The organism is Psychrobacillus sp. NEAU-3TGS (genome assembly GCF_029955155.1).
Classification (GTDB): domain Bacteria; phylum Bacillota; class Bacilli; order Bacillales_A; family Planococcaceae; genus Psychrobacillus.
In genome coordinates, this window is the sequence record NZ_JAPNOZ010000012.1 from 346,029 (window position 1) to 453,509 (window position 107,481).

The 107,481-nt window shown below is 35.7% G+C and carries 106 protein-coding genes, 6 pseudogenes, 2 riboswitches and 2 other annotated features; of the genes and pseudogenes, 32 read left to right on the plus strand and 80 right to left on the minus strand.

Annotation, left to right across the window (positions count from 1 at the left end; genetic code table 11):
• Positions 1 to 84: 84 nt before the first annotated feature.
• Positions 85 to 302: a binding site (T-box leader), on the minus strand.
• Between the two features lie 312 nt (positions 303 to 614).
• The gene (locus tag OR571_RS18050) at positions 615 to 1,319 is read left to right on the plus strand and encodes a metallophosphoesterase family protein (protein ID WP_282244806.1); all 705 of its coding nucleotides are present in this window, start codon (positions 615 to 617) and stop codon (positions 1,317 to 1,319) included.
• Positions 1,320 to 1,423: 104 nt separating this feature from the next.
• On the opposite strand, the gene ileS is transcribed toward OR571_RS18050, so the two are convergent.
• Together ileS and OR571_RS18060 are read right to left on the minus strand one after the other, a co-directional pair.
• Positions 1,424 to 4,498, minus strand: coding sequence for an isoleucine--tRNA ligase (gene ileS / locus OR571_RS18055; protein WP_282244808.1), 3,075 nt, complete (start codon positions 4,496 to 4,498; stop codon positions 1,424 to 1,426).
• Between the two features lie 54 nt (positions 4,499 to 4,552).
• Positions 4,553 to 4,796: a binding site (T-box leader), on the minus strand.
• 61 nt (positions 4,797 to 4,857) lie between these two features.
• Positions 4,858 to 5,410: pseudogene (locus OR571_RS18060) on the minus strand (GNAT family N-acetyltransferase).
• Positions 5,411 to 5,543: 133 nt separating this feature from the next.
• Here OR571_RS18060 and OR571_RS18065 point away from each other — a divergent pair.
• Together OR571_RS18065 and OR571_RS18070 are read left to right on the plus strand one after the other, a co-directional pair.
• Positions 5,544 to 6,296 (plus strand): MerR family transcriptional regulator, encoded by a 753-nt coding sequence (locus OR571_RS18065; RefSeq protein ID WP_282244810.1) that lies wholly within the window; start codon positions 5,544 to 5,546, stop codon positions 6,294 to 6,296.
• Positions 6,286 to 6,957, plus strand: a complete 672-nt coding sequence (locus tag OR571_RS18070; RefSeq protein ID WP_282244811.1) for a VC0807 family protein — start codon at positions 6,286 to 6,288, stop codon at positions 6,955 to 6,957. Before OR571_RS18065 ends, OR571_RS18070 begins: the two co-directional genes overlap by 11 nt.
• A gap of 73 nt (positions 6,958 to 7,030) precedes the next feature.
• On the opposite strand, the gene OR571_RS18075 is transcribed toward OR571_RS18070, so the two are convergent.
• From OR571_RS18075 to OR571_RS18100, 6 genes and pseudogenes are all read right to left on the minus strand, one after another.
• Entirely contained in the window at positions 7,031 to 10,201 is a 3,171-nt protein-coding gene (locus tag OR571_RS18075) for an ATP-binding cassette domain-containing protein (RefSeq protein ID WP_282244814.1), read from the minus strand.
• Between the two features lie 234 nt (positions 10,202 to 10,435).
• Positions 10,436 to 10,852: an SRPBCC family protein gene (locus OR571_RS18080; RefSeq protein WP_282246282.1), complete on the minus strand. Its 417-nt coding sequence runs from the start codon at positions 10,850 to 10,852 to the stop codon at positions 10,436 to 10,438.
• 138 nt (positions 10,853 to 10,990) lie between these two features.
• Positions 10,991 to 11,176 (minus strand): annotated as a pseudogene (locus tag OR571_RS22820) (metalloregulator ArsR/SmtB family transcription factor); the annotation flags it as partial.
• 260 nt (positions 11,177 to 11,436) lie between these two features.
• On the minus strand, positions 11,437 to 11,979 hold the full coding sequence (locus OR571_RS18090) for an NADPH-dependent FMN reductase (protein ID WP_282244816.1): 543 nt from the start codon (positions 11,977 to 11,979) through the stop codon (positions 11,437 to 11,439).
• A 459-nt stretch (positions 11,980 to 12,438) separates the two neighbouring features.
• The gene (locus OR571_RS18095) at positions 12,439 to 12,573 is read right to left on the minus strand and encodes a hypothetical protein (protein WP_282244818.1); all 135 of its coding nucleotides are present in this window, start codon (positions 12,571 to 12,573) and stop codon (positions 12,439 to 12,441) included.
• Complete coding sequence (locus OR571_RS18100) at positions 12,574 to 13,881, minus strand: helix-turn-helix domain-containing protein (RefSeq protein WP_282244819.1); 1,308 nt, start codon at positions 13,879 to 13,881, stop codon at positions 12,574 to 12,576.
• A 505-nt stretch (positions 13,882 to 14,386) separates the two neighbouring features.
• Here OR571_RS18100 and OR571_RS18105 point away from each other — a divergent pair.
• From OR571_RS18105 to OR571_RS18115, 3 genes are read left to right on the plus strand one after another with little or no spacing between them, the layout of a single operon-like run.
• Positions 14,387 to 14,899: a sigma-70 family RNA polymerase sigma factor gene (locus OR571_RS18105; protein ID WP_282244821.1), complete on the plus strand. Its 513-nt coding sequence runs from the start codon at positions 14,387 to 14,389 to the stop codon at positions 14,897 to 14,899.
• Entirely contained in the window at positions 14,892 to 15,065 is a 174-nt protein-coding gene (locus OR571_RS18110; RefSeq protein ID WP_282244823.1) for a YvrJ family protein, read from the plus strand. The genes OR571_RS18105 and OR571_RS18110 overlap by 8 nt, the downstream gene beginning before the upstream one ends.
• Positions 15,066 to 15,290 carry a hypothetical protein gene (locus OR571_RS18115; RefSeq protein WP_282244824.1) on the plus strand — a complete coding sequence of 75 codons (225 nt, stop codon included), beginning with the start codon at positions 15,066 to 15,068 and terminating at the stop codon, positions 15,288 to 15,290.
• A gap of 152 nt (positions 15,291 to 15,442) precedes the next feature.
• Here OR571_RS18115 and OR571_RS18120 read toward each other — a convergent pair whose 3' ends face one another.
• A complete protein-coding gene (locus OR571_RS18120; protein ID WP_282244826.1) occupies positions 15,443 to 16,099 on the minus strand; it encodes an HAD family hydrolase in 657 nt (218 codons plus the stop codon).
• Positions 16,100 to 16,340: 241 nt separating this feature from the next.
• On the opposite strand from OR571_RS18120, the gene OR571_RS18125 reads away from it, so the two are divergent.
• A complete protein-coding gene (locus OR571_RS18125; RefSeq protein WP_282244828.1) occupies positions 16,341 to 16,574 on the plus strand; it encodes a PepSY domain-containing protein in 234 nt (77 codons plus the stop codon).
• Between the two features lie 40 nt (positions 16,575 to 16,614).
• On the opposite strand, the gene OR571_RS18130 is transcribed toward OR571_RS18125, so the two are convergent.
• From OR571_RS18130 to OR571_RS18140, 3 genes are all read right to left on the minus strand, one after another.
• Positions 16,615 to 17,274 (minus strand): hypothetical protein, encoded by a 660-nt coding sequence (locus tag OR571_RS18130; protein WP_282244829.1) that lies wholly within the window; start codon positions 17,272 to 17,274, stop codon positions 16,615 to 16,617.
• Positions 17,275 to 17,367: 93 nt separating this feature from the next.
• A complete protein-coding gene (locus tag OR571_RS18135; RefSeq protein ID WP_348775085.1) occupies positions 17,368 to 17,895 on the minus strand; it encodes a DUF4652 domain-containing protein in 528 nt (175 codons plus the stop codon).
• Positions 17,896 to 18,071: 176 nt separating this feature from the next.
• A complete protein-coding gene (locus OR571_RS18140) occupies positions 18,072 to 18,656 on the minus strand; it encodes a histidine phosphatase family protein (protein ID WP_282244831.1) in 585 nt (194 codons plus the stop codon).
• A gap of 284 nt (positions 18,657 to 18,940) precedes the next feature.
• Between OR571_RS18140 and OR571_RS18145 the strand changes: the two genes are divergently transcribed.
• On the plus strand, positions 18,941 to 19,873 hold the full coding sequence (locus tag OR571_RS18145) for an aldo/keto reductase (RefSeq protein ID WP_282244833.1): 933 nt from the start codon (positions 18,941 to 18,943) through the stop codon (positions 19,871 to 19,873).
• A gap of 30 nt (positions 19,874 to 19,903) precedes the next feature.
• Here the strand turns inward: OR571_RS18145 and metA are convergent, their stop codons facing one another.
• From metA to OR571_RS18180, 8 genes and pseudogenes are all read right to left on the minus strand, one after another.
• Positions 19,904 to 20,812 carry a homoserine O-acetyltransferase MetA gene (gene metA, locus OR571_RS18150; protein ID WP_282244835.1) on the minus strand — a complete coding sequence of 303 codons (909 nt, stop codon included), beginning with the start codon at positions 20,810 to 20,812 and terminating at the stop codon, positions 19,904 to 19,906.
• A gap of 82 nt (positions 20,813 to 20,894) precedes the next feature.
• A riboswitch (SAM riboswitch) is annotated at positions 20,895 to 21,003 on the minus strand.
• Positions 21,004 to 21,259: 256 nt separating this feature from the next.
• Positions 21,260 to 23,266 carry a methyl-accepting chemotaxis protein gene (locus OR571_RS18155; RefSeq protein WP_282244837.1) on the minus strand — a complete coding sequence of 669 codons (2,007 nt, stop codon included), beginning with the start codon at positions 23,264 to 23,266 and terminating at the stop codon, positions 21,260 to 21,262.
• A gap of 293 nt (positions 23,267 to 23,559) precedes the next feature.
• Positions 23,560 to 25,427: pseudogene (gene abc-f, locus OR571_RS18160) on the minus strand (ribosomal protection-like ABC-F family protein).
• Between the two features lie 117 nt (positions 25,428 to 25,544).
• Positions 25,545 to 25,676 carry an RAxF-45 family protein gene (locus tag OR571_RS22825; protein WP_308421238.1) on the minus strand — a complete coding sequence of 44 codons (132 nt, stop codon included), beginning with the start codon at positions 25,674 to 25,676 and terminating at the stop codon, positions 25,545 to 25,547.
• 51 nt (positions 25,677 to 25,727) lie between these two features.
• Positions 25,728 to 25,970, minus strand: coding sequence for a hypothetical protein (locus OR571_RS18165; protein ID WP_282244839.1), 243 nt, complete (start codon positions 25,968 to 25,970; stop codon positions 25,728 to 25,730).
• Positions 25,971 to 26,137: 167 nt separating this feature from the next.
• A complete protein-coding gene (locus OR571_RS18170) occupies positions 26,138 to 26,533 on the minus strand; it encodes a sporulation protein (RefSeq protein WP_282244841.1) in 396 nt (131 codons plus the stop codon).
• 5 nt (positions 26,534 to 26,538) lie between these two features.
• Positions 26,539 to 27,735, minus strand: coding sequence for an AI-2E family transporter (locus tag OR571_RS18175; RefSeq protein WP_282244842.1), 1,197 nt, complete (start codon positions 27,733 to 27,735; stop codon positions 26,539 to 26,541).
• Between the two features lie 73 nt (positions 27,736 to 27,808).
• A complete protein-coding gene (locus tag OR571_RS18180; protein ID WP_282244844.1) occupies positions 27,809 to 28,750 on the minus strand; it encodes an LCP family protein in 942 nt (313 codons plus the stop codon).
• 121 nt (positions 28,751 to 28,871) lie between these two features.
• Here OR571_RS18180 and msrA (OR571_RS18185) point away from each other — a divergent pair, with 121 nt between their 5' ends.
• The gene (gene msrA / locus OR571_RS18185; RefSeq protein ID WP_282246286.1) at positions 28,872 to 29,387 is read left to right on the plus strand and encodes a peptide-methionine (S)-S-oxide reductase MsrA; all 516 of its coding nucleotides are present in this window, start codon (positions 28,872 to 28,874) and stop codon (positions 29,385 to 29,387) included.
• A gap of 85 nt (positions 29,388 to 29,472) precedes the next feature.
• The gene (locus OR571_RS18190) at positions 29,473 to 31,077 is read left to right on the plus strand and encodes an ABC-F family ATP-binding cassette domain-containing protein (protein ID WP_282244845.1); all 1,605 of its coding nucleotides are present in this window, start codon (positions 29,473 to 29,475) and stop codon (positions 31,075 to 31,077) included.
• Between the two features lie 97 nt (positions 31,078 to 31,174).
• Here the strand turns inward: OR571_RS18190 and OR571_RS18195 are convergent, their stop codons facing one another.
• Positions 31,175 to 32,443 (minus strand): S-adenosylmethionine decarboxylase related protein, encoded by a 1,269-nt coding sequence (locus tag OR571_RS18195; RefSeq protein ID WP_282244847.1) that lies wholly within the window; start codon positions 32,441 to 32,443, stop codon positions 31,175 to 31,177.
• A gap of 212 nt (positions 32,444 to 32,655) precedes the next feature.
• Between OR571_RS18195 and speD the strand changes: the two genes are divergently transcribed.
• Positions 32,656 to 33,087, plus strand: a complete 432-nt coding sequence (speD, locus tag OR571_RS18200; RefSeq protein ID WP_282244849.1) for an adenosylmethionine decarboxylase — start codon at positions 32,656 to 32,658, stop codon at positions 33,085 to 33,087.
• Between the two features lie 328 nt (positions 33,088 to 33,415).
• On the opposite strand, the gene OR571_RS18205 is transcribed toward speD, so the two are convergent.
• Positions 33,416 to 33,904 (minus strand): YkvA family protein, encoded by a 489-nt coding sequence (locus OR571_RS18205; RefSeq protein ID WP_282244851.1) that lies wholly within the window; start codon positions 33,902 to 33,904, stop codon positions 33,416 to 33,418.
• A 106-nt stretch (positions 33,905 to 34,010) separates the two neighbouring features.
• Here OR571_RS18205 and OR571_RS18210 point away from each other — a divergent pair, with 106 nt between their 5' ends.
• A complete protein-coding gene (locus OR571_RS18210) occupies positions 34,011 to 34,649 on the plus strand; it encodes a hypothetical protein (RefSeq protein WP_282244852.1) in 639 nt (212 codons plus the stop codon).
• An 85-nt stretch (positions 34,650 to 34,734) separates the two neighbouring features.
• Here OR571_RS18210 and OR571_RS18215 read toward each other — a convergent pair whose 3' ends face one another.
• Positions 34,735 to 34,935 carry a cold-shock protein gene (locus tag OR571_RS18215; RefSeq protein WP_090561394.1) on the minus strand — a complete coding sequence of 67 codons (201 nt, stop codon included), beginning with the start codon at positions 34,933 to 34,935 and terminating at the stop codon, positions 34,735 to 34,737.
• Between the two features lie 183 nt (positions 34,936 to 35,118).
• On the minus strand, positions 35,119 to 35,406 hold the full coding sequence (locus tag OR571_RS18220) for a DUF1033 family protein (protein WP_282244866.1): 288 nt from the start codon (positions 35,404 to 35,406) through the stop codon (positions 35,119 to 35,121).
• A gap of 157 nt (positions 35,407 to 35,563) precedes the next feature.
• On the opposite strand from OR571_RS18220, the gene OR571_RS18225 reads away from it, so the two are divergent.
• From OR571_RS18225 to OR571_RS18235, 3 genes are all read left to right on the plus strand, one after another.
• Complete coding sequence (locus OR571_RS18225; protein WP_282244868.1) at positions 35,564 to 35,845, plus strand: acylphosphatase; 282 nt, start codon at positions 35,564 to 35,566, stop codon at positions 35,843 to 35,845.
• 72 nt (positions 35,846 to 35,917) lie between these two features.
• Complete coding sequence (locus OR571_RS18230) at positions 35,918 to 36,592, plus strand: 5-bromo-4-chloroindolyl phosphate hydrolysis family protein (protein ID WP_282244870.1); 675 nt, start codon at positions 35,918 to 35,920, stop codon at positions 36,590 to 36,592.
• Entirely contained in the window at positions 36,567 to 37,757 is a 1,191-nt protein-coding gene (locus tag OR571_RS18235; protein ID WP_282244871.1) for a toxic anion resistance protein, read from the plus strand. The genes OR571_RS18230 and OR571_RS18235 overlap by 26 nt, the downstream gene beginning before the upstream one ends.
• A gap of 13 nt (positions 37,758 to 37,770) precedes the next feature.
• Here the strand turns inward: OR571_RS18235 and OR571_RS18240 are convergent, their stop codons facing one another.
• From OR571_RS18240 to OR571_RS18310, 15 genes are all read right to left on the minus strand, one after another.
• On the minus strand, positions 37,771 to 39,654 hold the full coding sequence (locus OR571_RS18240) for a vWA domain-containing protein (protein ID WP_282244872.1): 1,884 nt from the start codon (positions 39,652 to 39,654) through the stop codon (positions 37,771 to 37,773).
• A gap of 9 nt (positions 39,655 to 39,663) precedes the next feature.
• Positions 39,664 to 40,527 carry an ATP-binding protein gene (locus tag OR571_RS18245; protein WP_282244874.1) on the minus strand — a complete coding sequence of 288 codons (864 nt, stop codon included), beginning with the start codon at positions 40,525 to 40,527 and terminating at the stop codon, positions 39,664 to 39,666.
• Between the two features lie 103 nt (positions 40,528 to 40,630).
• Complete coding sequence (locus tag OR571_RS18250; RefSeq protein WP_142537036.1) at positions 40,631 to 40,828, minus strand: DUF6501 family protein; 198 nt, start codon at positions 40,826 to 40,828, stop codon at positions 40,631 to 40,633.
• 140 nt (positions 40,829 to 40,968) lie between these two features.
• Positions 40,969 to 42,168, minus strand: a complete 1,200-nt coding sequence (locus OR571_RS18255; RefSeq protein ID WP_282244875.1) for an acyl-CoA dehydrogenase family protein — start codon at positions 42,166 to 42,168, stop codon at positions 40,969 to 40,971.
• Positions 42,165 to 43,508, minus strand: a complete 1,344-nt coding sequence (locus OR571_RS18260; RefSeq protein ID WP_282244876.1) for an LLM class flavin-dependent oxidoreductase — start codon at positions 43,506 to 43,508, stop codon at positions 42,165 to 42,167. The genes OR571_RS18255 and OR571_RS18260 overlap by 4 nt, the downstream gene beginning before the upstream one ends.
• 21 nt (positions 43,509 to 43,529) lie before the next feature.
• Complete coding sequence (locus tag OR571_RS18265; RefSeq protein WP_282244878.1) at positions 43,530 to 44,366, minus strand: MetQ/NlpA family ABC transporter substrate-binding protein; 837 nt, start codon at positions 44,364 to 44,366, stop codon at positions 43,530 to 43,532.
• Positions 44,367 to 44,552: 186 nt separating this feature from the next.
• The gene (locus tag OR571_RS18270; RefSeq protein WP_282244880.1) at positions 44,553 to 45,206 is read right to left on the minus strand and encodes a methionine ABC transporter permease; all 654 of its coding nucleotides are present in this window, start codon (positions 45,204 to 45,206) and stop codon (positions 44,553 to 44,555) included.
• Positions 45,148 to 46,227 carry a methionine ABC transporter ATP-binding protein gene (locus OR571_RS18275; protein WP_282244882.1) on the minus strand — a complete coding sequence of 360 codons (1,080 nt, stop codon included), beginning with the start codon at positions 46,225 to 46,227 and terminating at the stop codon, positions 45,148 to 45,150. The genes OR571_RS18270 and OR571_RS18275 overlap by 59 nt, the downstream gene beginning before the upstream one ends.
• Positions 46,228 to 46,387: 160 nt before the next feature.
• Entirely contained in the window at positions 46,388 to 47,224 is an 837-nt protein-coding gene (locus OR571_RS18280) for a MetQ/NlpA family ABC transporter substrate-binding protein (protein ID WP_282244884.1), read from the minus strand.
• A 127-nt stretch (positions 47,225 to 47,351) separates the two neighbouring features.
• Positions 47,352 to 47,454, minus strand: a riboswitch (SAM riboswitch).
• A gap of 485 nt (positions 47,455 to 47,939) precedes the next feature.
• Positions 47,940 to 49,157: a 2-oxoglutarate dehydrogenase complex dihydrolipoyllysine-residue succinyltransferase gene (gene odhB, locus OR571_RS18285; RefSeq protein ID WP_282244885.1), complete on the minus strand. Its 1,218-nt coding sequence runs from the start codon at positions 49,155 to 49,157 to the stop codon at positions 47,940 to 47,942.
• A gap of 33 nt (positions 49,158 to 49,190) precedes the next feature.
• The gene (locus tag OR571_RS18290) at positions 49,191 to 51,989 is read right to left on the minus strand and encodes a 2-oxoglutarate dehydrogenase E1 component (protein WP_282244886.1); all 2,799 of its coding nucleotides are present in this window, start codon (positions 51,987 to 51,989) and stop codon (positions 49,191 to 49,193) included.
• Positions 51,990 to 52,255: 266 nt separating this feature from the next.
• Complete coding sequence (locus OR571_RS18295; RefSeq protein WP_282244887.1) at positions 52,256 to 53,632, minus strand: sensor histidine kinase; 1,377 nt, start codon at positions 53,630 to 53,632, stop codon at positions 52,256 to 52,258.
• Positions 53,629 to 54,303 carry a response regulator transcription factor gene (locus tag OR571_RS18300; protein WP_282244888.1) on the minus strand — a complete coding sequence of 225 codons (675 nt, stop codon included), beginning with the start codon at positions 54,301 to 54,303 and terminating at the stop codon, positions 53,629 to 53,631. The genes OR571_RS18295 and OR571_RS18300 overlap by 4 nt, the downstream gene beginning before the upstream one ends.
• Positions 54,304 to 54,336: 33 nt before the next feature.
• Positions 54,337 to 54,801: a GGDEF domain-containing protein gene (locus tag OR571_RS18305; protein WP_282244890.1), complete on the minus strand. Its 465-nt coding sequence runs from the start codon at positions 54,799 to 54,801 to the stop codon at positions 54,337 to 54,339.
• Positions 54,780 to 56,003 carry a PAS domain-containing protein gene (locus tag OR571_RS18310; RefSeq protein ID WP_282244892.1) on the minus strand — a complete coding sequence of 408 codons (1,224 nt, stop codon included), beginning with the start codon at positions 56,001 to 56,003 and terminating at the stop codon, positions 54,780 to 54,782. Before OR571_RS18310 ends, OR571_RS18305 begins: the two co-directional genes overlap by 22 nt.
• A gap of 347 nt (positions 56,004 to 56,350) precedes the next feature.
• On the opposite strand from OR571_RS18310, the gene OR571_RS18315 reads away from it, so the two are divergent.
• On the plus strand, positions 56,351 to 56,896 hold the full coding sequence (locus OR571_RS18315; RefSeq protein WP_282244894.1) for a GNAT family N-acetyltransferase: 546 nt from the start codon (positions 56,351 to 56,353) through the stop codon (positions 56,894 to 56,896).
• A gap of 209 nt (positions 56,897 to 57,105) precedes the next feature.
• Here OR571_RS18315 and OR571_RS18320 read toward each other — a convergent pair whose 3' ends face one another.
• Positions 57,106 to 57,249 carry a YfhE family protein gene (locus OR571_RS18320; RefSeq protein WP_282244896.1) on the minus strand — a complete coding sequence of 48 codons (144 nt, stop codon included), beginning with the start codon at positions 57,247 to 57,249 and terminating at the stop codon, positions 57,106 to 57,108.
• Between the two features lie 824 nt (positions 57,250 to 58,073).
• A pseudogene (locus OR571_RS18325) lies at positions 58,074 to 59,149 on the minus strand (undecaprenyldiphospho-muramoylpentapeptide beta-N-acetylglucosaminyltransferase).
• 45 nt (positions 59,150 to 59,194) lie between these two features.
• Between OR571_RS18325 and OR571_RS18330 the strand changes: the two are divergent.
• Positions 59,195 to 59,446 (plus strand): MATE family efflux transporter, encoded by a 252-nt coding sequence (locus OR571_RS18330; RefSeq protein ID WP_282244897.1) that lies wholly within the window; start codon positions 59,195 to 59,197, stop codon positions 59,444 to 59,446.
• On the plus strand, positions 59,433 to 60,548 hold the full coding sequence (locus OR571_RS18335) for an MATE family efflux transporter (RefSeq protein ID WP_282244899.1): 1,116 nt from the start codon (positions 59,433 to 59,435) through the stop codon (positions 60,546 to 60,548). Before OR571_RS18330 ends, OR571_RS18335 begins: the two co-directional genes overlap by 14 nt.
• Positions 60,549 to 60,898: 350 nt before the next feature.
• Here OR571_RS18335 and OR571_RS18340 read toward each other — a convergent pair whose 3' ends face one another.
• From OR571_RS18340 to OR571_RS18370, 7 genes are all read right to left on the minus strand, one after another.
• Positions 60,899 to 61,708 carry a CAP domain-containing protein gene (locus OR571_RS18340; protein WP_282244900.1) on the minus strand — a complete coding sequence of 270 codons (810 nt, stop codon included), beginning with the start codon at positions 61,706 to 61,708 and terminating at the stop codon, positions 60,899 to 60,901.
• A 308-nt stretch (positions 61,709 to 62,016) separates the two neighbouring features.
• Positions 62,017 to 62,871 (minus strand): CAP domain-containing protein, encoded by an 855-nt coding sequence (locus tag OR571_RS18345; protein WP_282244901.1) that lies wholly within the window; start codon positions 62,869 to 62,871, stop codon positions 62,017 to 62,019.
• Positions 62,872 to 63,030: 159 nt separating this feature from the next.
• Positions 63,031 to 63,291, minus strand: a complete 261-nt coding sequence (locus OR571_RS18350; protein WP_282244902.1) for a hypothetical protein — start codon at positions 63,289 to 63,291, stop codon at positions 63,031 to 63,033.
• Complete coding sequence (locus OR571_RS18355; protein WP_282244903.1) at positions 63,284 to 64,189, minus strand: CobW family GTP-binding protein; 906 nt, start codon at positions 64,187 to 64,189, stop codon at positions 63,284 to 63,286. Before OR571_RS18355 ends, OR571_RS18350 begins: the two co-directional genes overlap by 8 nt.
• A gap of 53 nt (positions 64,190 to 64,242) precedes the next feature.
• Complete coding sequence (locus tag OR571_RS18360) at positions 64,243 to 65,742, minus strand: lmo1851 family serine protease (RefSeq protein WP_282244904.1); 1,500 nt, start codon at positions 65,740 to 65,742, stop codon at positions 64,243 to 64,245.
• A gap of 64 nt (positions 65,743 to 65,806) precedes the next feature.
• Positions 65,807 to 66,511, minus strand: a complete 705-nt coding sequence (deoD, locus tag OR571_RS18365) for a purine-nucleoside phosphorylase (RefSeq protein ID WP_282244906.1) — start codon at positions 66,509 to 66,511, stop codon at positions 65,807 to 65,809.
• Between the two features lie 72 nt (positions 66,512 to 66,583).
• A complete protein-coding gene (locus OR571_RS18370) occupies positions 66,584 to 66,805 on the minus strand; it encodes a YozE family protein (protein ID WP_282244908.1) in 222 nt (73 codons plus the stop codon).
• Between the two features lie 121 nt (positions 66,806 to 66,926).
• Here OR571_RS18370 and OR571_RS18375 point away from each other — a divergent pair, with 121 nt between their 5' ends.
• Positions 66,927 to 68,786: a methyl-accepting chemotaxis protein gene (locus tag OR571_RS18375; RefSeq protein ID WP_282244910.1), complete on the plus strand. Its 1,860-nt coding sequence runs from the start codon at positions 66,927 to 66,929 to the stop codon at positions 68,784 to 68,786.
• A gap of 98 nt (positions 68,787 to 68,884) precedes the next feature.
• On the opposite strand, the gene OR571_RS18380 is transcribed toward OR571_RS18375, so the two are convergent.
• From OR571_RS18380 to OR571_RS18415, 8 genes are all read right to left on the minus strand, one after another.
• The gene (locus tag OR571_RS18380; RefSeq protein WP_282244912.1) at positions 68,885 to 69,439 is read right to left on the minus strand and encodes an AAA family ATPase; all 555 of its coding nucleotides are present in this window, start codon (positions 69,437 to 69,439) and stop codon (positions 68,885 to 68,887) included.
• A 142-nt stretch (positions 69,440 to 69,581) separates the two neighbouring features.
• Positions 69,582 to 69,992 (minus strand): peptide-methionine (R)-S-oxide reductase MsrB, encoded by a 411-nt coding sequence (gene msrB, locus OR571_RS18385; RefSeq protein WP_142537053.1) that lies wholly within the window; start codon positions 69,990 to 69,992, stop codon positions 69,582 to 69,584.
• On the minus strand, positions 69,989 to 70,513 hold the full coding sequence (gene msrA, locus OR571_RS18390) for a peptide-methionine (S)-S-oxide reductase MsrA (protein WP_282244916.1): 525 nt from the start codon (positions 70,511 to 70,513) through the stop codon (positions 69,989 to 69,991). The genes msrB and msrA (OR571_RS18390) overlap by 4 nt, the downstream gene beginning before the upstream one ends.
• A gap of 11 nt (positions 70,514 to 70,524) precedes the next feature.
• Positions 70,525 to 71,097, minus strand: a complete 573-nt coding sequence (locus OR571_RS18395) for a YpmS family protein (protein WP_282244918.1) — start codon at positions 71,095 to 71,097, stop codon at positions 70,525 to 70,527.
• A 12-nt stretch (positions 71,098 to 71,109) separates the two neighbouring features.
• Complete coding sequence (locus OR571_RS18400; protein ID WP_282244920.1) at positions 71,110 to 71,916, minus strand: GDSL-type esterase/lipase family protein; 807 nt, start codon at positions 71,914 to 71,916, stop codon at positions 71,110 to 71,112.
• A 57-nt stretch (positions 71,917 to 71,973) separates the two neighbouring features.
• Positions 71,974 to 72,813: a DegV family protein gene (locus OR571_RS18405; protein WP_282244922.1), complete on the minus strand. Its 840-nt coding sequence runs from the start codon at positions 72,811 to 72,813 to the stop codon at positions 71,974 to 71,976.
• A gap of 148 nt (positions 72,814 to 72,961) precedes the next feature.
• Entirely contained in the window at positions 72,962 to 73,450 is a 489-nt protein-coding gene (locus OR571_RS18410; RefSeq protein ID WP_282244924.1) for a dihydrofolate reductase, read from the minus strand.
• Positions 73,451 to 73,471: 21 nt separating this feature from the next.
• Entirely contained in the window at positions 73,472 to 74,416 is a 945-nt protein-coding gene (locus tag OR571_RS18415) for a thymidylate synthase (RefSeq protein WP_282244926.1), read from the minus strand.
• Between the two features lie 198 nt (positions 74,417 to 74,614).
• Here OR571_RS18415 and OR571_RS18420 point away from each other — a divergent pair, with 198 nt between their 5' ends.
• On the plus strand, positions 74,615 to 74,869 hold the full coding sequence (locus tag OR571_RS18420) for a hypothetical protein (protein ID WP_282244928.1): 255 nt from the start codon (positions 74,615 to 74,617) through the stop codon (positions 74,867 to 74,869).
• A gap of 699 nt (positions 74,870 to 75,568) precedes the next feature.
• On the plus strand, positions 75,569 to 76,969 hold the full coding sequence (locus tag OR571_RS18425; protein ID WP_282244930.1) for a hypothetical protein: 1,401 nt from the start codon (positions 75,569 to 75,571) through the stop codon (positions 76,967 to 76,969).
• 216 nt (positions 76,970 to 77,185) lie between these two features.
• Here the strand turns inward: OR571_RS18425 and OR571_RS18430 are convergent.
• Positions 77,186 to 77,365, minus strand: a pseudogene (locus OR571_RS18430) (single-stranded DNA-binding protein); the annotation flags it as partial.
• A 392-nt stretch (positions 77,366 to 77,757) separates the two neighbouring features.
• On the opposite strand from OR571_RS18430, the gene OR571_RS18435 reads away from it, so the two are divergent.
• The gene (locus OR571_RS18435; RefSeq protein WP_282244932.1) at positions 77,758 to 77,925 is read left to right on the plus strand and encodes a hypothetical protein; all 168 of its coding nucleotides are present in this window, start codon (positions 77,758 to 77,760) and stop codon (positions 77,923 to 77,925) included.
• A gap of 262 nt (positions 77,926 to 78,187) precedes the next feature.
• On the opposite strand, the gene OR571_RS18440 is transcribed toward OR571_RS18435, so the two are convergent.
• The gene (locus tag OR571_RS18440) at positions 78,188 to 78,565 is read right to left on the minus strand and encodes a hypothetical protein (RefSeq protein WP_282244934.1); all 378 of its coding nucleotides are present in this window, start codon (positions 78,563 to 78,565) and stop codon (positions 78,188 to 78,190) included.
• A 254-nt stretch (positions 78,566 to 78,819) separates the two neighbouring features.
• Here OR571_RS18440 and OR571_RS18445 point away from each other — a divergent pair, with 254 nt between their 5' ends.
• Positions 78,820 to 79,089 (plus strand): translation initiation factor 2, encoded by a 270-nt coding sequence (locus OR571_RS18445; RefSeq protein ID WP_282244936.1) that lies wholly within the window; start codon positions 78,820 to 78,822, stop codon positions 79,087 to 79,089.
• A 580-nt stretch (positions 79,090 to 79,669) separates the two neighbouring features.
• Here OR571_RS18445 and OR571_RS18450 read toward each other — a convergent pair.
• The 4 genes from OR571_RS18450 to OR571_RS18465 all read right to left on the minus strand — a co-directional run bounded on the left by OR571_RS18450 (position 79,670) and on the right by OR571_RS18465 (position 82,472).
• The gene (locus OR571_RS18450; RefSeq protein WP_282244938.1) at positions 79,670 to 79,849 is read right to left on the minus strand and encodes a nucleoside triphosphate pyrophosphohydrolase family protein; all 180 of its coding nucleotides are present in this window, start codon (positions 79,847 to 79,849) and stop codon (positions 79,670 to 79,672) included.
• 508 nt (positions 79,850 to 80,357) lie between these two features.
• Positions 80,358 to 80,942 (minus strand): YpjP family protein, encoded by a 585-nt coding sequence (locus OR571_RS18455; RefSeq protein ID WP_282244940.1) that lies wholly within the window; start codon positions 80,940 to 80,942, stop codon positions 80,358 to 80,360.
• A gap of 316 nt (positions 80,943 to 81,258) precedes the next feature.
• Positions 81,259 to 82,038: a class I SAM-dependent methyltransferase gene (locus OR571_RS18460; protein ID WP_282244942.1), complete on the minus strand. Its 780-nt coding sequence runs from the start codon at positions 82,036 to 82,038 to the stop codon at positions 81,259 to 81,261.
• Complete coding sequence (locus tag OR571_RS18465; protein ID WP_282244944.1) at positions 82,035 to 82,472, minus strand: BrxA/BrxB family bacilliredoxin; 438 nt, start codon at positions 82,470 to 82,472, stop codon at positions 82,035 to 82,037. Before OR571_RS18465 ends, OR571_RS18460 begins: the two co-directional genes overlap by 4 nt.
• Before the next feature lie 281 nt (positions 82,473 to 82,753).
• Between OR571_RS18465 and OR571_RS18470 the strand changes: the two genes are divergently transcribed.
• Positions 82,754 to 84,241 carry a flavin monoamine oxidase family protein gene (locus OR571_RS18470; RefSeq protein ID WP_282244946.1) on the plus strand — a complete coding sequence of 496 codons (1,488 nt, stop codon included), beginning with the start codon at positions 82,754 to 82,756 and terminating at the stop codon, positions 84,239 to 84,241.
• 121 nt (positions 84,242 to 84,362) lie between these two features.
• Here OR571_RS18470 and OR571_RS18475 read toward each other — a convergent pair whose 3' ends face one another.
• Positions 84,363 to 86,192, minus strand: coding sequence for a DNA ligase D (locus OR571_RS18475; protein WP_282244948.1), 1,830 nt, complete (start codon positions 86,190 to 86,192; stop codon positions 84,363 to 84,365).
• Between the two features lie 111 nt (positions 86,193 to 86,303).
• Here OR571_RS18475 and ku point away from each other — a divergent pair.
• From ku to OR571_RS18490, 3 genes and pseudogenes are all read left to right on the plus strand, one after another.
• A pseudogene (ku, locus tag OR571_RS18480) lies at positions 86,304 to 87,127 on the plus strand (non-homologous end joining protein Ku).
• Between the two features lie 276 nt (positions 87,128 to 87,403).
• The gene (locus OR571_RS18485) at positions 87,404 to 87,916 is read left to right on the plus strand and encodes a DUF3231 family protein (RefSeq protein ID WP_282244950.1); all 513 of its coding nucleotides are present in this window, start codon (positions 87,404 to 87,406) and stop codon (positions 87,914 to 87,916) included.
• Positions 87,917 to 88,596: 680 nt separating this feature from the next.
• Entirely contained in the window at positions 88,597 to 88,716 is a 120-nt protein-coding gene (locus OR571_RS18490) for a YjcZ family sporulation protein (protein WP_282244952.1), read from the plus strand.
• A gap of 127 nt (positions 88,717 to 88,843) precedes the next feature.
• On the opposite strand, the gene OR571_RS18495 is transcribed toward OR571_RS18490, so the two are convergent.
• The 4 genes from OR571_RS18495 to OR571_RS18510 all read right to left on the minus strand — a co-directional run bounded on the left by OR571_RS18495 (position 88,844) and on the right by OR571_RS18510 (position 90,857).
• Positions 88,844 to 88,984: a hypothetical protein gene (locus tag OR571_RS18495; protein WP_282244954.1), complete on the minus strand. Its 141-nt coding sequence runs from the start codon at positions 88,982 to 88,984 to the stop codon at positions 88,844 to 88,846.
• Positions 88,985 to 89,094: 110 nt separating this feature from the next.
• The gene (locus OR571_RS18500; RefSeq protein ID WP_282244956.1) at positions 89,095 to 89,520 is read right to left on the minus strand and encodes a hypothetical protein; all 426 of its coding nucleotides are present in this window, start codon (positions 89,518 to 89,520) and stop codon (positions 89,095 to 89,097) included.
• 128 nt (positions 89,521 to 89,648) lie between these two features.
• Positions 89,649 to 89,900, minus strand: coding sequence for a hypothetical protein (locus OR571_RS18505; RefSeq protein WP_282244958.1), 252 nt, complete (start codon positions 89,898 to 89,900; stop codon positions 89,649 to 89,651).
• Positions 89,901 to 90,092: 192 nt separating this feature from the next.
• Positions 90,093 to 90,857 carry an alpha/beta hydrolase gene (locus tag OR571_RS18510; protein WP_282244960.1) on the minus strand — a complete coding sequence of 255 codons (765 nt, stop codon included), beginning with the start codon at positions 90,855 to 90,857 and terminating at the stop codon, positions 90,093 to 90,095.
• Positions 90,858 to 90,985: 128 nt separating this feature from the next.
• On the opposite strand from OR571_RS18510, the gene OR571_RS18515 reads away from it, so the two are divergent.
• The gene (locus tag OR571_RS18515) at positions 90,986 to 91,870 is read left to right on the plus strand and encodes a LysR family transcriptional regulator (protein WP_282244961.1); all 885 of its coding nucleotides are present in this window, start codon (positions 90,986 to 90,988) and stop codon (positions 91,868 to 91,870) included.
• 593 nt (positions 91,871 to 92,463) lie between these two features.
• Here the strand turns inward: OR571_RS18515 and OR571_RS18520 are convergent.
• From OR571_RS18520 to OR571_RS18535, 4 genes are all read right to left on the minus strand, one after another.
• Positions 92,464 to 93,576, minus strand: a complete 1,113-nt coding sequence (locus tag OR571_RS18520) for a conserved virulence factor C family protein (protein ID WP_282244963.1) — start codon at positions 93,574 to 93,576, stop codon at positions 92,464 to 92,466.
• A gap of 24 nt (positions 93,577 to 93,600) precedes the next feature.
• Complete coding sequence (locus OR571_RS18525) at positions 93,601 to 95,481, minus strand: ABC-F family ATP-binding cassette domain-containing protein (protein ID WP_282244965.1); 1,881 nt, start codon at positions 95,479 to 95,481, stop codon at positions 93,601 to 93,603.
• Entirely contained in the window at positions 95,478 to 96,113 is a 636-nt protein-coding gene (locus tag OR571_RS18530) for an HD domain-containing protein (protein ID WP_282244967.1), read from the minus strand. Before OR571_RS18530 ends, OR571_RS18525 begins: the two co-directional genes overlap by 4 nt.
• 85 nt (positions 96,114 to 96,198) lie before the next feature.
• Positions 96,199 to 97,878 carry a formate--tetrahydrofolate ligase gene (locus OR571_RS18535; protein WP_282244969.1) on the minus strand — a complete coding sequence of 560 codons (1,680 nt, stop codon included), beginning with the start codon at positions 97,876 to 97,878 and terminating at the stop codon, positions 96,199 to 96,201.
• 149 nt (positions 97,879 to 98,027) lie between these two features.
• Here OR571_RS18535 and OR571_RS18540 point away from each other — a divergent pair, with 149 nt between their 5' ends.
• Positions 98,028 to 98,231, plus strand: coding sequence for a cold-shock protein (locus OR571_RS18540; protein ID WP_142537077.1), 204 nt, complete (start codon positions 98,028 to 98,030; stop codon positions 98,229 to 98,231).
• A gap of 37 nt (positions 98,232 to 98,268) precedes the next feature.
• On the opposite strand, the gene OR571_RS18545 is transcribed toward OR571_RS18540, so the two are convergent.
• Entirely contained in the window at positions 98,269 to 98,445 is a 177-nt protein-coding gene (locus OR571_RS18545) for a zinc-finger domain-containing protein (protein WP_282244984.1), read from the minus strand.
• Between the two features lie 111 nt (positions 98,446 to 98,556).
• On the opposite strand from OR571_RS18545, the gene OR571_RS18550 reads away from it, so the two are divergent.
• Positions 98,557 to 98,955 (plus strand): reverse transcriptase-like protein, encoded by a 399-nt coding sequence (locus tag OR571_RS18550; protein WP_282244987.1) that lies wholly within the window; start codon positions 98,557 to 98,559, stop codon positions 98,953 to 98,955.
• Here the strand turns inward: OR571_RS18550 and OR571_RS18555 are convergent.
• From OR571_RS18555 to OR571_RS18580, 6 genes are all read right to left on the minus strand, one after another.
• Positions 98,952 to 99,395 (minus strand): SRPBCC family protein, encoded by a 444-nt coding sequence (locus OR571_RS18555; RefSeq protein WP_282244989.1) that lies wholly within the window; start codon positions 99,393 to 99,395, stop codon positions 98,952 to 98,954. The genes OR571_RS18550 and OR571_RS18555 overlap by 4 nt on opposite strands.
• Positions 99,396 to 99,639: 244 nt before the next feature.
• A complete protein-coding gene (locus tag OR571_RS18560; protein WP_053589685.1) occupies positions 99,640 to 99,840 on the minus strand; it encodes a cold-shock protein in 201 nt (66 codons plus the stop codon).
• Between the two features lie 165 nt (positions 99,841 to 100,005).
• On the minus strand, positions 100,006 to 100,827 hold the full coding sequence (gene coaW, locus OR571_RS18565) for a type II pantothenate kinase (protein WP_282244998.1): 822 nt from the start codon (positions 100,825 to 100,827) through the stop codon (positions 100,006 to 100,008).
• Positions 100,828 to 100,854: 27 nt separating this feature from the next.
• Positions 100,855 to 101,163: a DUF4870 domain-containing protein gene (locus OR571_RS18570; RefSeq protein ID WP_282245001.1), complete on the minus strand. Its 309-nt coding sequence runs from the start codon at positions 101,161 to 101,163 to the stop codon at positions 100,855 to 100,857.
• Between the two features lie 64 nt (positions 101,164 to 101,227).
• A complete protein-coding gene (locus tag OR571_RS18575) occupies positions 101,228 to 102,739 on the minus strand; it encodes an amidohydrolase (RefSeq protein ID WP_282245005.1) in 1,512 nt (503 codons plus the stop codon).
• Entirely contained in the window at positions 102,736 to 103,305 is a 570-nt protein-coding gene (locus OR571_RS18580; protein WP_282245006.1) for a DUF1836 domain-containing protein, read from the minus strand. Before OR571_RS18580 ends, OR571_RS18575 begins: the two co-directional genes overlap by 4 nt.
• Before the next feature lie 133 nt (positions 103,306 to 103,438).
• On the opposite strand from OR571_RS18580, the gene trhA reads away from it, so the two are divergent.
• Entirely contained in the window at positions 103,439 to 104,086 is a 648-nt protein-coding gene (trhA, locus tag OR571_RS18585; RefSeq protein WP_282245007.1) for a PAQR family membrane homeostasis protein TrhA, read from the plus strand.
• 47 nt (positions 104,087 to 104,133) lie between these two features.
• Here trhA and OR571_RS18590 read toward each other — a convergent pair whose 3' ends face one another.
• Complete coding sequence (locus OR571_RS18590; RefSeq protein WP_282245008.1) at positions 104,134 to 104,580, minus strand: OsmC family protein; 447 nt, start codon at positions 104,578 to 104,580, stop codon at positions 104,134 to 104,136.
• 88 nt (positions 104,581 to 104,668) lie between these two features.
• Between OR571_RS18590 and OR571_RS18595 the strand changes: the two genes are divergently transcribed.
• Complete coding sequence (locus tag OR571_RS18595) at positions 104,669 to 105,037, plus strand: hypothetical protein (RefSeq protein ID WP_282245009.1); 369 nt, start codon at positions 104,669 to 104,671, stop codon at positions 105,035 to 105,037.
• A gap of 42 nt (positions 105,038 to 105,079) precedes the next feature.
• On the opposite strand, the gene OR571_RS18600 is transcribed toward OR571_RS18595, so the two are convergent.
• Entirely contained in the window at positions 105,080 to 106,624 is a 1,545-nt protein-coding gene (locus OR571_RS18600; RefSeq protein ID WP_282245010.1) for a sensor domain-containing diguanylate cyclase, read from the minus strand.
• Between the last annotated feature and the right edge of the window lie 857 nt (positions 106,625 to 107,481).

The window sequence follows — 107,481 nt, forward strand, 5'->3', positions numbered from 1 at the left end:
CGGCTCTCTCCTCTGCTTAACTCAACTTCACTTTTTTGAAATAAAAAAAAGTCCTCTTCAAAGGAATCCAGAAAGAATTCCTTTGAAGAGGACGGTGTTGACCGCGTTGCCACCTCTTGTTGGAGCGTCACCACTCCCACTTTAATTCCTGTAACGTAGGAAACACGTCTATCCCTAAAACGAATGTTCGCTCTTAAGATAGCTCTCATAAGCCCATTCACACCTGTTACAAATCAGTTCTCACCAACCACTGACTCTCTAAATTGCGCACAAATGCTACTCTTCTTATTCAAATAATTTCTCCGCTATTCTCATCTAATCTCAGCTCAACTGTTCTTTGGGCGATCTCGCTCCCGACATCTTCTACCCGTATCCGAACATTTAAGTTACTGTCTATGATAGTAGTAATACTTTTAATTGTCAAACTATTTTTCCCTGTTATATTTTGTTAGTGGTTTATAATGTTATTTCATCAATTATTTCTATATATTCGTCTTTTTTTATTTTGCCGAGCAATCCAAGCGTTTGCTGCAAATAAATAGTCAAATAGTTTGCAGTTATTCAGTGAATAGCAAATAATAGATTATATACCCAACTAGAAAGAAGTGAATTGAATGAAAAGAACCCTTGTAATAAGTGATATTCACGGAGAATTAGAAAAATTCGAACAGTTACTTCACCAAGTAGAATACAATCCAGATAATGACCAATTAATCTTATTAGGAGATTACATTGACCGTGGTCCAAATGCTAAGGGTGTTATTGCAAAAGTGATTAGTTTACAAAAAGCTGGAGCTCAGGTACTGAAGGGTAATCATGAAGATATGATGGTAAAAGCGTTAACGACCGATGTTGAAAAGTCTTGGAACCATTGGGTAAAGCTAGGCGGTGGAGATAAAACGTTATTTAGCTATGGCTTTTCCGAGAATGACTTTACTGTAAATGCGGAAAACTTTCGTAAACCAATATTACAATCAGATGTATTACAGCAACATTTAGAATTTGTACAAGGCTTAAAAAATTACATAGAAACTCCCGACTACATTTTTGTCCATGCAGGTGTGCACCCAACGTCATCTCTTTCTGAGACAAATCCGCATATTTTATTGTGGATTCGGGATGAATTTCATAAAGGCTATGTCGGAGAAAAGACTGTCATATTCGGGCATACAGAAACAAGCCTACTTCATGAGGAAAAAGAAAATTACAGTGTGTATTTCGGAAACAATCGGATCATCGGTATTGATGGTGGAGCGGTATATGGTGGTCAATTGAATTGTCTAGAATTGCCTAGTCAAAAAGTGTATTCGGTGAAATAAGAAAAGAAACAAGGGCAAGCTTTGCATACAATCTGCCTTGCTTACCTTTGTTCCTAAATCTTTCATAATATTTATCTGTACTACTATCTCATTTGAAAATTACCTTAACGTACTGAGGATAATTGCAATAAAATCGTATATCCTGCTACTTGTATTTCTGTTCCTTCACTTATGTCCTCTTTTATCAGTAAATGACGCATTAACAAATTTTGTTGCAGCATTTGCTTATATTTTTCACATACAGTCTGAAGTTCTTTATCTGCTTTTACTGTTATATCAACACGTAAATCAATAGGAAGGTTCAATTGTTTCCTATACGCTTGTATTGCTCGGATTAGTTCGCGAGCCATTCCTTCTTGTAAAAGTTCTTTGGTTAAAGAAATATTTAAAGTAACGGTGTACACTCCATTTGATGCGGAAGCATATCCATCCCTCGCTATTTTTTCAATCTGAACATCCTCTATTGCTATATTAGTTTCTTCGCGTTCTATGAAGCCGACTTGCATGAATTGTTGTATTTGTGTTTCACTTAATGATTGGAGCCATGCATTAATCGAATTCGATTGTTTGCCAAACTTTGCTCCAGCTTTTTTGAAATCGAGTTTTACTTTGGTAGAAACAAATTTCCCTTCATTGTCTATCAACTCAAATTGCTTAATATTTAACTCATCTTTTATAATGTCTTCGTATAAGTTCCAGTTAATATCATTATTTAAACTCATAAGCGAGAGGCCACCTAATGGTTGTTTTACTTTTAAGGAAGTACTATTTCTTACACTTCTTCCTAACTCAACTACTTGCTGGACAGCAGCCATTTCTTTTTCTAGCTTTTCGTTTACTAATCGTTCGTCAGCTTTAGGAAAATTGGATAAATGAACACTTTCACCCGTCAAATTCATATACACATCTTCCGCCACAAAAGGAGTTAATGGTGCTAACAATTGGCTAGTTTTGGTTAATACTTCGTTTAGCGTTTTATATGCAGCTGCCTTTTCTGGGTTCATGCCACTAGACCAAAACCTTTCTCTTGATCGTCTTACATACCAATTGCTTACTTGTTCTAACAAATTAGCTATTTCTCTTGCAGCATTTGTAAATTGATAATCGTCTAAACTAGTTCTTACCACTTTAATCGTGCTATGCAAACGGGATAATATCCATTCGTCCAACTTATTTTTCTTCATATTAACTTCCGCTTTAGGGTTGTAATTATCTAAATCCGTATATAAGGAATAAAAACTAAACACATTATCCAACGTATCGATCAGTTTAGATTTCGCTTCTTGAACGATGCGCTCTGAAAAACGTTTAGTATTCCAAGGGGCACTGTCTACTAATAAAGACCAGCGTAATGCATCTGCTCCATACTTTTGGATTAACTCTACCGGGTCCAATGCATTTCCTTTACTCTTAGACATTTTTTGCCCGTTTTCATCCAAAATATGACCCGTCGATAGTACGCGTTTATAAGGTGCTTTTCCTGTAAATAAAGTGGATACCGCAAGCAAACTATAAAACCACCCACGCGTTTGGTCAATTCCTTCTATTACTATATCCGCTGGAAATTGTTTTTCAAATAACTCTTTATTTTCAAATGGAAAATGATATTGGGCAAATGGCATAGAACCACTATCAAACCAAACATCAATGACTTCAGGCGTTCTGAACATCGTCCCACCACAATTGGAACATAGAAGCTTTACTTGATCGACATAAGGTTTATGCAGTTCGATATCTTCTAAAAGATCAAGCGAAAGCCGCTTTAATTCTTGTATACTTTTTGGTGCATATTCATGATTACACGCTTCACATTCCCAAATGTTAAGCGGGGTTCCCCAATAACGTTTTCTGCTAATATTCCAATCAACCATTTGCTCTAAAAAATTGCCGAATCTTCCATGCTTTATATGTTCCGGATACCAAGTGACTCCTTCATTGTTATGAATGAACTGATCTTTCAAGGCAGTTGTTTGGATAAACCAGCTTTCATTTGCATAATACAGAAGGGGTGAATCGCAACGCCAGCAATGGGGGTAACTATGTTCATACTTTTCTTTGCTGAAAAGTAAACCTTGAGTAGCTAGGTAACGAACAATATCTACATCGCAATCCTTGACAAAACGACCTTCAAAACCAACCACGTCCTGCGTATACTTTCCTTTTTCGTCTACTACGTTGACAAAAGATAGTCCATTTTCTTTTACTACTTTGTAGTCATCTTCCCCATAAGCAGGTGCAATATGAACAATCCCCGTTCCACTCTCTGCGGAAACATAATCAGCAGTCACTACTTTATGTCCGTTTTCTACATTTACAAAATCAAATAATGGTGTATACGGAATATCTTTTAATTCCTCGCCAAGATGGAAAGAGAGTATTTCATGTTCCTCCTTTAATACCGAGTTTGCCAATGCTTCTGCTACGATGAAGATGTCTTGCCCTTGTTTCGCACGAACATATTTTAAGGATGGATGAACTGCTAGCGCTACATTTGCAGGTAAAGTCCAAGGCGTTGTCGTCCATCCGAGAAAGTATTCATTATCCCGATCCCTTAACTTAAATTTTGCTGTAGCTGATAAATCTTTTACCATCTTATACCCTTGTGACACTTCATGCGAACTGAGAGAAGTTTGACAGCTAGGACAGTACGGAGATACTCGATGCCCTTTTTGGAGCAATCCTCTTTCGTGAATAGTACCTAGTATATTCCATTCACTTTCTATATAAGCATTGCTTAACGTCAAATACGGATCATCCATATCTACCCAATAACCAAGACTTTCAGTAAACTCTCTCCATTGTTTTTCATAAACAAAAACACTTTCTTTACATTTTTCAATGAATGCCTCTACTCCATACTTTTCAATATCGCTTTTACCGGAAATCTCTAATTGCTTTTCGACTCCGAGCTCGACCGGTAAACCATGTGTATCCCAACCAGCTTTACGCACTACTTGATGTCCAGTCATGGTTTTATATCTTGCAACGACATCTTTGATCGTACGTCCTAATGCATGACCAACGTGCGGCAAGCCATTGGCAGTGGGTGGACCTTCATAAAACACGAAAGAAGGACTCCCCTCTCTTTTTTCCACGGATTTTTGAAAGATTTCATTTTGCTGCCAGTGTCGTCGAACGCGTTCTTCTCGCTTTAAAACAGCTTCTTTTTCCTTCCCCATTTGGTATCACTCCTAATTTTATTAAATAAAACATACAAAAAACCCGTCCCTGTAAAAAGGGACGGGTTTAACCGCGATACCACCCTAATTCTATTGCAACATTTAAGTTCTGCAATAGCACTTAGCCACGTACGATCATACGCGTTCTTTTTAACGGTAGACACCCGGTCTCACTTACTTAATTCAGCTCGACTTCTCAGAGAGGATTTTCATACATGAACGGAACACCGGATTTCAGCATACACCGGCTCTCTTTGGAACAGTTTCATCTACTACTTTTTCTCATCAACGAATTTGTATGGTTTTATTATTGAAGAATTTAACATAAGTCTAAATCGTTTGTCAACTTAGTATATGTTTTATTTTTTGTTTTGATAGTAAATTAGAAAATCCGTCCATTGATCATTTTCTAAGGAAAATTGTTCTCGTTTACATTCTAGGGAATATCCCGCTTTCTCGGCTAATTTTTTCGAAGGTTCATTGTCTATGTTAATATGCATTTCAATCCGATGAAAATTTAGTTCAGTGAAGAAAACTTTAGATGCTGCTTTTACACTTTCTACACCATATCCTTTTTTCCAAAACTGATTATGGATCGAATACCCCAACATTGCCCACTGATAATCCATTCTCAGAATAGTGATGAGCTCTACTTTTCCCACATTAGCCCCATCTTCTTTTCTAAATACTCCTAAAATATATCATTCATCTTGGCAGCTGCTGGTGAAATCCTTCAATCCACTGGTTAAACCAATCTTTTGTGAAATTTGACATATCAGTATATCCATCGTCGTATTTGTATTGTGAAGGTAAACGATTGTTAAACTCCTCAAACCAGTTAGAGTAATCTTCTTTTTGGAATGGCCTTATAATTAGTCTTTCGGTTTCTATGTATATATTTGTTTTTTCCATGTATTACCCTCCCATTTAAAAGAAACATAATATTTATTTACTTCTAAAATATCATACTACTCAATTAAGCACTTGATTCTTACGTTACGTTAGGTTTTATAATGAGGATAGGAACAAGAAATGAGGGATAATTTTGTATTCGATTGGAAATTTAGCAAAATTGAGCAACTCCACTGTAAGGACCCTTCGCTATTACGATGAAATAGGCCTATTAACTCCTTCTCAATTAAGTGAAGGCGGGCATCGATACTACGAGGAACAGGACGTCATCAAACTGCAGTATATAAAGATATTGAAGGAAATAGGATTTAGTCTAATAACAATAAGAGAAATGTTAGAACATCAGCATTTAAGCCATAAAGATGCACTTACTATGCAATTAAAAGTATTAGAAATAGAGAAAGAACGTATCGAGGAACGATCTCGCTCTATTCGGTACTTACTTCAATTAAGTGAGTTTGAGGAACTTGCAAATTGGAAGGAAGTCTTCGATCGAATTCCTATGAACTCCTCTTCTACCACTACGGAAGTGTATGAGCATATTTGGAAGTACTATTTTTCAAAAGAGGAAGTTCAATTGTTTAAGGATTTACCTAAGATTGGAGACAATGACGAAACCATACAGGTCTATATTTCCTTAATAAATGATATTAGACAGAATCTCCATATCGATTTTACAAGTTCAAAAGCACAAGATTTGGCAAGCAGATGGATAGAATTACTCGAAAAAGACTTTAAAGGAAATTTTAAACTTGCTGAAAAAGTTTGGAATAAGCAAAAAGAAGTGAAAGATGGTCTTGGTTTTTATCAATTTGATCCGGCTATTGTAGAGTTTATAGAAAAGGCAATTGCCCATTACTTTACGGTAAATGCCATTGGACAATAGGTTGAAAATAAATTATATCTTAGTAGAGTTAATTGTATATTTAGGACTACCTTATTTCATTTGGTCCCATGGGAGAAGTTTTATCGGTGATTATTATGCGATGTTATTATCTACAATTCCTGCAATCGTTTACACTATTTATCGTTTTATGAAGGACCGTCAATTTAATTTGGTTGGGGTTTTCATTATTTCTTCTCTTTTATTTAGTTCCCTGCTTGATTTACTTGCTGGATCTGCTATTCAGATGCTTTGGAATTCTGTCTTTCTAAGCTATGGATATACTTTAATTTTTATTATTTCCATGATGATAAAAAAACCGCTTGCAATATATCTTGCAGTAGAATTCATGCACCTGCAAGGATATCCGCGAGAAAAAAGTAAAAAGCTATATTTTATAAAGGAGAATGTGAAACTATTTCAGTTGGTTACTGCCATTTTTGTTATTCGTGGGCTTGTTATGAACACCATTATGGTCTGGCTAATTATTAATCATGGTGCAGATGCGTTTATGCATTTAATAATCATTAGAAAAGCATTAGGTTTAGTATTTTCAGTTCTAATATTTATCGCGTTTTTATTTGCTGGGAATAAAGCAATGCAAGTAATGAAGGAAACAGACAGGGACTGGACAAAGCCTGTACAAACTGTTGAAGCAGAATGAATATAAAAAAGTACCAGGTTCAAAAACAATTCAGAATTAAATGAGAACCTGGCACCCAAACGAAAACGAAAATTTAACTATTTTGCTCTAAGCATTGATAAACGGCCATCATATCTCGCTTATTTAATTCACGAATACGATGGAAGATCGGAATATCTGCGACTGCTTTTGTATATAAGTCAGCAGCAACGACGTCCCTTACTTTTCCAGTGAGCCAAGTTGCGACAGGGGTGCCTTCGACCACTTCCTGAAGTCCTTCCTCATTGATGCCGCTTGCCTTACAGCTTACGCATGGTATCGTTAATTTAAATACGCCATCATGGAGGTTTTCTTCTGTGATGGCTTTCTTCCCTTTACAAAATGGACAGGGGTGGCTTTTTTTAATTTTATTAATTTGGGTAACTAATTTTTTATAACCAAATGCTTCATACACATACGTCAGTTTCTTGTATTTTCCATTGGTGAAATACTTATCTATGATTGTTTCTCTTGTTTCATTAATGGTAGGAAAATCGCAGATGGTCACTTGGTTATGTTTACTGATCGATTCGATATTTTCTTTAATTGTGTCCCAGAATGGCAAGACATTTTGTAAAACTATCTCATAGCCTGTAAAACTTGCTAGCTCAAGCTCTAGTATTTTCAACGCGACTTGTGTTTCCCTAGGAAGCAATGAGACGTCTTCCGTTAATGTTGTATCCCCGCCAACTATAGTTTTCAACTTTTCTAGTTCTGGTAAGTTCCCTACTGTTTTTATCACTTGATCCAGTGGCTGCTGAATAATCTCTCGGATATCCGTGTCACCAAATGGGAGTTTTTTATGATGGTTTAACACGGTGCCATGACAAATCGGACAGGTGATTTTTTCTTTAGAATCTTTCATTTGCTCTTTAATCATTGATTTTGAAATGACCATATACATGCCAAGAATCGTATTAAAACCTACCCACGTTCTACGCGCCTTGCCTTTCTTGTCATAAAAAGACTTTTCAAAATACCCATACCAAAACGTATGCTTTTCATCCTCCGACATTTCATTGTAGCTTTTTGTCAGATCATGACCGAGCTCATTTTTTAATTCTTCAAATATAAATTCTAACTTAGCGTATTGATAATATTTTAATACTTCCATGACTTCCGGATATAATAATCCATCCCAAAATGGAACATTTTTGTCCTGTATCACAAGCTCTTTATCAAATATTTCAATCACTAGACGTCCCGAGCAAGATGGGCAATGATTGTCCGTAGTAAAGAAATCAAAGCTTTTCGTATCTTTATTCGTCGGATGCGATGCCACGATATGATTGATCAGACCGCCAATTTCGTAAAGAAAACTATATTGGCTATATAAATGTCTTTCAAGGTCAATAGCAATGACAGGCGCTATTTTATTGGATTCGTATTCACTATAAATTAAACGAGCCATGGAGGATAAGCTTTTTAAAATACCACCCTTATAGATATTTTCTGCGGTTTTAAAATAATCGATAGGCTGCTCTTCCAAATAATGAATACCAGTTTGTTGCTTTAGTTTGGAAGAAATAGATGATGGAGTAGTGACCTCCGCTCGATTATGATGTCTATAATAATCATCATGACTAACAACTTCTAGATGCTTCACAGGTGCAAGTTGTCTTTTACCAAAATCAACGATAAAATCAGCGTTCTCCATCATATAATCATTATGCTCAATCATCAATATAGAGACCGATTCATCTTGTAAAATTTCCCTGACACTATCAATGAATTGGTTTAAAATATTTTGAGATAATCCTTTTGATGGCTCGTCAAATATAAAAAGTGTATGAGGATTTCTCGAGTTAGCAAACAGCTCCGAAACTAAATGTACACATTGAAATTCTCCAGTAGATAAGGTTTGTGTTTTTCTATTTAAAGTCAAATAACCGAGGCCCAGCTTGATCAGTAAGCTTAATCGTTTATAGGCGATATCTTCACTTGGCAATTCATCAATAATATCTTCAATTGAACGCTCGAAAATATCATCCATATGCTCCTGGTATTTGGTGAGTTTCTTTTTTATATCTAGAAAAGTGGCCACAGTTGACCGACTTGTAATCGATTGGTTTCGATCTTGGCCTACCATTACTAGCTTATCTTTTGGATATCGATTCATAAAATCTTTAGCTATACACTCATTCACTAGAGTAGATTTTCCGCATCCCGACTCCCCTGTAAAGGTTACCAGTCTATTTTTCGGTATTTGAATCTCCGCTATTTGAATATTACGGCAGTATAAATCATGAAATTGATAGTAATCTGTCGGTTCTTCTGTATTTCTTTTTATATGGACAGGTTTTGGACGTGGTGATTCTTCTACAATTTTGCCACCATACTTACCACTGCCTGGACCAAAGAACAATTGCTCATCTGTTAAATCAAGCACTGTGTCAGAATGATCAATGAGCCAAATTTGATTCTTATAGCCGAGTTGTGTGATCTCTTCTAAAATTTTTTGTAATGTTTGGTGGTCGAGACCCACGGATATTTCATCAATTACAATAACCGTATTTTCACTTGTGGCCATAAATTCAGCCAAGTAAAGACGTGTTAATTCTCCACCTGACAATGTACCCATAATTCGATTTAACGTTAAATACCCAATATTCATATTAATAATGTTTTGAAGAATATTTTGCTTTCCTTCGCTTATATTTAAAACTTCTGCTTGTGAAAGAATGGACTCAATACTTAGGTTGTTGATATCGGAAATATTATGTAATTTATCGAATAATTCCGTTGTATATTGGAGGACTTCATCGTTATATCGTGTGCCATTACATGCTGGGCATTCGACGTTTTTGGTATTACCGCGTCCTTTACATTTTGGACACCAGCCTAATTCATTATTGAACGAAAACACTTCTGGAGAAAGATTAAATTTTTTGGCAAGACACTCGCGAACTTCTGTAAAGACGCCTGTATGTGTGCCAATAGTTGAACGTGGATTGGAAGAAATAGAGGATCTCCCGAGAAAAAGTACTAATGGCATTTCCTCCATCTTAATAGCGCTGAAATTGGTTTCCATAATGTTGGGAAACAAATATTGATATTCAGCTTTTGGTAATAGGGAAACGAGACGCTTTTTAGATTCTTCCCCTACGGTTTGACAAAATGTTGTTTTACCAGAGCCAGACAAACCTGCAATTCCTAACGATTTATCTGTTGGTAATACTGCATCTAACCTATTTATATTGTTCGCAATTAGTTGATTTACTTTCATAGTTTTCTCCTCTCTATTCGCTAAATTTAGTGTTGCCAAGCTAATAATATTTCAATTCAAAAAGCTGAAAAATAAGAAGAGCGCCTTTCTTGTTTCAGAAATGCGCCCTTATAAACATTAATAAGGGCACAATTTTTACTGCAGAATAGACCCCTTATTTTGAAGAATGGTTTATATATATAACCATTAAGAAAATCTAAATGGTTGGTATTATAAAGGATGATGATAATATTGTTACTGTTCTGTTAACACTTTTTCGAGCTTTTCGCCCATTTGCATCCAACTATATTTAGCTCCCTCGATTGCTCCCTGACGAGCTTTTGTTTCTTCACTGAAGCCAGTTTGATCGAAATGTAGATGAGTAGTACCATCCGAATTTTTTGTCAAAGTCCATGTAACAGTAGTACTTTCTCCAGCACTTTCCCATGTATACGAAAGCAAATTTGGCTCATCCACTACTAATACTTCGCTATTTACGATTCCATCCCACCATTCATTTGGCTCAGCTCGGAATTGAAATTTATGTCCAACAACAGGTTTGAAGTCATTTTTCCATATCCACTTTGCAAGTGTCTCCGAATCTGTTAAGGCGTTCCACACTTGTTCATTTGAACTTGTAAATTGAAAATCTAATGATACATCTGGTTTCATGTTTTGTTCCTCCAATAATAGATTTAGTTTAACCATTCTTTCTTTCCAAAAGCCTTCATAAAAAGATACCCAATCCTGAATTTCCCTTAAGGGAGCTGCATTAAGTCGATACCTCGTTTCTCTTCCAACCTTCCGAGCAATAACTAGATTCGCGTCTTTAAGAATAGTTAAATGCTTAGAAACGGCAGTACGACCCATTTCAAAATGAATCGTTATTTCATATAGAGGTAATTCTTCAACATTTGCTAACATTTGAAGTATTTTTCGTCTTGTTGGATCAGCGACAGCTTCATAAACGTCCCGCGATTGACTTTTTTCGTCCATTATCCCTCCCACCTTTTTATAATTATTACCTGTAATGTCACTGATTACTCATCTTATTAACATAATAGGACACCTTTTGTTGTCTTAAAAAGATTATAGGACACCAAATAGTGACATGTCAAGTTACATCATTATTTCATTGCCTTGTCCTCTAAATTATGCGAATACAACATTCAACTCACTATGTTATGTCTTTATTGCTTTTCTTAGCCAATAAAAAAAGCTCCCTTATACAATAATTGTAAAAGGGAGCAAGTTTATTATACGTATTGTTTCATCCACTCTTGGAAGTTTCCGATTACTACATCTAAGAATTTGATTGTCGCTTCGTCTGTCAAATTACCTTCCACGTCAAATTTCTCGTGTGCAGCGCCAACATATACTTCGTTCATTGGTAATAGTGGTGAATTTAAGCCACTTGCGAATAAAATATCACGTAAGTGCATTTGTGCTTTTACTGTTCCTAAAACGCCCATAGAAGCACCCATAATGATAGATGGCTTGCCGTTCATCACTTTGTCCACACGGCTCAACCAGTCAATAGCATTCCCAAGCACACCTGGAATAGATGAATTGTATTCAGGTGTTACCCAAAGTACTGCATCAGCCTCTTTTACTTTAGCTTTGAAATCAAGGACAGCTTGTGGTGCCTCTAATTCGATATCTTGGTCATACATTGGCAAATCACGTAAGCTTAATATTTCAAGCTCTAATTGATCTGCATAACGCTTTTGTACATGCTGTGCTAATTTTAAATTGAATGATTCTTTTCGAATACTACCGACGATTGCTACTACTTTCACGATTGTTTCCTCCTGGTGTCTATTTGAAGACAAATTAGTATAATATCGTTGCTTTATTTGACTTAATAAAATATAAACAACATGTTTATTTTATACTATGTCTCTTCATTTCAAAAATTATTTGCTCAATAAAGAAAGAAGTTGTCTCATACATAACTTTTTCAATTATCATGAATCCTTAAAAACTGTTTATTCTGTAATTAGGTATTTCCTTTAAATTTGATTAAATACATTAATTTTACTAAAAAAATACTCACCAGCTTAATTAGAGCTGACGAGTATTTGACAACATATTATAAAGGGAAACTTCAATCATCGGGGGGGTTCTTCAACACCCAATGATTGTTAGTTAAACCAATCGGGCGCATGCCAGCAGTTGATCTCCCTCTTATCTTTTCGCTTTTCTTACACCTTGAAGTGGGAGTCTTACTGCTTGTTAATGCGGGATTAACTTAAACTTTATAAAAAGGAAGTGTGATCGATAGATGTAGGTCTAGGAACTTCGTCTTCTGCAAGATTAAAAGCGGATGTTGTAAAACTCAATGACAAGATCAAGGCGAAAGATAACCATATAAATACGTTTTTCTTTTTCACTTATAAATCCTCCCAATTCGTTATAAAATTTTGTTTGTATAGCATTTGAATAGCTTGCTGATAATATAAATCGGCTGCTTTAAACTTACTTTCTTTAAAGTAATAATTCGCTAGTAGAATGGAATACTTTTGAACATGCCGGTCGTCATGAATCAGTTTAAAATAGTCAATCCCTCTCTTTAATACCACTTCCAGATCATCTATAGAAGAGTAACATGCTCTATAGATGTCTAAATGACAATAATAGGATCGATTTTCTATACTGAATTTATTCTCCAAGTTCTCGATGACCTCAAAGCCTTTCTTACACCAACTAAGGACCTCCATATGGTTATTTTGCTTAGAATATTCCTTGATAATGGAAAGTATAGATATTAAGTATCCTTCCGCATTATCATTTTCTTCTTTACTTTTCAAACTTAGCTTATAATACTCAATTGCCTTCTCTTGATTTGATTGGACTGCATATAATGAACCTATGTTTTGATAAATCATCCCTTCATAATGTGCAACTTTATAGTCTATCACCAGCTTTTTGGCTAGATTATAATTTTTCTCTGCTTCCACGTATCTTCTCATTTTTTTATGTGCTACCCCCATAACGATGTAGCTATCAATAGCTCTTTCGAATAGGAGATTATCTTTATAGTAGCCTAACGATTTTGAAGCATGATTAATGGTGTTAAAAAATTGATTGCATTTAAAATAAATCAAGCTGAGTACATTGTGAAAATCTGCTATTTCCCACTCTTCATTGGATACATTATTTACAAACTTCACGGAGCTCTCTAACCTGTTTAACGCTTTATAATAGTCGCCATTTAAGTAATAATACAGACCTATATTTAAATTCCCTAAAAATCTTTGTTTCTCATCAAAATCATTTTCTGATTTTATGATCACATCAAATACGGATTGTAAAACCTCTGTCTTTTCGTTCAATATCAACATTAATCGAAACATATACAGGTTGTAAGTATAGAAATTTTTTAGTTGCAAAAAGTAACTATTTCCAATAGAGTACTTCTCCAGTATTTCTCTAATCCATTTCTTATCCCTCTGCATGATCGCTCTCTTATATTGCTCATAAAAAGCTTCAATGAACTTCTTTTCCTCTTCGCTTGGTAATTTTTCTATTTCCAGGTTTAGCCTTTTCAGCAGGGAAGTGATCACTTCCTCGCTTGGAACAGTAGAATTATTCTCGATCTTACTGAGATAGGAAGTAGAACAGATCCCTTTTGCCAATACTGACTGTTTGATTTGTTGGTTTAATCTCTCTTGCTTGATGGTATAACCTATACTACTCATTTTCCCCACCCCTTTACACTTAGTACATATATTAGTTCTTTATGAAGAGTAAGAAACCTTTAACAATCGCTCGACCTATTACGACAATAAGCATAGAAAAGGGTTCAGTGCGGTGATGAACAAGTTTAATATATAGATATGTCTGCCATCCAAAAATATTATATAATATTAAAATTTCCTTCTTTTACGAAATTGAAAGAGTTTCAAGAAAAATAAATATAAGTAATAAATGATATTTCCCAACTTATTTTTGTTCTAAAAACGGGTATTTTTTAGTAATATTTAGGAAAGAACAATTACTTTTTACTAAATATTAATTCATCTTCATTATACCACATAGAGCAGAAAGTCCTGACAAAATTAAAAAAATTTTCAGAAAAAAAGGTTGTTAATAACAAAATAAAATCCCCTTTATAGGACAAGATATATCTTACCCGGGAGACAACACATTATTTTTCACACGCCAAATCAGAACAAAGATTCTAATTTGTGAAGGAGTGACAAAATGGGTTCCGAAAAAAAGAAAATAATACAAGAATTTTTAAAATGTCCTTACAACAAAACCTTATTTGAAGAGTTCCAAACTACAAACTCAGAAGAAACAAAACAAAAAATTGATGTGAAATTTAAAAAGTATTATCAAAACTACAGAATTCTATCCTATCTTATTAAAGTTTTGCATTATGAGAGTAAGCATTTTGATCATAAATTACGCACATATAAGCATAGGTACCAATTAATCCTTACAAATGATTTAGAAACTCCAATTTTTTTCGAGAAATCATATTCCGATTCAATTGATTCTTCGAAAGACATTGAAGACCATATATCTAACGAAAAATTATTTACTTGTTTTAAAACACTTACGACTAGACAAAAAGAAATACTGTCACTTGTTTATGTAAGGCAAATGACAGATAAAGAGATTGCTCAATATTTAGGGATTACTCAACAAGCTGTCTCTAAGACAAGGAAAAATGTTATAAAAAAAATTAGAAAGGGGATTACTCATGATTGATGCAGGGAACATTGTACCTTTAATCGGCAACTTTGGCTTTCCAATTGTAGTATCTATTTACTTGTTACACCGTTTTGAAAATAAAATAGAATCGCTTGAAAATGCCATCCACAACATTGAGAATGTAGTTAATAGTCGTATGGATAAAAGAAAAGGAGGTGAATAAATGGACGAAACGGACATTCTCGCAATTTTAAAACAGCTAGAGCCCAAAATGCAAAGTGTTTTATTTCAAACAAGCAATGATTACAGAGAAGACTTAGAACAAGATCTAAAAGAACGTATGATTAAAATTATAAAAAATAATATCAACCTTGAAGTCCCAGGTTTTTTTGACTTCATAGGAGAAGAACAGCTGCAAGACTATTCTGGAATGCTAACGAGGTGCTGAAAAAATTTTAGATTTACTATTTATTAAGTTGACTAGATCACTAGCACGAAAATTTGTCTCAAGTGCTACCCCCATTCGCAGATGAACTGCACCACAGTTGTTAGTATAGACTAACGATTGATGGTGCAGTTTTTAGTATCTCTATATATATTTCATAAACGGCTTTGAATAGTAAATTCGTTAAGTATGTGGTTAAAGTGTTTGATTTCTTTTATTATTCGATTGGGTTGCGTGATAAAGTCAGCGGTTTGATAATCTTCCAGCCACTGTACTCCAATTGTTAATAGACCTGCGGAGACCCCAGCTGCTATATCTGCTTCGCTATCTCCCACGAACATCGCATCCTCTTTGTTTACGTCGAGTAATGATAATGCTTTTATTATCCCTTCTGGATGTGGTTTAGGATTGATGACATCATCACCTGTAATAATAACATCAAACAGACCGTCCATTTGTAGTGCTTTTAAGGAGATTTCTAGACTTCTTCTTGCTTTACCAGTGACTATACCAAGCTTATGTCCATTTTCTTTAATAGATCTCAATAATTCGTCCATCTCATTATTGGGCTCCACTAGAAGTAAATGTTTTTCTAAATACTTTTCGTAATACAATTCAATGGCTTGTTCTTTGTTGGGATGAACAAGGTTCTCTCTGATAATACCTGTTTCTGACGGCCCGAACATCGCTCGTATATCTTCTGGTGAGAGATTTTTATCATCAAATTCCTTAAATACACTTTGAAAGGAATAATAACAAATAGGTAAAGTATTAGCTAGAGTACCGTCAAAATCAAAAATGATTGCTTTCATTTTCTTGCCTCCTAAAATAGTATCACTTCACATCATTTTACCAAATATTCATAATTTAATATATACAATTCCTCCTCTATAAGCATACATGCGAGTTCTTGCTTTGGGAGCTTTTTTGATAACTAGAAAAGTTTTTCTGCATTTACATGCGTGTAGGCCCTTATCATTACATTAAATTCACCGAAATACGTGCTTTTACATATGGTAGAACGATACATGTGAATGAGGAGGATTATAATAATTGGTTAACCCTATGCAGATGCAGCGTATTACTATTGAACAAGCAATGCAAGTCGCAAGACGTCAAGTCCCAGGGCAAGTTATCCATGTAGATTTAGATATGGAAAACGGACTTTTAGTGTATGAAGTATTCATTTCGACCGCTCAAGGCAGAGTATATCAAGTGGATGTCAATGCAAAAACAGGGGTAATAGTAGATATTGATCAGGAAAGTAGCACGTTTTTTAATAGATAATTTTGTAAAAAAATAATCCATTAGCATTTCACCTAATGGATTACTTTTTTGTGGTATGTAATAGATTAACTATGGTCGAGCTCAATGTATCTAATGGATTAATAATTGTTTTCGAGATCTCGCGTTCAAGCTGTTTGGAGGCATTCACCATTGATAGTTGGGCAACGGAGATTTCTTTTTTTCCATCATCTATAATTTTACGTATGTAGCTAGAAATCATTTGGTTGTAGACTTCATTTAACCCCTGCATCAATAATTCAAAGGTTCCTTCAATCACCATAACCTCTATATTTAAGCTTTTTTGCTTTGTCTCCGCATAATCTTTCAGTCTTTTCATCGTACCCTCTACTGTATTCGGGTTAGATAGGATTACTTGAGGTTTGTCCATTTGACAAATTGCATCAAAATAAGGTTCGTCTATTTTAATAATAGGAATGGAGCAAGAAAGATCCTCTTCGTTTAATAACGCAATATAGTTTGTACAAGTAATAAGGATAGCATCGACATTGCAACTTGCTATCCATTCAATTTGTTCTTTTACTTTCTTCCTGGCCTTCAATTGGGAAAAGCTATGATCGTGTGTCACTCTATTCATAAGCCCAGGATCCACAAAATGCATTAATTCAATTTTAAAATGTGCTAAAGCACTTTCTATATAATCAATATTCGAATGATGCGCGTGCAAGCATGCTAATTTCATGTTATCTTTCCCTCTTCTTTCTTAATAGCAATGATAAAAAATATTCTTTCTTACTTATCTATACTACTTTAAAATAGCTTTGCTCCAGTTCAGCTAGAACCAAGCTTCTTTCATTTTTTTCAATTTAGGAAGAGGAAGTCTTTTTTCCTCGATATGGCTTTCGCTTTCCTCATAGTTATCACTGTCATAGACATGTTTTTTATAATTAAAAGTACTATTTTTATTGACTTTCACAGATATTATTTCTTCGTTTTCCTTTAAATTTCCAATAATCGGAGTAAGCTTGTTATCCTTTATATTTAGTTCATATAGTTTCCCACCAGTCGTTACTGACCCGTATGCGTAACCTATAATGACAAACAAACGATTTTTATCAATCCATTCAATATATTTGGGTGTATATTGACTTAGATCATTATCTTTTAACTGATAAATAGTTGTTGCCTTTGTTTTTAAATTTTCTAGAACTAGGACTGCTTCTCCTTCCTCTGTTGCAAATTCTCCTCTTCCATCAATGGTCGCTTGTTGCAAACTATCTGATGACTTTTTCCATCCTGAATGAAAGCTGGCTTCATAATTTTTTTCTACCTTTGCGTCAAATTGTGTTGGGATATTTTCTATACCCTTACCTAAAACAGTAGGCGTAAAAAAATACTAAAAAGAAAGAAAACCAATAAAGGCAATAATCGTTATATTTCTTATTTTTTGCTTCAGCTGTTGCATAGTTTCGTTCATAAATAAGTACCCCCGCTCATTTCATTTACGCAATTTTCAAGGTTAATACCGTTTATTTTATCTTATAAGACAGTGTTTGATAGACTCAATTCATCTTTTTTCGTTCTACTAACTTGCACAAGACTTTTCTTGTTAAAAGTGAGTTTATATATGTCTGGCATTGCAAGCTGCTCCCAAAAATGAACGTCATATTGCTGATCAAAATAATTCATGATTAATACTTGTATGTTGCCGTGTGTTCCGATAACAATATTTTGACCTTTAAACCTATCTAAAACTTGGAGAGTTGCCTCTACTCCTCGTTTTTGAGCAATATAATTAGACTCTCCTCCCTCCAACGAAAAATCAAAATCTGTCCATACTTTAGAAATGGCTTTGTCAAAATCCGCTATAGGATGTTCGGAAAGTAAACGTTCGCGGAAACCATCGATTAATTCTATTTCTTTTCCAATATATTCTGCGATTCCTTCCACCGTTTGAATGGCTCTTTTATAAAGACTGGAAATGACAAGATTGATATCCAACTCTTTCAAGAGATTGGTCGTTAGTTTTGCATCCTCTATGCCGCGATCTGACAGCGGTCTATTCAGCTCGTCAGGTGAGTAAGTAGAATGTGCATGGCGTACGAAATATAAGTTTGTTATCATAATCTTTTTGCTCCTATTTTTTATTCTCATTCATAGTTATTCTTTTACTTCTCGATTTATACCTTTTCCTTTTATACTAATTTCTTGTTATCCTTATGAATATTCGTCATTAAAGATATTTTATCCTTCTATTTAACTAATATCAGCTTCAAAATATGAAACAGTTATCATGATATTTTCCTGTTTATCTTCAGAGAAACATATGATTCTAATTCCTATCACTTTAGTTCGTATTACTGGTAAGATAATAGAGAATATTCTAATAAGGAGTTGTGATTACGATTATGGTAGCTAAAGTAGAGATTGGTAAGACGGGTCTATTCGTAAATCCAGTAGGGCTTGGTACAAATGCAGTAGGAGGGCATAATCTTTTTCCCAATTTAAACGATGAGACTGGAAAGGAGATTGTTCGCACAGCAATTAATAATGGAATCGACTTTTTGGATACAGCTTTCATCTATGGTAAAGGAAGATCAGAAGAGTTAATTGGAGAAGTATTAAAAGAAAGTAAGATCCGTCACGACATTGTTATAGCTTCAAAAGGCGGCCATAAATTGGAAAATGACCAAGTTCTAATAGACAACTCTCCTAAGTTTTTGAGAGAAACAGTCGAAAATAGCTTGCGTAGCCTGCAAACAGATTATATTGATTTATTTTATATACATTACCCAGATGAAAACACGCCAAAAGCAGAAGCTATTGGGGCACTTCACCGTTTAAAAGAAGAAGGAAAAATACGTGCCATTGGTGTATCGAACTTTACTTTGGAGCAATTAAAAGAAGGTAACCAAGATGGCTATATTGATGTTCTTCAATCGGGTTACAATCTATTAAAACGTGATGCAGAAAATGATTTTCTACCGTATACAAAGGAGTATACTATTTCTTTTATACCTTATTTCCCACTAGCTTCTGGTTTACTAACAGGGAAGTTTGATAAAAATAGCACATTTGAAGATGGCCGTTCAAAAAATCCATTATTCCAAGGAGAAGTATTTGTTCGCAACTTAGAAAAAGTAGAACTATTGCGTCAAATAGCTAATGATAAAGATGCCGAGGTTTCAAATATTGTGCTTGCCTGGTATTTATCTCAACAGGGTATCGATGTAATCATACCTGGAGCTAAAAAACCGGAGCAAGTTTTAGCTAATATCAAAACATTAGAAGTGCAGCTAACACCTACTGAGGTTGCAGAAATTGATCATATTTTTAGATAAACAAAACACAGAGCGAACGCTCTGTGTTTTTTATTCCCATTCAAAAGGTGTTGCTTGGTATACGTAATAATTCAACCAGTTCGAAAATAGTAAATGTGTATGAGAACGCCATGTATTTAATGGTTCGTTTTCCGGGTCGTCATTAGGGAAATAATTAGCAGGCACATCCATATCAATACCTTTAGATAGGTCGCGGTTATATTCATCCGCCAAAGTGGTCGCATCATATTCTAAATGACCGGTAACCATAATTTGTTTTGCATCGTTCGAAATAACAAGAAATACACCTGATTCATCAGAGATAGAAAGTAAATTTAGCTCTGGATGTTTTTTTATGTCATCATAAGAAACAGAGGTAAAGCGAGATACTGGTGCGTTAAAAACATCATTAAATCCCCGTACTAAGTCTACTGTTAAATCGGATAAACGATGAGCAAACACTCCAAAACATTTCTTTGGTAATTCGTATTTTCCGATTCCAAAGTGATGATATAAAGCTGCTTGTGCCCCCCAGCAAATATTTAATACAGACGTCACATTCGTTGTTGTCCAATCCATTATTCTGACCATCTCTTCCCAGTAATTTACGTCTTCAAATGCTAAATGCTCAATGGGAGCTCCTGTTATAATCATCCCATCATATTTGCGATGCTTGATATCCTCAAACGTTGTGTAAAACGTATTTAAGTGGGTTTTACTAACATTTTTCGATTCATGTGTAGCCATATGCATAAACTCAATATTCACTTGCAATGGTGTGTTCCCTAATAATCTTAAAAGCTGCAATTCTGTTCTTTCTTTCTCGGGCATTAAATTTAATATAATAATATTTAATGGACGTATATCCTGTGCTACCGCACGCTCCTCATCCATCACAAATATTTTTTCTTTTTTAAGTAATTCTGTTGCTGGCAACTGTTTTGGTACATTAATCGGCATTGTCTTCCTCGTCCTTTCTATGTAACATAAAAAAACCTCTTTTCTTATGGATAAGAAAAGAGGGTGTATTAATAGCTCTCAGTTCTTATCTCTCAAGACAAAAAATCTTGTAGGAGTTAGCACCTTTCTGACAATATCAGAGGTTGCTGAAGCTTCACAGGGCCATATCCCTCTGCTTCTCTTGATAAGAATATTAATTTGTTGGTTTATGTAATCTAGTAAATACTACCATGAGCCAAATATTTATGCAACATTTGAAATTAATAAAAAGATCATAGTAAAAGATATTCTAGTAGAGAGGTCTTTATTCATGCTTTTCATTCAATTTAAGAACAAGCTTGTTTGAATAGAGTTTTCATACTTTTTGAAAAATATCAGATATAGTTTGATTTCACAAAACCCTTTCGAATAGAGCATTCTCCATTCGAAAGGGTTTACTAATTGATTTTAGACTTTAAAGCGATTTACCGCCTCTGTTAATTTCTCACTTAGTTCTGTTAGTGTCTCTGAAGATTCTGCTACAGATTGGATCGCGCGAAGTTGTTCATCAGACGATGCACTTACTTCTTCACAAGCAGCTGCCGTTTGCTGAGAAGTTGCTGCCATCAGTTGAATCGTTTCCACTACTTGTTCTTTATACTTGGAAACCTGTTCAATTTCCTCGGATACTTCATCAATGGAAGTTTGCATATTCGCCATTAGAGCTGAGATTTCTTCAAAAGTAATTTGTGTATCTGTTACAACCGTGCCCTGAGCTTGGAATGTCTCTCTTGTTTCGTTCATCTGCTTGCTAACTAAAACGGATTCTTGCTGTAGCTCAGTTATTGTCTTTTTGACTTCATCAGTAGCTCTTGCAGATTGCTCTGCCAGTTTTCTTACTTCCTCTGCAACTACCGCAAAACCTTTTCCATGTTCGCCAGCTCTTGCTGCTTCGATACTAGCATTTAAAGCAAGTAAATTTGTTTGCGCAGAAATTTCCATAATCGTTTCCATGACCCCTCCGATTGCTTTTACTTTGCTTTCTAAAGTGCCAACAACGTCGGACATAGATTTTAAATTGGATTCCCAATTAAGAAAGGATGATTTCAATTCACGCATTTGACTTTGACCGTTAGTGTTCATCTCGTTTGCTTTCGTTGCAATGTCTGTCATAGCGATTGATTTTGCATTGATTAAGTTTATTTGTTCGCTTAAGTGTGCAGAGCTATTTGTTACTTCTTCTGCATCTTCCGCAGATTTTGAGGCACCCTCTGCAATTTCAGTTACCGCTATTGCAACTTGTTCTGCAGATGCGTTTGTTTCTTCTGCTACCGCACTTAAACTCTCTGAGTTAGCTTGCACATTTGTCGCAGAATGTTTTACCACTTCGATAATATTGTGCATGCTTTCCGTCATTTTATTGAAGTTATTAGCCAATTGACCTATTTCATCTTTCGATTTGACTGTTGCGTGTACGGTTAAATCTCCAGCTGCAACTGCATCCATTAATTTTTTTAGTTCATCGATTGGTTTAACGATACGAGAAATCGTGATGAAAAGGACGATACATAATACAAACAACAGAATAAAAGAAATAACAATAATGATATTACGGATATCTGAAGCTGTTTTTTGTATATTATTTTCATCATATACGACCCCTAACTTCCAATCAAGACCGGGAATCGATGAATAAACAGTGACATAAGATATCCCTTCTGCTTTATCATGCACAATTCCATTTTCGTTTCCACTTGTTAGCATTTCACTTACATATGCGTAATTTGTAAGGTCTTCTCCAAACATCGTTGGATGTACAATTGCCGTACCGTCCTTCTCTACAATTACTGGGTATCCATTAAAGCTTAATTCATTTGATGATACCGTATCTGTAAGTTGCGCCAATAGAATATCCATCCCAACAACGCCGATTACTTTGCCATTTGCAAGGACAGCTTTTGAACCAGTTATTGCATACTCGCCAGTTGCCGAATCGACATATGGTTTTGACCAATGTACACGGTTAGTTTCCGTCAATGCTGATTTGTACCAATCCCTTACTGTAGGATCGAAATCTGACCCAAGATCTACTTCAGGAAATATCTCCAATTGCTTGTTGGGCAATGCGTAATATACAGACGAAGTTGCATCAAATAACGAGGAAAACTCTTTGAATTTAGCGTCTAATTCTGTTTTTAATTGAGAAGCTGTAGCTTGATCAGGCGTGGATCTTTCATCCCTATAATCGAGAGCCTCCCGTGTGGAGGATAATTGCATAAGCCCTTTTTCATATGCACTTAAATAGTTGGAAATAGATAATGACATTTCGGAAACCAACACTTGACTTTGTTCTATTAAGCTCTCTTCTGTCTTTTTATTGACAGTATATGTACTCATTAGATTTAAAATAATTAGCCCGACAGCTATAAGCACTGCTACAGTGCCGATTATTTTCCATTTTATTGACTTTTTCATATAACATCTTCTCTCTTCTATTAGTGTAGTAAAATCAAACATACTATCTATCTATCCTACTAACAATAGACTTTATACCTACTTAAGAATAATAATTTTGTAGAACGGAATAGAATTGTTAGATTTATTTGATTATACCTCAATTAATTGACAGAGATTACCTTATATTAATTAAAGCATCTTTAACCTCTTTCCAGCTTTTCATATATATTTCCCATTCTATTTTAAAACGCGGGGATAGAAATTCATCCCCGCAAATTATTGTTCAAGTTACTTAATAATTACAATACCAATTAATCTTCTAATTCCATCCATTGCTCCATTAATTCCTCTAAAAGCTGAGTCTGGTCCTTTCTAGTGGCCAATAATTGCTCATAACGGTCCCAGTCATTTTCCATCTCTATTTGCATTGTAATTGAATTGATTTCCACTTCTAAGGCAGCAATTGTCTCTTCAATGGGATGCTCTTTTTTTATCATTGTTTGTTTAGGCTTGGATGCTTCTTTTAATTCCACTTGGTCTAATTTGGGTTGTTTTGCTTGTAATTCCTCCCACTTAGCACGTGCCCATTCATATGGGCCTTCAAAAGTGGATAATTGTCCTTGGTCTAACCATGCAGTTCTAGGAAATAGCTTATTTAAAAAGTATCGATCGTGTGAAACAGCAAGTATCGTCCCTTGGAAGTCTTCTAGTGCATCTTCTAATACTTCTCTTGAGTCAATATCTAGGTGATTCGTCGGTTCGTCTAGCATTAACATATTGATGTCCTGATGCATTAACTGTGCAAGGCGTAAACGCATTCGTTCTCCGCCACTTAGATCACCTATTCGTTTAAATACATCCGGCCCATAAAACATAAACTTCGCTAGTATATGGCGTGCATCTCCTTCAAATACATTTACTTCACTCCGAAACACATCAATGAGACGTGCTTTAGGATCTATTATATGGAAATGCTGCGACAAATAGCCTACTCGAACGTTACTACCAAGACGCGCAATCCCTTTATCTATGGGTATTTCTCCGCGTAGTAAGTTTAATATGGTCGATTTTCCAGTGCCGTTACGTCCAACAATTGCTAATCTGTCTTTCCAGTACACATGAAGATTAGAAGATGAAGTAACTTTTTTTCATCAAATGATTTGCACACTTCTTCCATGACAACCACTTCTTTTCCGCTCCGAGGGGCAGCTTCAAAAGTCAAATCCATCTTTTTTGGATCGATGAGCGGTTTTCTAATCTTTTCCATCCGCTCTAAAGCTCTTTCCATATTTCGAGCTTGACGATGTAAACCCGGATTTGGAGGAATGGCTTCATTTGCCCATTGTCTTAATCGTTTAATAGCCTCTCTCATTTTCTTTATCTTTTTTTGTTGTTCTTCATATGCTTGAAACTCACGCGTGAGTCGTTCTTCTTTTTCGATACTAAAGAAAGAATAGTTTCCATGATAGAGCGTTAGTTCGCCATCTTCTAAATCAGCCACTTTTGTTACAACCTGATCTAAAAAATATCGATCATGCGAAACAATTACAACAGTTCCAGCATAATTCACTAAATATTCCTCTAGCCACTCTACTGCAAATATATCTAAATGATTGGTAGGCTCATCTAGTAACAACAGGTCCGGTTTGGTTAACAAAAGCTTGCCTAGCATAATTTTTGTTTGCTCCCCACCGCTTAAATTTGAAAAAGGTTGCGAAACAAAGTTGGATAACTGTAGCCCTTGAATCACTTTTTCAAGCTCTGATTCCATTAAATATCCACCATTGTTTGTAAACTCTTCTTGCACATCTCCGTATGTTTGCAGTAATTTTTCCATATCTTCGGGATTTGAAGTAGACAACTTAACCTCAAGCTCTTTCATCTTCTCTTGCATTACGTTTAAAGACTGAAACGCACTATTCAACACATCATAACCCGTAATTTCATCAGAAAATGTAGGGATTTGGGCCAAATAACCAATCTGCGTTCCTTTTTTATAATGAATACTTCCTTTGTCCGCAGCTTCTAATCGGGCAATTAACTTGAATAAGGTTGTCTTCCCGGCACCGTTTCGTCCAACTATTCCAAGTCTATCTCCAGTCTTTATAGAAAGAGACAGGTTTTCAAAAATTATATTTCCTCCAAGCATTTTGCTTATTTCTTGTATTGTACATATCATTTTATTCGCTTCCTTTTCCATTAGATTAAATCCAGCTGGAAGCATCTTTTTTCCATAAAAAAAAGACTGCTAAAAAGCAGTCTTTTCCAAACTTATGGTTCAGAAAGAATGACTTTATCAGCTGTGAAATTCATTCAATTTGCTAAAAATGGGCAGACTTATCCCGTTGTCAGCAATTTCATGAGTAATCGCACAAGATGTGGATAAAAATTCCAATATAAATCTATGTGCGTTCACAGCGTTTTTCATTCTTCCTTCACCTCCGTTCCATATAGTTAAATTTATATTATCATCATTATTCTAATAATTCAATGGATTATTTTTGGGTTTTTCAAAAGTCGGATCGTTCATATCATCACCAGTGTCTGGGATACCAAGATCATTTTCTTCATTAACTTCTTCATTTCCAGTGTTTGGCAGATTTTGCTCTTGGCTGTCCATCTGTGTTTCAGGATTTGCAGGATCATTTGAATCACGATTGGACCCACACGCAGATAGCATAATCAATGAAACAAGTAAAACGGTTGAAATTCTTTTGTTCATTTATTTTCCTCCTACTTTTTCATTAGATTGCACTAATGTAACAGCTTTATACAGAAAAATACTATCGATACAAACGAAAAATAATAGCTGACGCACATATCATATATTTTATAATTCCCTTTAAAACAAGAAAAACCCCAGTACAATTACTGGAGTTTCCATTTTTCTTATTCTTCTATGTCAAAATAAATTTCATCTTCATCACTGAATTCTTTGCCATTTTCAAATAAAACAGTCGTTCGTAAAATTAATTTAGATACTTCCTCTACTCCATCAGGTATCCATCTTTCATCCGGCATAATTTCAAATGGGATCATTTGCATTTCTTTGGAAGCAACCGAACCAACTAGTTCAATTGAATGTTTGGAGATGATTTTGGAAACTAGCTCGTTTCTTACTTTAAAAACCTCCAGTTTAATATTCTCTATCGATTCATCATCATGTACACCTTCAATATAAATGGTACCTGAAAGATTGATACCGTGTTCAATATAAGGATGGTCTACCACCGTATCAATTTTAATTGATTGTACTTTTATAGATGATTCAAACTTCTTTGCCATTACTCTCAATCCACCTTGTTATTTGTATGCTCATATTGATTTTCCAAATTCGGTTCATATCTATTATAACGTTTTTTGAATAAAGTATAAAAATGAGCAACAATCACTTTTAATATTGCATACCCTGGAATCCCAAGAATAACACCTGGAACTCCAAATAACGCTCCGGAAGTAATTAATACGAAAATAATTGTAATTGGATGCACATGAAGGGATTTACCCATAATTTGTGGGGAGATGAATTTTCCTTCCACTAACTGAACGACCGTCCACACGATAGCAAGCTTCACTAACATAAGCGGATCCGAAGATACAAGCGCAATGATAACAGCCGGTGTAATTGCAATAACTGGACCTAAATAAGGTACTACGCTCGTAACCATAGCAATCACGCCAAGAAGCAATGCATATTCCATGCCAATAATTGTGAAGCCAATAAATATCATAAATCCAATACAGATGGACACTAGAATTTGGCCTTGTATATAAGCACTGATCTGGTTATCAATACTTCTGAAGACAGAGTGAAAATCCTCACGCATACGAGGTGGAAAAACTCTTATTACAAACTTAGGTAATTCTTCTCCATCTTTTAATAAATAAAACAGAATAAATGGAACCAAAATAATCGATAAAACGAAGCTTGTTACCGCTCCTAATACAGATGTGATTCCCGTTGCGATACTAGAAATTGCATTTTGAAACAACTCTCCCACTTCTGCAGGTACGTTTTTCAACACTTGCATTGCTTCTTTCTCAATTTCTAAATAATAGTCTGCAACAAAAGAAGTTCTTAAAAAGCTGTCTAAAGAGTTCAATAGTTGTATCAAGTAAACCGGTAATTCCTCAACCAACCTAGTAGACTGCGACTTTAAAAATGGGACAACTAAAAATACCAGTAGCGTGATTAATCCAATCAATGCTAGGAAAATGATTAATATACCCCACACTCTAGGTATTTTTATCTTCTCAATCAGTCTCAAAATTGGTCTTAATAAATAATATGCAATAACAGCTAGAATTACTGGTAAAACTACATTTCCTAGGAATATAGTTAATGGACTAAAGATAAATGATACTTCCCCGTATACCATAATAATCAGTCCGATTAATAATATTAGGATAAATGTAAAGAACGTATTACGTCCTCCTAAAAATTTTATGTACCTTGTGGAAAAAAAAGAAGGTTTTTCAGGCTCCACTTTTATCAAACACCCTTTCCTATATAATATATTTTACGGACGAATGAAAAGATTGGCAAATGTTTAAGCATTATTATTTTTCCAAAAAGTTATCTATCGCTTCTTTATTTTTATCAGTGTTGATTTCTAGAACGGATCCGGCATGCTTATAGCTAGAAAAAGTGTAAGTTCCTTCTACTGGTATCGTTAATTTCTCTATTTCAAGTTTTCCACTAATGAGAGCATCTATTATCCGTTTTCCTTTATCGGTTCTAGAATAGTCTGTTTCGATATACCCTTCAGCCGCACCTAAAAATTTCGGTGTATTAGATAGGTTTCCGATGGACAGTATTTCATCCTTTAATGCTTCCATCACTTTTTGTTGTCTTTCAACTCGCCCAAAATCGCCATTTTCATCTGCACGAAACCTTGCATAACCAAGCAGCTCTTTACCCGATAAATTTTGCTGCCCTTGTGTAAGGGTAACCCCGATTTTCTCTGACATGTCCTTTTCCACATTTACTGGAATTCCATTCGGTGCAAGTATATCTACAAGTGATTCAAAGCTACTAAAATCGATTAACGCATAATGATGAATTGGTAGATCAAACATTTGTTGAATCGTGTCTTTTAATAACTGAACCCCGTCGAGATAATACGCTGTATTTAATTTATACGATTGATAGCCGGGGATATCTGCATAAATATCTCGCATAAACGAAATAATCTTCACATCATTATCTTGTTTATCCCAAGAAACAAGCATCATCGTATCCGAGCGTGCCTGTTTTTGTCCCCTTGAGTCTACCCCTAGTACTAATATATTTTCCCGTTCCTCAGCTTGTAGCTTGTCCCCTTCAAAATCGATCGTTAAATCCACTTCTTTGTTCGCTAATTTGTATCCACTGGAATACTGCGTGACCGCATATATTCCACTTATCAGTATTACTAACACAAGAAATAACGTAAAGACTCGTCCTACTCGGAGTCTTCTTTTTCGCTTACGTCCTGTTCGTAATTGTCGTTCTTCTTCCATGATGATATCGCTCCTTTATATTCTTATAATAACGTATTTTCCCCGTTTAAGTTTCGGAATTTTGTACATTTTAGTATCTCATGGTAAAATACATGATGCTATTATGGGAGGAATGACAATGATGGAAAAAGCAACTTTTGCAGGCGGCTGTTTTTGGTGCATGGTAAAACCGTTCGATTCGTGGGATGGCATACATAAAGTAACTTCCGGTTATATGGGAGGTCATATAGAAAACCCGACATATGAGGACGTAAAAAAAGGAACATCCGGGCATTTGGAAGTGGTTGAAATTCAATATGACCCATCCATTTTTCCGTACAATGAGCTACTTCAAATCTTTTGGCAACAAATTGATCCAACTGACGCAGGCGGACAGTTCCAAGATCGTGGAGAAAGTTATAAGTCGGCAATATTTGTACATACAGAAGAACAACGCAAGCTTGCACAATTATCAAAAGATGATTTAGCTGCAAGCGGAAAATTTTCTAAACCAATTGTTACAGAAATCAGAGATGCACAAACATTCTTTGAAGCAGAAGATTATCACCAAGATTTTTATAAAAAAAGTCCCGATCACTACAAAGAAGACAGAGCTCAATCGGGCCGAGACGAATTTATCGACAAACATTGGAAATAAGCATTATAAAACAATTATTTAAAATACCAAGTTAGCCTTAATTCGTGGTATAATAAGAGCATTGTGAACTTTAGGAGGTACTAGCATGATTGCAGTAAGTAATGTAAGTCTTCGTTTTGGTGATCGTAAACTATTTGAAGACGTAAATATAAAGTTTACACCGGGTAACTGTTACGGTTTAATCGGTGCAAACGGAGCAGGTAAATCTACATTTATCAAAATTCTATCTGGAGAGATTGAAGCCCAGGAAGGCAACGTCATCATGAATCCAAATGAACGTTTAGCTATTCTAAAACAGAATCACTTCGAATACGAAGAGTATACAGTTTTAGAAACCGTTATTATGGGACATAAACGTTTATACGAAGTAATGAATGAAAAAAATGCTATCTATATGAAAGAAGATTTCTCTGATGAGGATGGCATGCGTGCAGCAGAACTAGAAGGTGAATTTGCAGACTTAAATGGTTGGGAAGCAGAATCAGAAGCTGCAATCCTTTTACAAGGTCTTGGTATTCCTGATAGTATGCATCAAAAGAAAATGTCTGAGTTAACAGGTTCAGAAAAAGTAAAAGTCTTACTATCACAAGCGTTATTTGGTAAACCAGATGTACTTTTACTCGATGAGCCTACCAACCATTTGGACATTAAAGCGATTCAATGGTTAGAAGATTTCTTGATTAACTTTGAAAATACAGTAATTGTCGTATCCCATGACCGTCACTTCTTGAACAAAGTATGTACGCATATTGCGGATTTAGACTTTAGCAAAATTCAAGTATATGTTGGGAACTATGACTTCTGGTATGAATCAAGTCAACTTGCATTGAAGCTGGCATCTGATCAAAACAGTAAAAAAGAAGAGAAAATTAAAGAGCTTCAAGCCTTTATCGCAAGATTTAGTGCGAATGCCTCTAAATCTAAACAAGCAACTTCTCGTAAGAAAATGTTAGACAAAATTGAGTTAGATGATATTAAACCATCTTCTCGTAAATATCCTTACGTAAATTTCTCTATGAAACGTGAAATTGGGAATGATGTTTTACAAGTTCAAGATTTAAGTTACACATTTGAAGGAGAAAAACTATTCTCTAAAATGAACTTCACTTTAAACAAAGAAGATAAAATTATTCTTCTTGGAGGTGAGTTAGCAAAATCAGCATTGCTTCGCGTTCTTGCAGAGGAAGAAGAACCGCAAGAAGGCTCCATTCGTTGGGGTGTTACTACTACTCGTGCATACTTCCCTCTTGATAATGCGAAATATTTCCAAGGGAACGAGACTTCGCTTGTAGACTGGTTACGTCAATATTCACCAGATGATGAAAGTGAAACATTCCTACGTGGATTCCTAGGTCGTATGCTATTCTCTGGTGAAGAAGTGAAGAAAAAACCATCCGTACTTTCAGGTGGAGAAAAAGTTCGCTGTATGCTTTCTAAAATGATGCTTTCAGAGTCAAACGTACTATTACTAGATGAGCCTACGAACCATTTAGATTTGGAATCTATCCAAGCACTAAATAATGGATTGACTGTATTTAAAGGTGCCATGATCTTTACATCACATGACCATCAGTTCATTCAAACAATCGCTAATCGCGTCATTGAAATTCGCGATGACGGTTCAATCTTAGACAAACAATTAACTTATGATGAATTCCTAGAATGGAAAGATGCACAAAAACTTTCATAATCAATTTAAAGCAGGGTATTTTACTTCGATTAAATCGAGGTAGAATACCCTGTTTTGTTAACCAAATATGATATTAACTCTTGAAATTATTTCCATATCATGTGCGCTTTTTTATTCTTTCGTGTAAGAGACCATCTGATTGTTTATTCTCCCCGGTTACAAAATCAGTCATGTAATAAGTTAAATATTGTCCATAATTATTTTTCGTTTTTAACAAGAGTTCATCTAAATAGTATGCTCCTTTTGGTATTTTATCTAATAACAGGACTGATAGAGACGCATAAATTCCGCAAGCTACTTGAAAATATGTGGCATTAGTTTTGTACCTAGCAAAAATGGAATCATTTCTTGATATATTGTACATATATCTTTCCTTGTCATTATAAACCAGTAATACACCTGCTAAATCCTCCCCTTTCAATGTCGCTTCAAGGGGGTCAAGAACCTTCATTTCAAAATCCCACAATTTATCTACATCTTCAATATTTGAACGAATTAATTCAGAAGTATGATCATTTATCTTGTATAAAAAACCACATTCCATGTCATATAATTTACCTAATGTATACACCTCTTCATGTGGCATTAAGCAACCATAAAATTTCTTATCCCCGAGCGTCACTTTAAATTCGATGTCATATACATTTTCATATAGGAAAAGTGGAGTACGATGCCTCATAAACATCGGGTAACTTAGTATTGCCTCATCGAGAAAACATTCTGGTGACCAAGTTGTATAGATTACATTCTTCTTCGCTTTCTTATTATCTTTATAAAATGAATTATCATCTTCCACAATATAACAGGCAAGTGGAGCTTCATCAGATGGATCATTTTTTAGTAGCTCAATTGCCATCCATTGAACTACACCTGGATTCATACCTGATCCAATTACAGCAGTTATATTTTTAAATGTATGTTTTTTCTCTTCTAAAATTCTCATTCTCTCGATTAACCCAAATCCTTCATATAATTCTTCGTTTTCATCAACCATCGTATTCTCTAATGCTGTGTTTACATATTTGATACCAAGTTGATCGCAGCATTGTAACATTTCTACCGTATCAGCCCAAGAAACATCAATCACAACAGATGTTTTCGAGTTTTTAAGATGTTTGATAAAATTATTCGTATCTTTTAAATCGAATTCATGTAAAATAATTTGATCTTTCAAATTGGGAAATAAACTAGAATAGTATTTTTCCTTTTTTTGTTTATAATCTATTAAATGAATTTTGCTATTTTTAATAATGTGATAAATAGAATCCTGTTTATCTTTGACTGATTTATTTAAAATAGAAAGTACCGATTTTGCCACTCCTCCTGCACTACCAACAATTGTTAAAATAGTTTGATTCTCTTTCATTTATTCACCTCTTCTCCTTTTTAATAATATATGTGATGAAATGATAAGAGTTTAGACGGTCCCCCCATTGAGAAATAAAGCATCTGTTCTAATAGTTTTATACAGTATGCATTTTGCACAGTCATTCTGCCTTATTGGACATAAAGTAATAGAAGTAAAGTTGTGAATTAATAAATTCTACTACTCACATAAAAAAAGAAAGAAGGGATTCTATGGATACAAATGGACAGCATTTAATTATTGATGCTTTTGAATGTCAAAATGATATTCTTAATGACGCAGTAGAGTTAGAACAATTATTAACAGGAGCAATAAATAAATTAGGAATGGAGATTCTATCCTCTCATTTCCATTCCTTTATTCCTGAAGGAGTAACAGGAATTATTGGTATATCAACTTCCCATTTTTCGATTCATACATGGCCGGAGCATAGATATGCAGCATTAGATCTATATACATGTGGAGATCAAAATATATGGCCGGCTTTTAGAGAAATTCTTCAAATATTACAAGCTAAACAATCCGATGTATATGAAATATCGCGTGGACAAAAAATCAATAATAATACGGCTTTTAAAAAATTTACCCTTACTTTTAATGAATCTAATGATGAAATCATAGAATCCCAAGCTTTTTTACAATAAAGTTTACTCGGGTATGTCTGAGATTTGGGATAATAAAAAACGACTTTACAATTCAAGATAGAATGTAAAATCGTCTTATTATCCGCTGTGGATATTAACTAAAAATAACCAGTAAATTACTAAAAACTAGCCACTTGATATATAGGTTTTGATGGATTGTTTTGGAGGGAACGATCACTAGACCATTACCGAGTTTTCTAGCTACCGAGGGATGTCATTTTATCGCATCCCTCCGATTTTTTTCGGTAATCATGTGGTAGTCGTTCGTCCTTCTCTCTCCGTTAGAATAATAGTAATGCTAATTTTCAAGTTAACGCTAGTTTGTCCATCAAGCTTTTTTTCCCTTTTTTATAAATTTACCTAGAATAGATTTCGATGGTAGTTTACCTACAACAGAATCACTTGTTTTGGATATTTTCTTTAAAGAATCTAATAATTTTTCATCCCCAACCCAATGCTCTTCGATGATTTCAGGAGAAAATTTATTTAGTAACATATTTACTACATATGTAGCCACAATAATATCATCGATAAATCCGCCAGGTCCGATTAATCCTTCTGGCAGGACGTCAAGCGGTGTGATGAAATATAAAATACCACTACCAATAAGTGTTTTATATTTAGTATCAATTCGACTATCTAACATCGCTTTTATGAGTAAATGAAATAAATCTGGAGCAAACAATAAATACGGTGCAAATTTAGACGTTTTCCCTGTTTTAGATTGGGTAAAATCTGTAATTTTTGAACGCAATTTCATATAGAAATCTTGCTGTTCCTCATAAGGAGGTAACTCTTTTTTCAATTCAGTATTCATTTATATCTCTCCTCTCTTGTTTTCACTATACCAAAAAAACGACAAAATGAAACATATAACCACATAAGCCGTCTAATCATAAACACATTATAAGGAGGTAACTAAAATGATTAAGCTTTTATTTTTACTAATACCTACTCTTTTTCTTATTGCTTGCGGAGACGAAAAACCTGTAGATACGGAAACAACTACAAAACCACCTTCAGAAGAAGTAGTTACTCCTTCTGAATCTCCGATAAGCTTATCTCACTTTTTTATGCCTGACAATTCCGTTGCTCAATTTAAGGGTGAAGGAAATGAATATGCAACCTACAGTTTGACAACCCTGTATCCATTTGAAAACTATGTCATTACGTATGAGGATAATGGCGGAACAGTCGTCCAAAGGATATTTAATGTACAGGAAAATAAAATAAGTCTTATAGCTGAAAATGGAGAAGCATATGAACCTACAACTCATAGCCTAGCAGAACTCCAAGCAATGCAAGAAATCGAAGTATATTTAGCCACTCCAATTGAAGTTGGAGCAACATTTAACGATTGGAAAATCACTTCAACTACAGAGACACTGGAAACAGATCTCCAAACATTTGATCATGTGATTGTTATAGAAAAAACAAATGAAGATAATTCTATTACGCGAAAATATTTCGCAAAAAACTTCGGAGAAATAAAACGAGAATTTTTCATGCAAGAAGGCGATGAACAATATATCGTCAGTTCTGTCATCGAAAGTATGGAGTGAAATTGGTTGATTAGATGATTTACCACAATAATCGGAAGCCAAAAAAGAAGCTGCTCCAAAATGGAGAGCTTCTTTTTAACTATTCTTATAGTTTAGTTACATTTGCAGCTTGTGGTCCGCGGTTACCTTCTACCACTTCAAATTCTACTTTTTGTCCTTCTTCAAGTGATTTAAATCCTTCACCTTGAATAGCAGAGAAGTGTACGAATACATCGTTTTCTCCTTCTACTTCGATAAATCCAAATCCTTTTTCTGCGTTAAACCATTTTACTGTACCTTGTTTCATGTTATTACCTCCAAAAAATATTAATCAATATGTGATAAACAAAAATTCACATATTCCATGAAGTACCGACATCACATCGATCACTACATAGGATATGTGAATTACAAATACTGTTTCTCACTTTAAATTGTTAACTAAAGTATAACAGTTGGATAAATATAGTCAACAAGTTTTTTTATAATTCTAAATCGTTTGCTTCATACTATTCCAAATGACTCCATGATAGATTTGCAAATCATCTTCACAGGATTCACAGTAACATTGCTCTTTTATTGACCAAAATGCCCAATACTTATCTCCTTTTACTTGTTCTTTTGGAAACTTCGCTCGAAATTCATCCAACATCTTATTTAAATATTGCAGTGCTTCTTCCTCTTGATCGAAGGTCATTTTTTTTACTATATGCTCTTCCCAACCTTCAAATGCCCACCAAGGTTCGTAATCTGCTTTCATATAAATAACTTCAAACATACATATCGCCTCTAACATTTATTGTTAACTCATATTGTACTGGTTCGACAAAAAAAGTCTACTCAAATGACTTATTAAGTCAAAGAATTGAAAATAAGCGCAATATCAGTTAAGTTATAGTTAATACATTTTATGAAATGTTAAAGGAGAAGATGAGTTGAAAAAGCGAGCGCATATTCTTATGCATGGCGATGTAGATGGAGTTGGCTTTCGATTTCTAGTAAAACAAAAAGCACAATCACTTAGTTTAAAAGGTTATTGTATGCAAAATGAACAAAAAGATATCATCATCGATATAGAAGGCGATTTAAATCGTTTAGATGAATTTATAGAGTATATTCAAAAAGGCGTATCCCCTTTATCTAAAGATAATGCTTTTGAAATTGAACTATTTGATCATCTTAAAGGGTATACAAAAATGGAATCTGATATCGTCTAAACCTTTAGGAAAATGAAACCTTCTTCTCTTTCATTCGTATATTATATTGTAGACAAAAGGAGGTAGCCTATAATGACTGAAGTAATGAATACTGTCATTCGTCATTTTATCAATATACCCATTATGTTCATATCTTGGTTTGTATTCTTTTTTACTTTCGATATTGGATACTTTATCAGCTCAGCTCTTGCGCTTGGAGTGTACTTCGTATCGAATTTTACTATTAAAAAGCTACAACATCGAAGAATTATGAAGAAACATCAACTTACTCATTCTGAGTATTTCCATATACAACAACAACTCAAAGAAGCGAAAGCAAAAATCCGTACGCTAAATAGCCATTATTTAAGAGTACGTTCCTTTAGCTCATTTAAACAATTATTTGATATGAATAGATTAGCAAAAAGAATTATTGCCTTAGTAAAAGAAAATCCACGTAAGTTTTATCAAGTAGAAAAGTTTTTCTATGCACACTTAGATTCGGCTGTAGAGCTCACTTCAAAATATACACTTTTAGTGTCACAGCCGATGAAAAACCATGATTTAAAAATTGCTTTAGCGGATACTCGTGAAACATTGGAATCGATGAATTCCATTATGGAGGACGATCTAAAAGATGTACTAGCTTCCGATATTGAGCACCTAAAAATGGAACTAGATTTCGCTAAACTTTCCGTACGTAAAAAGGAACAACCTTTATATTTAGAAGGAGAATCAGAAAATGAGCGAACAACGAGCAAATACTAGTGATGATTTATTAATGGATGAATTATTAGCAAGCCCATTTGAAATAAACACGGCGAAACCACAAGCTGTAACTACAGCGGATGAGCCAGCAGCACCTACAAAACTAATTGATCGGCTGTCTGAAGCGGAGCAACAAAAAGCAAAGCAATTGGCAAACCAAATACCTGCTGGTAATTACGAAGCAATTCTAACATATGGTGCGAACGCACAAACTGAACTTTCTCGATTCTCTCATCAAATGTTAGATCATGTACAGAAAAAAGATATCGGTCCTATTGGTGATATTTTAGGTGACCTGATGAACAAGCTTTCAGATATCAATCCGGAAGAATTAACGACACAAAAAAAATCAGGGATCAAACGATTATTTAACCGAGTAAACCGTTCTGTTCAAGAAATGATGACCAAATACCAAAAACTAAGCACTCAAATTGATCGGATCGGAATACAACTAGAACATTCAAAACGTGGACTTGTAGAAGACGTGCATATGTTAGATAAATTATACGATCAAAACAAAACGTATTTCCAAGCACTAAATGTATATATTGCTGCTGCGGAAGTAAAAAAAGAAGAAATTCTGAATGTCACAATTCCTGAGTTGCGACGCAAGGCGGAAGAATCGAATGATCAAATGGCTTATCAAGAAGTCAATGATATGGCGCAATTTGTCGACCGTTTAGAAAAACGCATGTACGATCTACAATTATCTCGCCAAATTACGATTCAAAGCGCACCGCAAATACGTATGATTCAACAAACCAATCAAACATTAGCAGAAAAGATCCAATCTTCCATTATGACCTCTATCCCACTTTGGAAAAACCAAATTGCGATTGCATTAACATTAAATCGTCAGCAAAAAGCAGTGGAAGCTCAAAAACAAGTAACAAAAACAACCAATGATTTACTTTTGAAAAATTCAGAAATGCTGAAAGTGAATAGCATTGAAACAGCTAAAGAAAATGAACGTGGTATCGTGGAAATAGAGACATTAAAGAAAACGCAAGAAAACCTACTGCAAACAATCGAAGAAACAATGCGTATTCAAGCAGATGGTAGAGTAAAACGAAAAGCTGCTGAAATTGAAATCGGGCGCATGGAAGAGGAATTAAAACAACGTCTTCTATTAATTGCTGACCAATCCAAAAACCGTCCTTCTTAACGAAGGACGGTTATTAATTACTTTTTACAACATGATGAAGCATTTTACGAAGTAACCTTAAAGTCTCATCCGAAAACTTTTCTAGCGATGCTGCAGCAGCTGTTTTCTTTCCAAATATTAGTCGGAACAAATCTAATTGCTCTTCTGTTGCTTCCCTATCATTCAAGAACAAATGAAGAACCGATATATGTTTACGCTCAAGCTCTACTACAGCCTCCGCAGTATCCATAATCCCATTTTGCGCATAACCAAATGCAGAGGGTTCACCGTCTGAAAAGACGAGCAAAAATTTATGTGCTTCGACCCGACTCTCTAATCTTTTTCCCATCCATCTAATTGCAAAACCATCTCGGTTGTCTTCGTGTGCTTCTATAGAGAGTATGTTCAAACCGCTATCCTTTACACCGTCTTCGAGCTTATGAATCCATTCAAATGTATTTGGTTGCTTTGAATCCGAAGCTTCAAATGCATCCTCATAATGCAATACAATCTCATGCGAAATTTTTAATTGTCTAAGCACATCATGGAATAATAGAACTGCTTTTTTTGTTTCATCCAGTTTGTCCTGCATAGATGCAGATCCGTCAACTAGCAAGCCAAAAACTGCATTTAACTGAGTACTTGGTGCATTCTTTTTATAAAAAGGCTTTGGTCTTTCTTCTGTCCAAAGTGTAGTTAGATTAGATGATAGTCTTCCTTTTGACAGATTCAACCGTTTGTCTACCTTTTTTTGTTCCATTCGTTTTTTCATTTCTTGCACGAAAGCTCTCACAAACGGTGCTTGCTCTTGTCGATAAGCTTGAAGCAACAGTTTGTTTTCGCCCGTGGTAGTCCCATCTATTCGTTTTTCTTCATATTCCACATGCAGATGTTCTTTTCCAAACGTTTTTCCTGCTTGTTTCTTGTCACTTGATTTTTCTTCTTTATATTCCGTAACTACATTTTCTCTGCTGTCGCCAGATGACCTACCTTGTCCGATTTGAGTAATCTCATGTCCCTCTCGCCCTTCTTGTGAAGCGACATTTTGATCCGCTACCCCATCTCTTCCATGCTCGAGTTCATATTGCAGATGTACTCCATCTTCTTGTTCATTTTCACGATGCCAAGATTGGAAAATCTCTTCTATCGTTTCTTTAATACCATCTTCTCCTACAAGAGTGTCTTTCGTGCCTTGATGATAATGAAAATCAACGCTAGGTAGGTTGGACGCAGAAAGAATAGCATAATATTCGTGTAACGAGTCTTCATTTATATACTCTTGCAGCAAGTAGTACAACTGGTAGACGAGATCAAGAGAGTCCTGTGTATTCACGCTTTCATAAGCTTTCTGAATGATAGTATTTGCTAACTGAAAGTTTTCTGGGCCTTTAACGTGCATAGTCCCTTCATACAAACCAATATAAACATAGCTAATAAATGCATCAGCGAAAAATCCCTTCTGACTATTTACGAGTAATTGTTGTTTATGAAATGCTAAATAGGTTTGTATTCTGGAACGGAAGATTTTAACCGTACCTACTCTTTCTTTCTGAATCATCTCCATTAACCGAAACTCTTCTAAGCAAAATAAGAGCTGGTCTAATAGCTTAGAAAGATGATTTGGTTTTTCCTTCAAAAACTCCATCCATGCTTGAACGTTAAAATGCTTCCAAAATCCTCCTGCTAATAAATAAATATCGGATAATCTTCCCGCATGCATAATTGTATCTTCACGGTGCCTCCAAAATACACTGAGCGAAATTGTTTGGTCAGCAGGTTGAAATTCAATAAGCTTTCGTTCATTGACAAGAATATTCGTGTTTTTAGACAATGCTTTGGCTATATTTTCATAGTGCATTAATTTTCGAGCATCGATTGTTTCATTATTAAATTGGATAAAACGATTTACAGAAGTCATTTATATCCCTCACTTTATCCAGGAAGAAGCTAATTCCAATACAAGATTCTTCTCTTGCTCATCCTCTAATTTCTCCGCTATTGCATATGTGATCGCCCTCATTGGTTCCATATATTGTGCAAGTTCCGTTGCATCAAGCAAGCTACGAATAGAAGCGGCTTCTTCTGAAAGTAGTCCTTGTTTTACTTGTTCCATTAAATCCTCAGCTAAATTTAACATAACAGTTATTAACTGCTTAGGAGCTGTTGGAAAAATTTCGTTCCAAAGATTCGAAAGTAGTTCTCCTGAAATATATGGGACAGAAAAGGATACAAAACGATTTTTTAGCGCTTCATTCATCGGCGTTGTCCCTATATACCCTTCATTAATGGCAGCGATGACTGAAAAGTCTGGATGTGCTTGAATCACTTCTCCAGTGAAAGGATTTGTAAGCATTCTTCTATAATCCAATACGCTATGTAAAATTGGTAGTGTCTCCGCTTTTGCCATATTAATCTCATCTATATATAAAATATGTCCTTTTTTCATTGCTTCAATGACAGGACCTTCCACAAACTCAATAGCATTTGTTCCATCTTTTAATACAATTGTTTTAAATCCTAGTAGTGCCTCGGCATCTAGGTCAACCGAGCAATTAATGCTTTGGACTGGTTGATGGAAATAGTGAGATACTGTTTCGGCGAGTTTTGTTTTTCCAGCTCCGGTAGGTCCCTTTAACAGGACAGGCTTTTTCAATGAAATAGCAATGAGTACGTCATTGAATAGATCATTATTCGGCGATAAATATCCACCTTTCCCTATCAGCTGACAATCTTCTTGACTATGTATTCTATTTAAACGAATTTGTTGTTCGTTTATTGTTAACTCTGTCATAGTATTTTGGTCTCCTTATGAAAAAAATCCGATGAATGTTCATCGGATTTTTTATCCCGCATTAACTGCCCAATCAGTGTGAAAGTCCTACACTGATTTCACTTTATTGAAAATATTCTTTGTAAAAGCCGCCGACTTTTCCAGTGTTGTCGACAACAAATAGAAACTCTTCTGTTTCATTTTTCACTTCATATGTTTTTCCGACAGTTAGTACATTGCTTACTAAGAATTTTTTTGCATCAGTCGAAACACATGTCACGGTTTTGATCGTTGGCTTTGTAGTCCAGCTTGTATGTATCATGTTATCCACTTCCTTTTATTATAGTATACGAAAGTATACTTTATAATTCAATCTGTTAGCTGTTATTATTGCTTTTCAATAAAGAAAAGTTTGAGCAGCTTCTTTATAATGAAGAAACTGCTCAAACTTACTAAATAAAACTATACATTTATTTCTTCTTTGACACTCTTTGATAATAAAGAAGCTGCTAATTGCTCTATAATTAAATCATCTGGCGGAGGATTAAAAGCTGCACATTGTACATCTCTGAACAGTCTTTCTAACTTATTACCTTTTGCAATACTCCTCCCGCCAACAATCCTCATCGCTTTTGCAACTATCTCCACGGCATTGTTGCAAATTACGTGTTTGGCCATATTCACATCATTTGCTGGCTCATTTTTTAATGATGAGTCTTGTTCGAATCTACTGGCTATCGAATACAATAGATGACGAGCTGTTTGGTATAATAACTCTATTTCTCCAAGCTTTTGTCGAATATGCGCTGCTTCAGAAATATAGTCTTGCAAACTATGTGAATACGTATTTTTGGCGAAATCTACAGCATAATCCCTTGCCGCTCCAGCTATACCTAAATACACTGCAGGAATTTCTAGTGAATATACCCGTCCATCTGCTAGAAATCGATTAGGTTTAGATGCATCCAGTTTAGCTAATAGGTCTGACTCAGGAACGAATACATTGTGTAAAATAATATCATGACTTCCTGTCGCCCGCATGCCTAATGCATTCCATGTATTAATTACTTCTACTTGCTCATTTTTGGTTATTAAAAACTCTGCAGTGACATTCTCTTCTTCAATATAAGCTGTAATAGAAAAATGGTTTAAGATTGGAGCCAATGAAGCAAATGCCTTTTCCCCCGTTATAATATAACCACCTTTAGTTTTGCGAGCAATTGTACCTGGTTTTCCACCTCTTGATAAGTTTCCTTTTCCTCGCTCCGTACTAAGGATATTTATCAGAGAACCGTTTTCCACTGCAGCATGACAAATTCTTTCAAATGCTTCTTCTGGCCACGATAATGTTTCACGGACATTTAAAAAGGTTAACAAGTGCCAACCTACAGAAAGTGCTGTAGATGCATCAGCTTTTCCAAGCTGTTCCTGTATGAGTAGCATCTCATATAACGAGATTTCATCCCCACCATACTTTCTAGGAACAGTTAGTTTAAAAAAACCTTTTCTTTCAAGCAAATCAAAATGCTCAAACGGAAATTCGCCAAGCTCATCATACTTTGCGGCAGTTTTATCTATTTCTGCTGCCAACCGCTTGGCATAGTCGACAAGTTCCGCTTCTCGTTTATTTCGAACGAATAAATCATCGCTAAATCTTGTCATTGCTTCACCTTTCCCCCCACAAAGCGATTCACCGGTTTTCTTAAACCCAGATGATCTCTTAATGTTTCCCCCTCATAATCCTCCCGATATATTCCTCTTTGCTGTAAAATAGGAACTACTTTTTCAACGAAGTCTTCTAAATCACGTGGCAATAAAGGAAATTGAATCATAAAACCATCTGCCGCTTTTTCAATAAACCATTTTTCCATTTCATCTGCTACTTGTTCAGCTGTTCCAACGAAGCCATCTCGTTTTCCTGCACCAAATAATCTCCCATACAATTCTCCAACCTTTAAATTTTCTTCCTTAATAATTTTCATGAACTCATTTACCTGACTTTGAATACTATTTGACTTAGGAAACTCCACTTCTATAGCTGGAGTATCTAAACTGTAATTTGAAAAATCTACATTCCCCATATAACCAGATACAAATTTCAGACCTTCAAATGGATCTATTAAATTTTGAAGCTCTGTATACTTCGCAATAGCTTCTGCTTCTGTATCTCCAATAATGGGGGAAATACCTTGTAAAATAAGTAAATCATCTTCGGAACGATGAAACTCATTCAATTGTGCCTTCAACTTTTTATAATGCGTTTTCCCTACTTCTAAATTGTCCCAATGTACAAAAACTACTTCAGCAGTTCGAGCGGCTAGACGTTGACCTGGCTTTGAAGCACCTGCTTGCACGACAACAGGCTGACCTTGCTTAGAACGTGCAATATTTAACGGACCCTTTACTGAGAAATATTCTCCTTTGTAATTAATTTCATGTACCTTTTCACGATCGTAAAATTGACCTGTTTCTTTGTTGTAAACAAAAGCATCGTCTTCCCAAGAATCCCATAGGCCTTTTACTACGTCTATAAACTCTTCCGCTCTTTCATACCGATGATCATGTTCCCAATGTTTCTTGCGGCTAAAATTTTGGGCCGTTTCTCCTGTTGCATCCGCCGTTGTTACAAGATTCCAAGCTGCACGACCACCACTTATATGATCTACGGAAGAAACTTGACGGGCTAATACATACGGTTCGCTATAAGTAGACGATGCAGTTGCACCTAACCCAATTTTCTCTGTAGCTGCTGCAAGTGCCGTAATTTGAATGATCGGATCTAAGCGATTTAATATTTGCGGATGCGAATCATGGTTGATAGCCAAACTATCCGCTACAAATGCGATATCAAACTTGCCTCGTTCTGCCATATTCGCTAGATTCTGAAGTTGTTTAATATCAATGCTTGCATTAGGATTTGAACTAGGATGTTTCCAAGATGCAACATGCATCCCAGTACCTATTAAATAAGCTGCTAATTTAATTTGACGTTTCCCAACCATTTTGAACTCTCCTTCATTCTTCTATTTTGATAGATATGCTTCTTTCCAATTTTTGATTTCATCCTCTGTTAATACTATGGGAATATAATTTCCATTATAGGTTTCCGTTATGAAACTCGCAGTTTCCGGAGATTGATATATTTTCACAATTTCTTTTAGCTTTTCATTATCAGCATCTTCAGATCGTGCGACAATCACATTCACAAAAGGAATCGCTGTTTTGCTTTCATGTAGTAGGGCATCTTTTAGTAGAAGTCCTGCCTCTACTGCTACACCATTATTAATAATTGCTCCTGCTGTATCTTCCATTACTCGTGGAGTCGTAGCTCCGTCGACTGGTACAATCTCAAGGTTTTTAGGATTGTCTTTAATACGATCCGCTCCACCATTTCCATCAAAATCATCCGTAACTGTTAAAAAACCAGCTTCTTGAAGTAACATTAAAGCTCTTCCCCAGTTTGAAGGATCATTTGGGACGGCAATTTGAGCACCATCTGGAATCTCTTCTAACGATTTATATTGATTTGAATATAAGCCGATCGGTGCCATAATAGTGCTTCCAATAGCTTGAAGATCTTTTTTTTGATTTTCATTAAATAAATTTAAGTAAGCCAAATGTTGAAATGCATTAATCTCTACTTCTTCTTCAGCCAAAGCTTGGTTAGGATCGTATTGGGCATTAAAGTTTACTAACTCAAGCTCGATTCCCTTGTCAGCAGCTTTTTCTTTTATATATTCCCAAGTTTTTAACTCGGAACTACGAATCCCAACTTTTATCACACTATCTTCTTCCTTATTTCCGCATGCTGCTAATAACAGACTTATTATTAAAACAAATGCTAAGCTCCATTTTTTCATAACTATTTACCTTCTCTTCTATATATTTTTCTCCTGCCTTAACGGTTAATAATATCCTCATTTCCCCATTTCGAGAAAAGCACTGAAAGATAGTTAGAGGATAAAAAGCCCGTAAAGGTCCGATTGGTTCGACTAACATTCAAGTAGGAGGAGGCAGGGAACCCCCTACTTGAATGAAGTTTTACTTTATCCAACTCGTCTAAGTTTTCGTTCGAATACATTTCCGATACTTTGAATTAATTGAACGATTGCCACTAAAATTATTACAGTTACTAGAATTGTGACATTATCAAACCGCTGATATCCATAAGTTATTGCCACATCTCCTAGTCCACCGCCCCCTACTGCACCGGCCATAGCGGTAGCTCCAATCAAACCTATCGTTGCTGTTGTAACACTAAGTATAAGAGAGGGAAATGCCTCTGGAAGTAAAAACTTCCGTATAATTTGAAATGGAGTGGCACCCATTGCTTTCGCCGCTTCAATAATCCCTTCATCTACTTCCAGTAATGAGTTTTCGATTAATCGCGAAATATAAGGTCCAACATGTAATACAAGTGGTACAATTGCTGCGCTTGTTCCTATGGATGTTCCGACGATCAATCGAGTAAATGGAATAATGGCTACAAGTAAAATAATAAATGGAATAGAGCGGAAAATATTCACTATTGGATTTACAATGGAAAATATAAATTTATTTTCTAAAATATGTCCCTTCCTTGTAATAACTAATGTAACACCTAATATAAATCCTAATATTGCTCCAAAAAATAGTGAAATACTAACCATGTACAACGTTTCCCAAATCGCTTCGATCAAAATTTGTCTGTTTACTTCCATGTCCTTTAACCTCCTTTACATTTACTGTGTCACTTTGAATAAAGTTAATTGTTTTTTGTACTTCTTTCGAATCACCGATTACTTCAACAATCAAATTTCCAAATGGGATACTTTGCAGTTCTGTAATACTGCCAAAAAGAATATTCACATCTACATTGAATTTTTTAGCAACCTGAGAAATAATTGGTTGACCAGAGCTCACACCTACAAAATCGACTTTTAATATATGACTCCTTCCATTATGAACTTCCATTAACCGATAAACGGATTGTGGTATTTCATCATGTACAACAGAACTCACAAAATTGCGCGCGGTTTCTGTTTGTGGGTTTGAAAAGACATCCAGTATATTACCCGATTCAATTACTCGGCCGTTTTCCATCACCGCAATTCGATTACATATTTCTTTTATCACTTCCATTTCATGCGTAATGATGAGTATCGTAATTTTATATTCTTCATTCACTCGTCTTAAAAGCTGTAAAATAGATTTTGTTGTTTGCGGATCCAAGGCGGATGTCGCTTCATCGCAAAGTAATATGGAGGGGTTAGTTACGAGTGCTCGAGCTATCCCAACCCTTTGCTTTTGTCCTCCTGAAAGCTGATCTGGATAACTTTTTATCTTATCCTCTAAGCCAACAAATTGGAGTACTTCCAATACTCTTTGCTCTACTTCTTTTTTCGTATGTTTACTTAATAGAAGAGGCATTGCCACATTCTCATATACTGTTTTCGAGTTTAATAAATTAAAATGCTGAAAAATCATTCCTATATTTTTCTTTTCTTCTCTTAGTTCTTTTTTAGAAACTTTTTGTAAGTTCTTCCCTTCAATCAAAACTTCTCCTGACGTCGGTGTTTCTAATAGATTTACCGTTCGAATTAATGTGCTCTTACCAGCTCCACTAAACCCAATTACTCCAAATATATCGCCTTTATGAACAGTTAAATCTACATTTTCAAGTGCAGTAATCGTTCGTTTTCCTGAGACGAATGTTTTAGATACTTTGCGAAATTCAATCATTCAGTTTCCTCCTTACATTGAAATGCTATAGTTTGCAATATTACTCTTACGTCTCGACTAGTTTCCTTTCTCTTCTCTTCGTTCAGATCAGAAGATAATAGTGTGGAAAAGCTTAACCGAATTATCCGCAAATTCAGAAGACGTTGTTTCTGAATGATGTTTAAAATGCTGGTACAACAGCCCCTTCATATTTCTCTAAAATGAATTCTCTTACTTTTTCCGTTGTTAACGCTGCAGCAATTTTTTGTATAGCTTCGTCATTCTGATTGTCCTTTCTAGAAACTAAAATATTCACATATGGAGATTCATTTCCTTCGATGATTAGTGCATCTTCTAATGGTTTGAACCCTCCCTCTAATGCATAGTTTGTATTAATAGCTGCAACATCAACGTCATCCAACGCTCTTACCAGTAATGGTCCATCAATATCAACAAACTTTAATTTCTTTTCATTTTTTGTAATATCTTGAACTGTGTACGAACCTTCCACATTCGTAGCAAGCTCAATTATTCCATTATCCGCAAATAAGAGTAATGCTCTGGAAAAGTTAACCGGGTCGTTTGGTACAGCGACTTTTGCCCCCTCATCTAATTGAGTGATATCATCAATTTTCTTGGAATAAACACCGAAAGGTTCTATATGAACTCCTTGTACTTTTACAAGATCAATACCACTATCCTTATTGACTTGCTCTAAAAATGGTGTGTGTTGAAAGAAGTTTGCATCTAAGTCACCATCAGCGGTTGATTGGTTCGTTTGTATACCATCTTGTGTGATAATAATATCTAACTCAATTCCCTCTGCTTTTAAATCATCTGAAATATGTTGCAAAATCTCTGCATGAGGTGTTGTTGAAGCACTGATTTTAACCTTTGTTAGTTCTTCATTACTTTTCGTATCACCTTTTACACTAGAAGTAACTTCCTTACTAGAACCACAAGCCGCTAAAAGCAAGACAAACAAAGATAAAATTGACCAAGCCATCCATTTTTTCATCCAAACTCTCTCCTTTTCTTTATCTTATTAATTTGATTAAACTTATTAATATACTTGGTATTAAGTCATTAAAAAAACCCCTTTCAGATTATGAGAACTGAAGAGGTACATTAGAAAATCTAACCTCTTCTCATCTTTCGAATTTAATCGGTGGATTTAGCACAGTTTTGCAGTTGCAATCTGTTGCTGAAGCTTCGTAGGGCCATTCCCTCAGCTTCTCTTGATAAGAAGAATTTCATATGAAATTTTATTTAACTATACATAACACAATATTATAAGTCAATACTTTTTATTCAAAAAATAAAATATTAGGAATATTTAATGTTTGTGGAGTGGAATCATAAATATATAGAGACACAGAACAAAAACACTAAAGCACCTATCTTTGGCTTGCTTTATCAAATGTGAACAATGATTGGAATGACACACATAATAGAGATAATGCGTCTTAAGGAGATACAGAAATAGCAATTGATTTCTGCTCCAGGCGGATGCGTAGTGGCGGTGAAAGCTCATCGCTAACCCTGGGGAAGCTTCCGCCCTGAAGCGAAAAACCTATTGGAGACTTAACAGCACATTCTTATGTCGCATTATCCCTATATAACATACAAGATGAAAATTTCCATATCTGATGTTACTTAAAAAATGTTACCCTGTTTCCTAAGCAGTAAAAAATGCAGATACTCACATTATGAGTATCTGCACTATTCACATTTTATGAATTTAACATTAAATCTTCTGGGTTTTCAAGAAGCTCTTTTACCATTTTTAAGAATCCAACTGAGTCTTTTCCATCGATTACACGGTGATCATAAGATAATGCAACATACATCATCGGACGAATTTGCACTTCATCACCAACAGCGATTGGACGCTTTTGAATTGTGTGCATTCCTAGGATACCAACCTGTGTTCCGTTTAGAATCGGTGTAGAAAGTAGTGATCCGAATACACCACCGTTTGTAATTGTAAATGATCCGCCTGCCATATCAGAAAGCGCTAATTTATTATCACGAGCCTTTTTAGCAAGTTCTCCAATATTTCCTTCGATTTCAGCAAAGTTTTTACGATCAGCATCACGAACGATCGGCACTACTAAACCGCCTTCTGTTGATACAGCGATCCCGATATCGTAGAAGTTGTTTTTCACAATATCTGTTCCATCAATTTGTGAATTTACATAAGGATATTTCTTAAGAGCAGCAACTACAGCTTTTGTAAAGAATGACATAAATCCAAGGCGCACATCGTTTTGCTCAAAGAATTGGTCTTTCTTGCGTGAACGTAAAGCCATTACATTAGTCATATCGATTTCATTGAAAGTTGTAAGCATTGCCGTGTTTTGTTTTACTTCTAGTAAACGAGAAGCAATTGTTTGACGACGACGAGACATTTTCTCGCGAGTAGTACGGCCATCGTCTTCTTTTGGTGCAGTAGCTGCAGGCGCCGGTGCTGCTTTTGGTGCTGGTGCAGAACCATGTGCTGCAACGTCTTGTACACGAACACGTCCCATTGGATCAACTGGTGAAATTTCACTTAAGTTAATACCTTTCTCACGAGCTAGTTTACGAGCTGCTGGGCTTGCAATTGTGCGATCCTGCTCAGATGAAGTTTCTTCTACTACAGGAGCTGCTGCCGCTTGAGGTGCCGCCGGTGTAGCTTCTGCCTCTGGTGCTTTTGGTGCAGCTGCTGCTCCTGAACCTGCTCCAACTACAGCAATTACTTGACCTACTTGAACTGTATCACCTTCAGCAGCAAGTAATTCACTAACAACTCCAGCTTCCTCTGAAATTACTTCGACATTAACTTTATCTGTTTCAAGCTCAACGATGAACTCACCTTTTTCTACTGTATCACCCGGTTGTTTTAACCATTGCGCAATAGTACCTTCTGTAATCGATTCTGCTAATTCTGGAACAATAATTTCTGCCACTTGAATTTCCTCCTCTGACTATCCTAGCTTCTCTTATAAACTTTTTAATGCTTCATCAATGATTCGTGCTTGTTCTACCTTGTAAGTATCTCCATCGCCTTCAGCAGGACTGGAACGATGTACACGACCTACATATGTGATCTCTTTGCCATCCGCAATTTCCAGTAAATATGGAAGTGCGAAATTCCATGAACCCATGTTTTCAGGCTCTTCTTGTGCCCAAGCAAGCTGTTTCACATTCGGATAACGTTCGACAATTGCTTGAATCTTTTCTTTAGGGAATGGGTAAAGCTGTTCTACACGTACAATGTGTAAGTGATCGTAACCTTCTCCATCTTTTACTTTGTCTGCTAAATCGATTGCCAATTTACCACTTGCAAAGATGATTTTCTCTACTGTTTTAGCGTCTTTACCAAGACCTGGTTGTTCCATTACTGTTTCAAATTGACCAGCAGTTAGTTCGGCAACATCTGCCCCAACTAGTGGATGACGTAACAGCGATTTTGGAGACACAATGATTAAAGGACGAATTGCATCCTCTTTTAACATTTTAGCTTGTCTGCGTAAAATATGGAAATAGTTTGCCGCACTTGAAAGATTAGCTACCGTCCAGTTATTTTCAGCAGCTAACTGTAAATAACGTTCTAGACGTGCGCTTGAATGCTCTGCCCCTTGGCCCTCAGCAGCATGAGGTAATAACATAACAAGACCTGATTTTAATCCCCATTTGGATCTTGCAGCACTTATAAAGTTATCGAACATAACTTGCGCCATATTCGCAAAATCTCCATATTGAGCTTCCCAAATAGATAAGGAGTTTGGATCCTCTAAATTGTATCCGAATTCATAACCTAGAATAGCAGCTTCTGTTAATGGACTGTTATGAACAACAAAAGAAGCTTTTGCATCACTAATGGCATGAATTGGCGTTAATTCTGCACCTGTTTTTTCATCGTGTAGCACTAAGTGTCTATGTGAGAAAGTACCACGCTGAGCATCTTGGCCAGTTAAACGAATGGAGTTTCCATCTTGCAAAATCGTAGCAAAGGCAAGTGTTTCTGCATGACCCCAGTCAATCTTCCCTTTACCTTTAAATGGCTCTTCACGACGTTTTAAAATTTTTGCTAATTTTTTAAATGCTGTAAACTCAGCAGGCCAAGTAAGAAGCTCTTCATTTATTTTTGCAAGCTTGCTTTCTTCTACCCCTGTTTGCAGTTCCGGCATTCCATTTAAAACAACTTCTGGGATAACGATATCATGAGCAGTAGTTGGAGGAAGCTCTTTTACACGGTCATAAGCCGCTTGCATTCCACTGAAAATCGATTCATCTAAGGTTTTCACATCAGCTGTTTCGATTAACTTTTCCTCTACTAGTTGTTGTCCATAAAGCTCTCTAACTGTTGGATGCTTATGAACTTTATGGTACATAGTTGGGTTCGTTACTAGTGGTTCATCCATTTCGTTATGTCCATAACGACGGTAACCTAATAGATCAATCACAATGTCTTTTTCAAATTTTTGGCGATACTCATGCGCAATTTCTGCCACAGCAAGAACTGCCTCTGGATCATCTGCATTTACGTGTATAATAGGTACTTCATATCCTTTAGCTGGATCCGAAGAATAATGTGTTGAACGTGAATCATAATGTTCCGTCGTAAATCCAATCATATTATTTGCAATAATATGGATAGATCCTCCTGTTTGGAAACCACGTATACGGCTATAGTTCAATACTTCTGTTACAACACCTTGACCTGGAAAAGCTGCATCCCCGTGTACTAATATAGCGAATGCTGCGTTTTTATCTTGTACAGGATACCCTGCTTCATCTGTTTTTTCTTGTGCTGCACGCGTTTGGCCCGTAACAACCGGACTAACAACCTCTAAGTGAGATGGATTATATGCTAATTTTAATGTTAAACCAGATGGTGAACGGTATGCAGCACCCTTGTGGTACTTTACATCCCCATACCAACCTTCAGACATTTCTAGTGATCCATCTTTCGGTAAAAATGATTCGCTTGGAACATGCGCAAATTCCGCAAACATCATCTCATATGGTTTTTGTAATACATGTGTTAATACATTTAATCTACCTCGGTGCGCCATACCGATATTTACTTGTTTTGTATTAGTTTTGTTTGATTGGCGTACTAATTCATCCATTAATACAACTAATGTATCTAATCCTTCAATTGAAAAACGTTTCGCACCGACAAATGTGCGGTGGATAAATTTTTCAAAACCTTCTATTTGCGTCAAACGTTTTAGTAATGCTTTTTTGTCATCTGCTGAAAGTTTTTCTAGCACAGCACCTTTTTCAATCTTTTCTTGCAACCATATTTTTTCTTCTCTGTTTACAATATGTGCAATTTCAAAAGCAATTTTATTTGTATAGGCTGCTCTTAAATGTTCAATTGCTTGTAAACCATTTGTAATACTATTTGGAGCATTCGTTATTAAAAATGAAACTGGAACTTCACGTAAATCTTGATCCGTTAAACCATATGTTTTCGGATCGATTTTAGAATCTTCTTTTGGACCATCATTTAATGGATAAATATCCGCTGTTAAATGTCCATTTGCCCTAATAGCATCCGCAAGTTCTATAGCGCGAATAATTTTTTCGAAATTATTTGGCTCTACAGCAGATGTATCCACATTAGTAATGGAAGTTGGTGCGATTTTAGGTGCACCATACTGTTGAAATAAGCTAACGAGTTCGCTATCCACTTCGTCTGGAGACTGTAAAAACAAATCATACTGCTCCATCACATAACCAAGGTTAGGACCAGAAAAAGCTGACCAAGGTGTTTGATTGTTCGACATTTAGAAAAACCTCCAACATTTTGTGCCTTTAGGCATTGATGAAAAAAACACATAAATTAATTAAGTAGAATAAATTGGAATGTAAAGATTTTGTGAACAACACAAAATGTACACATTTATAGTTTACCACTCTTTCAAAAGGACTGAAAGTATAGATTGAAAGAACAATTTTTCCATATCCATCTTACTACTCTAGAAAAAAAATACAATGCTTTTTTTCAAATTATATAAGAATTTAAATAATATTTGAATTAGAGATATTTGGATTATTCCTCTTTTGTCATTTTAGAGAAAATAATGTTAAATTTTGTACCTTCATTTTCTATACTCTCCACATAAATATTCCCGTTATATTCCGTTACTAATCGTTTTACGATACTTAGCCCTAAACCAGAACCACCTTTTGTTTTTGTTCTAGCTTCATCGACAACAAAAAAACGATCAAATATTTTAGGAAGTATTTCATTCGGAATACCTATCCCATTATCTATAATAGAAAGCAACGTTTGCTTGTAGTCCGTTGCCACTTTTACAATAATTTCTGGCTGATTTATATTGTATTTAATGGCATTGTCGATTAGGTTGCCTATTATCTGTTCTAAAACAGTAGCAGGTATGGTAAGTGCTTCCGTTTTATCTCCTACAAACTTTATCGTTACAGCTGGTGCTAAAATTCGATATTTTTGCTCCAAATCGTATACGATTGTAGAAATAATTGTTTTTGCTCGATCATTGGATTGCTCCCTTTTCGCAAGCTTAAGCATTTCTTCAATTAGTAATTTCATCTTTTGCACTTCTGTTAAGGAGATTTGCAACGAATCATCTAACACTTCTCTGTCTTCTTTCCCCCAACGATTTAATAAAGACAAGTGCCCCTCTACAACTTGGATAGGCGTACGAAGCTCATGTGAGACGTTATGAATAAACTCATCTTGCCTCGTGATCGTCTCTGAAACTTCATTCATCAGTTGCTGATAAATCGTTAATAGCTCTCCAATCTCATCATTGGTTGCGTATTGAAAATGAACTTCTTTTGAAAATTTCAATCGTTTAGCTTCTTGCATCTCATCGCGAAGCTCTTTTAAAGGTCTTAATAAAATCGAAGATAAGGAATAACCGATTAAGGCGGAAAGCACAAGGGCAATGATCGTGAAAATAACCATTGCTATCAGTATATAGCGCATTAATTGTGAAAAACTTTCTAGACTATGAGAAATTTCTACATAGCCTTTAAACAAGCCAAAATCAATTTCCGCTCCCTTATAAAGCAACAGTTGGCCATCTAACTTATCTTCTTGAAAGTCAGCAGTTATAGTCTGTGAAAAGCTTGGAAATGGACTTGCATCATTTATACGCAACACTTCTATTCCATCTGCGTTTAATATACGAACGGACTGCTTTTGGTTTACCAGTTGATTAAGCAGTGTTTTATTGCGCTGGATGTCTTGAATCGAAATAATGGGTCCTTTAGACTCAAAAAAGTGTACTACTTCTTGCAGTGTGTTTTGTGCAAGCTTCTCTTCTGAAAGGAGCAACCAATTATACAGGGAGAAAAATAGAATGACGCACATCATGAAGAAACTTATAAAAATCGAAAGACCAGAAGCATATGTCCATTTTTTTTGTAACGTCCATTGCTTCATGTGCGCATCACATATCCAACCCCTCGAACTGTTTCAATAAGAGAAGCGATTTCTTCAGGCAATTTTCTTCTCAAATGTCGTATATACACATCAACGACATTCGTTTCAACTTCTGTTTCATAACCCCAAACTTTTTCTAATATAATATCTCGAGTTAATACGATATTATTATTTTCCATGAAATAGACAAGCAAATCATACTCCGTCTTCGTTAGCAAGATTTCTTTATCTAGATAGAACACTTGATGTGCTTTTTGATCAATTGTTAAATGATTAATCTTCAAGTCAACGATTGCCGTTTGCGGACGTTCTACTCTTCTTAAAATGGCGCGTATCCGAGCTAGTAATTCTTCGATCGCAAAGGGCTTCACAACATAATCATCAGCCCCAGCCTCTAATCCCGATACCCGGTCTATTATGGCATCTCTTGCCGTTATTAAAATTATAGGCGTTTCTTTTTTCTTACGAATCCTACGACAAATTTCTAAGCCATTTAAATTAGGTAGCATAACGTCTATTAGCATCAAATCATAATCATTAGCTAATGCTAACTCTGCTCCTTCTCTACCGTCATGAGAAACCGTCACAAGAAAATTTTCATGTTTTAGTTCTAGTTCTACAAATTTAGCGATATTTATCTCGTCTTCTATAAGTAAAATATGCCGCTGCAATATAGACAAATCCTTTCAAAAATGCCGTTCATGTTATGGATGAACGGCACTAGAATATACAAAATTATTTTTACCAAGTTTTTTTGCCTCATACAATGCCACGTCTGCATTTATTAATAGCTCATTTACAGTATGCCCATCATGCGGAAAAATGGAAACCCCAATCGAGATAGTCGGTGAAAAATGAATGGTGTCGATCATCCAACCTTTTTTAAATGTATACTGGATGGATTGAATGATTGTTTCAAGCATAACACTTTTCTCATCCATATAATCATTGATTTGATCAATTACAATGACAAATTCATCCCCACCAAAACGGTATATTTTATACTGTTGTAGAACACTTTGCTCTAAATTTTCCGCAAAATGTTTTAAAAAATGATCTCCCATATCATGCCCAAACTGATCGTTAACCTCTTTAAAATTATCACCGTCTATATATAGTAATGCTATATTTGTATTAGTTTTAGATGCTAATTGAATAGCTTCTGGCATTTTTCATAGAACATACGTCTATTTGGTAAACCTGTCAAACTATCATGGAATGCCAAAAATTTCAGCTGTTCCTCTAATGCCCGTTTTTCCGTAATCTCTCTAGATACAAAAACATACCACTTTTGTTCTTCATCATAAACTGTGCTTTGTACTGTCGTAATGGTTGTATCTGTCCATATAGTGGACTCATCTTTTGTTTTTATCAGAAGCTCCGTGCGGATTTTGTTATTATTATTTTGCATCAGAGTCGTTTTCAAATTTTCTATTAGATAAGAAGATTCCTTAGCGATTATATTCAAATAATACGTTCCAAGTAATTCTTCTTTTTCATAATTTAAAATAGTTTCATGACTTGGAGAGGAATACAATAAATAGCCATCTTCATCTGTAATAGCGATTAGATCATTGGAATGTTCTGTTATCAATTTAAAAGAACGTTCAATATTACGTAGTTCCGTCATCATTTGTTTCTTTTCTGTGTTGTCAAATTGAATCGTCAAATATTTCTCAATAATTCCATTTTCATTGGTGATTGGTATAATCGTTGCATCTACCCAGTAGAAGGAACCATATTTTGTTCGATTACGGATTTGACCCCTCCAAATCTCTCCTTTTTGGATGGATACCCACATCTGCTTAAAATAACTATCTTCATGATAGTTTGAATTAATCATCCAAAATGATTTTCCAATTAGCTCTTCTTTTTGGAACTTGCTAGTTGACTCAAATAATTCATTTACCATTTCAATGATCCCTTTTTCATTCGTCATTGCGACAAGGGCTGCATCATTTACTCCTTTACGATAACTCTCTAATATATAAGTAGACTCTTGTAATTCTTTTGTTTTAATCACTTCTCTTGTTGTTGCTAGAATATACACATTATCTCCATCAAAAACGGGAATCGCCAACGTTTCGTTTACAAATGTTGCCCCTTTTATACAGTGATGATCTTGATAAGAAATAGATTGTTTAAGCGTACACGCTCGATTGTAATGATAGATAATCGTTTTACAATGAAAATCATCGAAGCATTGCTCTAATTGTCTGCCCTGTGGATTTTCGTTAAAGATTTCCTCTGCTTTTTTATTGATATATTCATAGATAAAAGTATTTCCTTCTTTACGCATGAAAAACACATATTCGTCTACTAAATCATATAATAAATGGAATTGTTTTTGCGTAATAATTGGGTAAGACATTTTCTTAAACAAACTCCTATCACTTTCTGTCCTTATATCCTATAATCATATGTATTTAGTGTTCAACATACAAGTATTTTAGTTTATATTCTTTACGAACATTTAATAAAATTGACACGATTTAACACTATGCAAAATCGCAAAAACAAAGTATATTATTAATGCAAATAATTTTATAAGGCAAAGTTCGCTTTGCCGAGGGAAGGCAAATGGTGCGCCACCAGTTTTGAGCTGGTCCTAGTAGGTTCGATTCCTACCCCGAAATTTTTTATGCAATTCGAAATGAAAAATTTCTGGGACCTAGGATGACTATGCTCATTTATTGGTTTCTTTAGGGGGCGCTTTTTTTGATAAAAAAACGAGATTTGCATGAATGTACTTCTCTATATGAACTTATGTCTGATCCAACTGTACTGCCTTATGTACGCCATAAAGCATACTCAGCAGATGAATATTGGTTTTCAACGAAACAATTGATGGAAGAAGAGGAATCTGGAACGGTAATCACCCGTACGATTGTAAGTGATTACGGTCAACCAATTGGTACGATCAATTTGTTCGATATTGAAGATGGAGCTGGATTTTTGGGTACATGGATTGGTACTCAATTTCAAGGGCTTGGCTACAATAAGAAAGCAAAAGAACAATTTTTAGAGGAATTATTTTTTGAGCTAGATATTCATACAGTATTTTTACGTATTCGTAAAACAAATCCAAAGAGCATTCGTGCTGCGGAAAAACTGCCATATACGATTAAAGCAAACGAATCACATCCTTCTATTTATGCAGAGATTAACAAAAAACAAGAAGTTTATGACTTGTACTATATTCCAAAAGACTTGTTCCACTTAGTGATGATGCAACAAAATAACGAAGAAGAACAAGCGATGTAATGTAAAGCTTTTGCCAAATAGTTTATGATTTAAGATAAATAAATATGTAAGCAGCATCTCTATTTTGGAGATGCTGCTTTTGTGTGAGTTTCTTACTTAAGTACTGATGAATATCCGAACATTTTTTCTATAGCAAACGTTAGTATAGATCTTATAATAAATAAATGAACTCCGATTAGGTTACCCTATATCGGAGCTCATTAAGATGTTTACTTTTTATTATGGCTTTGATTTTTCTTTGTTGTCGCTTTATCCGCACGATTGAATTCCTTTTGATAGATAACTTCTTGCATAGAGCTCAACCCATTATTTTTCATGGTGAACTGCTCATGTGGTTCTTTACGACTCTTCATTCGGAACACTCCTTTCGTTTTAGTCCTTATCAGTTTTTCCTTTGTTCTCATTGATATTCGATATAAAAAATTAATAAAAATGATTTCATGTATTTTTGGGGTATGCCGCACATAATAGGGAAACTGCGCGGTAATGAGTTGAATGAAGTATCTGCTAGGATTTCCGCTGCAGGGCGGACGCTTTCCGCGGGGTGAGCGATAAGCCATCACCGACGCTACGCTTACGATGTGATGGCTTATCTGTCTCACTCATCCCGCTGGAGTCGCCGCCCTTCCGCTTCAATCCAATAAAGCATGCTACTACCCTAATGCCACTAGCTATTAGGGAAATGTTAAGCATTACTTCGCCCAAACAACAAGCGTACTTAGATGGATAAGTAATACCAATAAATAGTTGAAAAAGACGAGCCGAGCTTTATCCTAATAAACGAGCTACATATTTGGTGATAGCATTGTCTAATTTGGTTTTATTTTTATGGAGTGGTAAACTTGATAAATTCAAAACTTTGATACCTGCAGACACCAAATTAGCAGTCCATACATAATGATTGAAGCGGAAGGCGGCGACTCCTGCCGGAATAGCATGAGCTGAAAGCCCCGCAGGAGCGAGAGCTCCGAGGAGATTGAAGCCATGCCGGCGGAAAGCGTCCGCCTGAAGCGAAAATCATAGTGAACCCTTAATAGGGCAACTTACCGCGCAGTTTCCCTATACTGATCGACAATCATAAAACTTATAATTCCTTAAGCCATAAAAAAGCAGAAGAAGAAAATATCTAATTTCCTTCCCCTGCTATATTTTTCATACTTACTGAGCAGTGCCATTTTTATTTTTTATACGTAAGTAATAACTCTGTGAATTGGTCTGGTGTTTTAGATGAATCTGCCGTAAATTGTTTATCGATTATTTCCTCTTTATATTTTACTAAATCAGATAGTGTATCCATAAAACTTTTCGTTGTTAAGTGCTCTTCTTCTATCTTTAGTGCATATCCTTTATTTTCGAAAAAGTTAGCATTCAACACTTGATCTCCTCTACTTGCATGAATCGATAAGGGGATTAACAGCATTGGTTTTTTTAACTCCAGGAATTCAAATATAGAATTTGATCCTGCACGACTTATTACATAATCTGATATCTTTAATAAGTGAGGTAATTCATCTGTTACATATTCAAATGCGATATAATTAGGCTTACCTGTTAATGTTGCATCCAAATTTCCTTTTCCACAAAGATGAATAATTTGGAACTTGCTTGTTAAAGCATCGATATTTTCTTTAATCACTTCATTAATCTTAGCGGAGCCTTGGCTTCCCCCCATTATGATTAATGTATCTTTCTCAGCTTGAAAGCCTGTCAGTCTTTCGGCAACTTGCTCATTACCAAAAAATAAATCGGGACGTATGATAGCTCCAATAGAAGATGCTTTTTCTTTTGGCAAATAGTTTAGTGTTTCTTCAAACACTGTAAAAATATGTTCCGCAAAAGAAGATGCAATCTTATTTGCAAGTCCTGGTGTTAAATCGGATTCATGGATTACTACCGGGATATTTGCAAGCTTTGCGGCGATAGCAACCGGAACTGAGACGAACCCACCTTTTGAGAAAACGATTGACGGCTTTACTTTTCTTAGTATACTTAATGCTTGTAATGTACCGTATAATACTTTAAATGGATCGGAAAAGTTTTTTACCGAGAAATATCTTCGTAGCTTACCATTGAAATCGAATGATAAGGTAATGTCGGAAAATTTTCTTGAATAATTGTTTTTTCGATACCATCATATGAGCCAATATAATGGATTTTATATCCTTTTTTTATTAACTCAGGGATAATTGCTTCATTTAACGAAACGTGACCAGCAGTTCCCCCACCCGTTAATACGATTGTGTTATTATTCATTCATAATCTCCTAACTATTTTAAAACTTAAAGGATGTATGCCAAAATGCATGAAACGAAATCACTACCCGAAAAAAGTAAATATATGATTAAAATTGTTGTACCTATCTTAATCACACAAGTCGCACTTTATTTAATGACCTTTTTTGATATATTAATGACAAGTAAATATAGTATTGATCATCTAGCAGGTGTTTCTATTGGATCCTCCATTTGGGTTCCTGTCTATACCGGTTTAACTGGTATATTAATAGGCATTACGCCCATTGTAGCACAATTTATCGGTGCAAAAAGATAGAAGATGTACGAACCTTTGTACAACAAGTTTTTATATTGCTATATTTCTAGCGTTTATCGTTTTTCTGGGAATATTATTGTTAATCGATCCAGTATTGAATTTAATACCCCTTGAAGATAGTGTACGCTTAGTCGCTAAGAAATATTTATATATGATGAGTATTGGTCTTGTTCCCTTATTTTTATATAGTGTCCTTCGTTCCTTTATCGATGCTTTAGGGAAGACAAGAGTTTCCATGTTTATCACTTTATTATCGGCGCCGATTAACATCGCTTTAAACTATGTGTTTATTTACGGGAAGCTTGGCTTTCCTGCACTCGGCGGAGTTGGTGCCGGTCTTGGATCTGCGGTTACTTATTGGCTAATTCTAATTATCGCAATCATCATTGTTTATAAAAATAAACCGTTCTCAGAGTTATTGATCTTTAAATTCTGGCGTAAACCATCTTTTGCAAAAATGGGTACGCTAACTAAAATTGGTGTACCGATAGGATTGGCGCTTTTCGCTGAAACAACTATTTTTTCAGCTGTAACCATTCTGATGAGCAAGTATTCGACCGAGGTCATTTCTGCTCATCAAATAGCCATGAACTTTACTTCCCTTCTTTACATGATCCCGCTTAGTATAGCGATGGGAGCAACGATTTTAGTAGGTCATGAAGTGGGAGCTAAACGATATAAAGATGCGAAAACCTATAGTTGGTTAAGTGTAGGAACAGCCGTATTTTTCAGTTTTATCTCTTCTTCTATTCTGTTAATATTCCGAGAACTGATCGCCGCTCTTTATACGGACGATCAATATGTAATCTCGTTAACAGTGCAATTTTTCTTGTTTGCAGCGCTTTTCCAATTATCAGATGCAATTCAAGCACCCGTACAAGGTGCATTACGTGGATATAAAGATGTAACAGTCACGTTTATCATGGCTATTATCTCTTACTGGATTATCGGACTGCCTACCGGATATTATCTAGCTACTTATACTTCTTTTGAACGTTTCGGCTACTGGATCGGATTAATAGTCGGACTTACAGTTGGAGCCATTACACTTGTTACTAGACTCATATACTTACAAAAAAGAGTAACAAAAAACGACGCTTAAATGCGTCGTTTTCTATTTATTATTTTTCGTTGAATTTATAAATACCCATAACAAAAAGGCTTCTACTATTTGAAATAACCTGTGGAAATTATAACTGGTCACAATCAATATCGACTCATTCCAAGTAAACTTGCTTTTTTGAGAACTAGTTGCTATCATCGGCAATTTGGTTGCTTTCCAACTAGAATTAATTGCTTTGAATGGTCGGTTGGTTGCCCTTAGCCATTTATTGGGTATATACAGTAGTAAAGCTGTTTATTTTAGCAAGTCAATCAAGCTAGTAGCGTTTTATAATTTTCGAAAGGATTAAAAAACTACCAAGTTATACTATCTTGGTAGTTTTGTTTTATTTATTTTCCGATGAACTGTTGTGTCCAGTAGTATCCACTATCCGATAAACCTACTCCTATGTGTGTGTACGATGGATTTAAAATATTTGCTTTATGACCTGGCGACGCCATCCATGATTTTACAACTTCTGCTGCACTACGTTGACCTCTTGCAATATTTTCACCTGCAGATTTATACGTCACACCAAAAGATTTCATTTGATCAAATGGAGAACCGTATGTTGGACTCGTATGAGAGAAATAGTTTTTGTTTTTCATGTCCTGTGATTTTGCTAGAGCTGATTGCGCTAGCTTTGTATCAATTTGTAAAGCTTTTAACCCCGCTTTTGCTCGTTCTTGATTGGTTAAATCTACTACTTGTTGAATTGCAGCTGGTACTTGCACTGAATCATTGTTTTCTTTAGCTGGTTCTTTAACTACTGGTGGAGTTACTGGTGTTGCTGGTTTTTCTGATACTGGTGGTTTTACAGGAGTTACTGGTTTTTTTACTACCGGTGCTTTTTCAGTGACAACTGGCTTCTTAACAACTGGCGCTTTTTTAACTACTGTTGCTTTCTTGATAACTGTAGGTTGTTTAGCTCCATTTATTACTTTAATATTAAGTGTTTTTAATTCTTTATTAATAATATTCTGAATTTCTACGTTATTTAAATTGTAATTATACTGAGACTGCCATTGATACGTAACGTATGTATTTGCCTCCGGAGTAGTTTGTGAATTTCCAGTTGTCATTGCTGCTTCTGCATTATTAGTTGATAGTAACAATCCACCTGCAAGTAATCCAACGATAATTGAATGCTTTTTCTTCATTTTCATTTCCTCCTTCTTTTGTGCCTCTTTATTGTAAACACTAAATCAGAAGAAAAATTCGAATAAAATATTCCAGTACAACCAATTAAAAAGAAAATGCTAGTATAACTAATGATTTTAGCAATTAAATTGGATAACTTAACCACTATACTCAAATATTACGATTTATCCTCTGTTGACAGATTAATATAAAACCCTCGTTATCGATAGATTTGTTACAAAGACTCTTTGGAGAATAATAAAAACAGACAATAGATTCAGAATAGCAAAAAACCTACCAAGTTATCAACTTAGTAGGTTCGAATAAATTATTTTCCGATGAATTGTTGTGTCCAGTAGTAACCACTATCAGATAATCCAACTCCGATATGTGTATAAGATGGATTCATGATATTTGCTTTATGACCTGGTGATTCCATCCATGCTTTTACAACTTCTGCTGCACTGCGTTGACCCATTGCAATATTTTCTGCCGCTGCATTATACGTAATACCAAAAGATTTCATTTGATCAAATGGTGAACCGTATGTTGGACTTGTATGAGAAAAATAGTTTTTGTCTTTCATATCTTGTGATTTTGCTTGGGCTGATTGTGTAAGCTTTGTATCAATTTGCAATGCTTTCAATCCTGCTTTAGCACGTTCTTGATTGGTTAAGTCTACTACTTGTTGAATCACTGAAGATACTTGTCCTGCTTCCGTGTTTTCTTTTACTGGTTCTTTCACTTCTGGCGTTGTTACGGGTGTAGCTGGGTTAACTGGAGTAGCTGGTTTTTCTGCTACTGGTGTTGATTCTTTTTCAGCCGGTTTTTCAACTACTGGCGCTTTTTCTTTTTCAGCTGCTGGTGCTTTTTCTTTTGCAACTGGCTTTTGATCCTCTTGGACTGTTTTAGTGTTGAGTGATTTCTGTGCCTCTAGTAGTTCCTTCTTAATAGTCGGCTCTAGATTGTTTAGTTGCTCATTGACTAGATTTTGAATATCTAAGTTATTTAAATTGTAATTATACATAACGTTAATCGGAGACTGCCATTGATACATAATGGATGTATTTGCCTCGGAAGTAGTTTTTGAATTTCCAGTTATCATTGCTGCGTCAGCTGTATTCGTTGAAAGTAATAAGCCTCCTGCAAGTAATCCAACCATGATAGAATGTTTTTTATTCAATTTCATTTCCTCCTTCTTTTGTGCTCCCCTATTGTAAACACAAAAATAGCAGAAAAAATAGAATAAAATATTCCAGTAAGACCATTTTTAAAGAAAATGTTATTAGAAACGACTGTTTTAAATGCTTAAATTGGATAACTTAACCACAATACTTAAATTTTACGTTCTATCTTCTGTTGACAGATTTATATATTCTTCTTTATAGACATGCTCTAGTAAGTTCTTATCTTCCTCTGACAACGTGCTTATGCATATTCTGTCCAAAGCAAGTTTCAACTTTTTTTCTGGTGATAGCCTTGCTCTTGGATGTGTAAATTCATCTAACAGTTGGGCTTTTATTACTTCACGTATTTGTTCTTCGGATTGAAGTTCAGTAGTAAATTTACGATCCTTATATAAGGTACGGAATGCTTCAATCATTTCGTACCTCTCCGATTATCCCTAATTTGTCCACTTGATCTCCTATAATTACAATTTCAGGAGACATTTTCATATATTCCGGAAGCCACTGTACCATACCATAAGCATATTGGAATAGAAATGGATTTTTATGTCCCTTTAATGGAACATATCCTTTCATCCGATAAATAGTAACCGGAAGCTTTCGAACCCAATCTTCAAACGCTTCTTGATCTACTGGTCCTTGAAATTTATGCAAGCGGGAAGAAAGAGAGAGTTGTTTTCCAATCGCTGCTTCTTTAACCTCTTTTTCATGAAAGGTTGCTTCCATGTTTTTTAACAGCTTTATAGGAATTTTACTATTCGATGTTTGTATGATAGGTGCTTCATCATTTAACGCTTGTATTTGCATCGTAACGTTTAAAATTTCTGCGTCGGTAAGTAAATCTATTTTGTTTGCTACTATTAAATGTGCGTGTTTAATTTGCTCGAAAAAGAGCATTCTTGTTTGCGGGGTCATTTTGTCTCGGTCTAACCATCTTTTGCAATCTGCAACCGTAATAATCCCTTTCATGTTAAGTCTACTTGCAAACAAAGGAGAAAGAACTGCATCCATCGCTTCAACAGGATGTGCAGCACCGGTTGTTTCAATCAATAACACATCAAACTCTTCACCTTCTAGAAGCATTTGGAGCTGTGCCTCCATCTTCTCTGAGCCTGTACAGCAAATACATCCTTCTAACATTTCTTTTAGTGGAACCCCATCATCAACAGCTCTGCTGTCAAAAGCAAGCTTTCCTAGTTCGTTCATGATGACGGCAGGTTTTAGACCTTCTGTTTTAAATTGCTCGATTAAGTGAGATAGAAGGGAAGTTTTCCCGCTTCCTAGAAAACCACTTAATAAATAGACATCTTTCATCTCTTTTGCTCCTTTATACGTGTTGAAAAAGCTGACCAAAATGGCCAGCTTTTTTACTTGTTTAATAGCTCTGTAACTACTTCTTTTGCTTTTAACAATTGTGGATCGTCCTTGACGATTTTTTCACGAATTTTATCCATTAAAACATAAGTTGAATCGCCAACCAGTTTACCAGTGACTTCAAGCTTGTTGTCTGCTTGAAACTTTTTCACTGCTTCGGTCATTTCGGCATCAAAATTACCATCTATTTTTCCTACTTTATAGCCAATAGCTTGAAGCATTTCTTTCGCGTTTTGAACAGCTTCGGAAGACTGGTCTTCTTCTAGTGTTGTAGACGGATCGATAGGCGATAACATGGCATAGCTTGGATATTGCACCTCATAATCTGGCACAATTCCTTTATCATGAATCCAATTACCTTTAGGAGTCAACCATTTTGCAGTAGTAATTTTAATATTCGACCCATCTGGTAAATCATTTACAGTTTGAACTGTACCTTTACCAAATGAGGTTAAGCCTACTAAAGGAACATTCGCTGATTCACTAAGTGCACCTGCTAAAATTTCCGATGCTGAAGCACTTCCCTCATCGATAATAACACTTACTGGAACGTCTACTCGCATGCCTGGAGTGGCTGGCGTAACCATCTTATCTCCTTTGTCCTCAATTTGAAGAATTGGTTTTCCATCTTCCACAAACAGGTTGGAAATATCGATTGCAGTGTCTAGACGTCCACCTGGGTTTTGTCTAACGTCTAGTACTAACGCTTTCATACCTTCTTTTTTCATTTCATCAATGGCAGTAAGCAGCTCATCATACGTATTGGTAGAAAAGCTTGAAATAATTATATGTGCAACTTGATCATCTATCATTTCTGCGTAAACTGTCTCAATAGGAATTTCATCCCGCACAATTTTGACATCCATCGTGGCATTTTCCCCACGTTTAATGGATAGTGTTACTTCTGTTCCTTTATTCCCTCGAATTAATAAAACAGCTTCAGAGGCACTATATCCTTGAATATCTTTCCCATCTACTGCCATAATCTTATCATTCGGTAAAACACCTGCTTTTTCAGCAGGAGAATTCTTAATCGGAGATACTACCGTAATAATCCCATCACGCTCTTGTATTTCAGCTCCGATTCCTTGGAAGCTAGAAGAAATACTTTCATTAAACTGGGAAGCTTCATTTTCATTCATATAATCGGAATAAGGATCTTCTAATGCATCAATCATTCCGTTTATTGCACCGTTAATAATTGCTTCTTCATCTATATCCTTATAGTATTCTGCTTCTAGTTTGTCATAAGCCATATACAACTTAGAGAACTCCGAGCGTTCTGAAGGTGGTATTATACGATCCACCACTTGTTCTTTCCCCCAGGTCAAGTAAAGCATGGTAAGTGCAACAGTTACGATAACTAGGGATAAAATGGTTAACAGAAAAACAAATGGTTTCATCTTAATGTAACTCGATGGTTTTGTTTCTTCTATACGTTTTGGTTCTTCGTTGTTTTGCTGTTGTTCATCCAAATTTTTCACCCTTTTCATAAAAAACTGATTATCTTTTTAAAAAAAGACTGCCATGATTGACAGTCTATTCTCACTTTTTCTATTAATCCTGGATGGCTGCTTCTAATGCAACAACGACCATGTCATTGAATGTTGTTTGACGCTCTTCGGAAGAAGTTGCTTCCCCAGTAATAATATGATCGCTCACCGTTAAAACAGAAAGGGCTTTGCGTCCAAATTTAGCTGCTAATGTATATAGCGCTGCACTTTCCATTTCAACTGCAAGCACTCCATAATCCGCCCATTTTTCATTTTGCGCGTTTTCGTTATAAAATAGGTCTGCTGTGAACACATTACCTACTTTTAAGTTTAAGCCTGCATCTTTACCTGCATTATATGCTTTGTACAATAAGTCAAAATCTGCAGTTGGAGCGTAGCTTACGTCATTTAACAATACTTTGTTCAAAGTAGAATCTGTTGAAGCACTTTGTGCAAGAATTACATCACGTACTTTCACATCTTTTTGAATAGCGCCACATGTACCTACACGGATTAGTTTTTGTACATCATAGTCATTCATCAACTCATGAACATAAATAGAAATAGAAGGAACTCCCATTCCTGTACCTTGAACTGAAATTCGTTTTCCTTTATATGTACCAGTATATCCGAACATATTACGAACCTCGTTATACTGAACTACATCCTCCAAAAATGTTTCCGCGATATATTTCGCGCGAAGCGGATCCCCTGGTAGTAAAATTGTATCCGCAATCTCACCTTTTTTTGCACTAATATGAATACTCATTTAAATAACCTCATTTCTATATATGCATCGGCTTAATAATACCGTTTTTTTAGCATAATTGCAACGAACAAGCTACTTATTCCCTTCTATATAATACTCCCAAAGCTCATCAAACATGCTTGCCGTTAAATCTGGGTGAGCTAATTCTTCAATGTACTCTGATAGAGCCTGAAAAGAAGTTTCTGCTTTTGGAAAATCATGTTGCTGGAACATACTTTCTGCAAAGCGAGATTTATTATCCTCCTTATGGCCCCCACGATATTTTAATGCAAATATATAAAAAGACTTGTTCAACTTAATCTTCCTCCTTTAGTCCTAAGGACATAGAATATTCATAAAAATGTAGATAATATATCATAAAACAAGTAAACTAAAAAGTAGGACTATGTAACACATCAAGAAGGGGTTGGTTTCATTGGCAAAGGGTGTTAAACAAAAGAAAGCCTCGATACAATGGCTTAAACAAAAAAGAAGGAAAAAGAACAACCAAATAACAAACAAGGATAATGCTTTGTCCCTCTTTAAGAAAGGTAAAAGGAATACTAAAGGACCTAAAACAAAAACTAATTCAAATATCTTTCAGTCCATCCGTGGACGGGTCTTATTAATATTTTCAGTATTAATCATTATTTTAGTTTCCATGCTAGTTTTAACTTCTACTAAAATGTCTTCCTCACAAAAAGCATTTGAAGTTTTTACAAACGTAGATATGAAAGAACAAATGATGGTCAATAAAATCGCAACAGAAATAGCTCAGCTTGCAAATGCAGAGCAAAGTTATGTCATTACAGGTAAAACAAATTATAAGACAACTTACAGACAAAATAAAGATGCGATTGTTACACACTTAAAAGAATTGCATCAAACTTATAAAAACCGACCGGAGGAACTACAAAAAATACAATCTATCGACCAATTTTTTATGACTTATTTACAATATTCGGAAAGAGTAATCGAATTAAGAGATTCACAAGGTATGGAAGCAGCGCAAAAAATCATCAACGCTGGTAATGGTAAAACAGCAATGAGTTATGTAGATGTACATATTGCCGCGATGAACGAATTACTAGCTAAAAATAATGCGGAACAAATTGCTCTATTAAAGAAAGAAAATAATAACGCACTTTATTTATTTGTTGCTTTAACTGTGTTTTCTGTTCTATTAACCCTATCATTTGGAATTTATCTTTTCTATTCGATTAAAAGAAGCACATACTCAATTAATCGTTCCATTTTGGAAATAGCACAAGCTGGTGGAGATTTAACGAGACGGGTAAAGATACGCACGAAAGATGAATTTTCAGAAATTGCAGAAAGCACTAATACTTTAATAGGGTCCATTGCAGATTTAGTCAAACGAGTTAGTATGCTTACAGAGAACGTGTCTGCAAGTGGACAAGAGTTAATGGCTTCATCTGATGAAACAGCTGTAACGATTCAATCTATCGCGGATACGACAAATGAAATTGCAAGAGGTAGTGAACATACGATGCGCAGTATGACTGTTGCTATTCAAAAAATGAATTCTTTGGAAGAAGCGACAAGATACTTGAACAGTGATGCCCAATCGGTAAAAGAAGCTACAGATCAAATGATTGAGGCTGCACAAAAAGGTAGTAAATCTGTTCAGCACTCCTCTCAAGTAATGATGAATATTGAAGAAACAATGGCCAATACTTCTCAAACAGTAGAGGCTCTTGGGACTAAATCGTATGAAATTACGTCCATCATTAAAACAATCACAGCAATTGCTGAACAAACAAATCTACTCGCATTAAATGCCGCGATTGAAGCTGCTCGAGCAGGAGAACATGGTAGAGGATTTGCAGTAGTAGCAGATGAAGTACGAAAACTGGCAGAACAATCTCGAAACGCCGCAAAAGAAGTTACAGGAATTGTCACATCCATTCAAAACGAAGTGATATCGATTGTAAAGCAAAATCATGAAGGAGTAGAAAACGTTATTAAAGGCGTAGAAGTGGCAAATGAAACAAACGCTTCTTTAGGACAAATTATGAAACAAACAAATGATACGATTGCAATTATCGATAAAATGGTGAACCAAATTGGAGATACGCTTAACTTTAGCCAAGAGGTTGCAGCCTCTTTTGTAGAGGTCACTCAAATTGCTGAGAATACAGCATCTAATACCGAAACTTCGGCGGCAGCAGCAGAGCAAGGCTCCGCTGCGATGGAAGAAATCAATGCATCCGCTATTGAACTCTCGCATCAAGCTGATGAGCTAAGAAAAGTTGTTAATGAGTTTAAGCTATAAATAATAGAGATACTCCCTTGAGTTCTTCTTTCACTCGGAAAGTATCAAGATTATATGAAAGAGCCTTCTAACGTAAAAGAAGGCTCTTGTTTTTATTATTAATTTAATTGACTATTAGCAATATGTTTAATTTCTTGAATAACCAACTGCACATCATTTTCATGGTTAATCGTTAACAAGTGATCTGCTTCTCCTTTGATTGGAACCTTGACATCCTCACTTTGCTGCCGACGGAGGACTTCGTCAAAAGTTAATGCAGTTCTTAATACCGATGTGTCACGCTGGCTATTTCTAACTCGTTCTTTAAGTATATTATCTGAGATATTGAAATTTACGATGATGCTTGTAAACTTTTTGGCATGAAATAGTTCAAGTAATTGTATTCTTCCTTTTTGATTGCGATTTGAATTACTTAAAATGAGATGACAATCGGTCTCATTAATTGCATAGTTCACAATGGTTTGCGTAATAGAATGTTTAATCACGTTAGGTCCATTTTCAGGTAATAATTTTTCATAATAAGTGTGAAGAAATTCAGCGTGATTATCTTGATCGATGACCACTGAGTTCAGCATCTCTTTTTCTAAGGCCTTAGCAAATGTAGTTTTACCACTATGGGTTTTACCTACTGTTAATATAACTAACCTATTCACCTATGCAACTCCCCCTGCTTTATGTATGCTTAACTTTACTATTTATCCATTTCATTTTGATTTTTTACCTATAAAAAAGTACAAAAAAGCAATGCTTTTTTGTACTTTCCTAGCAAGTTATTTTAGGAATAGCTTAATTTCCTTAAAATAACTTCAAGTATTCTTCATAACCTTCTTCAACTAGTTTATCTTTTGGAACGAAACGCATCGAAGCTGAGTTTATGCAGTAACGAAGTCCGGTTTCTTCTTTCGGTCCATCTGGGAAAACATGTCCTAAATGAGAATTGGCCGTTTTACTTCTTACCTCTACTCGTCTCATTCCATGACTGTCATCGAACTTTTCGACTACTTCCTGCTCTTCAATCGGTCTAGTAAAGCTTGGCCAACCGCAGCCTGCATCGTATTTATCTTTTGAATGGAATAATGGTTTACCTGAGACAATATCTACATAGATTCCTTCTTCAAAATGCTTGTCATACTCATTTTGAAATGGAGGTTCTGTTCCATTTTGTTGTGTTACATAATATTGCATATCTGTTAGTTTTTCTTTCATTTGAATACCTCCCGCATTTTCTCTACAAACGCCGCTCTTCCAGAACCGACAAAGTATCGATTATAGTGTGCTGGATTTTTCTTATAGTAGTCTTGATGGTAGTCTTCTGCTGCATAAAATGTAGTAGCAGGTAAAATTTTCGTAGCAATTGGCACGGAGAATTTACCGGATGCATTTAGTGCAGCTTTTGTGTTTTCCGCTTTTTCTCGTTGTTCTTCAGAATGATAGAAAACGGCCGTTTGATAGGATGAACCGCGATCAAAAAATTGACCGTTGTCATCTGTCGGATCGATATTCATCCAAAAGATATCTAATAACTGATCATAAGAAAACTTTTCTGGATCGAATGTAATTTGGACCGCTTCATAATGTCCCGTAGCATTCGAGCACACCTGCTCATAGGTTGGATTCTCTACATGACCGCCTGTATAGCCCGATTCTACTTTTTCTATGCCCTCATATGAGTCAAAAGGCTTGACCATACACCAAAAACAGCCTCCTGCAAAAGTAGCTTTTTCCATTGTTTAGCACCTCATTTCGATGGTATGACTATTTCTAATGTTATTATATCTTCCTCTAAATTCAACTCTTTTGCTCGCACGTGAACACCAGAGGACATCGGAATATTCGCTAGCTGAATATGTACTTCCTTTTCTGTAGGCATGACTACAATCCATTCGGGCAGGTCAATCGAATCGCGCATCAATTTTAACACAGCTTCTGGCTGCAGTTTCGCTTGACCTACCTCTAAGGAAGTTTGCTCTAGCCTAATATTCCCTCCCTCTTCTACGTACGGCTCAAAAAACATTTTAATAGGAAAATTGAGTGAGAAGATAGTTAACTCAGAAGATAACACTATTTGATCATCGACCGTTAGTTGTATAGGTAGTGGCTTGCCTTTCATCGCTTTTTTTAAATAAGTATTAGCGATGCCTTCAAAATCTTCTTTTGTTGCATGAACCGTTAAAACATTACCCCCCGGGGCAGCTTTCGGCTCTTCTATTGGCATAGTTTCCGCTGGAGATGTTACCCAATATAGAAAAGTTCCTATACTTCCTAAAATAACAAGCAGCAACAAAAAGAATGCGATCTTCCATTTATTCATTTAAACAACTCCTCAAAACAACATTTCCCTATTTCGCTCGTCAATTAAACCACATTCTTCTAAAGAATTGACTAAAGCTTCTTCAATGAGTTCGTATCCTCTACTATTTGGATGAAAAAAGTCCGTATGATACACTAGATTCGCATTCGTCACAAAAAGTTGATCGATTGGTACAAAACAAGCATTTACATCACTCTCTGCCATCGATTCAATGCTATTATTCCAATCTGCTAATATCTCATCCAATTCACTTTTCTCATCCGTTACTGCAGTAATAGGATTGTAAAGACCAAGAAGAATAATAGGGGCGCTACTATTAATCTCTCGAATTTCCTCTAATATTTGATCGTAATTTTTTTCAAACTTCACTAATTCTTTATCAAAAGCTTCTACACGAAGATTAAATAAATCCTTCTTCACTACTTTCATCATATCATTACCACCGATGGTTAGCGTAATAATATTCGCTTTTCGAAGCTGATGATCGATTTCTCCGGCTTTTAGCATTTTTAATAATTGATCACTACGACGTCCTCTTTTCGCAGTATTGGTTAAAACAACCTCTTCTATTCCTTTATATTGTGAAATTTCTTTTTGCAGTCGACCAATATATCCTGCTCCTTGTAATTCGTCTCCCACACCTTGTGTAAGTGAATCTCCAAGTCCTACAAGCTCAATCGTTCTTGGAAAAAAAGAAAAAGGAATAACGTATTCTTCAAACAGCACCGCTTCCCTTTCGGAGAAGCTTACTTCCTTTAACTCACTTGGTGTACAAGCGGATAGCATAAGTATACATAAAAAACTAACAAGATATTTCATTCTAAACCCCTTTATTTATGATTAAAGGCAGGGAATCTTCTTTTCCCTGCCTGATCACTATTCTGTCATATACATAAATCCAATAGCACCAGGACCTGTATGTGTACTAATTACAGGTGAGGTAAACGACATTTGAATCTGCTTAAAACCAGATTCCTCAATTAGGTTTTTTAATGGGGTAGCCATGGAAAATCCATTTGCATGGGAGATGCCGACCGCCTTTACAATTTTCCCTTTTGTGTCTTTCACAAATTCATTAAACAAATAATTGACCACTTGTTTATGGCTTCGAACTTTCGCAACAGGTGTATATTCACCGTCTGTTAAACTCGCAATTGGTTTAATGGAAAGTAAAGATCCGAGCATTGCTTTCCCTTTCCCGATGCGACCACCTTTAACCAAATTATCTAACGTATCTACTACGACAAATAATTTTGTTTTGACACGGGCTTCTTCCAACTTTTTTATAATATCTTCAACTGAATGATTATCTGCGGCCATTTTAGCTGCTTCCTCCACTTGAAAACCTAATGCAAACGAAATAAATTGAGAATCCATTACCGTGACGTCAGATGTAGACATTTCAGCTGCTGCTTGAGCAGACTTCACCGTACCGCTCATAGCTCCTGTCATATGAATAGAAATAATTCGATCGCCACTGGCCCCCAGCTCATCATATAGCTCTTTAAAAACGCCTACTGGTGGCTGCGATGATTTAGGTAATTCATTGGAAGTGGCCATTTTTTCTAAAAACTCTTCTGGATGAATCGTAACGCCATCTATATATGAGTCTCCGTCTATATGAATGGAAAGTGGCACAATGTGAATATTATATTGTTTGATCAGCTCGTCTGTTAAATCAGCTGTTGAATCTGTTACGATATGTACTTTAGGCACTCTATCTCTTCCTTCCTCTATACGTATTATTATAAGAAGAAGTACTGCCCCTTGTAAACTTATTTAATAGCGATATACTTCACTATATGAATAAAAGAAGGATATTTGAACAATTTGATGGAAATTGTTCAAATATCCCAACGATAAGTTATTGGCTTTCCTTTTTTTCATACACCAAATACACATAATGAATCCCTTCGGCTGTTTCCATTTTTTCCGAAGTGTCAACTAGGACCCACTCCTCACCATACGGCGGGAAAAATGTGTCCCCTTCAAATGATTGCTCTATAAACGTCACATATAAGCGATCCGCTTTTGGCAAAATTGCTCGGAAAATTTGTTCCCCACCAATAATCATCACTTCTTCATGATAGGATTTTGCTAAGTCTACGGCATCTGGCAAATTAGTTACTACTTCTGCTCCTTCGGCTTTGTAGGAAGGATTTCTCGTAATAATTATATTTTTTCGTCCCGGTAAAACGCGACCAATGGATTCGAAGGTTTTTCTTCCCATTACGATAGCTTTACCCATCGTTTTTTCTTTAAAATAAGCAAGATCTCCTGGAATATGCCAAGGCATTTCGTTATTTAGACCAATTACTCGATTAGGATCATGCGCTACGATTAATGAAATCATTTATTATCTCCCCTTTGTTCGTTAAACTGCTATTGGTGCTTTAATGCGCGGATGCGGATCATATCCCTCGATCTTAATATCCTCTATTTCAAAATCAAAAATCGACTCCTTCTCATCCGATAAAGAAAGTCGCGGTAACGATCGCGGTGTTCTTGCTAGCTGAGTTTCCACTTGCTCCATATGATTTACATATAAATGCGCATCCCCAAGTGTATGTACAAATTCTCCTACTTCTAAATTGCATTCTTTAGCGATAAGGTGCGTTAGTAGAGCATAGGAAGCAATATTAAAAGGAACTCCTAAAAATACATCCGCACTTCGTTGATACAATTGGCAGGACAATTTCCCATTCGCCACATAAAACTGCATAAATGCATGACAAGGAGGTAAAGCCATATCATCCACTTCTGCTGGGTTCCAAGCAGTAATAATATGTCTTCTAGAATCCGGATTGACTTTGATCTGCTCGATTACTGTTTGCAATTGATCAATCGTTTCTCCATTTTTGGTTGGCCAAGATCTCCATTGTCTGCCATAGACTGGCCCTAGATTGCCAAACTCCTCCGCAAATTGTTCATCTTCTACTATTTTAGTACAAAAAATCTCCATTTGCTCGTCCACAATAGCTTTAAAATCTGGATCCTTTGCCGCACGCACCCCAAAATTCGTCATATCCGGTCCTGTGTAGCTATCACTTTCCACCCATTTCTCAAACGCCCATTCGTCCCAAATATGATTATTTGCTTCAATCAAGGTCTTTACGTTTGTATCCCCTTTTATAAACCATAATAATTCACTCACAACTAAGCGAAAGGCAGTTTTTTTCGTAGTAAGTAGCGGAAAACCTGCCGCTAAATCAAATCGCATTTGATAACCGAAGACACTCTTCGTTCCAGTTCCAGTTCGATCTCCTTTTTCGATCCCATTTTCCATGATGTGTTTACATAAATTTAAGTATTGTTCCATTTGTATACCTCGTTTTCAGTTTCTATACTTCCCTTTATTATAACAAAAATGTGCTCGGAAGATATAGGTTATGAAAGCTTCTGCAATTAGTTAATAAGCAAATCAGCTCACTGATAGTATTAAACTTATAAAAAGCTCATATAGTTAGGTAAAGACATCCATACAAGAGATATCAAATATCAATTAGGGAGAATTGCTATGACCATGGAATTTGTTTCACTAGCCCCTACAGCGTTTCAAGTATTTGAAGTAGGAGAGAAAAATCCCAAAAAAGTAAAACGAATTATATATGGACAAGCAACATCTGATGCAGATGGGATAGCAACACTTTATTTTACAGACAACGGCTTAGCTAATGGCAATTCATTATTAACTACTATTGACTATGCAGTATCAAGCGTCTATTCTACAAACTCTGCTATAAATGCAAGACCGAGAGTACAGATGCGATAGAAGAATGTTATTGAAAAGTATGTCTCAGCTAACGTAACAAGTATTAGCAGTATAATTTTTCTGAGAATGATAAACCACCTTCCAATTTACTGGTTGGTGGTTACGTAGTTACTACACTCGTTCAGTTACTTTCAGATCCTTAATATGTATAATATTAAATGCCCATTCTTCTGTTACTATCATGCGAGTTCCATTTATCTCTATTGGTTTTAAAGTTCCCACATCAAGGCCCAAACCTCAGTCGACGTCCCCATATTGCCCATTGCACGAACTTTTTCTATCTCTATTAAATGTAGATTAGTGTAATACACTATATTTTCCATGTCCTCACCTCCCATGACTATATTCGTCATAGAAAGACAACCCCCGCAACATATTACCTAATGTTTCACTGTCGTCGAAGATGGCAAACACACCAATATTTTCCTGCGCGAGAGACCCATCTAGCCAACCCTCCTCCAGTTTATAGTAGAAAAATATAGTCAGTAAAACATGCATGTTGTCGTCTTTATTGTCTTTGTCTCTTATTGAATTGAAAAGTTATATTTAAGTATGAAAATATATGTTGCTGCATATGCAGGTGTTTATCTTCAACTAACAGGTCAAGTTAGTTGAAGAAGATTATAGTTAATTATCCCTAGTAAACTGTTATAATAGAAAGAGAGTATTAAAAATACTAATTATAAGTGGGGTATCCTAATGTCTGCTGTGAAAGAATTAGTTGAGTATTGGAATGATTTCTATAAACGTGGAATGAACGCAAACCAAGTTGTGAATGAACTATTAAGTCCGCTTAAAGAGTATCCTAATAAACAATTTGGGACTGTTTATCATTCTGTAATGGATGCAATTGGCGACCAGTCAACATACTACCCAGAGCCTTATTTTGGATTTTTAGAACAAATGGACCCGGAATCTGATGTACTCGGCCTTTTCATGAACCCAGGACCTGTAAAGCACGAAGATATTCTTGAGTGGAATGAGGAAGTAATTCGACAGTATACTGAATTGGATCCCAATTATTTTTTAAGTGAATGTGGTGTTATGGATGATCAAAACCAAGTACCTAAATTTTTTCCTATGTGTAATTGTTTTTTGAAAGATCGTCACGAAAAAGGTTGTAATATTTGGAGAAGAAAAAGATATCTAGAGATTCGCAGGGATTTTAAACTAAAACTTAGATTTTTACATACAATGGAGATGTTTCCATTTCACTCTAAAGTCTGGGATGGGCGTATTAAGAGCCACTTAAAGAAAATAGCTGACCTTGATTTTATGAAACTTACACTTAATGCAGTTCAAGAACTTGCCATCCAAAGGAAGGTAAAGTGTATAATGGCTGTTGGCCAAGTTTGGGAGAGTATTTTTGATAAAAAAATTGATTGGTATTCGGTTACTAAAAAGCAGTTTTCTGGCACAATTGGGGTCAGGGTGATTCACTATCAGGCTTCGCCTAACTCTTCTCCAGTTATTGTAATGGTTCGTAGAACACAAGCTGGAGTACGTTTTACAGAAAATTTAGAAGCACAAAAATATATTCGGAATATTCTAGGGACTAAAAAATTAATATTTAATCAATCCCAAGACATATTAAATAATCAACAAAATGTTCTAAATCCGAAAGAACTAGATAAAACTGTAAGTTTCGAAAAGGAAGAACTAATTATAGAAACGTTACTAAATAAAATGCCTCCTCAATTAAATCATCCAGCGTTATTGAGAGGTAAAATTTATTCCCCGACAAAAAATCAATTTAAATATATTCATTTATGGTTTGAGAATAATCCGTGGCATGAGAATTATTTTTCTTTCCATATTCATGTATATAAAGGTTTGGCTGAACCTAAGATTGAGGTACGTTTTGGGATGAATTATAAGCAGCTAAATTTTTCAAGACAAACTACCTCCGCTATGATTCGAGAACTCACTAAGATTGCTGATACTTATGACTTTAAGATGAAGGGTAAAGAAAATGTCTCCTTTAACATCGTACGACTTTGTACCGGTCCTTCAGCTGTAGATGAAGCTGCATTACTTTTGGGAGTCATAATTAATAATGTAAAAGAGGCATCTGATCTAGTTATTAAGGCAACAGTATAAAAATACTTTAGTTATATCGTATCATTTATAAGTAAAAAAGAAAGCTGATTTTTTAATCATATATGATAAACCAACCAAGGAATAAGTTATCAATACTGTATCCCTTATCCAAAAAAGAATCCATTTTTCTTAAAAATGGATTCTTTTTATTTATGCTAGAATAGGATTTACGGAGGAACTTTGTTCATTCTTTATTTAAAACTTCTATTGATAACTCCCTTCATAGCTGCCTGTTTGGATGCGCCCCTCTATACCTGCTAAACTACCTTTCTTCAAGAAGTTAGCTGTGTTTTCCGCCTGTTTTCTCCACACAAGGCAATTGATAAAGTCAGCTACTCTTTCCCCTAGTTGGTTTGAAAATGCCAGCTTTCCTACTAACACGACACGGTTAATCATTACTTCACTTTGCTTTCTTTTTCAAATTCTGATTACTTCTCATTTGTGAAGCATGCTGTATGATATACTGTTGATTGTTAAATCAAATTAGCTTAGCAATCTCCTTCTTTTCTCTTAAAATTTCTATAATGTTTGGCCGAATTAAACTTAAAAACTGAATTATCTGTTCCTCTGTAAACTTTGAAGTAATTATCATTTTCCTACTCCTTTAGTTTGAATCGTTTACACAATGCTTTTTCTAGTTTCTAGTTCGAAAGAACAGATATTTCTCCTAATAAAAGGGAGTGTATTTACAAATACATTTCATTTCATCTAAATCTATATCCAATATTTATACAATATGTGACAATAAACTTACAAGAATTTTTGATGTCTCAACTAGGAGTTGTGCCATGTTCGTAATTACACGAAACATAAACGGAACAACAGAGGTTTTAAAGTCATCAAACAGCCAAGTGGATAAAACTTTTTCAGATAAAGATGCAGCATTGAAGTTTGCCAATTTGTTAAACAAAAATACTACTCCATCTATGCATTGGGTTGTTTCCCCAAATAATTAATAAATAGCAGAGCAAGTAGGGTTATTTCCTACTTGCATTTTTATACATAAGATATATCTTTCACTTAACTACACTTAATCTACGAACTGTGAAGTATAGATTTATCATTTGCGAATAATGCTTACACAAAACCGAAAGCATTTCTTGGAAGCTTTGTTGATCTTGCCAGTCTAGGTTCTGTTGTTATTATTTCGAATGAGGTGGTGCTCATGAAAACTTTTCTATTATTCTCCGCAATAAGTCTTCTTTATATTGCAATTATTTATCTCTTATTTATAAAGACATACCGTAAGAAGAATTCTTGAACTCCATTCGCTACAAATAATTTACGAACTTTGCTTGATTGTTTAACCCACATTTCATCTTCATTAAATACTAAATGAGCGTTTGAATAAGTATAGTCCGTTGTCATACTTTCTCCGTCTGAAAACTTAATTTCACTTACTCCATTTACAAAAAAATCTAAAGTGGTAATAGCTAGTTCGTTTGAAATTTTTCTTTTTATCAAAATATTTGTTCCGCCTACTAAAAACTCAGAGAAATTACATATCTGTTTTTTTATTTTACGTCTTAATGAAATCAACAAATACAATTTAACCAACACTCCAGAAGCGACCAACCAAATATTCAATACTGACATGATCTATGTTTTCTGGAGAATCATTAAAATAAGTTGAGCACGTAGCACCTTCTTCGTCAGTAATTGTAAGCAATAATCCATTAAGACTATTTTGTAGTTCAAATTCATATTTATTCTCCTATATACTTCGCTCTATCTACGTACTGTTCATAAATATATTTCTGAGAAGTACTGACTTTTTATTATCCACATCATTTTCGTAATTGTTTCATAATATATTTAGACCCCATATTACAATCAAGTATGTGTAAATGATGAATTACGAAAATAATAATCAAAGGAGTCTTAATACTGAATCACCAGAAATTTATGCTGCTAGACTCTCATTAATCGGAGCTGCACTTTCCACATTAGGCGATGGTCTTCAGACAATAGCGGCAGGGATTGCGCTACAAGGATTAGAAAACCCTAATACTCAAGATTCACAAAATCAAAATGATCAATCGAGTCAAATAGAATTAATGCAAAAGCAAATTGATCAATTAACAAGAAAGATAGATAGAATGGAACGAAAAAATAGATAAACAATTTTATTTTGCTTCAAGTTTTTCTTATCATTTGATGAACAGAAACTTAAGGTTTGTTTTTTGTATTGCATGAGTCATCATTAATTACGTTTAGCCGGCCTTCATACGGTTTTTTTGCGTCAACTTTTATTCGCTTTTTTAGTCAACTGCAACCTAAACTGTCTTCAAATAATGCAACACTTACCCCTGAGGCTCTTTACTGGAGTAGGTATCTTACGTATATCCGCTATTCCTTTGTAGCGACATTGTCAGTTTGTCATGTCGATATTAGGTTCTAGACCCTTACCTCTGTTTGCTTTAGATTGTTTATAAGTTCTCATTCGTCGTAACCCTTTCGATATTCGACTAAAACCTCAAACGAATTTCTGAACTGCTTTATTTCGCTTATAGGATGTCAGTTTCGAAATTGTTTTATTGCTTGATTCACACCGGGTTCTGTTCGAGCTTTGATGATTTTAGCAAGTTCGCTCCTCCTTATCTCGAAGCACTTATTCAGCAAAGCCACTCGCTACAGCCGCAACATGAATCAGTTCCTTGAGTAAATCAGAAGCATCTGATGTTTACTCGCTATACTTCCTTATTGCATAGTGTGGGCCAGTTCTCCAACTTCTTCGACTAATATAGCCAACCATCCACCATAACCTTGGTTTTGTCTGCCCCACTTCTCATTTTGTCTAAGTCTTTCGAGATAAACTTGTGTATTCACCTCGACCATTGCTTTGTTTAAAGCTGCAGTGAAACGTGATGCTATTTCCATCGAAAGTATAGAAAAAATATTAGAGCATGCACGTACCAACTATAAAATTAATGATTATACATGCATGCTTAAGCCCTATTATTTTTAACTGGCATGCGAATGGTGAAATGAGGGCTTGAAAATGGAGGGACATTGATTATGTTAGTAATTTTCTCTATATAACTGAAACGAGAGGTCGTTTTGGGACAAGAGATACAAAATCTAATAATAGTAAAAGGAAATTACCGATGAATGAAAGTATCAGAAGGGTAATACTACATTACCAAGTCTGGTATAGCAATAATATGGAACGATTGGGATTCCGCAAACCTAAAGGATATGTAATTGTAAATTATAGTGGAATACCTGTAGGCGAAAAATTTTTAAAAACGGATTATTGATTTAATATGTGAATAAGAAAAGATATCTCATTTCACCTTACACTATTTTAGACATACATTCGTATCAATACAGATTGACTGAATATCAATACTTAGCAAAAGAAAAACACTCGTAATTTTACGAGTGTTTAGGATAACCATTTCGGCGGTGTATTTTTCGACCAGAAAATCTCACCTAATGCATAATGTTTCGAATAATTATCTTCTGCTAGGTGATAATGAAAGTTGAAGTAATATCCGTCCTGCGGTTTTTTGTCGGTTCTGACATGGAAACGGATGAAATCTTTTCTCGTTTCTTCATTGTAAATATGAAAGATTTTTTCGTGATATTCTCCTGAAGGTTGTTCGGTAATGGATAGCTTTGCTGCTTTTTCGCCTTCTACTTTTGCGATAGTTGTATCTATCACTTCTTGCATTCGAGGGAAAATGACATCGTCAAATTCATCTTGTATAACTGGTCCAATTCGATTGCCAAACTTTATGTATGCCTGTTCTCTAGCTGCTAATGAAATCGTTTCACTTAAATTTGGGGAATCAAGGGAATCTATAAATGATACTTGATTAAATTCACTTGTATTCGCATCTGAAGCGATAGATTTCGTTGGATTTTTGTTGTCTAACAGTTGCTCCCATATAAGATGGTTAGGAGATATAAGACCAAATGTTAAGAAAGCGACGGTAATAATAATCGTCTTTTGTAACCACTTTTTCATCAGTTATCACCTTCAATTTTGACCAATTTTCTAAAGCATATTTGTATTAATAACGATTTTAAGAACAAAAGGTTTCTTCTTCTATGTATTCATTGTACAATAAAATATGTAGACATACAGTAGCTTTTTTAAAGTAAGGAGGAAAGTCACTATGAATGCAGATTTAATTATTGGTATCGGATTTTTATTTTTATTAGGGTATTTAACTTCACTTAACTTTACGGACTAATACGAAATGCGCAAGCGCCTCTGTCTGTCCCGAGGGGCAAGACGCTGGAGTCTAGACACAAAAAAGCTGTCATAACTGACAGCTTTTTTATATATCAATAATGCCATAGTGAAACTTAGAAGTTAATCTCGTTAACTGCTCGAACTGATATTTTTCAAATAACGGAGAACGAAAATGAGCTTTTAGCACTACCCGTCTCTTCGCTACACGTTTTGCTTCCTCTATCCATTCATCGGACAGAGATTCATGCACGCCAGCTGCTCTTAGTGTGTGGAAATTGGAAGACTCTTCAATAACCTCTTCAAACATCGGATCCATGTAAACTACATCATAGGAATTAGCATCCAGTTGTCTTAAATAGTCCACGGCATCTTGATGAACAATATGGATACGTCGCATACTTTCCTGTAATTCCATACTTTCAGTTTCATACGCTTTTAGCCCACGCTCCACTACATAAGCGATCATCTCATCTTTTTCACAAGCAACAACTAGCCCTTCTTCTCCAACTGCAAACGAGGCTAGTATACTATCCGAGCAGAGCCCCGCAGTTGTATCCAGAAATCGATCTCCCTGTTGTAAATCTAACGCTTCTAATAACAAATCTTTTTCTCCATTCAAGATACGCTTCATCCGAAATGCTGCCGAATTTGGATGAAAGAAAAAAGGAGCAGTAGAACCGTATATATACAGTTCTAATCTCTCCTTACTTACAACTAATACATTTGCTTGCTGTTCTTCTTGCAACTTTTGCATAGACTTCTTTTGGCGTCTTACATATGGCAAAGTTAGTTCACTAGCAATTTCTTTCGCCTTTTGAATAAATTGCTCATTCGTACGACCTGCAGTAGTTACAACCGTCTTCATGACGAAACGATTTGTGTAAGGACACCAGAGAGATGATCTTTAATCGTTTCCATTGAATTGCTTTCAATTTGTTCACGAGGAATGAAATAAGCTAATTGGTCATCTTTCCAAATAGCGATAGACGGTGAACTTGGCGGTACTTCTTCAAAGTATCCTCTCATCGTTGCCGTTGCTTCTTGATCTTGCCCTGCGAATACCGTAACTAAGTTATCCGGTTTCACTTCTAATTCTTCCACTGCTGAAATTACTGCCGGTCTAGCAAGTCCCGCTGCGCAACCACATACTGAGTTTATAACGATTAAAGAAACTCCTTCTGCGTTCGCCATATGGTCTTGTACTTCTTCCGGTGTCACTAATTCTTTAAATCCTGCGTTTGTTAATTCACTTCTCATTGGTTTTACTATGCCTTGCATATATTCATCGTATGCGTTCATGATATCGCCTGCTTTCGTTTATATTCACAAATCCTATTATAACAGGACTTCTATTGCATTTGCTATAATACTGTTTTCGCACACTTTCATATTTTTGTGTTAAATCTCAAACATGCTATTTATTTTTTAAAAAATAGGATTACTGAATTAATCTCCATTTTTTTCTACTTTTATGTATTATGGTCGTGTATTAGTTGAATAGGATGAAAGTAAGCATTCTTAAGGATGATTTACTACTATCATCCCCCGGGTGTGCGGAGTAATTGCAAAGGAGACAAAGCATGTCAAATTACGTATTCCCTCAGTTACCACCCGATCTAATGATTTCGATCATCAGAAATGGACTTAACAGAACTCAAAATCCAAAAAAGATCGTCATTATCGGTGCAGGCATGGCAGGACTTGTCGCTGCATCTCTATTAAAGGACGCTGGACACAATGTTACAATCCTTGAAGCAGCCGAAAGAGTTGGCGGCCGTGTCTACACGTTAAAATCTGATTTTACTAATGGATTATATCTTGAAGCAGGCGCAATGCGTATTCCTCATACTCATTATTTAACAAAGGAATACATAAACAAATTTCAGCTACCGGTTAATCGGTTTATTAATAGTACTCCTAACAATATTATCTATGCTAGAGGAATTAAGACCCGCTTGAAGTTTTATGAACAAAGCCCTGATATTCTTGGTTTTCCGGTAGCTCCACAAGAAAGAGGTAAAACTGCTACAGAATTGCTTACTTTAGTAATAAAACCGCTCACTGATTTTATCAAACAAAACCCGCAGAGAAATTGGCCTTTGGTCATAAAAGAATTTGATAAATACTCGATGGACGCCTATTTGAGATATAACCCGTTTGGAATCACTTTATCTCCTGGTGCCATCGAAATGATTAAAGTAGTTCTATCACTGGGAGGATTAACGGAGCTTTCTTTTTTAGAGTTACTGCGTGAACTAATGATTTTATTTACCCCTGATATTCAATTCTATGAGATTACTGGTGGAAACGACCAACTCCCTAAAGCATTTCTCTCACAATTGAAGGATAACATTATGTTTGGGCTAAAAGTGACGAAGATATTGCAGCATAACAACCAAGTAACGATTGACTCTATCCATACAAAAATTCTGAGACCATTTCAAATTACGAGTGATCTTGCCATCGTGACGATCCCCTTTTCCGTTTTTCAATTTGTTGAAGTTGAACCACGTGATTCTTTTTCCAACAACAAATGGAAAGCGATTCGCGAACTTCACTATGCAGGATCTACAAAGACCGGCATCCAGTTTAAAAGTAGGTTTTGGGAAAGAGAAGGTATGTTTGGGGGTAGCACAGCTTCTGATTTACCTATTACATACACTCAATATCCGAGCCAAGGGATTGGTACAGCGGGGCCAGGTGTCATTTTGGCTAGTTACACATGGGAAGATGATGCTTTATCTTGGGATAGCTTGAGCACTGAAAATCGATTGGAATATGCATTGAAAAATTTGGCCATAATCCATGGTGAACAAGTATATCGTGAGTTTATAACAGGCACGGGCTATAGTTGGGTTCGAAATCCGTATGCCGGTGGTGCTTTTACGATGTTTAAGCCAGAACAAATAACGGAGCTATCTCCCTATATCGCTTCTCCCGAAGGACGCGTTCACTTTGCGGGTGAACATGCTTCATCTGTTCACGGTTGGATCCAAGGTGCAATTGAATCTGGTATACGAGTTGCAGCTGAAGTTAATGACTTACAGAGAACTCTTTTTCACGAGTAGGAAGATTTAACGTAAGTTCTCAAGCAGTATTTAAATAGTCCTGGCGTTTATGTCCAATTTTTTATGGACACAAGCGTCGGGACTATTTTTTAAAAAGATTACATTTCTCGGACCTTTACGGTTATGTCAGTTGTTTAAGCACCTCCCTAAACTTTTTTATATTTATATCCTCTCGGAAATTGCGGAATGGATCCCCTTGTTTCTGTAAACGCTCTAACACTGCAGGAATAGTAAACGAAGAAGGGTTTAATGCATCATTAACTTCCTCCCAATTTAGAGGAGTTGCAATAAGCCCTAGTTCATTTCCTCTTGGCGAATATGGAGCGATAATTGTCTTCCCTTCTTTATGCTGTATATAATCCAAATACAATTTATGACCACGATTTTTTTTAAGTCGCTCCATTGTAAACCATTTCGGATATTGTTGAACTAAGAAGTTGCAAACAAATTTAGTGAATACCCCAGTATCTTCATACGAAAAAGTATCAACAGGTAATGGTATATACACTTGCATGCCTTTTCCGCCAGATGTTTTTATATAAGTTGTCAGCTCAAATTGGTCAAATATAGCTTTCATTCGTAAGGCCGCTTCAACAGCCAAAGAAAACTCATTAGCAGAAGGTGGATCCAAATCAAATACAATTTCGGTTGGTTTATTCGTTTTAATCGTTTGGAATGGTATATGGAACTCTAGTGCCAGTTGATTTCCTAGCCAGAGCAATGATTCAATGTCGTTGCACAGTATATAGTTTATATCTTCAACAAGTTTTGTCTGGATAAAGCCCGGCCTATAGTCAGGAGCATGTTTCTGAAAAAACCTTTCCATTTTCCCCGTTACACCATGCGGATAACGAATAACAGTCAGTAACCTGTCTTTTAAAAAAGGAAGCATATAAGTAGATATCTTTTGTAAATAATAAAGATAATCATCTTTCGTATAGTCAATATTTGGCCAAATCGGTTTCTCTGGATGCGTGAACTCTACTAGTTCAGGAAGTGGATTTAGCTGACGACGCATATTTTCCCAGTTACACTCATTAACAGTCGTTGTCCATTTAAATCCATTAAATCTCGGCTCTCTTAATTTGTCCCCTTGAAAGTCAATACAAGCTATATTGACACAAATGGATGGTTCAATTGACCAAATGTCTCCTTTTCCCTTCGTCCCATTAGCTTCAATGAATGCTACCAGCGTTTTAAATTCCTCTTCTTTCAGACCATGGCTAAAAGAAACAATTTCTACAAGGACATCATTTTGATAAATGGCCCCATTAAAATAGCTATTGCTTTTATCATACTTAGTAAGTATAACATCCACGTATCTCCAATTTTTTATTTTTAGCCAGCTAAGAGAACGGGTATTCCCTATCCATTTACTCGTCTTTTTCTTCGCAATAATTCCTTCTCCGTTACTTACTTTAATCTTATTCCATAATAATTCGCTGTCCTCTGAAAAATCTATCGCCTGTATTCTGTTGGTATCTTCATAATTGACTTGACTTGGAAGCTTTAATGATTTAAAAAGTTTAGCAAGTATTTGTTTGCGCGTTGTTAAATGCCGATTCGTTTGCACTTCACTTTTATGTAGTAAGATATCGAATGCAACGTAATGACAAGGGAAAGCATTCGCATGTACTACAATAGAATCTGGGTTTCTCATTCTTCCTCTTCCTTGCACAATCGAAAAATCACTTTGAAAATTATTCGTTAAGTAAACAAGCTCACCATCTAGTTGTAATGGTAAGAATGATTGAACACGTTCATAAATTCCAAGGCAAAAATCAATGATCTCTGGAAATACTTGATTTAGTAATCTTCCATTTCTACTTTTTAAAATGGGAGTCTTTTCCTCCCAATATAACGTACCGCGAAAGCCATCATATTTTGTTTCATAAAACCACTCACTGCCTTCTGGTATTTCATCGGTTGCCGTTAAAAGCATTGGTTTCAAATTACAACCTACTTTCTTTTTTGTTTAGCATTTGATGAATTCTTCATCGCAATACATAGAACACATAAATAATTACATAATAAGAACAAAAAGAATGAGAAGGTGAAAATATTGCATACAGTTTGGAAAGGTAGCATTAGCTTTGGATTAGTAAATATTCCAATTAAACTGCACTCTGCAACTGAAAACAAAGATATTAAATTACGACAGCTTCATAAAGAGTGTCATACACCTATTAGTTATAAAAAAGTGTGTGAAGGATGCGAAAAAGAAGTGAAAGAAGAGGACATTGTAAAAGCATATGAATATGCAAAAATAAATTTGTCGTACTTGATGATGAGGAATTAGAAGCACTTAAGAAAGAAAATGAAGATAAAGCTGTTGAGATAATAGATTTTGTTAAACTAGAGGAAATAGATCCTATCTATTTCGAGCGTTCTTATTTTTTGTCGCCTGACACAACAGGCGGAAAGGCATACTCCCTTTTGAGGAAAACATTAGAGCAATCTGGCAAAATAGGTGTTGCCAAAATAATAATACGATCAAAAGAACAATTAGCGGTTGTACGTGTTTATAAAGATACTCTTGTTATGGAGACAATCCATTTTCCAGATGAAGTTCGAAGCACCGCAGATGTTCCAAACATTCCAAGTGAGGAGACCGTCGTTCAAAAAGAACTCGATACAGCTCTTTTACTAGTTGATCAATTGACTACTGCATTTACACCGGAAAAATACACGGACGAATATCGCACAGCATTAATGGAACTAATCGAGGAGAAAAAAGCCGGTAACAATACGGTCTCTGTAAGCGATAAACAACCTCTTCCTGATAATGTCACTGATCTAATGTCGGCACTTCAAGCCTCACTTGATAAGACAGGGAAAAAGAAGAAACCGACTACAAGAAAGAAAAAAGTAGCTAAAACATCCTAATTTAAAATCGACCAACACTATTTTATATGTCCATGAGAAAGCCCCACTTCTTCAACAGTGGGGCTATAATTCATGAGATTCTGCGAAGGGATCTCACACACATAAAATTTCCCACTAATGCGGAATTTATACTTGTAATTTTATTTTCGTAAATAACATATCCCCTCGAACTGTCCTTTGCTTTTAATTTTCAAACTGTGTTAGGATATTTAATCAACCTTACTCACATAATAAATTTGGTCGCAAAAATTTATCATCATGACAGGGAGTGCAATAATGGGAATTTTAAGTGGTAACCCAAAAGATGAACCTTTACACTATGGGGAAGTGTTTACTCTATGGACAAATTTAGCTACAAACAATGGTTTAATAGCTGCGTATCAGACCTTTGCTAATCATACAGGTGATAAAGATTTAGTAAAGGTCATTGAAGAATCGATTCAATGTATGAAAGACGAAAATAAACAAATTGAACCTATTATCAAAATTAATGGTATAGGACTACCACCTGCACCGCCTGAACGTCCAGTTGCGAGGATAGAGGACATTCCGCCAGGAGCACGATTTAACGATCCTGAAATCAGTGCTGCACTTTCAATGGATAGCGCTGCTGGTTTAGTCGCATGTAGCAAAGCTATGGGTATGTCCATTAGAGAAGATATTGCTTTGATGTACGGTCAATTTCATTTGAGTAGAGCACAATTAGGCGCGAAATTATTGCGTTTAACTAAGGATAAAGGATGGCTTGTCCCTCCCCCACTACATTACAGCTCTCCGGAAAAAGAATAAAATTATTTGGGCAATCTAATGTTGGTTGCCCTTTTTATATGAATGTACCCTATAGAGAGGGTCTTTTTTCACTTTTACAATCGAAATTCGGGATATACTTCACTCAAAATGTCATATAGTTAATTGAATAAAAAAATTACAATTAGCTAATGCTTAGAAAAAAAAGAAGGAGAAAAACATGACAAAATTAGAGTTAACTATAAATGATTTTTATGCAGAAACCCTTAACGAGATAGTACAACAATTCAATGAACTCGTCCCTGCGCATGCCTCATACTCATATTCAGTGCAAGATGTCATTGAGTTGTTAATCATTAAGGAATATGTAAATTATGAAACCATACTTAGAAGACCTTGAAAAGGGTCTATTTTTTTTGCATTTTTTGATCTTATAATGACAGTTAATAATGGACACACGTATTAATAAGATATAACTTCATTTCCTATGTTGTTTCTTGAAATCGCGTCCCATCGATTGGATTTCCTCCATTCTCAGGGGCATATGCCCCGGTGCATTTTCAAATGATGAATAAGCTACTTTATAACTGAAGAGCACGTCACACCACTTTCAGCTGTGTCTCCAGTTGTTTTATAGGGTCTTCTTAAAACGAAAAAATTGAATCGGATTACCTTTAGTGTTGTTATAAAAGGTATTGTCCCAAATATAGGGGGTGTTCTAAATGGGAGAAGCGGTTAACGGCGGCGGTTATGGATCTGGTGCAGGATTCGCTTTACTTGTAGTTCTATTTATTCTTTTGATAATTATTGGTGCAAGTTTCTTAGGTAACGGTTATTACTGATTACAATGGGCTTAACCCCCAAATTTTCGCTACCATCTAAGACAGGTTTTAACCTGTCTTTAGCTTTTTAAATAAATAAAAACACCGTTCTTTTTGAACGATGTTCATATACTCATGTATCCTATTCTTATTGACTGTTATCTTCTTGCTGTTCTGAAGGTTCTTCGCTTGGGTCTGGCTCATCTTCATCCACACCGTCGCAGCCGAACAACAAACCTACTGACAAAAAAACAGTCATTAGCGCAAAAATATATCTTTTATGCTTCATCTTTTTATCCCTCCACTCCATATCTGTTCCTATTACTTTGCCCCATTTTTTAAAAATATTTATGAAATATTTCTAATTTCGACTGAGGAGGGATGGAGAAAGGACAAGCATTACTTGGATAATTCTTTATAAGCTAAAGCCTTTAGCGCTAACATCTCTTCTTCTGTCAATTTACTTTCAAACTGATCATAAAGGGCTTGCTTTTCTTCTGCGGACATGCCGTCTTTAGCTTTTGCTTGTATCTCTTGCAATTCGCTTATATTAAACTTTTTAAGCAATACCCTCGTTGCTTCTTCTTTTGTTTGGAATGGTAGCTGACTGCTATCCACATTTTTGCCTTCTTCTATAAATGCCTGTAATTGTGGGTCTTTCTTTATTTCTTGTTTTATATTTTCTAATTGACCACTATCTTCTAGTTCAACCGTTACTTTTTCCATTACTTGATCTGCAATTAGTTTGGGTACGAAATAGTAAGCGGCTAAGCCAATAATTCCAATTACGACAATGAAACCAAAAAGTATTTTCAAAAACTTCAACCTGTTTCCTCCTTCTACTGAATTAATTATTGAATAGACTATAGTTATTGTACACATAGAAAAAGCACCTTCCAAGATGCTTTTAGTCATTTCCGTATTATTCCCTGCCATTTAGCAGTAATCAACCTCTATATAATTTTACTGCTTTTTAGCTTGTATTCAGATATTTTATAATCGATAAATGCTCCAATGACTCCAGAGGGCAGTCCACCAGCTGAAATAGAAAGTAAGACAGTAAACAGACTGAGACTGTCCATCTTATAATACAATAATAAGAGAACGGAGAGCGTTCCTACTATGGTGAACAGAATAGAAAAGTAGTACGTAATATGTATTTCATTTTTTATATTCGCTTCTTTTTTGATTATTTCCTCACTCATATTATTCCTCCGTTCATCATAGCATCCCTTATCCTTCTTATTATTTACTTATTACTCATTATTTAAACGCTTTTGACTTGAAAAGTAGTTTGAAAATTAAATTAAGGAGTAAGTAAAAAAACACCATTCAATTAAAAGGAATGATGTTTTAATATATGATAGGCATCAACAATGGTTAATAAGCCGCATTATTTACACAACAGCACGAACAGATCCTGACCAGTTTAGCTGATTTAAAAATGTATAGACGTCTTCGCATACTTTATCTTTTTCTTTTCCTGTTGTAATAATATGTCCAGATTCTTCATACCAAATAATTTCTTTCGTATCCGTTTCGACTTGTTCCAAGATAAATGATGCACTTTCTTTATAAATATCTCCATCTAAAGCGCCTTGTAAAACAAGTGTCGGAGAAGAAATCGTTGGTAACTCCGTACAAGCGCCTTCGATGAAGGATTGTACTTCACTTAAAGAATCGAAAGGACTATCCTTTAAAGCTCCTAGTTCTTGAATAATGACTTCTCTTGATTTGCCTTCAAATGATTTATACACTTTTGCATAATTGTATAAACGATCAAACAAACCATCTGTATTGCTGCGCTTAATCGGTGCACACATAGATACGATTGCTTTGACAGGAAATTCTTCTGCTATTTTCAGCGAAAAAACGCCTCCTAAAGAAATACCTGCTACTGCAATTTCATTATATCCTTGATTTTTCAAATAGTTATAACCGTCTACAGCATCTTGCCACCACTCAGTAGGAGTTGTTTGTAACAACGCTTCCGGTGCCTCTCCATGTCCACGGTACATTGGCGCATGACAAGTGAATCCTCTCTTTTGTAAATACTCTCCTAATCGTTTAACATCTCTCGTACTTCCCGTAAATCCATGCAGTAAAAGTACAGCTCTATTTCCTCCTTCGAAGGTAAAAGATTTAGGTCCGACTAGTTTCATTTTAATATCCCCTTTAGTGTGTTAGCTTATTGATTCTTATCCTATCATTGACTATTCATAATGTATAATTTATTATTTTTATAAATAAGATGCACAAAAGGTATCAATCATTTAAGGAGATGTTTTGAATGGAATGGCAACGACTAGAATATTTTCAAACGCTCGCAAATATTCAACATATGACACGTGCCGCTGAACTATTATCCATATCCCAACCAGCATTAAGCCGCTCCATTGCAAGTTTAGAAGAAGAAATTGGGGTTCCCCTTTTTGATCGTCATGGCCGATCCATTAAACTAAATCGATATGGAATAATGTTTTTAGAAAGGGTTAATAGAATTATGAATGAAATGAGCGATGGATTAAATGATATTCAGCAGTTGATTGATCCAGAGCAAGGAGAAATAACACTTGGCTTTTTACATACGCTTGGAACGAGTACCGTCCCCAATATTATTCGTGCCTTTCATGACAAATTTCCCCATATAACATTTCAATTTACGCAAAACCATACGCATACTTTACTAAAACAGCTAAAGTCAGGGGAATTGGATCTTTGTTTAGTTGCATCCATTGACTATGAGAAACCAATTGACTGGTTAGAATTATGGCGTGATGAGTTATTTGTTATCGTTCCAATCAATCATCCTCTCGCAAATCGCAAAAGCATTTCATTAAATGAACTAATTCATGAGTCTTTTATTTCGATGAAAAAAGGATATGCACTCCGAAAAACGACAGATAGTATATTTTCTGATACGAACTTATTGCCGAATATTGCATTTGAGGGTGACGAAGTAGCTACTGTTGCAGGTTTTGTGTCGGCAGGTCTCGGTTTTTCGATATTACCGGATGGGGAAGAAATAAATCCAAGAAAAATTGCTAAACTACGAATTGAGGATTTTGTATGTGAACGGGTAATTGGTATGGCTCGGGTGGAGAATCGCTATTTATCCCCTGCCGCGTCTAATTTTCAACAATTCATTCTCGATTATTTTTTCAATGAGAAGTAATAATTAAACATAACCAAAGAGAGTTATCGGCGACTCACTTTTTCTATTTTAAAAGATGGTTGCTCTCAACAGTAATTTGGTTGCTCTTATGCTGATTTAGTTGCTTTCCGCACGGAATTGATTACTTTCAATGACTGATTGGTTGCCCTTAGCCATTAACTGGATAATTGTGTGACGAGATTGTAGAGGATAAAGTGTAGGAGTTTTGGGCGTCTCAAATGTCATTTTAAGAGATAGTTGCTTACATTAACAAATTGGTTGCTCTTATGCTGATTTAGTTGCTTTCTGCACGGATTTGATTGCTTTCAACGACTGATGGGTTGCCCTTAGCCATTAACTGGATAATTGTGTGGCGATATACTTCTTATTTAAAACCAACAAAAAAAGCCTCACTCTTCAACGTGAGGCTTATATATTAAGCGATAGTGTAAGAAATTCGAAGGGAGATCTTCTAACAGGTTACCAGGCCTGTTTTCTTACGTCTCTAGAATACCATGGATTTTTGAAAGTTCCATGCTTAATTGTTGCATATAGAACATGTATTAACCATGAGTGGAAATACTTGCACGAAGAGGAAAACAACTTGAAACTAGTTATTTTCGTGCTTCACTCATTTGCTTCCAAACAGATCCTTTTGCTTCTTCTCCGTCTTCAATACGCGCGATCGCCATGCGAATTTGAAGCTTCACTTCATATTCTTTATCTTCCTTCGCCTCTTTCAAGGCAGGAAGTGCATCTGTATCGCCTACTTCATAGAAGTACATAGCTGCTCTCCAACGAACGAGTTTGTTTTTATCAAATAAGGCAACCTTCATCGCATCTGCAAATTGTTCGAAGCCTAGATCACTCATTGCGTCTCCAGCTGTTCGGCGTACAGCACCACTTTTATCCTTTAATGCTATTTCTAAATAAGGAATAACTGCTTCATCTTCTATTAATCCAAGATATACAGTCGCTAGACGACGGATGGATACTTGTTCATCTTCCACTGCTTTTGCTAAGATTGGTAGGTCTTCTAATTCAGGGTTGATCAAATTATTTAGTAATTGAAATCTTTCTTCCCAATCACTTACTTCAAATTGCTCTAAAGTGAAAGGAACGCGTACTGCAGCTTTTTCTTCTTCGTTCTTATCTTTTTCTTCGATAAGCTGTTGCAGTTTGCTTTCAGGGAAAGTCGCTTCTAATTCTTTTACTAGTTGTTCTCCAATTTCTTTTTGATCTCCGTATCGAACGCCATAGTCTACCCATTTACGGAGCATAATATAGTTTTCTTTGTCTCCTTCCATCGCTTCATCTAAAGCTTTGGTGAAACGATCAGACAAGCCAAAACGGGATTCAGATTCGCTATCGAACACTTTAACTTGAAGAGGAATCCCTTTATATTGCTGTACATGTACATAAACCTCTCCGAAATGGTCTAATGGCTGTTCACTCGTTTGTTCTTGATTGTCAGCTCCAAAAACATTTTCTACAGAAGCTAAAATAGATTCCCAGCTAAATTTAGCAATACGCTCAATCGCTAAGAAATCTGCTACATGATAGACTCCTTTTACACCTTCAATTGCAAATAGGTCTTGAATTTCTTTTGGCGCATCTTGGATATTGTCTTTTTTGTAATTATGGCTTTTGCCGAATGGTAGCTCCTGATCAATAACTACTTTCATCGTATTCGGGCTTGGTGTTGGTTCAATTGTAACTATTTTCATCATTTATACCTCCAATAAATAAGATTAGGAAGAAGCGATTTCTTCTAAATAAGACCATCTCTCGATTAAGTGTTCATACGTGCTGTTTGCTTTTTCCAGCTTGTCAGTTAGTTCCTGTAATAACATAAAATCAGAGCCTGTATTTAAAATCTTTTCTTCTAATTCAGCAATTAACTGTTCCGTTTTTTCAATTTCTTCGCCAATAGTTTCCCACTCTCGCTGCTCTTTATAGGACATTTTCTTTTTCTCTTTTACCACTTTGACAGGAGGCTCTTCTTTAATTTCTTCCACTATTTCGATTGGTGCAGCTTTAGCAACTTCCAAATAATCGGAATAAACACCTAACCACTCATTGACAGAGCCATCGCCATTTAATATCCAGAGCTTTTTCGCGATGCGATCCAAGAAAAATCGGTCATGGGAAATCGTCACAATCACTCCCGGGAATGATTCCATAAAGTCTTCCAAGACAGATAATGTTTGAATGTCTAAGTCATTGGTCGGCTCATCCATAAATAGAACATTCGGCTGTTCCATTAGCATTTTTAGCAGTACTAATCTTTTTTTCTCTCCACCAGAAAGTTTACCGATCTGTGTGCCATGTGTATTTAAAGGGAATAAAAATCGTTCTAGCATTTGTGCAGCTGAAAATTTTTCTCCTGAGCCCGTCTCGATTAAATTCGAAGATTCTCTTACGTATTCTATCATTCTGGTCTGTTCATCTAACTTCGGTAACTGCTGAGAAAAGTGCATGAGCTTCACGGTGGACCCTACAATTATTTCTCCAGAATCCATTGGAATTTCTCTTGCTAGCATTTTAAGTAAAGTACTCTTTCCCACACCATTAGGTCCAACAATTCCAATACGATCCCCAGCTTGTAGTAAAAATGAAAAATCTTCTACAATTATCTTAGAGTCAAATTTTTTAGAAATATTTACTCCTTCCAATACTTGTTTACCAAGTCTCGTTGTCGCTAGTTCTAAATCTAAATTTTGAGTAGAATTATTGCGGTCAATTTTTGAATCAATTTCTTCAAATCGATCTTTTCTTGCCTTTTGCTTAGTCGATCTTGCTTTTGCACCTCTTCGAATCCATTTCAGCTCGTTGCGATATAGATTTTGTAGTTTTTGTTGCGATGCAGCATTCATTTCTTCTCGCAATGCTTTAGATTCTAAGTAATCCGCGTAATTTCCTGTATGTGTGTAAAGTGTTTTATCGGCAAGTTCATATATATGCGTAGCTACTGCGTCTAAAAAATAGCGATCATGTGTAACAAAAATAATAGAGCCTTCTACTCGTTGAAGCATTTCTTGCAACCAATCCGTAGATTCTTTGTCCAAATGGTTCGTAGGTTCGTCTAGAAGAAGTAAATCTGCTGGCTCTATTAGAACTTTAGCAAGTGCAACTCTTTTTTGTTGTCCACCGGATAGATGCAAAATGGACTCCTCATATTGTGTAATTCCTAGTTTTGTTAATGCCGTTTTTGCAAGTGCATTGACGTCCCATGCTTGGAGATCATCCATTTTTTGCTGTAGATCCATTAATTTATTTTGACGTTCAGTTGAATTAGGTTCTTCCATTAAGGCAAGTAAGGCTTCTTCATATTCTCGATTGATTTTTAGAATAGGAGAATCTCCGCTAAATACAGTTTGCAAGACAGTTTCATCTTTATCAAATACTGGCTGTTGCTCTAAATACGCAATTCGATATTTGTTTGGATGATCACGATCGATGGAATCCGCTTCTAGTTGGCCTGCAATTATTGACAGGAATGTAGACTTACCAGTACCGTTAATGCCTATCAAACCAGCTCTGTTATGATCGTTTATCGTAAAGCTAATATTTTCAAACAGCGTTTTTTCTCCGACTGTTTTTGTTAAGTTTGAAATGATTAAATGACTCATATTTGTTCCCCTGTTTCTTTTCTTAAGTTTTGCAAAAATAATTCCATGAATGCATGTCTTTCTTTTGCAAGTTCTTTTCCTTTTTCCGTTAGCATTCCATCAGCAAGCTTTAGGAGTTTCTCATAGAAATGTGTAACAGATGCTGTTTCTTTTGAGCGATATTCTTCTACAGACATATTATCTCTAGGCGTTTCATCTGCATCGTATAGCATTCTACCTTTTGCTCCACCGTATGCAAATGTACGTGCAATCCCTACTGCTCCGATTGCATCTAAGCGGTCCGCATCTCGAACGATTTGAGCTTCTATCGAATCCGCTGCTGTTTCGTTTCCTCCATTAAAAGAAATGGATTTTATCAACGTTTTAAGTTGAATTACTCTTTCAGTTTGTAAAGAAAGCTCTTTTATAATTCTATCTTCTTCCTGTTTGTCTTCCACTGTAGCATATTTGGGATCACTAACATCATGTAAAAGTACCGCTAACTCGATTATTTCCAAATCAGCAGTAGGCTCTGATGCCGCTATTTCAAACGCATTTTTGCGTACTCGTTCTATATGTTGAAAGTCATGACTAGCATCAAAATGCTTGTATACTTCTTTCACCAATTGTTCGCACTTATGTATTGAATTCATTGTTTATTCTCCTTAAGCGTTCTTCTCTTTTACATTATAACGAATAAAACAAAAAAAGACTGCTAATGTGCAGTCTTTTAATTTGTTAGAATAATCCTACCGCTTGTCCATCTTCCGAAACGTCCATATTTAAAGCAGCTGGCTTTTTAGGTAATCCTGGCATCGTCATAATATCTCCTGTTAGACAAACAAGAAATCCAGCACCGAGCTTCGGAATAATTTCTCGAACTGTAATTGTAAAGTCGGTTGGGCGGCCTAATAATTTTGGTTGATCGGACAATGAGTACTGTGTTTTCGCCATACAAATTGGAAGAGCGTCCCAACCGTATGCAGTTATTTGATCAATTTGTTTTTTAGCAGCATCAGTAAAAACAACATCTTTTCCACCATACACCTGCTGTACAATTGTTCGTACTTTTTGTTCAATCGTATCTGAAAGACTATACAAAGGAGCAAAGCTTTTGGGCTTTTCTAGTTCTGTTAAAACTAATTTTGCAAGGTCAACTCCCCCTGCTCCTCCTTTTTCCCAAACTTCGGTTAAAGCAATGGCGATGTTTCTTTCTTCACACCATTCTAATAACGCTTTTGTTTCAGCTGATGTATCAGCAGAAAATTTGTTTAAAGCAACGACAGGCTCAATACCAAATGCTCGAATTGTTTCTATATGCTTTTCTAAATTTTTTGTTCCTTCTAGTAGCGCATTTACATCTTCTTCCTTGAGCAAATCTTTTGGTGTTCCACCTTGCATTTTAAGCGCTCGAATTGTTGCCACAATGACAACAGCATCAGGTGCAAACTTCCCTTGTCGTGATTTAATATGCATAAATTTTTCAGCACCTAAATCTGCTCCAAATCCTGCTTCTGTTACGACTACATCTGCTAGGTTCATCGCTGTTTTTGTAGCAATAATAGAGTTGCATCCATGAGCAATATTCGCAAATGGTCCGCCATGTATAATTGCGGGTGTTCCTTCAATTGTTTGTACTAAGTTTGGCTTGATTGCTTCCTTTAATAATAAAGTAAGTGCACCTTCCACTCCTAAAGCACGCACAGTAATTGGTTCTTTTGCATATGTATAACCGATAACGATTTGCGCTAATCGTTCCTTCAAATCTCCTAGATTCTTAGCCAAACAAAGAATCGCCATGATTTCAGATGCAACCGTAATATCAAAACCATCCTCGCGAGGAACTCCTTGCGTGGGTCCACCTAGACCAATCGTAATATGGCGAAGCGCACGATCGTTCATATCAAGCACTCGTTTCCAAATAATTCTTCTTGGATCGATTTGCAATTCATTTCCTTGGTGAATATGGTTATCAATCATTGCAGCTAAGGCATTATTTGCCGTAGTAATTGCATGCAAATCACCATTGAAATGTAGGTTTATTTCTTCCATTGGTAAAACTTGTGCATAGCCGCCGCCAGTTGCACCGCCTTTTATACCCATTACTGGTCCTAAAGAAGGTTCACGAAGCGCTACTACAACAGATTCACCTATTTTCTTGAATGCATCAGCTAATCCAACGGTTACAGTAGATTTTCCCTCTCCTGCAGCTGTCGGGCTTATCGCAGTTACAAGTACAACTTTACCTAGTTTCGTTTTAACGGCAATTTTTGTGGGGTCAATTTTAGCCTTATAGTTACCGTATTGCTCCAAGGCTTCTGCAGGAATTCCTATTTTATCCGATATTTGGCGAATTGGTTGCATTTTGGCATTTTTGGCTATACTCAAATCGGATAGTGGATCTACTTTAATATTCATCTGTATCCCAACCTTTTTTCTTTTATTATACGTCGAATTAGTGGGACAAAACAGTTAAAATTCGACATATTATTGACGATAGTTGTCATTTACTATATAGTATATTTATCCATTATCAGAATTTTTAATGGACCGAGGGAGGAACGTTTATGCAACAGGGGAAAGTGAAATGGTTTAATAATGAAAAAGGCTATGGATTTATCGAGTATAATGATGGAGAAGATGTATTTGTCCATTTTACAGGTATTCAAGGCGATGGATTTCGGGCACTCGAAGAAGGACAAGACGTTACGTTCGAAATTGTTGAAGGTAATCGAGGACCTCAAGCTGCAAACGTTATTAAAAATAGTTAGAAACGGTTCTTCCCGCGACAAATAGTCGTGGGTTTTTTTACTGAAGTTTTTCTCCCTTTTGCTTAATCTCTTCTCCAACTGTACAGCTATGAATGCAAAATTGGTGTGCGATGGTCTTACCTTTATCCTTTCTAAGTTGCGTACGCACAAAGCAACCATCACAATACTTTTGCATGATAAGGTCAATTTCATTTATTATTTGTGTATTTTTCATTTGTTTACACTCCTCGCTACCTTCGTAATTGTACTATTATGTTTCTTTTGTTTGCAAGTATGCTATAAGTAATTCAGACTATAAAAACAATATATTTTAAAGGGGATTGACATGTTAGAAGTTTATATCGATGGCTCAACTACTGGAAATCCAGGCCCAAGTGGAATCGGCATTTTCATAAAAGGAGAAGGACATCATTTACAATTTAGCGAGTTCATCGGGCAATACTCGAATCATACAACCGAATTTATCGCGCTACTTCGAGCACTAGAAGAAGCACAAAAATTGTCTCCTACAATTGTCTCTGTTCGAACGGATTCTCAAATCGTACTAGCTGCTGTTGAAAAACGTTATGCTAAAAATGCAGAATTTGCAGCTATATTAGAAAAAATTTTAACGATTAGCGATACCTTTGATTTATTTTTCATTAAATGGATTCCTGATGATCAAAACAAAGCTGCTCATGCACTAGCAAGACAAGCCGTATTAAAACAACTGCCGAAAAGTTAATCGGCAGTTGTTTTGTATGCATTTTCAATAGTGTCTTTTGTGCGGTTCATAAAGTTCACCACTACTTCATCCCTACCAAATAACTGAAAGAGACTGAGTAGTGGATTTTTAGGTTTATTTAGCGATGTGTAGATAAACTTAGTCGTTTTATTATCTACTCTTTGTAATTCATAGTCAATAGTCATCTGAAAGCGATCGTTTAATATAAAGCTTTCCTGAATCATTTTATAATCCGATTCGTCAGCATACTTCCGAATTGTTATGTCATATTGTTCCGTCAATGAACCGATTTGATACGTTTGATGAATAACAGTTCCAACTACTTGCTCCGTACTTTCTAAAATTTCCTCTCCTACTACTTTGGGAAAAATCAGTTTCTTTTTTTCCAAATCGCCATAAAAAAACGGCCAAGCAAACTCAATCGGAACTTTTAGTTCCACTTCTTTTTCCACTTTTTCATTTATTCTGCTCCTAAAACTTCCATAGTATTGTTAAATTATAGCATGAACAAAAGCTGATCGGGATACTGATCGTAAAAAGTTCTAGAAGATATGCACTGCTTAGTATGCATAATCCTTAAACATCGACATACTCTAAGATATCCACTCACGATAAACGTGAAATTTATTACAAATCAAAAAAACAGACTCCCCGAAGAGAGTCTGTTAAAGTTTAGGTTTAAAATTAAGCTTTTACTACGTTAGTAGCTTGAAGACCACGTTGGCCTTGCTCGATTTCAAAAGTTACTTCTTGACCTTCGTCAAGAGATTTGAAACCTTCGCTTTGGATAGCTGAGAAGTGTACGAATACGTCGTCTCCGCCTTCGCGCTCGATGAATCCGAATCCTTTTTCTGAGTTAAACCATTTTACTTTACCTTGTTCCATGTTTGTTTCCTCCTCGTGTGCAATTTGACGCACACATTTTGTTACTATCCTTGCTCAACACTGTTAAGTAAAAGTGTTGCCACCTACTAACTAACCGAACAAAAATAATCCTCTTTAAATATAGCACGCTCTTTCCAATAATGCAACAGATATACATAATTCTTTTTAATTATTTTCCAATAATGCACCAATCGCTCCGCTATAACCGTGTTTTTCCAGAAAAATCGGTTTTTTCTCTTTTAAAATGGTATAAGATTCAATTATTTTTTGGAGTAATTCATTTCCTTCTAATGTGGAACCAATATAAATAATATCTTCTACTTGGTGAGCGTCTGCTGCTTGAATACATAGTGTAGCAACTACTTCACCAATAACCCCCTGCACTCCAGCTAACAAGTCTGTGCTGTCTCTTGTATCGTCTGTCTTTAATGCTACCCCGCCAAAATTACTTGCGGTTAAAGAACCTTTTAGAGGCAGTTTATTGTTTTGATATATGTCACTCACTAAAATATCTACAGAAGATCTATTTCCTAATATAGATTGTTCGATTATATCTTTGTAGTTTTGAATACCAGTTAAAGCGGAGCCTAAGCCTAGAAGGGTTCCTCCTCCTACGCCGGTTCCTCCGATGCGACTATGTGTTTCTCCTTGCATAATATGTATAGAAGTTCCTGTTCCTATATTCGCAATAATTGCGGCTTCACTATTTATAACTTCCTCTTTTAGTTGATGCATAACTCCATTCATCGTAGCATCGAATTCTACTATGTAAGGGATTTCATTAACCGAAGAAAGATATTCTTTTAGCTGTGCCGCGCGACCACCAGTGAGGCAGATAGAAGCTAACGAGTGGTTTGTCTCAAGCCATTCCTTTACTGCTTTAAAGTCGGATGAAGGAAAACTTTGAAAGGACATTTCTTTTTTTTCATCCCAATAAGCTATTTTCGTCAACGTTCCACCTGCATCAATACCTATTCTAGTAGCCATACTAATTCCCCTTTTATATTGAGAGACTTATTTAATCCAAGACCCTACGATTGGATAGTTAAACTTGTCTCCATTAATCGCTTTAATTATTCCGATTATTGGAACAACAAATGCCATTATACCAAAAATAATGACCATCGGGATACCAATTAAAAAAATAATTAGGAATACAGAGACCGTGATTAAAAAGTACATCACAAGCTGAAATAACACCGCTTGTATGGAAAGCTTTTTAACCTCTTCATCATCTACAACCAAGTACAAAATAAACGGAACTAGAAATGGAGCAAACCAAGTACTTGCATGTAGCAGAACTTTTAATCCAGTATTTTGCATGCAAAATCGAACTCCTTTCTTTTTTTTCCTTATTTACGACAGAAAGCGACAAAAGGTTTCATTTTTATCTTTTAAAAACAATTTCACCGTTCACGATTGTTTGTAACACTTTGGACGTAGTAAATGTCTCTTTTGTTAACGCTTGATCTACAATTGTAAAATCAGCATCATAGCCACTCATAATTTTCCCACGCACATGCTCCATTCCAATTGCCTTTGCACTTCCGGTGGTAAATAACGAAATCGCTTCAAAAGCAGTCAGTTCTTGATGTGGTAAGTATATATTATTAGCAGCCGCATCCATCCCAAGTAACGGATCAGCAAGCTCGATTGGTGAGTCAGATCCTCCTGAGCAATCAAAGCCCTTTTCAACTAACGTTTTCCAAGCGTATGCCCAAGTTAAACGTTCTTTACCTAAACGATCGACTACCCAAGGGAAATCGGATGGTACAAACATTGGTTGAATATCTAACACTACCGGTAATTGAGCCATTCTGCTTACTAGCTCTTCTGAAAGTACATTCACATGAATAAGTCTATCTTTTTTACCGACTGGCGCAGGATATTTTTCGATTAGATTTAATATAATCTCAACTGCTTTATCGCCAATGACATGTACTGCAATATTTTCATCATATTTCCTTGCTAGCTTTACGAGACCCTCTAATATTGCCTGATCATGTACAGCAACTCCTTTAACCCCAGGAGAATCTGAATAATCTTCTGATAGTAATGCTGTATGTCCTCCAAGTGACCCATCAATAAATATTTTCATCGCACCAAATTCTATAAATTCTGTTGGTTCTTCTCCTTGCATTTGCTCAAACACTTCGTGGTGTCGAAGCAAATGCGTTCGAAAACTGGAACCTATTGTACGACGATACGCTTCTAGTGGGACAGTATATGGACCATAATAGGCCATGTCTTCTGTGTGCACTCCTGTCAATCCTTTTGCCTGTAAGTCGGTGACACTTGCTTTAATGACTTCTTCTAAGTACTCCGTTTTTACAGCTGGAATATGAGAGGTAATCAATTGTTGGGCTTCATCATAAAATAGTCCATTTAAATTGCCGTGCTCATCTTTTCCGATAATACCGCCAATAGGGTTTGGTGTGTCCTTTGTAACTCCTGCTAACTCCATCGCTTTCCAATTTGCAACTAGCACGTGTCTACAGATTCTTTTCAAGACGACAGGAGTTTCTTTCATTTCATCTAAATCATTGCAAGTGATTGGACGACCTTCTACTAATTTGTTATCATTCCAACCTTCCGCAACATACCAATCTCCTTTTTTCACATGTTCAGCTACTGTTGACACGATTGTTTGAATAGAAGTAAACATAGATAAATCTAAATAAGCCAGTTTTTCTCCATGACCAATCAAATGAATATGACTGTCCACAAAACCAGGATACATGGTAGCCCCTTGTAATGAATGAACTTGATCAGCTAGATGTACTAATTGGTCTTTCTGTCCTGTCTGAACAATCTTCCCATTCTCCACCAATACCGCTTCTACTGTTTCTCCTTCTGCATTCATCGTAAAAATAAGTCCATCTGTCCAAAGTGTTTTCATTTTTTAGGCTCCTTTTTATTTGCGATTAAGTCATCCACTAATAGTTCTGCTGCCTTTCGATATGCATTGCTCATATTGGCAAGAGAGTTGATAAACAATAAGTGTTTCAAGTCTTCTGCAATATCAAATTGATCGATTTCCTTTTCATGTGCTTTCATTTCTGCTAAGAAACTTTGCGCATTGCTTTGTTGCAAGGCGACTGAATAAGAATAAAAATCTTCTAAATTGAAATTCTCACTTATTATTTTTTCATTGATTGGATTCATGGTGGTCTTTATATCATTAATAGAGAGTGCACCCTTCAATTGATATATTAAACTAATTAACATTAGATGCTGCTTGGAATATTTCTTGTTTTTAATCGGGACAAATAATTTTCCTTTTGCATAGTTATTAATCATCGTCTTGGTTAAGACCTTTTCCTCATCGTTTCGTAAAGTTGGACCAAATTTCGAATCAAATAATTGAATAACCTGATCCATATAAAGATCGATATCTGGTATTTCTTCCGCATGAATGGTAGCGTCAAGCCCCAGTCTATTGACGAGTTCATCTGATTTGTTCATGTAAATTCCTCCGATGCTAGCTTGTTATTATCGTATCTTAAAAATAGTTTTCAGTAAACATTGACTATTCATTAGTATGGGTATATCATATTAAGTAGTTATTAAAACTACATAATGTTATGGAGGTATTCTAATGGAGAAGTACATAAGAGAACCATTTAACGGATTATCGCATCTTTTTGGAGCAATACTTGGTGTTTTTGCTTTAATCGCAATGATTATAAAAGGTATTGCACTAGAAGCATCAGGTTTAACGATTACTGCACTTGTTCTATTTGGAGTGAGCATGATATTGTTGTACGCTGCGTCGGCCACCTATCATATGGTTATCGCTAAGGATCATGTAATTCATCAGTTACGACGATTGGATCATTCGATGATCTATTTATTGATAGCAGGAACCTATGCCCCATTTTGTTTAATCGCTTTAAAAGGTACTACTGGTTATACGTTATTTAGTATTATCTCCATAATGGCGGTTAGCGGGATATTATTTAAGATGATATGGTTCAATTGTCCAAGATGGATTTCTACTGTTTTATATATTGGAATGGGATGGATTATTGTCATTTTGGCTTCTCCACTAGCGGGAGTACTTGGGACACAAGGGCTCTTTTTTCTACTATTAGGGGGAATATTTTATACGATCGGTGGAGTTATTTACGGTATCAAGCCTAATATCCCCTTTATCAAAAAGTTAGGATTCCATGAGATTTTTCATATTTTCATCTTACTCGGGACAATAAGTCATTTTATCTGTGTATTTGTCTATGTGATTTAGCATAAAAGCGGAAAACGCCCTTTTGCACAAGCAAAGGGCGTTTTTGATTATTTTTTCGTATAAACGGTAATAATTGGCTCTAGTTGTAATTCTACATTTCCTTGTATTGCACGGCTGATCATGCAAGACGTTTCTGCTTTTTTTGCTAGTTTCTCAGTCATTGCCAAGTCCTTTTCATGTTCAATAACTATTACTGGACGATGAATAATTTTTTTATATGTAAAAACACCATTTGTGACATCTACCACTGCAGTTGACTCCATATCTAGTGCATGCTTCATAATTTTACTACGTTCAAGCATTGCCGCAAGCGTTATAATATAACAAGTAGCAGCTGCTCCTAGTAACATTTCGTCCGGATTTGTCCCAATTCCAGGACCGTCCATTTCTACCGGTATCGACACTTTTGTATGTAAGTGTTCTGCCTGAATTTCTCCTACATCATTACGATTGCCTGGCCAATTTGCTTTTAAATGGAAATAATGTTCAGCCACTTCTATCATTCCTTTCTTGTATTTATTCAGTAGTTGGAAAAACATACGATTTCCAGTATGATTAGTAAAGAGAAAGAAGGGATCCCTCTTGCTAAAAAGTCACAATAAAATTGCTGGTATTATGATTGTTTCATCGATGTTTTTACTTATTTTAGGTGTAAGATACATACTAGGTCAAGATTTAGTTATCATGAACTTCGTCGCTTTTGCTGCATTTTCGGTTGCTGTTGGGGTAATAGCAGCTGCCTTGTTAATGTATAAATTACATAAAGGATTTTATATTTTTACGCTAGGTCTTGTCATTGGATTCTTTGAATTATTTCGTTCTTTTCTTGTTGGAGCAGAAGAATTTGGTGATCTAGTTGGAATTCTTTCGTTATTTATCTTTACTTCCTTTGGTTTAGTAATAGGACTGATTGTAGAGGGTATTTTGTATATTATAAAGAAGAACAAGTGAAAAAGAAGTTTTTCCGCCATATTAGCGAGAAAAACTTCTTTTTTAAGGAGAAATAATGGTTCTATTTCTTCCTTCGGATTTAGCTATATATAACGCCTCATCAACTCGATTAAAGAGTTCATTCATGCTTTCTTTGTTTGCTTTATACTCTCCAACACCAGCAGATATCGTTATCTTTCTATTTTGTGAAAAGATGCTAGCTTCTATTTCTTTACGTAGTTTTTCTGCTAGATTATACGTGTCTTTCAAAGAGCCATTAGGTGAGATAATTACAAATTCTTCTCCACCCAGTCGAATACAAACATCCTTTTCTGAAACAACAGACATCATCTTGGTCGCTAAAAAATGTAATGTCTCATCCCCTGTTTGATGGCCGTATTCATCATTAACGCGTTTAAAATGATCGATATCAATGCTAATAATAGAAAAAGGTGTGTGTTGTTCCAATAAGTCAGCAAAGTACAATGCTGAATATCTTCTGTTTCTCAATCCAGTAAGTGGATCCGTTAATGACTGATGCTTAAAGTTCGCAACTTCTTCCTCTTGCAGCTTTCGATAATTGGCAATTGTTTCAGTCAGTTGTTTTGCTTCAAAATACCAGGTAGAAACTTTTCCACTGTCCCCAGGTACACCTTCTAAGCGGGCATTCATCGTTGATAGCGCCAAGTTTTTCAAAGGTGAAGCAAGTTTTTCCGATAATAAATAAGCTAATACGAAAAAAAGAATAACAAATGGTAATGAGTAAAAAAACATTTTCGTAATGATTCCATTTATAGGTTGTAGACTACTCTCATAAGGAGTTTGTGAAACAACGCCCCACTTACTTTCAGGTATATATGAATAGCCAGCCAATACATGTTCACCTAGTGTATTATATATTTCTAGTGCACCATTTTTTCGATTCAATAAACTTTGAACCACCTTATTCTCCCGAACGCTTTCTCCAATTCTTACTATGTTAGGATGATAGATTAATGTTCCCTCTTCATCCACTACGAAAACATAGGAACCATCTTGACTAAAATGTTCCGCTAAAATGCTTTGAATGAAATTATCTTCTTGCAAATAAATCGAACCATTTAACATCCCCAGGTATGTACCCGAATCATCAAATAATGGTGTGGACACAAGTATTAATAGCCGCCCTGTTACAGCTTTATAAGGCTTTGTAATAATTTTTTCTTTTTTACGCAGAGCTTCTTCCACTCCCGGGGAGTCTATTTTCTCACCCGCAATACCTATGTTCGGAGAGGTTGCTATCGCGATTTTATCACTTCCAATTACAGAAAGTGAATTAAAGTTTTTACCGCTTATTAGTAATTGGTTTAAAATTTTAGTTAATTCTTCAGGGTTATCGATATGACCAATTACATCAGGTTTTCTCGCTTCAAGATTCGCTTCCATTGCTTTAAAAACTTCTTGAGACAATTTCCCTAGTTTCAGTGCATACATTTCATTTTGCTCTAATGATTTTTCGATCAAACTTTTTTTCGTTACTAGATAACTAGAAAAAAGGGAACTACTTAAAATGGCTATCATTGTAAAAGTAGTCAGTGTAAGTATCCAAAATTTAAGTGTTTTGTTCATTTTATTTTCCCCTTTAAAAAGCATTCCAAATCATTATAGCATTTGAACTACAGTTTTCCCTTCACGATTGATACTTTTACAATTAAAAATTTTAAAAACAGGAAATATTACACATACAATAATGATGCGTCCTTGTTTCAGTTTCTTTCTTTAGATAAACTGGTTGCTTTCGCACTAATCTATTTGCTTACCAGCTAGAATTGGTTGCTCTTAATAACTGATTGATTGCTTTTAGACATTTATTGGATGATCAAACGTCGAAATAGTTCACCATTTAGTGATTCTAAAGTTTGCCGCTATCCCAAAAAGCATACGCCCGATTGTATTTTCGGCTCTAACAGGATATGTCTCTAGCAACATTTTGTTAGAATTCCAACTTAGCAATACAACATATAATTAGACTGAGCGCACCTCTCCTCGCTCTACATACTAATTCCAGCTGTTTAAAAAAGTTGATCTTAATCTTGTTGATGAAAAAAGATCTCCCTAATAAAAATTATCCAATATCTTAAACAAGCATAAAGATGTAGGTGCTCGATATGTAATGAAAGTAAATATTAACATAAGTGTGTCGCACATCATAAGGAAACTGCGCGGTAAAGAGATACGGCAAAGGGAATTGATTTCCGCTCCAGGCGGACGCTTACCGCGGGGCGGGCGGTGAGCCCGCAGGTGTCGCCGCCTTGCGCTTCCATCAATAGAACTTGCTGACTAATCCATAATTAAATGCAAAAAGCTCTTTAATTTATTTACCACTGTCCAGCTGTTTCTTATTTAAAATCATTTTATGTACAGTATAAATTATAGGGAAGGTTGCTATTAGCTATTCAAGTAATTGGTCCCAACAATAGATAACA

Bases quoted from the DNA above. Each gene is read 5' to 3' on its own strand.
- OR571_RS18530 (WP_282244967.1), bottom strand. From the start codon at position 96,113: ATGAATTCAATACATAAGTGCGAACAATTGGTGAAAGAAGTATACAAG.
- OR571_RS18155 (WP_282244837.1), bottom strand. From the start codon at position 23,266: ATGAAAAAGTCAATAAAATGGAAAATAATCGGCACTGTAGCAGTGCTT.
- OR571_RS18460 (WP_282244942.1), bottom strand. From the start codon at position 82,038: ATGAAGACGGTTGTAACTACTGCAGGTCGTACGAATGAGCAATTTATT.
- OR571_RS18510 (WP_282244960.1), bottom strand. From the start codon at position 90,857: ATGAAACTAGTCGGACCTAAATCTTTTACCTTCGAAGGAGGAAATAGA.
- OR571_RS22825 (WP_308421238.1), bottom strand. From the start codon at position 25,676: ATGAAAAACGCTGTGAACGCACATAGATTTATATTGGAATTTTTATCC.
- speD (WP_282244849.1), top strand. From the start codon at position 32,656: ATGGATACAAATGGACAGCATTTAATTATTGATGCTTTTGAATGTCAA.
- OR571_RS18570 (WP_282245001.1), bottom strand. From the start codon at position 101,163: ATGCAAAATACTGGATTAAAAGTTCTGCTACATGCAAGTACTTGGTTT.
- OR571_RS18130 (WP_282244829.1), bottom strand. From the start codon at position 17,274: ATGAAATTAGCATGCTTGCACGCGCATCATTCGAATATTGATTATATA.
- OR571_RS18195 (WP_282244847.1), bottom strand. From the start codon at position 32,443: ATGAAAGAGAATCAAACTATTTTAACAATTGTTGGTAGTGCAGGAGGA.
- OR571_RS18545 (WP_282244984.1), bottom strand. From the start codon at position 98,445: ATGAAAAATACACAAATAATAAATGAAATTGACCTTATCATGCAAAAG.
- OR571_RS18250 (WP_142537036.1), bottom strand. From the start codon at position 40,828: ATGATACATACAAGCTGGACTACAAAGCCAACGATCAAAACCGTGACA.
- OR571_RS18295 (WP_282244887.1), bottom strand. From the start codon at position 53,632: ATGAAGCAATGGACGTTACAAAAAAAATGGACATATGCTTCTGGTCTT.
- OR571_RS18425 (WP_282244930.1), top strand. From the start codon at position 75,569: ATGTCTGCTGTGAAAGAATTAGTTGAGTATTGGAATGATTTCTATAAA.
- OR571_RS18350 (WP_282244902.1), bottom strand. From the start codon at position 63,291: ATGATTGAAGCATTCCGTACCTTATATAAGGATCGTAAATTTACTACT.
- OR571_RS18290 (WP_282244886.1), bottom strand. From the start codon at position 51,989: ATGTCGAACAATCAAACACCTTGGTCAGCTTTTTCTGGTCCTAACCTT.
- OR571_RS18330 (WP_282244897.1), top strand. From the start codon at position 59,195: ATGCATGAAACGAAATCACTACCCGAAAAAAGTAAATATATGATTAAA.
- OR571_RS18550 (WP_282244987.1), top strand. From the start codon at position 98,557: ATGTTAGAAGTTTATATCGATGGCTCAACTACTGGAAATCCAGGCCCA.
- OR571_RS18340 (WP_282244900.1), bottom strand. From the start codon at position 61,708: ATGAAGAAAAAGCATTCAATTATCGTTGGATTACTTGCAGGTGGATTG.
- OR571_RS18440 (WP_282244934.1), bottom strand. From the start codon at position 78,565: ATGTCAGTATTGAATATTTGGTTGGTCGCTTCTGGAGTGTTGGTTAAA.
- OR571_RS18410 (WP_282244924.1), bottom strand. From the start codon at position 73,450: ATGATTTCATTAATCGTAGCGCATGATCCTAATCGAGTAATTGGTCTA.
- OR571_RS18235 (WP_282244871.1), top strand. From the start codon at position 36,567: ATGAGCGAACAACGAGCAAATACTAGTGATGATTTATTAATGGATGAA.
- OR571_RS18515 (WP_282244961.1), top strand. From the start codon at position 90,986: ATGGAATGGCAACGACTAGAATATTTTCAAACGCTCGCAAATATTCAA.
- OR571_RS18305 (WP_282244890.1), bottom strand. From the start codon at position 54,801: ATGCCAGAAGCTATTCAATTAGCATCTAAAACTAATACAAATATAGCA.
- metA (WP_282244835.1), bottom strand. From the start codon at position 20,812: ATGCCGATTAATGTACCAAAACAGTTGCCAGCAACAGAATTACTTAAA.
- OR571_RS18560 (WP_053589685.1), bottom strand. From the start codon at position 99,840: ATGGAACAAGGTAAAGTAAAATGGTTTAACTCAGAAAAAGGATTCGGA.
- OR571_RS18535 (WP_282244969.1), bottom strand. From the start codon at position 97,878: ATGAATATTAAAGTAGATCCACTATCCGATTTGAGTATAGCCAAAAAT.
- OR571_RS18540 (WP_142537077.1), top strand. From the start codon at position 98,028: ATGCAACAGGGGAAAGTGAAATGGTTTAATAATGAAAAAGGCTATGGA.
- OR571_RS18240 (WP_282244872.1), bottom strand. From the start codon at position 39,654: ATGACTTCTGTAAATCGTTTTATCCAATTTAATAATGAAACAATCGAT.
- OR571_RS18520 (WP_282244963.1), bottom strand. From the start codon at position 93,576: ATGAAAATAGTTACAATTGAACCAACACCAAGCCCGAATACGATGAAA.
- OR571_RS18110 (WP_282244823.1), top strand. From the start codon at position 14,892: ATGATTGATGCAGGGAACATTGTACCTTTAATCGGCAACTTTGGCTTT.
- msrA (WP_282244916.1), bottom strand. From the start codon at position 70,513: ATGGAAAAAGCTACTTTTGCAGGAGGCTGTTTTTGGTGTATGGTCAAG.
- ileS (WP_282244808.1), bottom strand. From the start codon at position 4,498: ATGGGGAAGGAAAAAGAAGCTGTTTTAAAGCGAGAAGAACGCGTTCGA.
- OR571_RS18080 (WP_282246282.1), bottom strand. From the start codon at position 10,852: ATGAAACCAGATGTATCATTAGATTTTCAATTTACAAGTTCAAATGAA.
- OR571_RS18280 (WP_282244884.1), bottom strand. From the start codon at position 47,224: ATGAAAAAATGGATGGCTTGGTCAATTTTATCTTTGTTTGTCTTGCTT.
- OR571_RS18205 (WP_282244851.1), bottom strand. From the start codon at position 33,904: ATGAATACTGAATTGAAAAAAGAGTTACCTCCTTATGAGGAACAGCAA.
- OR571_RS18275 (WP_282244882.1), bottom strand. From the start codon at position 46,227: ATGATTGAATTTCGCAAAGTATCTAAAACATTCGTCTCAGGAAAACGA.
- msrA (WP_282246286.1), top strand. From the start codon at position 28,872: ATGGAAAAAGCAACTTTTGCAGGCGGCTGTTTTTGGTGCATGGTAAAA.
- OR571_RS18470 (WP_282244946.1), top strand. From the start codon at position 82,754: ATGTCAAATTACGTATTCCCTCAGTTACCACCCGATCTAATGATTTCG.
- OR571_RS18050 (WP_282244806.1), top strand. From the start codon at position 615: ATGAAAAGAACCCTTGTAATAAGTGATATTCACGGAGAATTAGAAAAA.
- OR571_RS18145 (WP_282244833.1), top strand. From the start codon at position 18,941: ATGGTAGCTAAAGTAGAGATTGGTAAGACGGGTCTATTCGTAAATCCA.
- OR571_RS18455 (WP_282244940.1), bottom strand. From the start codon at position 80,942: ATGAAAAAGTGGTTACAAAAGACGATTATTATTACCGTCGCTTTCTTA.
- OR571_RS18355 (WP_282244903.1), bottom strand. From the start codon at position 64,189: ATGAAAGATGTCTATTTATTAAGTGGTTTTCTAGGAAGCGGGAAAACT.
- OR571_RS18415 (WP_282244926.1), bottom strand. From the start codon at position 74,416: ATGGAACAATACTTAAATTTATGTAAACACATCATGGAAAATGGGATC.
- OR571_RS18265 (WP_282244878.1), bottom strand. From the start codon at position 44,366: ATGAAAAAATGGAGCTTAGCATTTGTTTTAATAATAAGTCTGTTATTA.
- OR571_RS18220 (WP_282244866.1), bottom strand. From the start codon at position 35,406: ATGTTTGAAGTTATTTATATGAAAGCAGATTACGAACCTTGGTGGGCA.
- OR571_RS18600 (WP_282245010.1), bottom strand. From the start codon at position 106,624: ATGAACAAAACACTTAAATTTTGGATACTTACACTGACTACTTTTACA.
- OR571_RS18190 (WP_282244845.1), top strand. From the start codon at position 29,473: ATGATTGCAGTAAGTAATGTAAGTCTTCGTTTTGGTGATCGTAAACTA.
- OR571_RS18320 (WP_282244896.1), bottom strand. From the start codon at position 57,249: ATGAAGAGTCGTAAAGAACCACATGAGCAGTTCACCATGAAAAATAAT.
- msrB (WP_142537053.1), bottom strand. From the start codon at position 69,992: ATGAAAGAAAAACTAACAGATATGCAATATTATGTAACACAACAAAAT.
- OR571_RS18140 (WP_282244831.1), bottom strand. From the start codon at position 18,656: ATGATAACAAACTTATATTTCGTACGCCATGCACATTCTACTTACTCA.
- OR571_RS18105 (WP_282244821.1), top strand. From the start codon at position 14,387: ATGGGTTCCGAAAAAAAGAAAATAATACAAGAATTTTTAAAATGTCCT.
- OR571_RS18120 (WP_282244826.1), bottom strand. From the start codon at position 16,099: ATGAAAGCAATCATTTTTGATTTTGACGGTACTCTAGCTAATACTTTA.
- OR571_RS18310 (WP_282244892.1), bottom strand. From the start codon at position 56,003: ATGTCTTACCCAATTATTACGCAAAAACAATTCCATTTATTATATGAT.
- OR571_RS18230 (WP_282244870.1), top strand. From the start codon at position 35,918: ATGACTGAAGTAATGAATACTGTCATTCGTCATTTTATCAATATACCC.
- OR571_RS18525 (WP_282244965.1), bottom strand. From the start codon at position 95,481: ATGAGTCATTTAATCATTTCAAACTTAACAAAAACAGTCGGAGAAAAA.
- OR571_RS18075 (WP_282244814.1), bottom strand. From the start codon at position 10,201: ATGAAAGTAAATCAACTAATTGCGAACAATATAAATAGGTTAGATGCA.
- OR571_RS18580 (WP_282245006.1), bottom strand. From the start codon at position 103,305: ATGAACAAATCAGATGAACTCGTCAATAGACTGGGGCTTGACGCTACC.
- OR571_RS18215 (WP_090561394.1), bottom strand. From the start codon at position 34,935: ATGAAACAAGGTACAGTAAAATGGTTTAACGCAGAAAAAGGATTTGGA.
- OR571_RS18450 (WP_282244938.1), bottom strand. From the start codon at position 79,849: ATGGAAATAGCATCACGTTTCACTGCAGCTTTAAACAAAGCAATGGTC.
- OR571_RS18445 (WP_282244936.1), top strand. From the start codon at position 78,820: ATGAATTACGAAAATAATAATCAAAGGAGTCTTAATACTGAATCACCA.
- OR571_RS18490 (WP_282244952.1), top strand. From the start codon at position 88,597: ATGGGAGAAGCGGTTAACGGCGGCGGTTATGGATCTGGTGCAGGATTC.
- OR571_RS18170 (WP_282244841.1), bottom strand. From the start codon at position 26,533: ATGGCAAAGAAGTTTGAATCATCTATAAAAGTACAATCAATTAAAATT.
- OR571_RS18100 (WP_282244819.1), bottom strand. From the start codon at position 13,881: ATGAGTAGTATAGGTTATACCATCAAGCAAGAGAGATTAAACCAACAA.
- OR571_RS18465 (WP_282244944.1), bottom strand. From the start codon at position 82,472: ATGAACGCATACGATGAATATATGCAAGGCATAGTAAAACCAATGAGA.
- OR571_RS18360 (WP_282244904.1), bottom strand. From the start codon at position 65,742: ATGAAAAGGGTGAAAAATTTGGATGAACAACAGCAAAACAACGAAGAA.
- OR571_RS18255 (WP_282244875.1), bottom strand. From the start codon at position 42,168: ATGACAAGATTTAGCGATGATTTATTCGTTCGAAATAAACGAGAAGCG.
- OR571_RS18245 (WP_282244874.1), bottom strand. From the start codon at position 40,527: ATGACAGAGTTAACAATAAACGAACAACAAATTCGTTTAAATAGAATA.
- OR571_RS18505 (WP_282244958.1), bottom strand. From the start codon at position 89,900: ATGAGTGAGGAAATAATCAAAAAAGAAGCGAATATAAAAAATGAAATA.
- OR571_RS18210 (WP_282244852.1), top strand. From the start codon at position 34,011: ATGATTAAGCTTTTATTTTTACTAATACCTACTCTTTTTCTTATTGCT.
- OR571_RS18395 (WP_282244918.1), bottom strand. From the start codon at position 71,097: ATGAATAAATGGAAGATCGCATTCTTTTTGTTGCTGCTTGTTATTTTA.
- OR571_RS18270 (WP_282244880.1), bottom strand. From the start codon at position 45,206: ATGGAAGTAAACAGACAAATTTTGATCGAAGCGATTTGGGAAACGTTG.
- OR571_RS18165 (WP_282244839.1), bottom strand. From the start codon at position 25,970: ATGAACAAAAGAATTTCAACCGTTTTACTTGTTTCATTGATTATGCTA.
- coaW (WP_282244998.1), bottom strand. From the start codon at position 100,827: ATGGCTACTAGAATAGGTATTGATGCAGGTGGAACGTTGACGAAAATA.
- OR571_RS18435 (WP_282244932.1), top strand. From the start codon at position 77,758: ATGTTCGTAATTACACGAAACATAAACGGAACAACAGAGGTTTTAAAG.
- OR571_RS18400 (WP_282244920.1), bottom strand. From the start codon at position 71,916: ATGAAATATCTTGTTAGTTTTTTATGTATACTTATGCTATCCGCTTGT.
- trhA (WP_282245007.1), top strand. From the start codon at position 103,439: ATGGAGAAGTACATAAGAGAACCATTTAACGGATTATCGCATCTTTTT.
- OR571_RS18115 (WP_282244824.1), top strand. From the start codon at position 15,066: ATGGACGAAACGGACATTCTCGCAATTTTAAAACAGCTAGAGCCCAAA.
- OR571_RS18495 (WP_282244954.1), bottom strand. From the start codon at position 88,984: ATGAAGCATAAAAGATATATTTTTGCGCTAATGACTGTTTTTTTGTCA.
- OR571_RS18420 (WP_282244928.1), top strand. From the start codon at position 74,615: ATGACCATGGAATTTGTTTCACTAGCCCCTACAGCGTTTCAAGTATTT.
- OR571_RS18575 (WP_282245005.1), bottom strand. From the start codon at position 102,739: ATGAAAACACTTTGGACAGATGGACTTATTTTTACGATGAATGCAGAA.
- deoD (WP_282244906.1), bottom strand. From the start codon at position 66,511: ATGAGTATTCATATTAGTGCAAAAAAAGGTGAGATTGCGGATACAATT.
- OR571_RS18180 (WP_282244844.1), bottom strand. From the start codon at position 28,750: ATGGAAGAAGAACGACAATTACGAACAGGACGTAAGCGAAAAAGAAGA.
- OR571_RS18485 (WP_282244950.1), top strand. From the start codon at position 87,404: ATGGGAATTTTAAGTGGTAACCCAAAAGATGAACCTTTACACTATGGG.
- OR571_RS18260 (WP_282244876.1), bottom strand. From the start codon at position 43,508: ATGGTTGGGAAACGTCAAATTAAATTAGCAGCTTATTTAATAGGTACT.